This is a genomic window from Acidisoma sp. C75, assembly GCF_054665095.1.
The window spans coordinates 224,307-336,325 of sequence record NZ_BAAFHD010000004.1 but is presented as its reverse complement, the minus strand read 5'-3'; the positions used below and the strand labels follow the sequence as shown (position 1 = coordinate 336,325).

The window sequence follows — 112,019 nt, the reverse complement described above, 5'->3', positions numbered from 1 at the left end:
CCATCTCATCCGAAAGCTGGTGCGGCTTGAAGATCCGCAGATCGTCGAGCCAGGATTTCCAGGGGGCGAGCGCGGGATCGCTCAGCTTGGCCGCCAGGCCCGCCTCGTCCAGCCGGTTCAGCTCTAAGGTGAAGAAGAGGAGATCGGTCGAAATCTCCGTCACCCGCTCGCTCATGGACTGGTAGAAGCGGCCGATCGCGGCATTGCTGCCATCGCCGCTGAAGAGCAGCTGCGCATAGGACATGATCCGGCCGAGCCGAGCCTCGATCGCCTCGTAGCGGGCGAGCGCGGTGGCGAGATCCGCCCCCGGCAGCGCCGCCAGCATGCCGGCATAGGCGGCGCGGAAGGCAGCCGCCTCCGCCCGCGCCTCATCCAGCGCGCGGGCAAGCTCGGGGCTCTCCATGCCGGGATAGAGATCGGCCAGATCCCAGCGGGGCAAAGCCTCGGGCGTGGCGGACGGGTTCGGCGCCATGGAACCTTCCGCCGCGGCCGGAGTTGGGCATCGTCGCATCGTCACGTTCTCCAGTCTCTCGGCAATCTGCCTTCGCGTAATCTAAGGCATGCGGCGGCGGCCTCCTAGCAGCCACCGGATCGGGGGAAGCGGCGCATGGCTGCCCCCTCTCCCGCGCGCCTGCACCGGGCACCGGTCAATCCGCCGCAAGCCGCGACTCCACCTCGCCCTCATGCCGGCGGGATTGCGCGCGCACCAGCCGCGCCATCGTCCGCAGGTCCGAATCCTGAAGGCGCAGCGCCGCTTCGACCCAGATTTCGACCACGTCGATCAGCTCTTCCCGGGTGATCGGGTTGATGCGGTGGCGGGTTTCCATCACCGCGCGGTGGGTGTTGTAGCGGCGGTCGAGCCGCCCGATATAGGCACGCACCGCCGCCTCGCCTTCCCCGTCCTCGGCGACGTGATCGACGATGCCCATCTCGTGCATCTCGTCCGCCGAGAACATCCGCCCGCTGAGGATGAGCTTTTCCGCCCGCGCCGCATCGAGCCGGCGGGAGAGGAAGGAATAGGCGCCCATGCCGGGGAAGAGGTTGAAGAGCACCTCAGGCAGGCCGAAGGTGGCGCTCCGTTCGGCCACGATATGGTGGCAGGATAGCGCCGCCTCGAATCCGCCACCGAGGGCGGCGCCTTGCACGAGCCCGACCGTGATCACCCTTTGGTCATACCCGGTGATGTTCTGAAAGACCGCGTCGATGCAGGCATGGCCATAGGCCCGTAGCGCCTCGCGATCGGCCGCCCGGATCTTCTCACGGAAGAGATCGAGATCGCCGCCGAGATTGAAGCTGCCCGGCACGCGGGAGCCGAAGACGAAGTAGCGGAACGGATCCGCGTCTGCCGTCGCCTGGTAGATATGGCGCTGCATATCGTTGAGGTCGTTAAGGAGTTGCGGTGTAAAGCTGGGGCGGCCCGCTGGGCGCATATAGCAGAACAGCGTCTTGAGGGGGGCTTCGAGGATGATATCGAGGGTCGCGTAGCGGTGATGCGTGAGCGCGGTGAGCGCGGCGGCGCTGACCATGCTCGACATCTCCACCGGAGCGGAGACGAGACCGAGATTGGGGGGCACGTAGGTCATGCGGAGAGCTCCTGAAATTGCGCCTTGGGCGCCTGCTGCTTGCCAGGCCGATCCTGGTGCCGTCAGCCCTCCTATTGTCCCTGTTTTTCGTCCGGATGCCGCATTTTTCGGGGTACATCTGCGTGTCACCCACGCCATCCACCGTCGCCTGCCCCGATGGAGAATAATCTTCTGCGGCCAGCCGAAGCGGAGTATATTCCGAGGCTCTCGTGTCGGGAGTAGGCGTCTATCTCTGTCTGGATGGACCAACTAGCCGCCAAATGGAGCGGGCATGGCTTTTGTTGTCATCGTGGACGATCGGGCGACCAATCGCAGCATCTTCTCCCGGCTTGCATCGTTTCTGGACGAGCAGGTCGAGGTGGAGGCCTTCGCCGCGCCTGATCCCGCGCTCCGCACCATCGGCCTCAAAATGCCGGATCTCATCATCTCGGACTATAAGATGCCGCAGATGACGGGGGCTGCCTTCACCCAGCATATCCGCGCGCTGCCTAACGGGATGGACGTGCCGATCATCGTCATCACCGCCTATGACGACCGCGCCTTCCGGCTCGAAGCGTTGGAAGCGGGGGCGACGGATTTCGTTCAGACCCCGATCGACCATCAGGAATTCATCACCCGCGCCCGCAATCTGCTCAAGTCCGGTTCCCGCCAGAAGCAGATCCGCGCCCGCGCCACGGCGCTCGCCAAAGAGCTGGAGGGGGTGGAGCAGGAACGGCGCGAGCTTCTGCGCGACAATCGGGAGCGTCTGGCCCAGGTGATCGACACCGTGCCGGCGATGATCAGCGCCCATGACCGGCGGGGAGACTGCATCTTCGCCAATGCCTATCACGTCTCGGTGCTGGGCGCCGATCCGGTGGGCTCGGCCAGACCCGACGACGAGCAGGCCAGCCGCTCCCGCCAACTCGATGCCCGCATTCTGGCGAGCGGCCTCCCGCTCCCGGCTTTCGAGGAAGAGGTCGCCGATCAGACCGGGGCGCGGCGCGTCTTCCTCACCACCAAAACGCCGATCAAGGCGGCGAGCGGCCTCGTCGAAGGGGTCTTGACCACCTCGCTCGACATTACCGAGCGCAAGCGCGCCGAGGAACATCTGCATCATGTGGCCAACCACGACCCGCTGACCGGCCTGCCCAACCGCCATGCGCTCTACAGCCGCCTTGACGATGTGATCGACGCCGCATCGAGCGAGGGGCTGGAATTCGCCCTGCATTTCCTCGATCTCGACCGTTTCAAGAGCATCAGCCACGCCTATGGCCACCATAACGGCGATCTTTTGCTGGCGGCGGTGGCGCAGCGCATGTCCTCCCTGCTCGGCCCGGAGGATTTCATCGGCCGCCTTGGCGGCGATGAATTCGCGATCATCCAGACCGGAATCGGCAGCGGCCCGACGGCCGCGACGCGCGCGCGTACTTTCGCTGAAACAATTCGGGCCTCGCTCACCGAGCCGTTTCTGATCGATGGGCTCAGCATGCATACGAGTTGCAGCCTGGGGACGGCGCTTTTTCCCCGACATGGGGAAACCTCGGACAGTCTGCAACAGAGCGCCGATCTCGCGATGTACCAGGCGAAATCGCGCGGCCGGAACATGGTCTGCCTCTATGAGCCGGGGCTGCAGGCTTCCGTGCGCGAGGCCGCCCAGATCGAGAGCGATCTGCGCGCCGCCCTGATCCGCCACGAACTCGTGCTGCACTACCAGCCGCAGCAGGATACCCGCAGCGGCGCGATCGTCGGCGTCGAGGCACTGCTCCGCTGGGCGAGGCCCGGCCACGGCACGGTCTATCCGGACCGTTTCCTGCCGATCGCGGAAGAGGCGGGGCTGATGACCGCGATCAACCTCTGGGTGCTGGATACCGCCTGCCGGCAGGCAGCGCAGTGGCAGAGCGAGGGCATGGCGACGCGGGTGAGCATCAACCTCTCCGCCTCGCTCTTCCGCCATCATGACGTGGCAAGCCTCGTGGTTGCCGCGATCGACCGCTCCGGCGTCTCGCCGCACCTCATCGATCTCGAGCTGACAGAGACCATCATGCTCGAAGACCATGAAGCCGCGCACAGGCAGATCGCCGCCCTGCAAGCGCGGGGAGTGACCTTTTCGATCGACGATTTCGGCACCGGCTACGCGTCTTTTACCTATATCGAGCGATTGCCCGTCAATCGGGTAAAAGTCGATCAAGGATTCATCCGCAATATTTCGAGCCGGCCGGAAGGCCTCGCCGTCATCCGCGCGATCATCGCGCTTGGCCAGGGGCTCGGCATGCGGGTGATCGCGGAAGGTGTCGAGACGGAGGAGCAGCTGCGCACCCTCAAGCGGGAAGGTTGCGACGAAGTGCAAGGCTATCTGTTCAGCCGGCCGCTGGAGCCGGCGGCCTTTGCCCGCTACCGGAACGCCCGCAGCCACGGCTCGCCCGCCATGGCCGAGCCCTCCGCGCAGCATTGAGCCGGGGCGCGACAGCATGAACCGCTTCGCCACGGGCCTGCGCTTTATCCGAGCGCGGCTGAAACTCGGGCGCGCGAACGAGCATCAGATCATCCTCAATCGCCTCGTCATGGGTTTCGGCGCGCTCTTCTATCTCAGCTATGAATGGTCCCGCGGCGCGCTCGTCCGGCCTGAACTCATGATGCCGGCAAGCGCGACCTACGCGGTGCTCGGCCTCGTCTTCTTCTTCGATCTGATCATCCGCGGCCGGCCATCCCGCTTTCGGCTGATGCTGCAGATCATCGCCGACACCACCGCCCTCTCCTTCGGCATGCATTACGGCGGGCAGATCGCCGCCCCGCTCTATCCCATCTATCTCTGGGCGGTGCTCGGCTACGGCTTTCGCTTCGGCATCCCCTATCTGCGCGCCGCCATGGGCTGCGCTGCCCTCGGCTTCGGCATCTGTTTCGCGACCACCCCATACTGGCGGAACGATCCCTATCTCTCCAGCGGGCTGCTGATCGGGCTGATCGCTATTCCTCTCTATGCCGGCTCGCTCATCCGCAGCCTCTCCGCCGCCAAGCAGCAGGCCGAGCAGGCGAGCCAGGCCAAGAGCCTCTTCCTCGCGAGCGTCAGCCACGAGTTGCGCACGCCGCTCAACGCCGTCATCGGGATGAGCGATCTCCTGGCCGGCAGCCGGCTCGACCGCGAGCAGCAGGAGATGGTCCGCACCACCGGCAGCGCCGCCCGCTCCCTCTTGGATCTCATCGACGGCATCCTCGATTTCTCGCGTATCGAGGCGGGGCGCATGCCGCGCCAGCAGGTGCCCTTCTCGCTCGCCGAGCTTCTGGTGGAGATCGAGAAACTCGTCGCCGTCCCCGCCGCCGCCAAGGGCATCGTGCTTTCGACCTTCCTGGCCCCCGGGGTGCCGGCGCGCCTGGTGGGAGACCCCCGCCACCTCACCGATATCCTGCGCAACCTCGTGAGCAACGCGGTCAAGTTCACCATGCAGGGTTCAGTGGTGATCTCGGTTAAGCCGCTGCCGCCGCGGGACGGCGAGAGGCTGCGCCTCGCCTTCGAGGTGACAGATACCGGAATCGGCATCGCGCCCGCCGCGCAAGCCCGGATCTTCGACAGCTTCACCCAGGCCGATGAGACGATCATCGACCGTTTCGGCGGAACCGGGCTCGGCCTTGCGATCGCCCGTCGGCTGAGCGAGGCCCTGGGCGGCTCGATCGCCGTCCGCAGCCAGTTGGGCGCGGGCAGCACCTTCCAGCTGGAACTGCCGTTCCTGCCGGCCGAGCCGCCGGCGCCGCCGCTCCCCGCGCTCAACCTTGCCCTGATCACCACCGACCCGGCCGGTTGCCAGGCCTTCATCCGCCGCTTGGAAGACCGCGGCATGACGGTCTTTGCCCGGATCCTCCGCCATCCAGTGGCACCGGAGGCGGTCCATGCCGCGATCGGCGAGGCCCGCGGGCTCGACGGGCTCTTCATCGACCATTTCGGCCTGGCGAGCCTGAGGGAAGATCTGACGACACTGCCGGCCGCGGGCCAGGCGGAGCGGCCGAGCATCCTCCTGCTCGATGGCGGCGCGGAGCCTGCCCTGCCCGACCGCGCCTTCGAGCGATTGATCCTTTCCCGGCTGCCACGCCAGGAGCCGAGCGAGGCCACGCTTGACCACCTGCTCCGCTTCCTGGCGGCGCGCCGCCGGCCCGGGGCGCTTGCGCCCATGGCGCTCGGGCAGATGGGCCCACCTCAGCATATCCTCATCGCCGACGACAACCACATCAACCAGGCCGTGCTCGGCAAGATTCTGGAGCGCGGCGGCCACACCTACACCGTGGTCGATAATGGCGAGGAGGCGCTCGACGCACTGGAGGAGCAGGACTTCTCCCTCGTTCTGATGGATGTGAACATGCCCGTGCTGAACGGGCTCGACGCGACCAAGCTTTACCGCTTCAGCGCCGTCGGCAAGCCGCATCTGCCGATCCTGGCGCTGACCGCCGATGCCTCGCCCGAGACCGCCACCCGCTGCGCCGAGGCCGGCATGGATCTCTGCCTCGTCAAACCGATCGAAGCGGCCCGGCTGCTGAAGATCATCGCCCGTTTCGCGGACCGTCCGGCGGGCGCTGCCTTGCCGCGCGGCCTCGCTCTCGGGGAAAGCCTGCCCGAAGCCGCCGCAGGCGAGGTGGCAGAGGCGCCGGCCCATACCCTCAGCCCACGCAAGCTTGAAGAGCTTGTCCGGCTCGGCGGGCCGGATTTCGCCCGCGATCTGGCGCATGAATTCCTTGCCGATGCCGAGAGCCTGCTCCTCAGCATGAAGGCCGCCTATCGCGCGGGGGACTTCGCCCTTTTCCAGGCCGAGGCGCATGCCCTGTCCAGCGCCGCGGCCAATATCGGGGCGGAGCGCATCACACGGCTCTGCCGCGCCTGCCGCAAGCTCTCAGCCGCCGAACCGCAGGCGATCGATGCCATGCTGCTCGATCTCGGGGAGGAGACGGCGCGGGTAGCCGATGCCGTCCGCATCGAATATGCGCGATAGAGCGCCTGCTTCCCTGCCCCCGTCGGGCTGGCGCCCAAGCCGGATCAATCCTGCCAGCTTTCGGCGACATCCCGTTTTATAGAAGCGGGCATCAACGCGCGGGCGGGCGGATGGTTCCGGCGGCCTCCGGCAGGCCTCAGAAGCCCCAGGCGACCTGGCGGGAATTGCCCTGGCGGAGATTGCGGAAGCGCGCCATGGCGAAGAGCGGGAAGAACTGCCGGTAGCCGTGGTAGCGCAGGTAGAAGACCTTGGGGAAGCCGACCGCATTATAGGGCAGCTCCTGCCACTCGCCCTTTTCGTCCTGCACCGACATCAGCCAGGCGATGCCGCGCGCTACGGCCGGGTGGTCCGTCTCCCCCGCCGCCATCAGCCCGAGCAGCGCCCAGGCGGTTTGCGACGGCAGGCTCTGATCATATTCGCCCGGCGGCGCGCCCTCGAAACTCGCGCAATCCTCACCCCAGCCGCCTTCCGGGCGCTGCTTGGCGAGCAGCCAGGCAACGGCACGGGCGATCATCGGATCATCCTTCGGCACCCCGGCCGCGTTCAGCGCGCAGAGCACGGACCATGTGCCGTAGATGTAATTCGTCCCCCAGCGGCCGAACCAGCAGCCCTCTTCCTCCTGGTCGCCGCGCAGATAGGCGAGCGCGCGCTCGATCACCGGGCGGTCCTCGGCATGGCCGAGCTGGGCGAGGAAGGAGACGCAGCGCGCCGTCACATCCGCGGTCGGCGGGTCGAGCAGCGCGCCGTGATCGGCGAAGGGGATATGATTGAGGAAATCATGGGTATTGTCCGCATCGAAGGCGCCCCAGCCGCCGTTGCGGCTCTGCATACCGATGACCCAGCGGCGCGCCTTCTCGATCGCCTCCGCATGGGCGGGGTCACCCGCGCGATGCAGCAGCATGCCGACGACGGCGGTATCGTCCACATCCGGATAATAGTCGTTATTGTATTGAAAGGCCCAGCCGCCCGGCGGCGTATCGGGCTTGATCTCCGCCCAGTCACCCCGCACCTCGGTGATCTGGCGGCCGAGCAGCCATTCCGCCGCCGCTTCCACCTGCGCCGAGCCATGGCCCTGCGCCTCGGCCATGGCGTGGGCGGCAAGGCCGGTATCCCAGATCGGCGAGAGGCAGGGCTGGCAATAGGCCTCGTCCTCTTTGACGGTGACGAGCTTGCGCACCGATTCCCAGGCGATCGCGGCATCGGGATGATCGGGCGGGTAACCCAGAACATCGAACATCATCACCGAATTGGCCATGGCGGGGTAGATCGCGCCGAGGCCATCCTCTCCGTTGAGGCGCTGGCGCACCCAGGCGACGGCGGCATCGATATGCTTCTGCCGCCGCACCCGCGAGATATGCGGATCGACCTTCTGCAGAACGGCATCGACGGTCTTGAAGAAGTGCCCCCAATGGCTGCGATAGGGGCCGCGGATCCAATCCTCGATCCGCTCCGGATTGGCCGCGAAAAGCTCCGGCACATGCACATCCCGCGGGTTGCGCGCGCGGGGCTTCAAGGCCATCAGCACGAGCAGCGGCACGATGACGGTGCGGGACCAGTAGCTCACCTTCAGCAGATGGAAAGGGAACCAGCGCGGCAGGCCCATGATCTCGATCGGCATGACGGGCACCGCCCGCCACGGCACTTCCCCGAAGAGCGCGAGCTGGATGCGGGTGAAGACATTCGCCCGCTCCGCCCCGCCCGCCGCGATGATCGCCCGGCGCGCCCGCGCCATGTGCGGCGCGGCCGGATCATCCCCGATCGCCTTCAGTGCGAAATAGGCTTTGACGCTGGCCGAGAGGTTGAAGACGCCACCGTGGTAGAGCGGCCAGCCGCCATGCTCGCCCTGGATGCGGCGCAGATAGACGCCGATCTTCTCCTCCAGAGCGGGATCGATCCGGTCGAGGTAATGTTCGAGCAGCACGTATTCGGCCGGAATGGTGGCATCCGCCTCCAGCTCGAACACCCAATGGCCGTCCGCGTTCTGCCGTTGCGCGAGGGCGCCCTCGGCACGAGCGATCGCGGTTGCAAGATCATCGGTGGCGGTCGAAAGGTCCAGATCAACGTCGTGCGGCATAGCTGGCTTATACATGCCTTAGAAGATGGTGCGCGGCAGATTCGCCCGAACGGATGCTGCCCTCGATGGTCGCGGGCAGGCCGGTCGCCGTCCAGTCGCCTGCGAGCACGAGATTTGCAAGACCCGCGCCATCCACGGCTGGCCTGCGTTTCTGTTGCAGCGCGGTAGCGGCGAAGGTCGCCCGCTTTTCGCGCAACAGGCGCCAGGGTGGCAAGCCCGGCGCGAGATCCGCATAGGCCGCCCGCACATCCTCCCAGGCGCGGGCCGCCATCTCTTCCGCCGGCATCTCCGCCCAGCGATTGGCCGCGCTGATGGTGACGGAGAGAATGCCGGGGCGGATGAACACCCATTCCGCCAAGCCGCCGACGATGCCGGTGAAGGGCGCCGGCGCCGCGCTCACCGAGGGCGGCACGCTCTCCACCCGGTAGTGGATATTGGCGATCGCCTCGAACTCGTCAGGCACCGTGAGTTCCGGTAGCAACTGCCCGGCGACCGGCGCCGGCACCGCCAGCACCACCGCCTCCCCCTCTTCCAGGGCCAGCGGCCCGTCCGGGAAGTGCAGCACGCGAACGTGATCACCCTGCCGCTCGATCGCCTGGCAGCGGCGGCCGAATTCCACCCGCGCGCCACGCAGGCCGAGCCAGGCGAGGGCGGGATCGACGAAGCTTTCGGAAAGTCCTTCGCGCGGCACCAGCGGGCGGCAGGCAGCCCCCCCGGCGGCCAGGGTCTCGGCGACCACCGCCTGCATCAGCGGCGCGTAGGCCTCCTCGGGCAAGGTATTGAGGCCCGCGATGGCGAGCGGCTCCAGCAGCCGCCGGTAGAGCGGACCCGCGCCCCCGATCGCCTCCGCCACCGTGCCGCCCGCGCCGCGCAGCCGCAGGAGCGCGAGGTAATCGGCCGCCCGCGTGCCGGGCACACGCCGGCGGCGATCGAAGATCCAGAAGGGAATCCGCCCGCGGTCGAGCCGCAGCACCCAGGCCGTGCCATCCGCCCGGTCGATGAAGGGAAAGACCGGCCGTTCAGGCCCGGCCATGCTCGCGGCCGCCCCGGTGCGGGCGAGATAGCGCGCGGCGGCACGGTTGCCCGACAGCAGCAGATGATTGCCGTTGTCGATCCGGCAGCCGAGTTCGCGGTCGAAATAGGAGCGACAGCGCCCGCCGGCCTGCGGCCCCGCCTCATGCACCACCACCCGCATGCCATGCTCGGCGAGCACCATGGCGGCCGAGAGACCAGAAAGCCCGGCGCCGATGACATGGATGCGAGAGAGGCGACGCCTCACGCGGTCAACATCCTGAGCCCGAACCAGGCCTTCTGCCATTTTGCGAGGCTCACGCGCTCGGTCGGCCGGGCGAAGCCCGTGCGCTCCATGCGGGCGAGCAGCGCGCGGTAGGGGGCGGCCATCATCCGCGCGGGCTTCATCGCGGCCGGGCTGCAGAGGCGCATCGCTTCCTCGGCGCCACGATAATGATCCCGCGCGAGGCTCGCGAGGCGGGTGCAGACGGCGGAAAGCCGCGGCGATGTGAGCGCGGCTTGCGGATGCAGCGGCACGCCCTCCTCCATCAGCCATTCGCGCGGCAGATAGAGCCGCGCGCGCGCCGCATCCTCCCCCAGATCGCGCAGGATATTGGTCAGTTGCAGCGCGCGCCCGAGGCAGTAGGCAACGCGATCCGCCGCGGGCGAGGCATCGCCGAAGGCGCGCACTGACAACCGCCCGACCGCACTCGCCACCCGATCGCAATAGAGATCGAGGATGGCGAGCGGCGGGGCGACGATCTCAGCCTCGGCATCCATCTGCATGCCGTCGATGATAGCGAGGAAATCCTCGGCGCGCAGATCGAAGCGGCGGCTCGCGATCAGCATCATGCGGGTGAGCGCGCCGTCACTGCGGCCGCCGATCAGCGCATGCACGCGCTCGCGCCAATCGTCCAGCATCTCACGCTTGGTGACGAGCGCGCCGGGCTCGTCCGCAATGTCGTCCACCACCCGGCAGAAGGCATAGATCGTGTAGACCGCCGCGCGCCGATCCGGCGGCAGCATGCGCATTCCCCAGTAGAAGGAAGAGCCGGAGCGGCGGACCAGCGCCTCGATCTCGGCGAGATCGGCAGGCCGCGCGCCGAGGGGCGGATGGGGCAGTTTCGCAAGGCTGGTCATAGAAGATATCCAAGAGCGCCGAAAAGGGCGAAGGCGGCATCGAGCTTCGAGAGCTTGACCCGGCCGGCCACCGGATCTTGCGCGCCGAGCCGGCGGGTGAGCCGGCGGGAGAGGCTGAGGATGACGCCGGTTTCAAGCCGCAGCCGCCGGTCCCGGCAGGCGCGGGGGAGCGGCGCGGCGATGGCGTTGAGCCGCGCGCAGTGATCGAGCAGAGCCGAGAAGGTCGCTCGCAGACCAGGGGTTTCCGCCCGCCCCGCCAGATCCTCGGCCCGCGCGCCATGCGCGGCGAGCAGATCCTCGGGCAGATAGCAGCGGTCGAGCGCGGCCAGATCCTTCTGCCCATCCTGCAGATGGTTCAGCACCTGAAGCGTGGCGCAGAGCGCATCCGAGGGCGGGAAGGTCGCCGCCGCATCCTCGCCATGCAAAGCGAGCACATAGCGGCCGACCGGCATGGCGGAGTAGCGGCAGTAGTCGTAGAGCTCGTCCCAACTCGCATACCGCTTCTTCGTGGCATCCTGCCGGAAGGCGATCAGCAGATCGGTCGCATGGCGCGGGTCGATCCCGGTCTCGGCGAGGCTCGCCCGCAAGGCCGCGGCACTCGGCGCGCCACCGCGCTCGCGGCCGAGCAGCACCGCCTCCATATGGTCGAGGCGGCCGATCTTCTCCCCCGGCGCGAGCGCCGGGCTATCGCCGATATCATCCGCATTGCGGGCGAAGGCGTAATAGGCATGGACATGCCGACGGAGATCGGGGCGGATGAGGACGCCGACGGGGAAATTCTCGTCCCCCCGGTCCTTGCCTGACCAGATTTCCACATTGGCCTGCGCATCCGCTGCCAGATCAGCGCTCAAGAGCCGCCCTTCCCATAGACCCGCGCCTTCCACGTCACGCTCCGCCCCCGCAGGTGATTGACCGCGGAGCCGACGGTCGCTGCCATGTAGAACAAGGCGACGAGGGGTAGGAAGAGGGCGCGGAGCGGTGTCTGCCCGTAGCGGACGAGGCTCGGCATATAGCTGCCGATCATCAGGCCATAGGCGAGCAGCCCGAAAACCCGTGCCGTGCCGTGGGCGAAAAGGGCGGCGGCCGGCGGCAGCAGCCAGACGAGAAGCATGCCGAGGATGGTGCCGGCGAGGTTGAGGGGCGAGAAGCCGAGCTGGACATAGGCGGTGCGGGCGATCATCGCCCAGATGTCGGCCGCCTGAGGATAGAGCCGGATGGAGCGTGCGCGGCTGGTATGGCCGAGCCAGATGCGCCCGCCGCTCTGCTTGATGGCGCGGCCGAGTGTCACGTCGTCGATCAGCGCTCCGCGCAGGGCAGCGACTCCCCCGGCGCGGGCGAGCGCGCTCCGCCGCAGCAGCACCGTGCCGCCGGCGGCACCGGCCATGCGATGCCCGGGCCGGGCCACCAGATCGAAGGGGTAGAGCAGCTGGAAGAAATAGACAAAGGCCGGCACCAGCCAGCGCTCGGCCCGGCTTTCGCAATGCAGCAGCACCATTTCGGAGACGAGATCGAGCTTGTCCTCCTCGGCCTTGGTGAGCAGGCGCGCGAGGTGATCGGGCTCATGCACGATATCGGCGTCGGTCAGCAGGATATATTCCGCCGTGCTCGCCGCGACCCCCTGGCTCACCGCCCAGAGCTTGCCGCTCCAGCCTTCGGGCTTCTCCGCCCCCGTGACGATGGTGAGCGGCTGCGGCGCGCCCTCCGCGGCGCGGGCGGCGATGGCGGCCGTGCCGTCCGTGCTCTGGTCATCGACGAGAAAGACGCGGAGGGCGCCGCCCGGCACCTCCTGACGGGTGAGCGAGCCGATGGCGGCCGCGATGGTCTCCGCCTCATCCCGCGCCGGCACGATGATATCAGCGCCGGGCAGCACCATGCCCGCCGGCAAGGGCGGCAGCACCGGGCCTTCCTGCCAGAAGCGGCCGTGAAAGAAGATCAGCCATAGCCAGATCAGGAGGGCGAGAAGCGTCAGCGCGGTCAGCATCGTCATGCCTTGAGATAGCCGTGCCGATCAAACCAGTGGATGGCATCGCGCACCGCCTCGATCGCCGGGCGGGCCCGGTAGCCGAGGGCAGCCTCCGCCTTGGCCGAGGAGAAATACATCATCTTGCGCGCCATCTTGAGGTGATCGCGGGTCAGCCGCGGCTCCTTGCCCGTGACCCGCGCCACCTGCTCGGCGACAGCGGCCACGGGGACGAGCGGCGCGATCGGCAGCCGCACCCGCCGCGCGGGCCGGCCCGTCACCTCGTCCACCAGGCCGAGCACGGCGCTCATCGGCAAATTCTCGCCGCCGAGGATATAGCGCTCGCCGATCTCCCCCCGGTCGAGCGCCAGCAGGTGGCCGGCGGCGCAATCATCGACATGCACGACCGAGAGCCCGGTATCGACGAAGGCCGGCATCCGGCCGACCGCGGCATCGCGGATCATCACCCCGGTCGGCGTCGGCTTCACATCGGCGGGCCCGACGGGCGCCGCGGGATTGACGATGACGACCGGGATGCCCTCGTCGGACAGCTTGAGGGCGGTCTGCTCGGCCAGGAATTTCGATTTCTTGTAGGTGCCGACAACCTTGTCATAGGTGATCGGCGTATTCTCGCTGGCTGGCGGCGAGCCTTTGGGATTGAGGCCGAGTGCCGCGACGCTGCTGGTATAGACGATCCGCTCCACCCCCGCAGCATGGGCGAGTCGGAGGAGCGTTTCGGTCGCATGCACATTGGTCGCGATCATCGCTTCCGGATTGGGCACCCAGATGCGGTAATCCGCCGCGACGTGAAAGACGTAGCGGCAACCGCGCACCGCCAGGGCCAGGCTTTCGGGGTCGTTCAGATCGCCGATCGCGTATTCGGCGTCGAGATCATGGAGATGCTTGCGCTCGCTGCCCTGCCGCACCAGCAGCCGCAAGGGATAGCCGCGCGCCGCCACGGCCCGCGCCACGGCATGGCCGATGAAGCCGGTCGCCCCGGTCACCAAGGTAAGATTGTCTCGGCTCAAGGGCTCGCTCCTCTCTGCGCTAAGACGCGAAGGCGGTTTGGCGAAGACGCCAGGGGCCGGTATAGAGGATGGATTGCCATAGGGGCGCAAGCGCTCATCCGGGACATCTTCGATTTGACGGACTTTCCTCTCGCCCGGCGCGGCGGCCGAATCGGCGCTGGCCCGGGCTCCTGCCCCCGGTATCGGCCGCTGCCATGAAGCGCCTCTCGCTCCTGTTCATGCTGGCCGGCATCCTGCTCGCGATCGGCCTCGTCTTCGCTTTCGGCGCCCGGCATGTGCTGGAAGCGATGCTCTCGGTCGGCTGGGCCGGGTTCGCCGCCTTCGTCGTCGCCCAGCTCGGGCTCGACTTCATCCTCGCCCTGGCCTGGCGGCTGATCGTGCCCGACGCCCAACCTGGCCTGCTGCCGCGGCTCTATTGGGGCCGCATGGTGCGCGAGGCAGGGGGGCGGTTTCTACCCTTCCTGCCGGTGGGCGGGTTCGTGATCGGGGCACGCGCCGTCTCGCTCGTCGGCGTGCCGATGGCGGTCTGCGCCGCCTCCACGCTCGTGGATGTCGCGGCAGAATTCGCGGCCGAGGTGGTCTTCGCAGCACTCGGCCTCGTCATCCTCCTCACCGCGCGGCCGCAATCGGAGCTTATCCTGCCGCTCGGTGCCGGCATCGCCGTCGCTGGCCTGGCGGCCGCGATCTTCATCGCCCTGCCCGGCCACGGCACGCGGCTCATCCGCCGCCTCGCGCAGCGGATCGGCGCGGCGGAAGGCCGCGCCCTCGGCTCGCTCGACGATATGAGCCTGCAGTTCGATGCCATCTATGCCCGCAAGGGCGCCATCATCGGCGCGGTGATGCTGCATTTCATCGCCTGGCTCGGCTCGGGCCTGCTCTCCTGGCTCGCCTATCGCCTGCTCGGCGCGCCGATCACCATTCTCCAGGCACTTGCCATCGAAGCGCTGCTGCGTGCGGCTTTGACGATGACCTTCTTCATCCCCGGCAATGCCGGGGTGCAGGAGGCGGCCTTCGCCGCCCTCGGCGCGCTCTTCGGCTTTCCCGCGCAGATCTCGGTCGCGGTGTCGCTCCTGACGCGGGCGCGGGATCTGGTGATCGGCCTGCCGGCCCTGCTGCTCTGGCAATGGCTTGAACTACGCGGCCTGCGCAGCGGACGGCCGCGACTGGCGCAGTCGCAGACGGAGCCTTAGCCCAGCCGCCGCGTCAGTTGAGGCGCCCGCGCAGCGTGCGGGCGGCGCCGCGCGCCCGCGCAGCCTCTTCGCCCGGAGCAGCGAGCGCCACCACCCGCTCCATCGCCGCGATCGCCGCGGCGATCTGGCCGAGCTTCTGGTGCAGCGAGGCGGCGTGCTGCCAGAGCATGATATCCTCGGGCGCGATGCGCAGCATATCCTCGACGCAGACCAGCGCATCCTCAAGGCTGCCCGCCGCCTCGCGGCGCACCGCGATATTGCGCTGCAGGCGGATCAGCACCTCCCGCTTGCCCATAGGGCGGCTCAGACTGCCCTCCGCCAGGAGGCGGCGGGCAGTGGAAAGCCGCGCGGTCATCCCCTCCAGATCATCCGGCTCGATCAGCCGGCCGCCGGAAAAGACATCGAGCAGCACAGGCCCCGCCTCCCCCTCGAGTCCGAGCAGGAAATGGCCGGGGAAATTGATGCCGTAGCAGCCCCAGCCGGCCACTTCCGCGCAATGCAGCCAGATGATGCCGAGGCCTACCGGCATGCCGCGCCGCCGCTCCGCCACATGAATGAGGTTGACGTTCCGAAGATCGTCATAGGTGTCGTAATCGCCGCAATAGTCGTGCCGGCAGCCGATCAGGCCGGCCAGCGCCTCTGCCCGGTCCCGCGCATCATCCCCGACCCAGGCGGGGAATTCCGCCGCCTCCTGCGCAAGCGCCGAGAGATGGCGCCGCACGCGCTTCCAATCGGCACCCGGCGCATCGAGCCGCGCGAAAAGCAGCGCGGTTTCGGCGAGCGCGATCTCCTCGTCGGCAAGCTTGCCGACGGCATCGAGCGCCGCCCTGATCCGCGCGCCCCCTTGCCCGTCCTCGGCCCGCTCCGGGCTCATCCTCGGCTCCGGCACCTGCCAGCCTCTCCTTCGTCCTCGGCCTTTCTTCCGTCTCCACCCCGCGGGCAGAGACGCAGCGGCCTCATATCGGCAGTGGGCCTGCCTTGATGCGCTCCATTGCGAAGCGGCTCGTCACGTTGCGGAGCGGCACCGCCGCGATCAGCCGCCGGTAGAAGGTATCGTACGCCGTGATATCCGGCACCACGACGTGCAGAAGATAATCCACATCGCCGCCCATCCGCCAGGCATCGACGATTTCCGGCATCTCCTCGATGATCTTGGCGAAGCGGTCGAGCCATTCGGCCGAGTGGTCCGCCGTTTCGACCGAGACGAAGACCGAGACCGGCAAGCCGAGCGCCCGCTGATCCAGCACCGCGACGCGGGCGCGGATGACCCCCTCCTTCTCGAGTCTGCGGATGCGCTTCCAGCACGGGGTGGGGGTGAGATGCACCTCCGCCGCGATTTCGGCGAGGGAGAGCGAGGCATCGCGGGCGATCAGCCTGAGGATCGCCCGATCGGTATCATCCATCGCCACAAGGTCGGACATCGTCGGCTCACCCAGGTTGGAACAGGCTCGGTTCAGCCCATTTCAACAGGAAATTCCACGAATTGCCCAGACTCAGAAAAAGCAATCTCCCGATAAAGCCAGGGAAGTGGCAGTCACCGCAGCGTCGCGGCCTCGCCCGGGGCGCGCAAAGTCAGCGCCAGCGCGTGCAGCCCGCTCGCGAATTCGCCGGCCAAAGCGTCGTTCACCGCGCGGGCACGGGCGAGGCGGTTCATGGCGGCAAAACATTCCGCCACCATCATGACTTTGAAATGCGTCTCGCCTTCCTTGCCCGCGCCGCCCTCATGCCCGCGATGACCGGCGTGGCGGGCGCTATCGTCCACCACCTCCAGCGCGGCGGGAGCGAAGGCTTGGCTCAAGGTTTCGGCGATGCGGGTCTTGCGGCTCATAAGAGCAATTCTCGCAGCAAAGACGCCCGCCGTTCAACCTTCAGCGGGGCCCGTCTGCTCTGCATCGCCGGGATTGCCAAGGGCCGGTCTGCTTGACCATATAGCCGCCATGAACACACGACGCGTCCCCCGAGCGAGGGCTTACGCGCCCGACCCGGATGCGCCGGGCCGGCTCTGCGATCAGCCGGGATGCGAGGAACTGGGCTGCTACCGCGCGCCGAAATCCCGCACCGCGCTCAACGATTACTACTGGTTCTGCCTCGGCCATGTCCGCGCCTACAACGCGAACTGGGATTATTATAAGAATATGACACCCGGGCAGATCGAACAGGAGCTGCGGGCCGATATCTCCTGGCAGCGGCCGAGCTGGCGCTTCGGCACCCATGGCACGGGCAGCCCGCTGCACGAAGACCTTCTGCGCGATCCGATGCTGAACATGGACCGGCGCCCAGGCGCGCAGGCGCATCGGAGCCAGGCGGAGGCGCCACCGGAACTTCGCCAGCCTCTCGATGTGCTGGGCCTGACCTGGCCGGTCACGATGGATACGGTGAAGGCGCGCTACAAGGCGCTGGCCAAGGCGCATCACCCGGATATCAATGGTGGCCGCGCCGCGGCGGAGGAGCGGATCAAGGCGATCAACGTCGCCTATACCGTGCTCAAGACCCACTGGCCTGCGGAAGAGCCCGAGGCGGCACGCGGCTGAGGGGCACGCGCCCCGGCGCCGCCCATCCCGCCGCCCCTGAGGCTCAGGTCTGCCCCCAGGCGGGGATGCCTTGCGGCAATGCGCCACTCGGCTAATCTCTGCCGGATGGATTTGGTCTCGGTTGAAATGGACAGCGCGGCTTCGGTGATGGATCAAGCGACACATATCGGCTCACTCGGCACTCCAGATATCCAGCTCTCGGTGCGAGAGACCTTCGGCATCCAGTCCGATCTCACGGTGCCGGCCTTCAGCCAGCGCACCGAGCATGTGCCCGAGATCGACCCGACCTACCGCTTCGACCATGACACGACGCTCGCCATTATCGCGGGCTTCGCCTTCAACCGCCGCGTCATGGTGCAGGGCTATCACGGCACCGGCAAATCGACCCATATCGAGCAGGTCGCCGCGCGGCTGAACTGGCCCTGCCTGCGGATCAACCTCGACAGCCACATCAGCCGCATCGATCTCATCGGCAAGGATGCGATCGTGCTGAAGGACGGGCAGCAGATCACGGAATTCCGCGAAGGCATCCTGCCCTGGGCGCTCCAGCATGCGGTGGCGCTCGTTTTCGATGAGTATGATGCCGGCCGGCCGGACGTGATGTTCGTCATCCAGCGCGTGCTGGAGGTGGAAGGCCGGCTGACCCTGCTCGATCAGAACCGGGTGATCCATCCCCACCCCGCCTTCCGCCTCTTCGCGACGGCCAATACCGTCGGCCTCGGCGATACCACGGGCCTCTATCACGGCACTCAGCAGATCAATCAGGGCCAGATGGACCGCTGGAACATCGTCGCCACCCTCAACTACCTGCCGCATGGGCAGGAGACGGCGATCGTCATGGCCAAGCTCGGCATCGATCCCACCAATGCCGCAGCGCGCCGGCGCGTGGAAAGCATGGTCGCCCTCGCCGACCTCACCCGCGCGGGCTTCATCGCCGGCGATATCTCGACCGTGATGTCCCCCCGCACGGTCATCACCTGGGCGGAGAACGAACGCATCTTCAAGGATCTCGGCTTCGCCTTCCGCCTCACCTTCCTCAACAAGTGCGACGAGGCGGAGCGGCAGACGGTCGCCGAATACTACCAGCGCTGCTTCAACGAGGAAATCGCGACCGGGCTTCGCCGCGCGAGCTGAGGCGGAGAGGGGCAGGCTGTGAGCGGCACCAAAGACGGCAACGAGAAGGCGGAGGCCTTCAAGCGGGCGACCGCCGGGGCGCTGCGGGCGATCGCCGGGGAGCCGGAGGCCGAAGTTGCCTTCCAGGCGGGCCCGGCGAGCCTCGCCGGCAAGCGGGCGCGCATCCCCGCGCCCACCCGCGCCCTGCCTGGGGCCGAGATGGCGCGGCTCCGGGGGGCGGCGGATGCGCTGGCCCTTCGCCTCCGCTATCACGATAGCGCCGTGCATGCCGCCCGCTCCCCCGCCAGCCGGGAGGCGCGCGACGTCTATGACGCGCTGGAGCAGGCGCGGGTGGAAACGGTCGGCAGCCGGCATATGGCGGGTGTCGCCGCTAATCTGCGCCAGCGGCTGGTGGAACAGGGCGAGGCCGAGGGGTGGGATCGCTTCACCCGCAAGGACCAGCTGCCCATGGCGGCCGCCCTCTCGCTGCTCGCGCGGGAGAGGCTTTCGGGCGAAGCCTCCCCGGCCCTGGCCGAACGCGCGCTTGGCGAATGGCGCGCGACCCTAGGGCCCGAGGCCGATGCCGCGCTCGCCGAGATGGCCGCCGCGGCCGAGGATCAGCAGGCCTATACCCGTGCCGCGCGCCGCCTGCTCAAGGCCTACGATCTAGCCGAGGCCGAGGCCGAGCCGCAGCCCGATGAGGAACCGGAGGGCGGGGACGAGGCGGCGGAGCAGAACCCGAGCCAGGATGCCGCCTCCGAGAGCGAAGGCCAATCCATGGGCGAGATGGATTCGAGCCCGACCCCCGACACCGAGGAGATGGAGAGCCAGGCCTCGGCCGAGGCCGAGAGCCAGGAAGAGGATGAGGAGGGCGCCGAAGCCGAGGGCGAGGAGCGGCCTGGCGGCCAGCAGAACCGGCGCGAGCGCGCGAGCGAAGAGACGCTCTACCACGCCTTCACCCGCGCCTTCGATGAGGAGATCGCGGCTGACGAGCTGTGCGACCCCGAGGAGCTGGCCCGCCTCCGCCAGCAGCTCGACCAGCAATTGCAGCACCTCCAGGGCGTCGTCTCCAAGCTTGCCAACCGCTTGCAGCGCAAGCTCCTGGCGCAGCAGACCCGCGCCTGGGATTTCGACCTCGAAGAAGGGCTGCTCGATGTCAGCCGCCTCGCCCGGGTGGTGACGACGCCGACCGCCTCGCTCTCCTACAAGCGGGAGCGCGATACCGATTTCCGCGATACCGTGGTGACGCTGCTGATCGACAATTCCGGCAGCATGCGCGGCCGGCCGATTACGGTGGCCGCCATGTGCGGCGATATCCTCGCCCGCACGCTGGAACGCTGCGCGGTAAAGGTGGAGGTGCTCGGCTTCACCACCCGCGCCTGGAAGGGCGGGCAGAGCCGGGAGAAATGGGTGCAGGACGGCAAGCCCCGCAACCCGGGGCGGCTGAACGACCTGCGCCACATCATCTACAAGGCGGCCGATGCGCCCTGGCGCCGGGCTCGGCGCAATCTCGGCCTCATGCTGCGCGAGGGCCTACTGAAGGAGAATATCGACGGCGAGGCCCTGCTCTGGGCCTATCGCCGTATCGCCAGCCGGCCCGAGCATCGCCGCATTCTGATGGTGATCAGCGATGGCGCCCCGGTCGATGATTCGACCCTCTCGGTCAATCCCGGCAACTACCTTGAGCGGCATCTCCGCCAGGTCATCCAGGAGATCGAAAGCCGCGGGCTGGTCGAACTCGTGGCGATCGGCATCGGTCATGACGTGACGCGCTATTACCGTCGCGCGGTCACGATCGTCGATGCGGAGGAACTGGGCGGAACGATGATGCGCGAACTCGCCGCCCTGTTCGACGATACGGCGGGCGATGCCTGGGGGCAGGCAATGGCCGAGCGGGCACCGCTGGTCGTCTGAGCGAAATCGCGCGGCCCCGCCGCGGGCCGCGCCGTCGCCTTGAAAGAGAGGCGGCCTCTTCAGCCGGCCTTCTTCTCCATCACCGTCTTGACCTCTTCGAGGGCTGCGAGGAACCGGCCATGGATGAGATCCAGCGCCTCGCTGCTCGATTTCCGCAGCAGATCCTCGACCTCCCGCAGATCGGAGACGCTGTGCTCATAAGCGGTCTTGAGGAGTTCGGCTTGCCGCGCCGCCCGCTCCTTGGGTTCCGCGGTCGTCGCCAACATCGTCGTCGCCTGGGTGAGGTCGGCCATCTGGCGCCGCATCACCTCCATCTGGCGCTGGGTGATCGCCTGCGCGCCTTCGAAGATGAGCTTGTTGGCGGCGGTCAGCGCCGCGAGGTTGCGCTTATGGGTTTCCATCAACGCGGTCAGCTCCGGCGCCATGGGCAACGGCATGGAGGCCAGGAACTGGCTGAAATCGATCGGGAATTTCGGCAGGTCGGACATCGCTTACCCTCCTCATTGGCCGCACAGAGCGCGCGACGGCGCCCAGTCTAGGCCGCGCCGCGCATCTGGCCAAGGAGGCGGCGAGAGATCAACCAAACCGTCATCCAGCCGAAGCTCCAGGCTGCCGAACGGCGGGGCATTCAGATGGAGGGATCGTCCGTCATCGGCGGCGCCGGCATGGCGCTTTCGCCTCCTGCCTCGCCCTCCATCTCGCCCACCGCCAGGCGGAAGCTGCGGGCAAGCTCGCCCGCGCGGTCCAGCGCCCGGTCTGCGGCGGTCATGGTGGCGGTGAGGTCCGCGCTTTCATCCTGGCGCCAGGCGCGCACCGCCCAAAGCCATACGGCGAGCAGGCCCTTGATGCGCAGCGGGCCGCGCAGGCCGCTTGCCGAGACGCCGGCGCCTTCCAGCATCCAGCTCATGCTGCGGGCGGAAAGCCGCGCCAGGAAGAGGCCGAGCATCGGGTCCATCGCCGCCGCATCGAGTACCGCGAGCACGCCGGCGCGATGTGCCTGCAGCACATCGAAGCGGCGCATGATCATGTCGAACAGCCGATCCTTGAGCGGCCCTTCGGTGGTCGCGCCATCGAGCGCCGCCTGGTCGGCGAGGCTGCCGAAGCGCATCAGCACGAAAAGCTTGGAGGGGAAGCGGCGGCGCGTGCGGGCGAGATCGAGCCCGGCTGCGCGCGCGGCCTCCACCAGGCTCGTGTTCCGCCAGCCGCGCAGCCCGGCCTCGCCGAACACGGCAGCGACCACCGCCGCATCGAAATCATCGTCGCTCATGCCCGTATTCGCGCTCATGCCCGTGCCCAATCCCATCTTCAGCCGCCAATCGAGGGCGGGCGGCGGCAGCCGGACAAACCCGGCCGTCGCGCCGCCCGCTGCCGCTCAGGCCTCACCCATGCATTCGAGCATCGCCGCGCGCAACGCCTCATCAGGCGTCTTGCCGCCGGTGAGCACGAACTGGAAGGCGGGGAAGAAGCGCTCGCACTCGGTGATCGCGATATCGACCATATCCTCCATGCTTTCGAGCGAGGCCCCCGGCGCCCCGCGCAGCAGCACCGCGTGGCGGAATACCGGCATGCCGTCATCGGCGTCCATGCCGAAATGACCGATCCAGAGATAGGTATTGGCCAAGGCGAGGAGCTGGTAGAAATCGGCTCTCCGGCTCTCCGGCACCTTCATGTCGAAGGTGCAGGTGAAGTGCATCGCGGAAATCTCCCGCGACCAGTTGAAATAAAGCCCGTAATCAGACCATTGGCCCGGCGCCTCGGCCGCCATCTCGGCCTCGTTGCGACGCTCGAAAGCCCAGTCATTGGAGGACACGATCTGCTCAATCACGTCGAGCGGATTGGCGACATGCGCTGAGGCGGCAATGCTGGTGGCTGACATGGAAGTGGTCTCCTCATGGCTGGGAGGAAGGCCGGATCGGCGGCGTCCGTTACCGCTGCCGGATGATGGGCACCCCGATGGCGCCCAGTTCCGGCGTCGCGAATCGCCGCCCCCGACCGAAGTTAGGGGCAGGCTTGCACTAACCGCAAGTAAAGCCTCTGCTCGCAAGCGGCTGCGTGGGCAGGTGCCACGAAACTCTCATGGAGGGAGCAATCGGCCTGAGCACGGCCAGAGCCTGACGCGCGCCGCGCGCGGTTCAGGCGACCGGCGGCGTGGCGCCGCCCGCGCCAAGCGCCGGGTCCTGCGGGGTGCCGGGCTGTGGATCACGCGGCGCCACGGGCATCGGGTCTTGCGGCAGGGCTGTCAGCGGCTCGCCCGCCGGGGTTTCCGGCGCGGCGCGCTGGGCGAGCGCCGCTTCGAGGGCGGCCACCCGCTCCTTCAGCGCCGTGATCTCGCGATCCGCCGCTTCCTGCGCAAGCCGGGCATTGGCTGCCAGGTCCTGCACGGCGGCGAGCTGCTCGCCCCGCGCGATATCGAGCTTTTGAATGACGGCTTCCACGCGCGCGGCGAAGACGGCCTCCGCCTCATCCTTGAGGCCGGTAAAAGCGGAAATGGCGCCCTGCGCGACCCCGGCCAGATCGTCCATGAAGCGGCTGCGCTCTCTCATCGCCTAGTCTCCTGCCTTCCACCGCGCGGGTGGGTTGCGTATAAGCCGCCGCCATGCACCCCAAGCTCATGCCCCGGCGCCTTGCTGCGGCTGATGACATCTCTATCAGACTTATGCGCCGGAGGGCAGTACACATGGGTTCACCCTTGTCTCAAGCCAAGGGAGGCGGCCTCGCCCGCCCGATCGCCAGGGCACGGGGGCCGCACGCGTGAAGCCCTTGGTCTTTCCCGACTTCAACCCCATCATCGTCAAGCTCGGCCCCTTCGCGATCCACTGGTACGCGCTCGCCTATATCGCCGGGCTGGTCATCGGCTGGCAGCTCGTGCGGCGCCTGGTCGGCTGGGCACCGAAGGTGGCGACGCCGCTGCTGGTGGATGATTTCCTCACCTGGGCGACGCTCGGCGTCGTGCTCGGCGGGCGGCTCGGCTATGTGCTGTTCTACCAGCCGGTGATGTTCCTGCACCACCCGCAGCAGATCATCGCCGTCTGGGATGGCGGGATGAGCTTCCATGGCGGCATGCTCGGCGTCGCCATCGCCATCATCTGGTTCTGCCGCCGCCATGCGATCAATCCGCTCGCCTTCGGCGATCGCGTGGCCATGGTGGCGCCGATCGGCCTCGGCTTCGGGCGTATCGCCAATTTCATCAATGGCGAGCTGTGGGGCAGGCCAGCACCAGCCTGGTGGCCCTGGCGCATGATCTATCCGCGGGTTGACATGACCCCGCGCTTCCCGAGCGAGCTCTATGAAGCCTTCCTGGAAGGGCTTTGCCTCTTCGTCTTCATGATGCTGATGGGCCGCTCCCTCAACCGGCGGATGCATCCCGGCCTGCTCACCGGCTGGTTCCTCATCGGCTACGGCATCGCCCGCAGCACGGGCGAATGCTTCCGCGAGCCCGACGCTTTCCTCGGCTTCCTGCTCGACGGCCTGACGATGGGCCAGCTGCTCTGCATCCCGATGATCCTCATCGGCATCGGCCTCGTGCTCTATGCCCGGTCCCGCCCGGTGCTCGTGGTGCCGGGGGCTTGAGCGACGCGGCGGACGCCGAGCGGCTCGACCAGTTCATGGGCCGGGCCAATGCCGCCTATTACGGGCGCCAGGATCCCTTCGCCGATTTCACGACCGCGCCCGAGATCAGCCAGATCTTCGGCGAGATCATCGGTGCCTGGATGGCGGTCGGCTGGGAGGCGCTCGGCAGCCCCACACCCGTCCTGCTGGCCGAGGCCGGGCCCGGCCGCGGCACGCTGATGGCCGATGCCCGCCGCCTCACCGCCCGCGTCGCGCCCGCCTTCCACGCCGCTTGCCGCCTGCATCTGATCGAAACATCGCCGCGCCTCCGGGCCGAACAGGCAGCACGCCTCCCCGATGCGACCTGGCACGAGGATCTGGCCTCCCTGCCCGAGGGGCCGCTTCTGCTCATCGCCAATGAATTTCTCGACGCCCTGCCGATCCGCCAATTCCGCTACGATGCCGGGCAATGGGCCGAGCGCCATGTGCGGGATGGCCGCTTCCTCGAAATCCCCTGCCCGCCGCCGCCCGGCCTCGATCCGGCCGAGGCTGCCGCCGGCGGCCTGCTAGAGTGGAATGCGCCGGGGGAAGCCTTCGTCGAGGCACTCGCGCGCCGCATTGCGGGGCCAGCCGGCGGCCTCGCCCTCCTCATCGACTACGGGCTTGAGAGCAATCCGCGCGATAGCCTGCAGGCGATCCGCGCCCGGCATTTCGCCGATCCGCTGCAAGCGGCGGGCGAGGCTGACCTTACCGCCCTGGTCGATTTCGGCGCCATGGCGCGGGCGGCGCGGCGGGGCGGGGCAGAGACGCTCGGCCCCGTCGGCCAGGGCGCCTTCCTGACCGCCCTCGGCCTCATGGCGCGGGCCGAGCGCCTCGGACAAGGCCGCCCGCCGGAGGCTGCGGCCGCCATCCTCGCCGGCGCCCGCCGGCTGGCCGAACCGATGGCGATGGGCCGCCTGTTCAAAGTGCTGGCGATTACGCCGCCGGGCTTTCCGCCCCTGCCAGGATTTGCTCCATGAACCTGCCGCGCCTCACCCACCCTGCCCTCGCCGGCTTCGGCCATGGCTTCTTTACCCGCTTCGGCGGCGTTTCGGCCGGACCTTATGCCAGCCTCAATGCCAGCCTCTCGGGCGGTGACGCGCGAGAGGCCGTGCTGGAAAACCGCGCCCGCATGGCCAGGGCGCTGGGCGCGGAGCCCGCAGCACTCCTCGGCCTCACCCAGATCCATAGCGCCGCGGTCGTCACCGTCTCGGCCCCTTGGCCGGCAGGCGAAGGCCCGCGTGCCGATGCGATGGTGACGCGCGTGCCCGGCCTCGCCCTCGGCGTCATCACCGCCGATTGCGCGCCGGTGCTCTTCGCCGATCCGCACAACCGCGTCATCGGCGCGGCGCATGCCGGCTGGCGCGGGGCGCTCGCCGGTGTGCTGGAGGCGACGGCCGAAGCGATGGAGGCGCTCGGCGCCGAGCGTGGGCGGATCGTCGCCATCATCGGCCCTTGCATCCGTGCGCCCTCCTACGAGGTGGCGGCCGATCTGCGCGACGCCGTGCTCGCGGAGAACCCGGCCGATGCCCGCTTCTTCACCCCCGGCCGGCCCGAACGCTGGCAGTTCGATCTCGCCGGCTATTGCGCCGCGCGCCTCGCCGCCGCCGGCATCGGCACGGTCGGCATCACCGAGGGTGATACCGCCGCCGAGCCGGACCGCTTCTTCAGCCACCGCCGCCGCACCCTGGCCGGCGGTGGCCCCATCGGCCATCAGCTTTCGGGGATCCGATGCGACGCCTGAACCACCTGCCTCACCTCTCCCTCCGCCTCCGCCTCGGGCTGCTCGCCCTGCCGCTGGCACTTGCCTCCTGCGGCGATTTCCCGCGCCCCATGCAGGGCCATCCAGGCGCCATGGGCGCGATGCTAGCGCATCCGCCGCCGCCGCGGCTCGTCGTGCCGGTGCCGAGCGAGGCGCTGCTGGGCGATGCCTCCGCCAAGGCTTTCGCCAATGACATGGCGGCGGCACTCGTCGGCCAGACGATACCGGCCTTCGCCCAGAAGCCCGAGCGGGGGGATTGGCAGCTCAAGGTCGCGGCGAGCCTTTCGGGCGGCAACGTCACCCCGAGCTATACGATCGTCGATCCTCGTGGGCATGTGCAGGGCAAGGAAACCGGCGCCCCGGTGCCGAGCCAGGCCTGGGCCGATGGCGACCCCGCGACCCTCTCCGCCGCCGCCGCTGCCGCCGCACCGCAACTCGCCGCGCTGCTCTCCAACATCGATGCGGTGCTGAAGGAGAGCAATCCGAACAGCCTCTACAACCGTCCGCCGCGCCTCGATTTCAGCGCCGTCACCGGTGCCCCGGGCGATGGCGACACCTCGCTCGCGCTCAATATGCGCCGCGATCTTCCGGGCCAGGGCATCGTGCTCGTGACGAACAAGGCGGATGCCGATTACCTCATGCGGGCGCAGGTGAAAAAGACGGTGGTGAACCCGCAGACCGACCGGATCGAGATCGACTGGATCATCGCCACCGCCGATGGCAAGGAGGTCGGCCGCGTCTCGCAGCTGCACGATCTGCCACATGGCTCGCTCGACAGCTATTGGGGCGATGTCGCCGCGGTCGCCGCCCAGCAGGCGGCACTCGGCGTCAAGGAAGTGATCAGCAACAATATCGGCAAGCCGAAATCGATCGGCGCGAAACAAGCCCCAGGCGCACCGCCACCCAAGCCGCCGACGTCATGAAATGGTTGCTTGACATGCGCGTGGCCGCCCTTCCGCGGGCGGCTTGCGCGTGGACAGGGGGCGGCGCGGTTGCTAGAAGCCGCGGCAGAGAGCCCTCCCGCCGCTGCTGACGGAACCTGCCGAATGAAAATCGTTGCCTGCAACAGCAACCGCCCGCTGGCGGAAGCGGTCGCTGCCGCCCTCAACCTGCCTCTCACCAAGGCTTCCGTGCGGCGCTTCGCGGATATGGAGATCTTCGTCGAGATCCATGAGAACGTGCGGGGCGAGGATGTGTTCATCGTCCAGTCCACCGCCTATCCGGCGAATGACCACCTCATGGAATTGCTCATCACCCTCGATGCGCTGCGGCGCGCCTCGGCCAAGCGTATCACCGCCGTCATCCCCTATTTTGGCTATGCCCGGCAGGATCGCAAATCGGGCTCGCGCACGCCGATCAGCGCCAAGCTCGTCGCCAATCTCATCACCGAGGCCGGCGCCCACCGGGTGTTGACGATGGATCTGCACGCCGGGCAGATCCAGGGCTTTTTCGACATTCCGGTCGATAACCTCTATGCCGCGCCGCTCTTCGCCCGCGACGTTCAGGAGCGCTACGCCGGGCGGGATCTGATGATCGTCTCCCCCGATGTCGGCGGCGTGGTCCGCGCCCGCGCGCTGGCCAAGCGGCTGGACGTCGATCTCGCCATCATCGACAAGCGGCGGGAACGCGCCGGTGTCTCCGAGGTGATGAACGTGATCGGCGATGTCGAAGGGCGGGATTGCATCCTCGTCGATGATATCGTCGATTCCGGCGGCACGCTCTGCAATGCCGCCGCGGCGCTCATCCAGAAGGGCGCCCGCTCCGCCAGCGTCTATACCACCCATGGCGTGCTTTCGGGCGGGGCGGTGGCGCGCATCGCCTCCTCGCCCATCGAAATGATGACGATCACCGACAGCATCCTGGCGACCGAAGCGGTGCGGCTGGCGAGCAATGTGCGGCAGGTGACGATCGCGCCGCTGCTGGCCGAGGCCATCCGCCGCATCTCGGACGAAAGCTCCGTCAGCTCGCTCTTCGATTGAGGCCATCGGCATGACGCACCTCACCCGCATCCCCTTCTGGTTCCTCCGCCATGGCGAGACGGATTGGAACCTGCAGAACCTCTCCCAGGGCGATATCGACATTCCGCTCAACGCCACCGGCCGCGCCCAGGCGGCGCATGCCGCGGAGCTGATGCGCGGGCATGAGATCCGCAGCATCGTCTCCTCCAACCTCTCCCGCGCGATGGATACGGCCGCTGCCGTCTCCGCCGCGACCGGGATCGCCTTCACGACCGATCCAGCCCTCCGCGAGGTGAAGTTCGGCGAGCAGGAAGGCAAGCCGATGGGCGATTGGTACGATGACTGGATCGCCGGCACCTATACGCCGGAAGGGGCGGAGACCTTCGCCGGGCTCCGCGCGCGGGTGATAGCGGCGATCAACCAGGCGCTGGAACGCCCCGGCCCGGTGCTGATCGTCGCGCATGGCGCCTTCTTCCGCGCCGTCCGCTCGGCGATGGGCCTCGTGCCCAATGTCCGCACGCCGAATGCGGTGCCGATCTTCTGCGTGCCCCCCGCCGGCGGCGAAGGCGCGTGGGATCTGCGCCCGGTGGAGTCCGCCGCCGCCGCCTGATCCGCCTCAGGCGGCTTCCTGCCCGCTCTCGACGCCTTGGGCGAGCGGCATGCGCTTGTCGGGCTTGCGCAGCTGATAGAGCCCGACATCGATCGCCCCCGCGCGGAACCCGGCCTCGCAATAGGCGAGGTAATAGTCCCAGCGGCGGAGGAACGGCTCCTCCATCCCGGCGGCGCGAAGTTCCGGTAGCGCCGCCTGGAAGCGCCGGCGCCATTCGGCGAGCGTCTCGGCATAGCTGAGGCCGAAGCATTCCAGCTTCTCAAGGCTGAGGCCGGCAGCGGCGATCCGCTCGCGCATGACGCTGATGCTGGGCAACATGCCGCCCGGAAAGACATAAAGCTGGATGAAATCCGGCGTGTGGCGATAGGCCTCGAACTTCTCTTCGGCGATGGTGATCACCTGTAGAACGGCGAGGCCGCCGGGCCGCAGGCAGGCGGCGAGCTTGGCGAAATAGGCCGGCCAGAACTCTTCCCCCACGGCTTCGAGCATCTCGATCGAGACGATGCGGTCGAAGAGATCGGTCGTGTCGCGATAGTCCTGCAGCCTGAGATCGGCCCGCCCGGCGCCGATCGCAGCCGCGAGGCGGCCGCGCGCATAGGAAAGCTGGGCTGGTGAGAGCGTCAGCCCCGTGACACGCGCCGCGCGGCCGAGGATGCGCTCGGCAAGCCCGCCCCAGCCGCAGCCGATTTCGAGCACCTCTTCCGGCCCCGTGAGGTCCAGAAGATCGAGCACGCGGTCCTGCTTGGCGGCCTGCGCCGCTTCGAGGCTCTGCCCCGGCGCGGTATAGAGGGCGGAGGAATAGGTCATCCCCTCATCCAGCCAGCGGGCGTAGAAGTCGTTCCCGAGATCGTAATGGGCGATGATGTTGCGGCGGGCGCCAGGCTTGGAATTGGCGCACCGGCCGTGGCGCATCCGGTTGAGCAGGCGGGCAGGCAGCGACCCATCCAGCAGATCCCCCAGCGCGGATTGGTTGCGCGCCGCAAGCTCGATCAGCCGCGGCAGGTCGGGCGTCGTCCAATCCCCCGCCATATAGGATTCGGCGAAGCCGATATCCCCGCGGCGCAGCAGCGCAACCAGCGGCCGCCAGCGATGCAGAAGCAGCGTCGCCTCCGGCCCCGGGGCCGCGCCCTCGCCCACCAGTTCGCCGCCTTCCGGCAGGCGGATGACGAGGCGGCCGAGGGCGAGCCGGCGCAGAAGGCGGGCGAGCACGAAGCGGCCGATCCAGGCAGCGGGGGCGAAAGGCACGGTGAGGGAAGCGATCGTACTCGACATGATCACCTTTGCACGAAGGTCACGGGATTGGGGGGTGGCGCCGGCTTGGCGAAGAAGCCGACGCGCTTGCGCCAGAGGAACAGCGCCTCCCAATGGATGCCGGCCAGCACCTTGAGGCCGAGCGCCGGGGCGCCGAGCACGGCCCGCAAGAGCGCCGCATCGGTCAGCGGGCGTCGCCGCCCGCTGAGGCTTGCGGTGATCATCCGCCCGGCCGCGCCGCGGCCCTCGATCACCACCGAAAGACGCTCGCCCGGCGGCAGCACGCGAAACGCATACTGCATGGCCATCGGCATGAAGGGAGAGACGTGAAAGACCTTCTCCGCGCTCTGCCGAATAACCGGCCCAGGCGCGGCGGGCACCGGGATGAGGTAGCTGTGCCGTTCGCCGAAGGTATTGTTCACCTGGTAGAGGATGGCGGCGAGCGCCCCATCCGCCCCATGGCAGAAGAACAGGCTGAGCGGGTTGAAGGCATGGCCGAAGACGCGCGGCATGGCGAGAAGCAGCACCGGCCCCGGCGCCGCGATACCCGCCGCCGCGCATTGCCCGCGCACCCAGGCCATGAGCCCGCCCGGCTCCCCCGCGCCATGATCGCGCTCGTAGAAGCTCACGATATTGAAGCGGTCTTTCGAGAAGAAGCGGAGGCGCGCGGCGAGGTGCGGCACCTCGTCGAGATCGAGCAGCAGCGAGAAGATCCGGTAGCGCAGATGATGCCGCGCCGGCAGGTAGCGCCGATGCATCACGACACCCGGGTAAAGCGCCGAGCGCGAGGGGTGGGTGGGCGTCATCCGCCACCCGCCATGGCGGCGGCGGCGCCGCGCGCGCGATCGGCGGGAAGCCAGATGCGCCCCGATTCCTCGGGGACGGACCAGGGCCGGCGGAGCCCGCCCAGCGCCTCGGCCACCGCCAACCCGGCCTGCAACCCATCCTCGTGAAAGCCGGCGCCGAACCAGGCGCCGCAGAACCAGGCGCGCCGCCGCCCCTGCAAGGCCCAGAGCCGCTTTTGCGCGGCCGCGCTCTGCTGGTCGAAGAGCGGGTGGTTGTAGGTTTCGCGGCGGATCACGGTGCCCGGCGCGGGCGCGCGCGGCGGATTGATGGTGACGAAATAAGGCGCGTCAGTGGAAAGCTTCTGGAGCTTGTTCATCCAGTAGGTCAGGAAGGGCGCGGTAGGCCCCTGTGGCGCCTGCCCGTCCTCGCTCTCAGCAGATTGCTCAACGAAGTTCCAGGCCGACCATGCGCGGCGCCGGCGCGGCATGAGGCTCGCATCCTGATGCAGCACGGCCAGGTTCTCGGTGGTGCCGAAGGCGCCGAGGAGGGCGCGCTCCTCGGCATCGGCGTCTTCGAGCAGGGCGAGCGCCTGATGCGCGTGGGCTGCGATCACCACCTCATCATGCCGCAGGCTCGCCCCCGTATCGTCCCGCAGCAGCACGCCGGCGGCACTCCGCCGGATCGCGCGGATGGGGCGGGCGGTAAAGACCGGGCCTGAAAGCCCCGCCCGAAGCCGGGCGACATAGTGGCGCGAACCGCCAGCAACGGTGCGCCAGACAGGCCTGCCGGTGACTTGCAGGAGCGCGTGGTTCTGGCAGAAGCGCAGGAAGGCCGCCGCCGGATAGCGCCCAATCTCGGTGCAAGGGGTGGACCAGATGGCCGAGGCCATCGGCAGCAGGTGATCCTCCCGGAAGGCGCGGCCGTAGCCACGCAGATCGAGATAGGCGGCGAGGCTCAGCCCCTGCTGCTCGGCCAGCGCGATATCGCCCGGCGCTTCGGCATAGAAGCGCCGCAGATCGCGCAGCATCGACCAGAAGCGCCGCTTGAGCAGATTGCCAGGCTGGGCGAGCAGCCCCGCGAGATCGCCGCCGGCATATTCGAACCCGCCATCATCCTTCGAGACGGAGAAGGACATGTCGCTCGCATCCGTCTCCACCCCGAGATGGCGGAACAGGGCGGTGAGGTTCGGGTAGGTCTTTTCGTTATAGACGATGAAGCCGGTATCGATGCCGATGCCGCCGACCTGCACCGTGTTGCTATGGCCGCCGATCCGCCCTTCGGCCTCGTACAACGTCACGCGGTGACGGCGGCTGAGCAACCAGGCGGCGGAGAGGCCTGCAATCCCCGAGCCGATCACCGCAATATCGAGGCCGGGCGGAATGCCGTCCATCAACCCATCCTGTTCATCATCTGAGCCTCTCCGCTACGCCTCGGGCGCGCGAGTGGATGCAAACGGCAGATGCGCAGCTTCGCACCTCCCCAAGGGATTGCCTGCCCTTATTCTCACTTGCTGCACCGCCGAGACGAGGATCCATGACCGAGCGCTGCGACCAACCCACGCGGGCCGCCTGGCGCCGCCGACCGTTCACGCTCTCCGCGCTCGGCCTCGCCGGGCTGGTGACGAGCGCCTGCTCGCCGCTCGGCATGCTGAACGGCCTCGCGCCACGGCGGCTGGCGGCGCGAAGCATCCCCTATGGCCCAGCGCCCCGGCAAAGCCTCGATATCTACCTGCCGGCGGCACGGCCGGGCGCGGGCAGCAGCAGCAGCAGCAGCAGCAGCAGCAGCAGCATCGGCCCCGCACGCCCGCGCGTCGTCATCTTTCTCTACGGCGGCGGCTGGGATAGCGGTGATAAGGAGATGTATCGCTTCGTCGGCGGGGCGCTGGCGGCGCAGGGCTTCATCACCGTCATCCCCGACTATCGCCTCTATCCGGCTGTGCGCTACCCGACCTTTCTTGAAGATTGCGCGGCGGCTTTCGCCTGGGTCTCAGCGCATATCGGCGCATGGGGCGGCGGTGAGGAAATCTTCCTCATGGGCCATTCGGCCGGCGCCTATAACGCGGCGATGCTGGCCCTCGATCCCCGCTATCTCGCCGCCGCCGGCAGCCGGCTCGCGCCGCGCGGCACCATCGGCTTGGCCGGGCCCTATGATTTCCTGCCGCTGCAAAGTGCCGAGCTGAAGGCCATCTTCGGCTTCCCAACCGCGCCGGCAACCCAGCCGATCAACCATGTCACCGGTCGGAACGCGCCGATGCTGCTCATCGCCGGTTCCTCCGATGCCACCGTGCTGCCGCGCAACACCACGCGGCTGGCCGCGCGCATCCGCGCCGCCGGCGGGCCGGTGACCGAGAAGATCTACCCCAAGATCGACCACAAAGAGTTGATCGGCGCGATCGGCCAGCCTTTCCGGTTTCTCTGCCCGACCTTGGCCGACTGCACCCATTTCCTGCGCGAGACAGCGTGAGCCACGCGCGCCGCGCGCCCGCGCATCCGCCCGCATGATCGGAACGTAAAAGCCCCATGCTCTCCCTCCTCCTTTTCACCGCGCTCGGCTGCAGCCTGCTCATGCTTGTCGCCTGGCGGGTGCAGCAGGGCACCGGCAACAGCACCTGGGTCGATGTCGCCTGGACTTTCGGCACCGGGGCGGCGGGGCTTGTGCTCACGCTCTGGCCGCTGCCGCACCACCCGGCGGCGGGGGCGCGAAGCTGGATCGTCTCCCTCGCCGCGATCATCTGGTCGCTCCGGCTCGGGCTGCACCTGCTGCGCCGCGCGCTCCGCGGGCGCGACGATCCGCGCTATGCAGCACTCCGCCAAGCCTGGGGGGAGAGCTACCGCTTGAAGATGCCGGCCTTCCTGCAACTCCAGGCGGCGAGCGTCCTCATCCTCGGCGGCTTCATCATGGCGGCCGGGCGCAACCCCGCGCCGCATCTCGGGCTGCTCGACTGGCTCGCCATCCTCATCGCCGTCGCCTCGATCCTCGGCGAGGGCATCGCCGACGAGCAGGTGCGCCGCTTCGCCGCTGACCCCGCCAATCGCGGCCGGATCTGCGAGGATGGCCTCTGGGGCTGGTCCCGCCACCCGAACTACTTCTGCGAATGGCTCATATGGGTCGCCTACGCGCTCTTCGCGACGAGCGGCCTCGGCTCCGGCTGGAGCCTGCTCGCCTGGGCCGGGCCGATCGTCATGTATCTCGTGCTGGTTCATGGCTCGGGCATTCCGCCGACCGAGCAGCACATGCTGACGAGCCGCGGCGCGGCGTTTCGGGACTATCAGCGCCGCGTCTCGAAATTCTTCCCGCTCCCGCCGAGAAAGGCCGCGCCATGACCGATCTGGCGACCATCGCCGCCACCGCCGCCGAGCGCCTGCCGCTGCCGGACGCCCTCTCCCGCCTCGGCATCGCGATGATGGTGGGGCGCACGCGGCAGAAGCTGAGCGGCGCGGATGCCGCGGCCGAGCAGGACTTCGCCGAAGCCATGGCGGCTTTCCCCATCGCTCAGCACGCCGACGCCGCCAACCGCCAGCATTACGAGGTGCCGGCGGATTTCTTCGGCCTCGTGCTCGGCCCGCGGCGCAAATACTCCTGCTGCCTCTATGAGACGGGCGAGGAAAGCCTGGCGCAGGCGGAAGCACTGGCGCTGGCCGAGACCGCCGCCCATGCCGGGCTCACCGATGGGCAGGAGATCCTGGAACTCGGCTGCGGTTGGGGCTCGCTCACCCTCTTCATGGCCGAGCGTTTTCCCCAGGCGCGCATCACCGCCGTTTCCAACGCCGCCGGCCAGCGGGCCTATATCGAGGCCGAGGCGAGCCGCCGCGGGCTTCGCAACATCCGCGTGCTGACCGCGGACATGAACGTGTTCGAGGCTCCGGCGGGGGCCTTCGATCGCATCGTCTCTGTCGAGATGTTCGAGCATATGGCGAACTGGCGGCCACTCCTCTCCCGCATGCGGGGCTGGCTGCGGCCGCATGGCGGCGCGCTTATCCATATCTTCACCCACCGCCTCGCCCCCTATCGCTTTGATGCCGAGGACCCGGCGGACTGGATCGCGCAGCATTTCTTCACCGGCGGCATCATGCCGAGCCGGGGGCTTATGCGCTGCTTCCCGGACCTCTTCACGGTCGAGGCGGAATGGCAATGGAGCGGCACGCATTACCGCCGCACGGCGGACCATTGGCTCGCCAATTTCGACGCCAACCGCGCCGGTATCCGCCGCGTGCTGAGCCCCGTCTATGGGCGGGAAACCCGTATCTGGGAAAGGCGCTGGCGCCTCTTCTTCCTGGCGACCGCCGGTCTCTTCGGCCACGCCGCGGGCGAGGAATGGGGCGTCACCCACTACCGGTTGCGCCCGGCCTGATCACCTGTGCGTCAATTCGTTATGCCCGTGCTTGTCTCAGGCATGACGCGGTTGTGACACTTCAAGCGGGCGCGGACAGACTTTAGCCGCCCTGCCCTCGCCCGCGCATAGGCCGCGGGTTCGTTTCGCCTTCAGAAATGCGCCGTCGTGATCAGCCAGAAGAGCAGCAGCAGGACGAGGCTGAGCATCGCCGCGACGAAGGCAGCGCCTGGTCGGAAGCCGGCCCCGTTGCGCGGGGAGAGCGTTTTTACCGGCTCGGCCATCAGCCCCTCCTTCAGCTTTCATTCACCGCGGCGACGCGCGGAAAACGCGCCCGCGCTTCGAGATCGTCGAGCTTCATATGGTTGCGCATATAGAGCTGGCTCGCATCCCGCACAGGCTGGAAATCCCAAGACGTCTGTTGACCTTTTTGCAAGGCTTGCCAGATCAGCCGGCGGCGCTTCTGGCTCGCCAGCACGTCCCGTTCAAGCTCTGCGAGATCCCACCGCGCGGCGAGTTCGGCGCGGAAGGCGGCAAGGCGCGCATCCCCGGGCGCCCGCGCGGCGATATTGTCCAGCTCATCCGGATCGGCCGCGAGATCGTACAGCCGGTCCGGATCGCCGGGGCAATGGATGAACTTCAAACTGCCGCGCCGGATCATCACCATGGGAGCGACCACTCCTTCGGCGCAATATTCGCCAATCACCCCGCCTTCATTGTCTGCGCCGAGCGCATAGGGGATCAGACTCCGCCCATCATGCGCGGTCGCGTAATCAGGTTCCGTGCCATCACCGGCGATCGCGGCGAGCGTCGGCAGGATATCGACGAGGGAGACCGGTGCCGCCACCCGATGCGGCGCGTAGCGGCCGGGCGCATGCATGATGAGCGGGATGCGCGCCGCACCTTCGTAGAAACTCATCTTGTACCAGAGCCCGCGCTCGCCAAGCATTTCACCGTGATCGGCGACGACCATGACGATGGTCTCATCGGCGAAGCCGCTCTCCTCCACCGCGCGCAACAGCCCGCCGACATGGGAGTCGAAATAGGAGATGGCGGCGTAATAGGCGTGCCGCGCATCGCGCATTTGGGCCTCGGTAATCACCTGCGCATCCTGGGCGCAGACATGGCGAAGCCGCGCGGCATGCGGATCCTCGGCGGAGATCTCAGCGCCGACGCGCGGCATGTCGATCTCCTCATCGCGATAGATCGACCAATAGGGGTCCGGCATGGTGAAGGGATCATGCGGATGCGTCATCGAGACGACCATGCAGAAGGGCCGGCGGTCGCTATCGCGCGCCATGTCGTAGATCTTCTGGCGGGCGAGGAAGCCCACCTCCTCGTCGAAATCCATCTGGTTGGTGCGCACGCAGCGCCCGGCGAGCGTCACGCTATCCATATTGTGATACCAGCTCGGCCGCTCGTCGAAATGGCGCCAATCGGGCGTCCAGCCGAAATCAGCGGGGTAGATGTCGGTCGTCAGGCGTTCCTCGAAACCGTGCAGCTGGTCCGGTCCGCAGAAATGCATCTTGCCGGCGAGGATGGTGCGATAGCCGGCATCGCGCAGGTAATGCGCGAAGGTCGGTGATTGGGAGGGGAATTCCACCGCATTGTCGTAGGCGCCGGTGGCGGAGGGCAGACGGCCCGACATGAAGACCGCGCGCGAGGGCGCGCAAAGCGGGCTGTTGCAATAGGCCGCATCGAAGACCACCCCTTCCCGCGCCAAACGGTCGAGGTGGGGTGTCTTGGCAACCCGATTGCCGTAGGCCGGAAGGGCAGAAGCCGTCAGCTGATCCGCCATAAGGATAAGGATATTGGGCCGCTGCGCCATCAACGCGATTCCTCGATGCCTCGTCAGCCGCATTACTGCCGCTTCGTGGCAAAAGCGTGAAGCGCGTCGCTTCTTATTTTGCTATCAAGCCTGCTTATGGCAGGCCATCGCACCCTTCCCCCCCTCGCCGCGCTCATCGCCTTCGAGGCCGCCGCCGCCCAAGCGAGCTTCTCGGCGGCCGCCCGTGCGCTCGGCCTCAGCCAGGCGGCGGTGAGCCAGCATGTGCAGAGCCTCGAGGCGCTGATCGGCCAGCCGCTCTTTCGCCGCCTGCACCGGGGTGTCGAACTGACCGAGGCGGGAGAACGTCTGCGCGGCGCGACCGGCCGGGGGCTCGACCTCATCGGCGAGGCGATCGCCGAATTGCGGCAGGAGGCGACGCGCGGGGTGCTGACCATCGCGACCGATTTCGGCTTCGCGAGCTTCTGGCTGATGCCGCGCCTCGGCGCGCTCGCCGCCGCCCTGCCGGAGATCGAGGTGCGCATCGTCACCTCGCAGAACCGGCGCCTGGCGGCGGCGCCCGATGCGGATGCCACCATCGCCTTCGGCCCGATCGAGGCGGGGGCCGAGCGGCTCTTCACGGAGCGGGTACTGCCGGTCTGCAGCCCGAGCTTCGCGGGCCTGCACCGGCGGCCGGGCGGCGGCTGGGATTGGGCGGCGCTGCCGCTCCTCGAACTGGAGACCAGCGAGCCCGGCCGCTGGCTCGGCTGGCGGGATTGGTTCGCCGATGCCCGGCTGCCGCGCCGCTCGGCGCGCGCCCCGATGCTGCGCTTCAATACCTATCCGCTGGTCGTGGAAGCCGCGATTCTCGGCCAGGGCGCGGCCCTCGGCTGGCGCCCGCTGATCGACCGGGCGATCGCCGCGGGCCTCCTGCAGCCGATGGCGGCGGCGGCGCTGACGACGGCGCATGGTTATACGCTCGCCATCCCCCCGCGGCGCGCGGCCAGGCCCGCGGTGCAGGCATTCCGCCGCTGGCTTCTGGCGGAAGTCGGGACGGAGATGGCGAGCAGCAGCAGCAGCAGCGGCGCGGCAGCCGCCGCCGCCCCGATCCCCGCCGCTCAGGCCTGAGGCAGCGCGGCGACCAGGGCGGAAGCCTTGGCGAAAGCGACCTCCGCCGTGTCGCCCGGCTTATAGATCGAGGAGCCAATGCCGAAGCCGGCCGCGCCCGCCGCAGTCCAGGCCGGAATATTCTCGGGCGTAATCCCACCCACCGGCACGACGAGCGTGCCCGGCGGCAGGATGGCGCGCATGCCGCGGAGCGCGGCGGGGTTGGAGGCTTCGGCCGGGAAGAGCTTGATACAGTCCGCCCCGGCGCGGAGCAGGCTGAAAGCCTCGGCCGGGGTGAAGAAGCCAGGTGCCGCCATCATGCCGAGCGCCTTCGCCTCGCGCACCAGCTCCGCATCCGCATGCGGCGTGACCAGGAGCTTACCGCCCACCCCGGCGACCGCGCGCACCTGCTCCGGGGTCATCACCGTGCCCGCGCCGATCAGCAGACGATCGCCGAAGCTTTCGGCGAGAAGCCGGATGCTGGTCAGCGGATCGGGCGAGTTGAGCGGCACTTCGATGATCGCGATGCCTGCCTTCTCCAGCGCATCGGCGATCGCCACCACCTCATCGGGCCGCACACCCCGCAGAATGGCGATCAGCGGGCAGCGGGCGAACCAGTCTGTCATCGTCAGCATGCTCATCTCCGATCCGGTGTCACGCGCTTGCCCAAGAAACCGCGGCCGCGATGCGATGCAGGCCGATGGGCGCGGCTTCGGCCGCCAGCGTGCGCGAAACGCGGCCGCAGAAGGCGATCGCCTGGCCGTAGAGATCGCAGAGCTTGGTGTCTCCGATCAGCACCACCGCCTCGGCCTCCGGCTCGGCGGCGAGCGCTGCCCGCACCTCATGCCCGAGGAGGAGACCTGAGAGATAGGAGGCGGCGGCACTTTCCGAAAGCCGCCCGAAGAGGCCGAGGCTGCGCACGCCGAAGAGGTGGCGCAGCAGCCCGCCGGCATCGCCGCTGCGGGCGAGGCCCGCTTGCAGGGCCACCGGGTCCGCCGGAGCATCGGCCTTCATCATCCGGCCGAGGATGGTATGGCCGCTGAAGGCGGCGAAGGCCTCACCCGTCATATAGGTCGAAAAGCCGGTGATGCGGCCGCCTTGCACCCGCACCCATTTGGAGTGGCTGCCCGGCATGCAGGCGAGGCCGCGCTCCCCGAAGGAATCGAGCGCGCCGATGATCTGCGTCTCCTCCCCGCGCATCACCTCAGGGACGCCATTCTCCTCGCCCGTCACCCCCGGCACGATGCGCACCTCGGCGCCATCGAAGGGCACCGGGATGGTGGCGGCGGCGAGATCGGCCGCTCCTGCCGGGCATGGCTTGTACGGTGCCTCCACCCAGCCCTGGCGGCTGCCGACCATGCCGGCCAGCAACACCCGCCGTTCGCCTTGATTGATCCACGGCTGGATCGTGCGGCGGAGCATATCGGCGAAGCGCCCTTGCTCGACGAACATGATGCCGGCCTGGGCGCTGGCCCGATCGAGCACCCGGCCCTCGGCATCCATCCGGTAGGCCCGGAAGCTGCTCGTTCCCCAATCCACGCCGATCATGCGGTCCCCCTCGCTATCCGCCGGTATGCTGCTCCGGGAACGGAAAGTCGAGGATGGAAACATGCGCCGCGACCACCCGCCAAGCGCCGCCGAGCTTCACCCAGCTTTGCATCTGGCGGCCGGTCTTGCCGGTTGACCGGCGGCGGAAGAGCGTGCTGGCGGTGCCGAAAGCATCGCCAAAGGTGGTGATGACGGTGCCGGCGAGATCGCGCTCCAGGTCGGCGGTACCGCGCCCCTGGCGGAAGGCCGCGATCTCCTCCGCGCCATAGAGGTTCTCGCCCCCGCCATAGCGGATGGTATGCGGGCTCTGCCAGAAGAGCGCCGTCAGCGTCTCGACATCGTTGCTGACGAGCGCGCGCTCGTAGGCGGCGAAGGCCGCGGTCAGTTCGGCGAGCGGGCCGGGCTTGTTGATCTCCATGCCGCCTCCCCTCATTCGGCGAAAGCGGGGGCGACGGGCGCGGCGGCGAGCCCCTCCGCCTCCAGTGCGGCCGCCACGCGGAACAGCGTCTCCTCCGCCCAAGGCGCGGCGATGAGCTGCACGCCGATCGGCAAAGCCCCTTCCGCCCGCTGCACCGGCACGGTGAGCACCGGCAGGCCGATGCAGGTGATGGGCTGGGTGAAGAGCCCGAAGGACGGGCGGAGCGGCATCGTCTCGCCATCCACCGTCAGCATCTCCTGGCCGAGCGGCTGGGCCGGCACCGCCGTTGCCGGGGCCACCAGCACATCATAGCGGCGAAAGAGCTCAGCCATCGCATCGCGCCACAGCGCCCGCACCTTCTGCGCATGCAGATACCATTCCGCCGGCACCAGCGCGCCAGCGAGCAGGCGATCCCGCGAGAGGGGTTCCATCTCCGCGCGGCGGCCGCGCAGATGGGCGTGGTGCTGGGCAGCACCCTCCACCGCGGTGATGATATAGGCGGCCGAGCGCCCGGCCGCGGTGATCTCCGGCGCGGCGACCGCTTCGGCGCCGAGCAGCGCCGAGACGGCGCTGACCGCCGCCCGCGCCGCCGCGCCCAACGGGCGATCGAAATAGCCCGCCAGCCTGCCGCAGCGCAGCCCGGCCAGCCCGGCGCCCAAGGCGCCCGAAACCGGCTCCGCCGGCCGTTCCACCTGGCCGGCATCGGCACCATCGAAACCCTGGAGCAGATCGTAGGCGAGCGCGAGATCCCCGACCGTGCGGGCGAAGGGCCCGATATGGTCGAGGCTCGGCACGAAGGCGATCGACCCGGCGCGGGAGAGCCGCCCATAGGTCGGCTTGAGGCCGAAGATGCCGCAGAGGCTGGCCGGCACCCGGATGGAGCCATTGGTATCGGTGCCGAGGCTGATCGGCACCAGGCCGGCGGCGACGGCCGCGCCCGAGCCGCCGGAGGAGCCGCCGGCGCTGCGGGAGAGATCGTGCGGGTTGCGGCAGGGGCCGTAATGGCTGTTCTCGGTGGTGAAGCCATAGGCGTATTCATCCATGGCCAGCGCGCCGAGGCAGACGCCGCCCGCCGCCCGCCACTGCCGGACGGCGAAGCAATCGGCGCTCGCCGGCGGGTTCGCAGCCTCGATCCGGGAACCGGCGAGCGTCGTCACCCCTGCGATATCGAAGAGGTTCTTGGCCGCGAAGGGGACGCCGGCGAGCGGGCCGAGCGGCGCGCCCGCCGCCCGCGCGGCATCGACCGCGGCGGCCTCGCGCCGCGCCCGCCCTGCGGTGATGGCGGTGAAGGCGTTGACGGCGCCGTTATGGGCCTCGGCGCGGGCAAGCGCCGCCTCGGTCAGTTCGGTCGCGGAAACCGCACCCGCGCGGATGGCGGCGGCGAGCGTGGTGGCGGTATCGAGGGGTGAGACCATGCGCCAGCCTCACGCCCGGAATTGCGGCGCGGCTTCGCATTCCGCCGGCACCGGCCAGGCGAGGGCGGGCGCGGCGAAGCGGCAGACGAGGGCGAAAGCTGCAGTCACGCGCTCAAGCTCCGCCGCGCTGAGATCGAGCCCGTGCAAGGCGGCTGCCACGCGCACATAGGCGGCCCGATCCGATCCGTCTTCCATCTTCCGCATCCCTTTGCAGCCCTCTGGGTGGCGGATGCTTTGCAAAAGCCGGGCCGCGGGCCACCGCTTACAGCGGGAAGAGGCGCGTCTCGCCGAAATCCAAGGTGACGAACGCTTCCGCCGGCAGGCCGGCCGCCTCCCGCGCTGCGGCAAGCGCGTGCAAAGGCGCGTCGATCGCTTCATCCGTAAGCTGGAAGGTGCCGAAATGCATGCCGATCGATCGGGCGGCGCCGAGCGCCTGATGCGCGGCCACCGCCTCGCGCGGGTTGACATGCACGGTCGCCATGAAATGCCGCGGCTCATAGGCGCCGATCGGCAGGAAGGCGAGATCGGGCGGCCCGAAGCGTTCGCCGATCTGCTGCCAATGCGTGCCGTGGCCCGAATCGCCCGCGTAGTAGATCCGCTTGCCCCGCCACTCCAGCATGAAGCCGCCCCAGAGGTCGCGCCCGCGATCACGCAGGCTGCGGGCGGAGAAATGCCGCGACGGGGTGATGCCGATCCGCAAGCCCGACAGTTCCGGGAGCGCGACCTCCTCCCACCAATCACCTTCCGCGATGCGCGCGAAGCCCATGCCCTCCAGATGGCGGGCATTGCCCAGTGGCACCGCGACCTGCGGCCGATCGCGCGCCGCGATCATGGCGAGGCTCGGCCGGTCCATATGGTCGTAGTGATTGTGCGACAGCAGGACGAGATCGATCTTGGGCAGATCCGCGAAAGGGCGGCCCGGCGGGCGGACGCGCCGAGGGCCCGCCCAGGAAACGGGCGAGCAGCGCTCACTGAACACCGGGTCGGCCAGGATGGTGAGGCCGGGCAGGCGCAGCATGAAGCTGCTATGGCCGATGAAGGTGACGGCGATCATTCCCTCCGGCGGCGGGGCCATCGGGTCTCCCACCGGGTCAGGGCCGGGTGGCGGCACCGGCCAGCGCCGCCCGCGACTTTCAAGCCGCCAGCGGATCAGCCCGAGCAGGCGGGAGCGGGAGCGCCGCTCGGCGGGCGGCGGTGGAACAGGTGGCAGATGGGCCTCGGGCGCGGTAGCCGGCGGGTTGAAGAAATGCTCGCCATCATGGTGATCGGAGAGCGGGTAACGGCGAGGTTCGGGCAAGCGGCGGCCTTTGCTGATGCGGCGGTCGGGAGCAGAATGTAAGACTGGGCGGCCATTCGCCTAGGGCCGAAGCGGCCGATCCGCCCTCGGCGCGACGATTTCAACATTCATTAATCCGTCCTCGGTAACCTGTGTCCTCCTGGACGAGTGCCCATGGCCTTATTTCGCCGGCTGGATGACGATTTGCTGACCGCGCGCTATCGCGCGCTGATGCCGCAAGGGCCGGTCATCGTTATCGCCATTCTTGGTGGTATGACCGCGCAAATCGCGGCCTTCGCAGGGAGCGTGCCGGCGGTCTGGTCTGTCCTGCCACCGGCGACCATCCTGGCAGGCGGCTTCTACATCCTGTTCTACTGGTTGCGGCACCGCAGCCGGCTACCGGAGATCGGCATCATCCGGCGGGATATGCGGAAGCTGTCCGGCCTGCTGATCGGCGCCGCGGTCATCGCGGTCCTCGGTGATTTCAAGATCATGGAAGCGACGACGACGACGGGCCGCTACTTCCTGATCATGAAGCTGACCTTCTACGGTCTCTTCGCCCAGAGTGTCGTCTTCAGCATCGGCCGCATTTCCTTTCTCTATACTGTCATTATCTGCGCGGCGACCGTGTTCGATGCGCTCTATTTCCACGTCGATTACGCTCTGCCGATCGTCTTCATGATCACGGTCTTCGCGACCGGCGTTCTCACCGCCATGCATCGGCATCTGAGCGGCTTCGACAGTCTTGTCTTCGCCCGCGCCGAAACGACGAAGCTGAGCGAGGAAAATGCCCGTCTCGCCCGGCTGGACATGCTGACCAATTTGCCCAACCGGCGGCATTTTTTCGGCAGCATCGGCCATCGCGTGACGGAGGCGACGGAACGGGGCGAGAAGCTCGCGGTGGGCATTCTCGATCTCGATGGTTTCAAGCCGGTCAATGATTCATACGGCCATTTCATCGGGGACAGGGTGTTGGTGGAAGTTGCGCGCCGCCTGCTCACAGCCTTGCCGCAGTCGGTCGCCTTCTATCGCCTGGGGGGTGACGAATTCGCCTTTCACCTGCTGACCGGTGGCGACGCGGACGAGTTGCGGTGCGTGGGCCAGACCATCATTCGCATGATCGAGCAGCCGTTGGTGCTGACCGATCTTGTCATCCGGGTCAGCGGATCAATCGGCATCGCGGTATTTCCCGACATGGCCCAAGATACGGAAACACTCTTCGAATATGCCGATCTCGCCCTCTATCATGCCAAGCGCACCGGGCGCGCGCGGACTGAGATCTTTTCTCCCACCCATAAGGCGGAACTGCGCGCGCAAAGCCTGATCGAGCAGGCTTTGCGCGTGGCCGATATCGAGGCCGAATTCTTCCCCGTGTTCCAGCCGATCGTGCATGCCGATGATGAGCGGACTTTCGCCTTCGAACTGCTGACGCGCTGGCAGAGCCCGCTCCTCGGCCTCGTCTCCCCTGGCGATTTCGTGCCGGTGGCCGAGCGGGCGGGCCTCATCTCGCAAATCACGCTCATCATGCTGCGACGCGGCATCGACGTGATGCGCGCCTGGCCCGAGACGCTCTCCCTCTCCTTCAATCTGTCCGCCTACGATATCATGAGCAGTGAGACCGTGGCGCGTATCATCCGCACGGTCGAAGATAGCAAATACGCGGCACATCGTTTTACTTTCGAAATAACAGAAACGGCGCTGCTGCAGGATTTTGCGACCGCCCGGGGCAATCTCGAAACGCTGCGCGCGGCGGGGCTCGGCATCGCGCTCGACGATTTCGGCACCGGTTATTCAAGCCTCAGCCATGTACAGAGCCTCCCGCTCGACAAGCTCAAGATCGATCGCCGGTTCGTCGCGGATATCGAGCAGAACCCGACGAGCAAGATGATCGTCCGCTCACTGGTGGGGCTCTGTAAGGGCATCGGCATCTCTTGCGTTGCCGAGGGCGCCGAGACGACAAGCCAAGTGCAGTTGCTCCGCGACCTCGGTTGCGATGCCATTCAGGGCTATGTCTTTGCTCGGCCGATGCGGGCGGAGGCGATCGCGGGCTACCTTACGCGGGAGTTGGCGGCGCCCAGCCTCTCGGCATGAGCGGCTCGGTTCAACTCGTCTCGCGCTCGATGATCGAGAAGGGCACCACGATCCGCTCGGGCGGCAGCCGCTCCCCCCGCCGCGCCGCCTCGATCGAGCGCAGCAGCAGCCGGCCGGCTGCCTCGCCGATCCCTTCCGGATCGACCGAGATGGTGGTGAGGCGTGGATGGCAGCAGCGGGCAAGCTCGAAATCCCCGAAACCCGCGATCGCCACCCGCCCGGGCACCGGCCAGCCCTGGCGGTGGCATTCCATGAGCGCACCGAAGGCCGAGAGATCGGAGACGCAGGCCACGGCATCAAGGCCCGGCCATTCGGCCAGCAGCCGGCGAATCGCCTCGCCCCCCTGCTCGACCGTGATCGGCGGTTCGCCGAGGGCGACGACCCGCCCCTGCGGCAGGCCAAGCCGCTCCACCGCCTGCTGGTAGCCGCGCAGGCGATCTCGCCCCCGGGTATCGCGCGGGCCCGCGCCGACGATGAAGCCGATTTCCCGATAGCCGCGGGCATGCAGCCGACCGACCATGGCGGCCATCGCCTCCGCATTGGAAAACCCGACCACATGGTCGATCGGCTGGGCCGGCAGGTCCCAGGTTTCGACCACCGGCACGCCGGCGCCGGCGAGAAGGCGGCGGACGCGCGGGGAGTGGCTACCGCCGGTCGCGATGATCCCTTCCGGCCGGCGGCGCAGCATGGCCTGCACCAGCCGCTCCTCCTTACCTTCGGCATAATCGGTCGCGCCCAGCAGAAGCTGCAGCCCGCTCTCCTCCAACGCGCGTTCGATGCCGCGCGCGGTGTCGGAAAAGTTCGAGTTGTTGAGCGATGGGATGAGGGCGGCGACGAAGCCGGAGCGCTTGGAGGAGAGCGTGCCCGCCGTCTGATCCAGCACATAGCCGAGTTCTTCGACCGCGGTGAGGATGCGCTGGCGCGTCTTGGCAGAGACCGCGCCATCGGCCTTCAGCGCGCGGCTCACCGTCATCGCCGAGACGCCCGCGCGCTCGGCAACGTCGGTCATCTTCGGTGCGGCTTTGGCGCGGATGCGGCCCGGCTCCTCCGCCTCCACGCCTACCGCCGGCCGATCACCATCCGGTGGGATGGGCATTGACGAAGATCGCGTAGAGCGAGGTCGTCGCGGTGATGTAGAGGCGGTTGCGCTTCGGCCCGCCGAAGGTAAGGTTCGCCACCGTCTCACCCACCGGGATGCGGCCGAGGAGCGTGCCGTCTGCCGCGTAGCAGGCAACCGCCTCATCCGCCGAGGTCCAGAGATTGCCACCGCGATCGACGCGGAAACCGTCATAGAGCCCGCGGTCGAGGGTTGCGAAGACACGCTCGCGCGTGGCGCGCGTGCCATCGGCGGAGAGGCGATAGGCGATGATCTCGGCCGGGCGATCGGGCTCATGCGTCTGCCCGGTATCGGCCACGTAGAGGATATCCTCCTCGGGCGAGAAAGCCAGGCCGTTGGGCTTCAGCATATCGGTGATCACCGCCGTGATCGCGCCCGTTGCCGGATCAAGCCGATAGACGTTTGAGGCGCCGATCTCGGACTCCGCGGCATTGCCCTCGTAGTGGCTGTCGATACCATAGGTCGGGTCGGTGAACCAGACCGTGCCATCCCGCTTGACGACGACGTCGTTGGGGGAGTTGAGGCGCTTACCCTCGAACCGGTCGGCCAGGGTCCTCCACCGCCCATCATAATCGAGGCGGGAAACCCGGCGGCCGCCATGCTCGCAGGCGATCACCCGCCCCTCATTGTCGATCGTATGGCCGTTATGGTTGCCGCAGGGGCTTTCGAAGATACTGACGGACCCATCTGTCTCGTCATAGCGCATCAGCCGGTCGTTCGGGATATCGGACCAGAGCAGGCTTTTCGCCGCCGGAACATAGACCGGCCCTTCCGCCCAGCGCATGCCGGTATGGAGCCGCTCCAGCCGCGCGGAGCCCTGGATCAGCCGGCGGAAACGGGGGTCGAGAATTTCATAGGTCATCGGACAATTCATCCCAACTCTGTCGCAGGCCCTCGCGGCCTCTTGCCTGGGCGGCGATCATAGGCAGCGGCGCCGCGCCGTCCAGAGGCAGGAGAAGGCGAGCGCCCTGCCCGCCGCCCCCGCCGCCTGAAGCGCCGCCGCCCTGGCCGCGGCGCTTTGCGCGGTTAGCTCACGCCCCAGAGCGTCTTGTAGTGGCCACGGTAATCATTGTCGGGGTCGAACATGTTCCGCGGGCCGCCATCGAAGGCGATATTGTCCTTGGTCACGACATGGAAAGGCGCGATATAGCCGGACCATGGCGCGTGGGCGAAAGCGCGGTTGAGTTCGTCAACCAATTGCCAGCCTTGCAGGTAGAGTGGCTCGGCGACCGTCACCGCCTGATATTGCCCGGCGCGGATACGCTCATAGGCGGATTTGGAGCCATCCCCGGCCGCGATGTTCCTGGGCGCGCCGTCGCCCGCGATCCCGGCGCTGGCGAGCGAGGGGCCCATGAAGTCATAGTAGATATCGTTGATCGCGAGACTATGCGTCCACTTCTTGCCAAACTTCTCGAGCAGCGATGTGGTGAGCTGCGGCATGCGGTTGGCGGTGTCGGCGATCGGCGTATTCTCGTAGGAGAGCACGGTGCCGCCGAGATCCTGGATCACCTTCTGCATCCGCTGCGCCTTGGCGACCGCGATCTGATACTGGCTATCGGTGAAGATCACCACGCTCGGCTTGCCCTTGGCATCCACATAGGCCCAGAGGGCGGCAGCCTTGGCGACCAGCATAGGATCGGTCGAGACATTGGCATGTACCGAGGTGCCGGGGATCGGGCCGAGTGCGGCGCCCGCATGCCAGGCGACGAGCGGGATGCCCGCCTTGTTCGCCGCCTGCAGGCTCGGCTTCTGCTCGATCGGATCGAAGCCGAGGATGACGATGCCATCGGGCTTGAGCGCCAGTGCCTGAGAGAAAGCCGAGGTACGGCCGGAAACAGTGCCGGCACCGTCGATCACCCGCGCGTTCCATCCCATCGCATGGCGTGCCTCCTGGAACCCCTGCACAACGCCGATGATGCCCCCGTTCTTCATGTCTCCCGCGAGCAACACGATGCTTTTGCCCTTGGCTGCCTTGGGGCCGGTACTCGGGCCGTCCCAGGCCGTCACATGGCTCGCATATTTGGCGAGGAAGGCCTGCGCATCGGACATCGGATCGGCCTTGGCCTCCGGCAGGCCGAGGCCGGCGGCGGCGGCCAGCGCGCCGGTGCCGGCAAGGAGGGAGCGTTTCGTTATCATCCGGTCGTTTCCTTGTTGTTATGAGGAAGGGGGTTGGGTCAGCCACCCGCCTTGGGCCGCAGGCGCATGGCGCCGCGCCGCCGCTGGGCATAGCCCGCGATGCCGATGGCGATGAGCAGCGTGAGGCCGTTGAACAGCGGCTCGACCCAGAAGGAGCCGCCGAACTGCTGGATACCGGCAATGCCGACGGCGAGAATGGCGATGCCGATCATCGTGCCCCAGACGTTGACGCGCCCGGGCTTGATGGTGGTGGAGCCGAGAAAGGCGCCGACCAGCGCCGGCAGTAGATATTCGAGCCCGACACTGGCCTGGCCGATGCGCAGCTTGGAGGCGAGAAGCACGCCGGCGAGCCCCGTGAGCAGCCCCGAGGCGACGAAGGCCGCGATGGTATAGCGCCGCACGGGAATGCCGTTGAGCGCCGCCGCCTTCGGATTGGCCCCGATCGCATAGAGGTAGCGGCCGACCGGCAGATATTCGAGAACGAACCACAGCACCAACGCCATGACGATCACGTAGTAGCCGGTGATCGGCAGATGGAAGAGGAAGAGCCCGTTGAGCGCGAGGAAGCCCGGCGGCAGCACGCCCACGACCTGCTGCCCGCCGGTATAGGCGAGTGCCAGGGCGTAGAGCACGGTGCCGGTGCCCAAGGTCGCGATGAAACTGTCGATTTGGGCCACCTCGACGAGCAGGCCGTTGACGAAGCCGATCAGCCCCGAGATCACCAGCACGGCAAGGACGGCGATCGGCCAGGGCACGGCATTGTTCACCTGCAGGCTGATCGCGAGGATATGCCAGAGCACGATGCCGTAGCCGACGGTGAGATCGATCTTGCCCGAGACCATCGGGATCATCGCCGCCAAAGCGAGGATGGCGATGATCGCCTTATCCGAAATGATCGAGCGCAGGTTGAGCATGGTCGGGAAAGTATCGGGCAGCAGAAGGGAGAATAAGAGGATGAGCAGCAGCGTCAGGATCGGCAAGCCATAGACAGGCAGCAGGCGCGTGATCCTTTCGCGCGGGCTTGCTGCTACGAGTTCGTTGCGCGTCGGCTCGAGCGCATCCGAACGGACGGAGTTGATGGCCATTCGTCCCTCCTCAGGCCGCTTCCGACGCGGAGGCCGCCGTGATCACGGCTTCCGTCGTCAAGGCGGCGTCTTTTAGTTCGCTGATGATGCGCCCCCGGTTAAAAACCAGTGCACGGTTGCAGATATGGGCGATTTCCTCGAAATCCGTGGAAATCACGAGCACGGCGAGCCCGGCCTCGAGCGCGCGGGCCATCAGCCGGTAGATCTCCGCCTTGGCGCCGACATCGACGCCAGCCGTTGGGTCTTCGGCGATGAGCAGTCTCCGCCCCGTCGCCAGCCAGCGGCCGACGACGACCTTCTGCTGGTTGCCGCCCGAAAGCCCCTCGATGGCGAGATCGGGATTGTTCGGGCTGAGGCCGACCGAGGCGCCGAGCGCGCGGGCGGCCTCAGCCTCGATCCGCGGCGAGAGCGGCGTGAAGAGGCCGCGCCCGCCGGCGCCCGGGTTGAGGAATGCATTCTCCCGGATGCTGAGGCTCGGCGCGATCGATTCCTCCGCCCGGTCGCGCGCCATCAGGCCGATGCCGGAGGAGAGGGCTGCGCGCGCGGAGCTGAGATCGGGCGTGCGGCCTTCGAGCGTGATGCGGCCGCCATGCGGCAGGGTGCCGAAGAGCGCGCGCCCCACCTCCTCCTGCCCCGCCCCGCGCAGGCCGACGAGGCCGAGCAGTTCGCCCTCATGCAGATCGAAATCGACCGGCCCGGCATTGGGGGTGAGGAGGCCGCGCACCGACAGCCGCACCGCGCCCGCCGCGCGCGGCGGTGCTTTCTCGAAGAGTTCGAGATTGGTACGCCCGACGATCCAGGAGACCAGTTCCTCCGGCGAGGTTTCGCCCACCGGCTTCTCCCCCGTCAGCCGGCCGTCGCGCAGCACCACCACATGGTCGGCGATGCGAAAGATCTCATCGAGCCGGTGGGAGACGTAGATCATCCCCACCCCCTCGGCCCGCAGGCGGCGGATGGCGGTGAAGAGCCGCTCCACCTCATTGGCGGGCAGGCTCGCGGTCGGCTCGTCGAGCACCAGGAAATCGCAGGGCGAGACGAGCGCGCGGGCAATCGCGACGAGGGATTTCTCGGTCCGGCTGAGGCTCGCGACCCGCACCGTCGGATCGATATCGCAGCCGATGAGGCGGAGCGCGGCCGCCGCCCGCCGCTCCGCCGCCTGCCAGTCGATCGCCCGGAGCAAGCCCGGCCGGCGGGCGAAGCCCTCGCCGAGGCTCATATTCTCGGCAACCGTCATCCATTCGATGAGGCCGAGGTCCTGGTGGATGAAGGCGACGCGATGGCCCGATGCCCCGCCCTCGGCCTTGCCCGCGCTGCGCGCGCGGTGGCGATAGGGCTCACCGTCGATCGAGACGCGCCCTTCATCCGCGCGCACGATGCCGCCGAGGATCTTGATGAGCGTCGATTTGCCGGCGCCGTTCTCGCCCAGCAGGGCGACGACCTGGCCGCGCGGCACCGCGAAGCTCACCCCCTTGAGGGCACGCGTGCCCCCAAAGGTCTTGACGATCCCATCGAAGCGAAGCCCTCCCTCCGCCATATCCGCCTCTCTCCCGGGCTTCGGCCCGTGTTGATCTCAGGCTTGTCTTTCATAGGGCGCGGGCCCGCCTGCGCGCGGCCCTCCGCCCCTCGGTCACAGGCTCGCGGTAATTCCCCCATCGACATAGAGGATGTGGCCGTTGACGAAGCTCGATGCGTCTGAGGCGAGGAAGATCGCCGCACCCGCCAATTCCTCGACCGAGCCCCAGCGGCCGGCCGGGGTTCGGCCTTCGAGCCAGGCGCTGAACTCCGGATTATCGACGAGCGCCTGGTTCAGTTCGGTCTTGAAATAGCCGGGGCCGAGGCCGTTCACCTGCAGGCCGAACTTGCCCCAGTCGATCGCCATGCCTTTGGTAAGCATCTTCACCGCGCCCTTGGTCGCCGCATAGGGGGCGATGCCGGGGCGGCCGAGTTCGCTTTGCACCGAGCAGATATTGATGATCTTGCCGCGCCCGCGCGGGATCATATGGCGCGCCACCGCCTGGCCGACGAAGAAGACGCTATCGATATTGACGGTGGTGATCCGCTCCCAGGCATCGAGCGGGAAATCCTGCAACGGCGTGCGGTGCTGCATGCCGGCATTGTTGAAGAGGATGTCGATCGGCCCGATCTCGCGCTCGATCTCGGCGACCCCCTCGGCCACTGCCTGCGGGCGGGTGACATCGAAGGCCTTGGCGTGAACCTGCCGGCCGGGCCTCGCGAGCGCCGCCCGCGCCTTTTCCAGCGCCGCCGCATCCCGCCCGTTGAGCACGATCGTGGCACCCGCCTCGGCCAGCGCAGCGGCGATCGCATGGCCGATGCCTTTGCTGGAGCCGGTGATGAGCGCGATCCGCCCGGAGAGATCGAAAAGCCGCACCGCATTCCCCCAAAGATCTGGCTGCCCCATCGGATGCAGGGCTTAGCGCATGATGTTAGCGATAACGGTTAGCCTGTCAAGAAATCTCAGCGAGCGGAGCGATGAGAAGCGGGCGGAGCCGCTTCTCTGGACCAGGGCCCATCAATGCTTCATCAGCACCGGCAGATCGGCCTCGCGCAGGATTTGGCGCGTGGCGCCGCCCAGCAGCAACTCCCGCCAGCGCGCATGGGTGAAGGCCCCCATGACGAGGAGATCGGCTCCAGCGGCGTGCGCTTCCTGCAGCAACGCCGCGCCGATCGGCCGCGTGCCGGGCGCGAATCGTCGCATGCTGATCGGCACGCCGGCGGCACGGAGCGGCGCCAGGAGCGCGCCGGGCGGCTCCCCGCCAGGCGGCTCCGCCGTCCCGGCTCCCTCCTCCCCGGTCAGCACAACCACTTGCTCGGCCTTGCAGAGAAGCGGCATGGCAGCAGTAACGGCGCGTTCCGCCGCCGCGCTCGGCTTCCAGGCGATCGCAATGACGCGGCCGACCGGCCCGGCCGCACCTTTTGGCACGAAGAGGCTGGGCAGCCGCGATTCGAACAAAGCAACCGCCATCGCCTGCCGGGCATCGCGCTCGGCGCCCGGCGCATGGCCGACGACGATCGTCGCGCCGCCCTCGGTGGCCTCCGCCACCAGCGGCTCCGTCTCGCCGAGCCGCTCGGCCCATTCACCGCTGCCGCCCGCGCCGATCCACCGATCATAGACCGCGCGGATCGCCGCGATGCGCGCCGTCTCCGCCGCGGCACGGGCCACGAGGTCGGCATCGCTCGCCACCTCCTCTGTCGGCATAATGCCTTCGGTCGAGGGATGGCGAATGACAAGCGCCCGCAGCCGGGAGAGGCCGAGCCGCCCCGCCACCTGCCCGGCGACATCGAGCACGGACGCCGCCGTTTCCGGGCGATCCAGAAGAGCGAGCAGAAGCTCGGGCATGGGCATCCTCGTCCAAAGCGGGCTGGAGCGGAGCCCTGGGCGCTGACCCGCCCGGCGATCCGCTCGCGCTTGTTGTTCTCTCGCCTGAGGATGACACGGATCGGCCGAGGGCGCGACGGCGCGCTTTACTTGCCCGCGCCGCGCCCGGCGATATAGGGCCAGATCAGCGCGAGATCGGCGGCGCCGAGCCGCCCGGCGGCGGTGTTCGCCTGATGCCAGTAGGGGTATTGCAAGGGCGGCCGGCTGACCGCTTCGAGCCGCGCGACCTCCTCCGCCTCCAGGGAAAGCCCGACCGCGCGGAGATTCGCGGCAAGCTGCTCCTCCGTCCGCGCGCCGATGACGAGCGAGGTGATGCCCGGCCGCGTCAGGCTCCAGGCGAGGGCCACTTCGGCGGCGGAGACGCCGCGCGCGGCGGCGATCTCCACCAGCACCTCGATGATGTCGTAGAGCTTCGCCTCGTCATAGACCGGCGGCTCGCCCCATTCCTGCAAATGCCGCGTGCCCTGCGGCTGCGGCTGGCCGCGGCGGTACTTGCCCGAGAGCAGACCGCCGGCAAGCGGGCTCCAGACCAGGATGCCGAGCCCCTGATCGATGCTGATCGGCACCAGCTCGTTTTCCGCCTCCCGCGCCTGCAGCGAGTAATAGATCTGCTGGCTGATGAGCGGCACCCGCCCCTCCCGCCGCGCGATCTCCATCGCCTTCATGAGGTGCCAGCCGGAGAAGTTGGAGGCGCCGACGTAGCGCACCTTGCCGCTGCGCACGAGGCTGTCGAGCGCTTCCATCGTCTCTTCGAGCGGCGTGATGCCATCCCATTCATGCAGCTGATAGAGGTCGATATGATCGGTGCGCAGCCGCCGGAGGCTCGCTTCGCATTCGGCGATGAGGTGGTGGCGGGAAAGCCCCTCGTCGTTCGGCCCGCCGCCCATCGGAAAGCGCGCCTTGGTGGCGACCAGCAGGCGGTGCCGCCGGCCTTCCAGCGCCTCACCGAGGATCTCTTCCGAACGCCCGGTCGAATAGACATTCGCCGTATCGATGATGTTCACCCCGGCATCGAGGCAGAGATCGAGTTGCCGGCGCGCGCCGGCGAGATCAGTCGCGCCGGTTTTCGCGAAGGCGCCGCTGCCGCCGATCGTCATGGTGCCGAAGGTCAGCACCGAAATCTTGAGGCCGGACCGGCCTAGCACGCGATACTGCACTGCACCCTCCCTGGTGTCTGTCTTTCTCTCTGTCACTTCGTCACGGCGTCTTGCAGCCCTGCGGCCGCGCCCTGCGCGGGGCGAGGCTAGGCGGTTTTCGGTAGCGCTACCAGGGCCGCCCTGCCCTTCGGGCCGCGCCCATCAGCGGTGCAGCAAGACACCGAGCAAGGTAGCGACAACTTCCTATAATCTCCAACAATGGACCGTGAGCCGCTCTCAATCCCGCGAGACCAGCCCCTGCGCGTCGTCGGCGACGTGCATGGCGATCTCGCTGCCTTCTCCTACGCCGCCGAGACGGATCGTTTCCTCATCCAGCTCGGCGATCTCGTCGATTACGGCCCCGATAGCGCAGGCGTGCTGCGGGTGATGTTCCGGCTGATCGACGAAGGCCGCGGCCTCTTCCTGCTCGGCAACCACGATCTGAAGCTCGCGCGCTTCCTGCTCGGCCAGAAGGTGCGCAGCAATGCGGAGCTTGCCGCCACCGCCCGGCAGATGGATGCGGCGCTGCGCCTGCGCTTCATCGCCGAGGTCAGCCGCGCGCCGCTTTGGCTGCGCAGCGGCCGGCGGCTCTTCGTCCATGCCGGTTTCCATACCGATATGCTGGCCGGCCCCTCCCAGCCGATGGAGATCGGCCGCGCGCTCGGCATCCATGCCCGCGCGCTGTTCGGCGAACCGACCGGCCAGATCCGCGAGGACGGCTTCCCCGAGCGCACCCTCCGCTGGGTCTCGCGCATCCCGCCGGGGCTCACGGTCTATGTCGGGCATGATCCGCGGAGCACCGATGGTCGCCCGCTCACCCAATGGGCGCGTGGCGGCGGGCGGGCGATCTTCCTCGATACCGGCGCCGGCAAGGGCGGGCATCTCTCCTGGATCGATCTCCAGACGGAGGAGAGCGAGGCGACCGCCTCAGTTTGACCGGCGGCCAGAGAGGCGCTTGCGGGCCTTGAAGGCCGCCACCATGCGCGCCGTCTCCTCCGCGCTCGGCATCTGCCCGGCAGGCTTGGCGGGCGGCTTCGGATAGGCGCGGCTCCGCCCCGCGCCGGCAGGCCCGGCGCCCTTGGGTTCGGGTTTCGCCCGGCCGCTCCGTGCCGGCGCCCGCGGCGGATCGCCGCCTAGGAGGTTGGGCGGAATTTCACCGATGAAGCGCGAGGGCTTGCTCCGCCACTGGCGCCGCCGCTCCACCCAGGAGAGGTGCAGGCTGAGCCGGGCCCGCGTGAGCCCGACATAGAAGAGCCGTCGCTCCTCGGCGAGCGAGCCCTCCGCCTCGGCGCGGCGATTGGGAAACAGCCCCTCTTCGAGCCCGGCCATGAAGACATGATCGAATTCCAGGCCCTTGGCGCGATGCAGCGTCATCACCGGCACGCTATCGGGGCCCTCTGGCTCGGTATCGAGCGCGCCGAATTCGGCCGCTTCGGCGAAATCGGCGGGGCCGCCCAGGCGGTCCGCGCGGGCGAGCAGCGTCGCCCAGGCGCGGCGCAGCGGCGCGGCCTCCTCGAGCGCGCGGGCGAGCCCGCTTTCTTCGGCGGCGATCCGCAGCCCGGCGCTCGCCCGCATCCCGGGAGCCGCAAGCTTGCCCGCGATGCGCCGGGCGAGGCCGAGCACGGTTTCGAACCCGGCGCGCTCCTCCGCGCTCAGCGGCGCGGTGGGGAGGGCCTCGGCCAGCGGCAGCCCGGCATCGGACGCGAAGGCCCGCAGGCGGGCGAAAGCCTGGCCCGAGATCGCCCGCTTGGGCAAGGCGGAAGCGCGGCGGAAGGCATCGTCCGCGGCCGCATCCCAGGCTTCCGCCCCATCCTGCCGCCGACGCCGGCTGAGGGCGAGGCGCAGCCAGGCGATCACGCCCTGGATCTCGCGCGGCATCTCCACCTCACGCTCGCTCACCAGCTGGGCGGGGATCTTGGCCTCGCGCAGGGCTTCGAGGATCGGCTCGGCGACGAAGCCCGCCCGCACCAGCACCGCGCATTCCCGTAAAGCGAGATCGGGCGTGGCGCGGCGCAGCCGGGCGATCCAGGAGAGGACGGCGCGGCCCTCATCCTCCGCGCTCTCGACCCCGCGGAGCGCGATCACCGCGCCGGCGGAATGCGTGGGGTCGGCAACCGCCAGGGTTTTGCGCAGCGCCTCCGGATCCTGCGCCGCGATGGCATTGGCCGCGGCCAGAATGGTGCGGGTGGAGCGGTAGTTCGTCTCCAGCCGGATCGGGTTGCCGGCGGCGGGGAAATCCTTGGCGAAGCGGCGGATATGGGTCACTTCGGCGCCCCGCCAGCCATAGATCGCCTGGGCGTCGTCGCCCACCGCGAAGACCCGTGGCTGGCGCCCGGCCAAGAGCCGCAGCAGCCGGTGCTGGGCGGCATTGGTGTCCTGGTATTCGTCCACCAGAATCTCGCTCCAGCGGCCCGACCAGCGGGCGGCCAGCGCCGGGTCGGCCGCCATCGCCTCGGCCGGCAGAATCAGCAGGTCGTCGAAATCGACCGCACGCTGGCGGCGCAACTCGGCCGTATACTCCGCGCGAAGGCCGATCGCCTGGCGCAGCAGCTCCGCCTCGAAGCGCGCGAAGGCAGGACTGCGCGGCGGGGCCGCCCCCGGCTGCACCGCGTAGTTGCGCAAGAGCGAGACCGCTTCGAAAACCTGGGCGAGTTCCTTCGGATCGCGGATGCCGGCAATCTGCCCCATCAGCGCGCGGGCGCGGGCGGCATCGAGAATGGCGAAGCCGCGCGGCAGGTTGGGCAGCGCGCCGGCATCCTCCATCAGCAGCCGCGCCATGCAGGCGTGGAAGGTGCCCACCCAGTGCGGCGCCTGGCCGCCGAGGCGGCTCCCGATCCGCGCCCGCATCTCCGCCGCCGCGCGATTGGTGAAGGTGATGCAGAGCAGCCGCTCTGGCCGCTCGCCGCGGGTCAGCACGAGGTCGATCACGCGGCGAGAGAGCGTCTCCGTCTTGCCGGAGCCGGCGCCGGCGAGCACGAGTTGCGGGGCGGGCGCCAGCACCGCCGCGCGCTGCGCCGGGTTCAAGCCCTCGAGATGATCGGACATGCGGCCGGCGTAGCATGGGAAGCGCCTGATTCGTCAGGGGCAGCGCGCCGCCATCTGCGCGGCCCAGGGCGGCGGCGGCCGGGCAGGAAGCCCGAGCAGCGGCGCCAGGCCTTGGGCGACGCGGATCGAATGCAGCGCCTGGCATTCGCTGACGAGATGGTCCTGGCTGTCGAAAAAATCCTGCCGCGGATAGCGCCCATCCCCGGCGAGGACGAGAAAATCGCCGCCATAGAGGCGCTGGAGCAGCGGCGGCAGACGCGCCCCGGGCGGCGCATCGGCGAATTCCGTCGGCCAGCCGCCGATCACCCGCACGCCATGCGCCGAGGCCCAGGCGCGGAAGGCCTCGACCTCCCGCGTGCCGTAGCCTTGGGCGATAGCCACGGCGGCAGGGTCCGCCCGATGCAGGCTGGCGAGGAAGGCGCGATTGCCGGCGGCGGCCGCGAGATCATGGCCGATGGCATCGCCCCACCGATCGGTCTCGGCGAAGGCCGGGTGCGCGAGCGCGGGGCTGAGGCCGGCGGCCGCCATCTCCATCAGGCTCGCGATCGCGTCTGCTGCCGTGCCGGAGAAGAAGGCCGCCGCCATGCGCCGCGCGCCGAGGGCGGGCAGCAGCCCGCGCTCATGCCGCCACAGGATGGCATTGTCCGGCCCTGCCTCGGCCGCCGCCCGGCCGATCGCATATTGGCCGAGTTCGAGCGGCATATAGACCACGTCGCCCGCATGCAGCAGCGGCTTCCAGAGAGCAAACTGGTAATCGAGCCCGAGGCCCACCGCGATGCCGCCATTGACGCAAGCGCGCCCGAGCATCGGACCGATGACGGCGCAGGAATGCGAGAAGAGGGCGTTGGAACCGGCGAAGATAAGCAGCTTCGGGCTCGGCATGGCGGCCGCCGCAGCCCGCTTCTCGCTGAAGGCGCGGCGGAGCGGCCCGAGGTCGAGCGGCCGGCCGAGCACGAGGGCGAAGGCCGCCGCATGCAGCAGGAGTGCCGCCAGCAGGATGAGGCCGAGCCGCGCCAGGCGCCGCATCCCTCAGAACCGGAAATAGAGGAAAGGTTGTGCGGCGCCGCCGAAGAGCAGTGCCTGCGCCACGAAGCCGCCCGAGGCGAGAATGCCCGCCGCCCGCAGGCGCGGCGAGGCTTCATGCACATGCGGCAGAGCGAGCACGATGAGCCAGCCGAGCGCCAGGAAGGCCACGGCTTCCGGCAGGCTCAGCGTGCGCGCATCCCCGAGCGCCGCGAGCACCGGCACCGGCCGCGCGATGAGACCGAGCGGCGGCCAGAGGGCGATGAGCCGGCTCGGCAAGGCCAGGCCATTGATGTCGGCGAGGCCGCGCAGCATGGCCCCCGCCGCCGCCATATCCGGCGCCCGGAACGGCACCCAGGCGAGCAGCACGGCGAGCAGCGTCAGCCCCTGCGCCACCGGGCGCGGCAGGCGCGCCCAGCGGGGTGCGCGCCGATCCCAGATCTCATGCAGGATGAGATAGAGGCCATGCAGCCCGCCCCAGAGCAGGAAGCGCCAGGCAGCCCCATGCCAGAGCCCGCCGAGCAGCATGGTGAGCATGAGGTTAAGCCGCCGCCGGCTCTCCCCATGCCGGTTGCCGCCGAGCGGGATATAGAGGAAATCACGCAGGAAGCGACTGAGTGTGATGTTCCACCGCCGCCAGAAATCCCGTATGGTCAACGCCTTATAGGGGCTATTGAAGTTCAGCGGGAAGCGGATGCCAAAAAGCCGGGCAAGCCCGATCGCGATATCGGAATAGCCCGCGAAGTCGAAATAGATCTGCAAGCCGAAGGCGAGAAGCGCCACCCAGGCTTCGAGCAGGGTGAGCGGCACGCCGGCGCCAGCCGCCGCGAAGCCGCGATTGGCGAGCGGCGCGAAACCATCCGCCAGCACCAGCTTCTTGGCGAGGCCAAGGAGGATGAGGGTGAGACCCTCGGCGAGGTCATCCGCCAGGATGCCGCGGCGATGCGCGGCCGCGGCGAACTGGGGCATGATCTCGGCCGGGCGCACCAGCGGCCCGGCCAGCAGATGCCCAAAGAAGGCGATGCAGTTGGCGTAGGCCAGAAAGGAACCGCGCGGAGCGGCAGTTTTACATTCGGAAAGGTACATAATCTGCTGGAATGTAAAGAAACTGATGCCGAGCGGCAGGGTGAGCCCGGGATCGGGCAGGCGGAGGCTCGCCGCGATCAGACCGCCATATTTGAAGAGGCCGAGCACGGCGAGATTGCCGATAATGGCCGCCGCATACCAGCCGCGCCGGCGCACCCGCGCGGCCAGCCGATCATTGGCGAGGATGGAGAGGATCAGCAGCGGCAGGTCGGCAAGGTTTCCCGCGGCATAGAAGCCGAGGCTCATCACCAGCAGAAAGGCGAGGGCGAGCTGCGCGCTGCACCGCGCCAGGAGATGAAAGCCGAGCCAGGCCGCCGGCAGGAAGGCAAAGAGGAAGAGGGGGGTAGCGAAGAGCATGGGCCGGCAGCATGCACGCAAGCCATTCGTTACGTAAACGAATTATTACTGCCGCATTCGTTTTGTCATCCTTCGCGCCGGTGCTATAGCGCCTCGGCATCGCGCCGCGCCGGTCGGTGATGCCTTCCCAGACGGAGCCGACGTGACCGAAGACCCGAGCCCCAACCCCGCCCTGCTGCCGGCCGGCCTGCGCGATCTGCTGCCGCCGGAGGCCGAGATCGAGGCGCAGTCCATCGAGGCGATGATGGCGGTCTTCGCGAGCCACGGCTATCAGCGCGTCCGCCCGCCGCTGGTGGAATTCGAGCAGAGCCTGCTCGCCGGCTCCGGCGCGGCCGTGGCCGAGCAGACCTTCCGCCTGATGGACCCGGACAGCCAGCGCATGCTGGGGCTGCGGGCCGATACCACGCCGCAGGTCGCCCGCATCGCGGCGACCCGGCTGGCCGCCGCCCCCCGCCCGCTCCGCCTCTCCTACGCCGAGACCTGCCTGCGCGTGCGCGGCCACCAGTTGGCGCCGGAACGGCAGATCACCCAGGCGGGGATCGAGATCATCGGTTCCGACGCGCCGGAGGCGGATGCCGAAATCATCCTCGCCGGCGCCGAAGCGCTGGCCGCCCTCGGCCTCACCACCGTGAGCTTCGACCTTTCGATGCCGAGCATGGCGACGATCCTGCTGGATGGCGCGGGCCTGCAGGCCGAGCATCGCGCGGCACTCGCCCATGCGCTGGATAGGAAGGACGCCGCCGCCGTCTCCCGCCTCGGCGGGCGCATCGCCGCGGTGCTGACGCGCCTGCTGCTCGCTGCCGGCGAAGCGGGGCCAGCGCTTGCCGCGCTCGCCGATGTCGCGCTGCCCGCCGCGGCGCGCGCGCTCGCCGATCGGCTGGCCGCCGTCGTCGCCGCCATCGGCGCTCGGGCGCCGGAGCTTCGCCTCACCATCGATCCGCTCGAATTCCGCGGCTTCCGCTACCATACCGGGCCTTGCGTCACCGTCTATGCGCTTGGCCACCAGCAGGAGTTGGGGCGCGGCGGGCGCTATGTGAGCGGGGAGATGGAGCCGGCGACCGGCCTCACGCTCTTTCCCGATGCGATCCTCGGCGCCGCGCACCCTCCCCAGCTAAGGCCGCGGCTTTACCTGCCGCCCGGCGCCGACCCCGCCGCGGGCGCGCGCGCGCGCGCGGCGGGCTATGCGACGATCGCCGCCCTCGGCGAAGCTACCGTCGGCAGCACGGCGGAAGGCGAAGCCCGTCGCCTCGGCTGCAGCCATATCCTGCGGAACGGCGCTGCCGTGCCGCTCACCTAAGACGCCTGTGCGGAGTAAGCGTTCATGACCAATGTCGCGATCATCGGTGCCCAATGGGGCGATGAGGGCAAGGGCAAGGTCGTCGATTGGCTGGCGAGCCGCGCCGATATCGTCGTCCGCTTCCAGGGCGGGCACAATGCCGGCCATACGCTCGTCGTCGGCGATCAGACGTACAAGCTCTCGCTCCTCCCGAGCGGGCTCGTGCGCGGCAAGCTCGGCATCATCGGCAACGGCGTCGTCGTCGATCCCGAGGCGCTGCTCACCGAAATCGCCCGTCTGCAATCCCAGGGGCTGACGATCACGCCCGAGACGCTGCGCATCGCCGAGAACGTACCGCTGATCCTGCCGCTGCACGGCGCGCTGGATCGCGCGCGCGAGGCGGCGCGCGGCGAGCACAAGATCGGCACCACCGGGCGCGGGATCGGCCCGGCCTATGAGGACAAGGTGGCGCGCCGCGCCATCCGCCTCTGCGATCTTGCCGAGCCCGAGACGCTTTCCCACAAGCTCGACGAGTTGCTGCTGCACCACAACACGCTGCTCACCGGCCTCGGCGCCGAGCCTTTCGAGAAGCAGGCGCTGCTCGACAGGCTACTGGAACTCGCGCCCAAGCTGCTGCCCTATGCCGAGCCGGTTTGGGATCTGCTGGATGAGGCGCGCCGCGCCGGCCGGCGCATCCTGTTCGAAGGCGCGCAGGCCGTCATGCTCGATGTCGATCACGGCACCTATCCCTTCGTGACCTCCAGCAATACGGTCGCGGCGACGGCAGCCTCGGGCGCCGGCGTCGGCCCCTGGGCGGTCGGCACCGTGCTCGGCATCGCCAAGGCCTATACCACGCGCGTCGGCTCCGGCCCTTTCCCGACCGAGCTTTTCGACGAGACCGGCAAGACCTTGGGCGAGCGGGGGCATGAATTCGGCACCGTCACCGGCCGGCCGCGCCGCTGCGGCTGGTTCGATGCCGCCCTCGTCCGCCAGGCGGTGAAGGTCGGCGGCATCCAGGGCCTTGCGCTGACCAAGCTCGACGTGCTGGACGGTTTTGCCGAACTCAAGATCGGCATCGGCTACGAGATCGCAGGGCGGAGCTATCGCTACCTGCCGGCGGCGATGGCGGCGCAAGCGGCCGCGGCACCGATCTACGAGACGCTGGAGGGCTGGTCGGATTCGACGCGCGGCGCCCGCTCCTACGCCGATCTGCCGGCCCAGGCGATCAAATATATCCGGCGGATCGAAGAGCTGGTGGAATGCCCGGTGACACTCCTCTCCACGAGCCCGGAGCGGGACGACACCATCCTGATGAAAGACCCCTTCGAGGGGTGACCACTCTATCGGCGGGGCCTTGCCTGGTAGGCAGGTAGGCCCTGTTACCGCTGCGCGCTTTCGCGATCAGGGCGGCGGGCTCCATCGCGGCCGCACCGCGGATTATGAGCGGGGCGCAATGCGCGCTCCACCGATCAACAGGAAAAGGGCGGATAGCTCGCGCCATCCGCCCCCTTCGATCACAAGGCTCTTACCCTGCCCGAAGGCAGGGGCCACGCAAGCTCAGCCCTGGCGGGCCTTCATGCGCGGGTTCTTCTTGTTGATGACATAGACGCGGCCACGGCGGCGCACAACGCGGCAGTTCTTGTCGCGCGTCTTGGCGGAACGGAGGGAGTTACGCACCTTCATTGGTCAGGCCCGATCTTGGCAAGCCGGAAACCGCCAGGCGGCCCGGGCTGGAGTTGCTATAAAATGAGCAAGACCGGTCACCCGGCCCTGTCGTGCTGGGGCTGAATAAGGAGGCCGCGCGCCGCTGTCAATCAATCGGCGCCGATTCTCTCGCGCCCCTCCTCTGCGAAGCCCTTGCCCTCTGCCCTAGGCCCCAGCCTGCGGCCAAGGCGCGCGCGCCCCACCCTCCCCCGCGCTTCCCGCGCCGCCTCGCGGCCAGCCGGGCCGCCCACGGCTTACAGAGCGTGATCGGCCCGCGCGGCGCCGCTTCTTGCCGCAGAGCGGCAAACATGCCACTCCACCGCCCGAACCTTCACTCCCTGGGGATCAAGGCGGGATCGAGATGCGACTGTTGGTAACAGGTGGCTGCGGCTTCATCGGATCGGCGGTCGTGCGCCATATCATCCGGGCGACGGAGCATTCCGTCGTCAATGTCGATGTCATGACCTATGCGGCCTCCGAGGATGCGCTGGAGGAGGCCCGCACATCCAACCGGCACGAGCTGATCCGTGCCGATATCGCCGATGCGGCTGCCATGCGGGAGATCTTCGCCACCCATCAGCCCGATGCGGTGATGCACCTCGCGGCGGAAAGCCATGTCGATCGCTCGATCGACGGGCCGGGTGATTTCATGCGCACCAATATCATGGGCACCTTCTCGCTGCTCGAAGCGGCGCGCGGCTATTACGGCACGCTCTCCGGCGCGCGGAAGGATGCCTTCCGCTTCCATCACATCTCGACCGACGAGGTGTTCGGCGCGCTGGAAGAAAACGACCCGCCCTTCTGCGAAACCACGCCCTACGATCCGCGCAGCCCCTATTCCTCGTCCAAGGCGGCATCGGACCATCTGGTGCGCGCCTGGTACCACACCTACGGCCTGCCCGCCCTCGTCTCCAACACCACCAATAATTACGGCATCTGGCATTTCCCCGAGAAGCTGATCCCGCTCGTCATCCTCAACGCCCTCGAAGGCAAGCCGCTGCCGGTCTATGGCGACGGTTCCAACAAGCGGGACTGGCTCTTCGTCGAAGATCATGCCGAGGCGCTGGTCAAGGTGGTGGAGCAGGGCCGCCCGGGCGAGACCTATTGCATCGGCGCCCGCCAGCCGCGCAGCAACCTCGAGGTCGTGCATGCGATCTGCGCCGAACTCGACCGCCGCCTGCCGGACCCCGCAGGCCCGCGCTCCCGGCTCATCACCTTCGTGACCGACCGGCCCGGGCATGATTTCCGCTATGAGATCGACCCTTCGCGGGCCGAGGCCGCGCTCGGCTGGAAGGCCGCGCATGATTTCGAGCGCGGGCTTGCCCGCACGGTGGACTGGTATCTGAATCATCGAGACTGGTGGGAGAAGATCCGCGCCGGCAAATACCAGGGCCAGCGCCTCGGCACCGCCGCCTGATCCGCCAGCCCACCCGCCGCATTCCCGCTTTTTCCTGATCCGACCGACGCGACCCCCGAGAGAGAACGAGACCCCATGAAAGGTATTCTGCTGGCCGGCGGCTCCGGCACCCGGCTGCATCCGATGACCTTGGCCGCCTCCAAGCAGCTTCTGCCGGTCTATGACAAGCCGATGGTCTATTATCCGCTGACGACGCTGATGCTGGCGGATATCCGGGACATCATGCTGATCTCGACGCCCTCCGACCTGCCGCAGTTCAAGCGCCTGCTGGGCGATGGCTCGCGCTTCGGGGTGAAGTTCACCTATGCCGAGCAGCCGAGCCCGGACGGCATCGCGCAAGCCTTCCTGATCGCCCGCGAATGGCTGGCGGGCGAGGCCTGCGCGCTCGCGCTTGGCGATAATCTCGTCCATGGCGAGCATCTCTCGGTCCTGCTGCGCGCGGCTTCGGCCCGGCCGGAAGGGGCGACCGTCTTCGCCTATCAGGTGCGCGATCCCGAGCGGTACGGCGTGGTCTCCTTCGACGAGGCCGGCCATGCCCTCGAAATCGTCGAAAAGCCGGCGGTGCCGAAATCCAACTGGGCGGTCACGGGGCTCTATTTCTACGACAAGCGGGTGACGAAGTTCGCCGAGGCGATCAAGCCCTCGCCGCGCGGCGAACTTGAGATCACCGATCTCAACAAGCTCTACCTCGAAGAGGGTTCGCTGCATGTGGAGCGGCTGGGGCGGGGGGCGGCCTGGCTCGATGCCGGCACGCCGGACAGCCTCATGCAGGCGGCGACCTTCGTGCAGACCATCCAGTCCCGCCAGGGAATGCTGGTCGGCAGCCCCGAGGAAGTCGCCTTCCGGCGCGGCTTCATCACCGCCGATGAGCTGCGCGAACAGGCCAAAAAGCTCGGCAAGACCGATCTCGGCCGTGTGCTTGCCGAACTCGCCGACGGCCATCACTGAGCCCGCATAGAGGGAGACGCCGCGATGAAGGTCGAAACGCTCGCCATCCCCGAGGTCAAGCTCATCACCCCGCCGCGCTTCGGCGACAGCCGCGGGTTCTTTTCCGAGACCTATAACGAGCGCAAGCTGCGCGAGGCGGCGGGCATCACGGATGCCTTCGTGCAGGATAACCACAGCCTTTCGGTGGAACGCGGGGTCATTCGCGGCCTGCACTGCCAGCTCGCCCCCTCGATCCAGGGCAAGCTCGTGCGCTGCGTGCGCGGCGCGATCTGGGATGTGGCGGTTGATGCCCGTGTCGGCTCGCCGACCTTCGGCAAATGGGTCGCGGCCGAGCTTTCGGCGGAGAATTGGCAGCAGCTCTGGGTGCCGGGCGGCTTCGTGCATGCCTTCTGCACCCTCGAAGCCAATACCGAGGTCATGTACAAGGTGACGGCGGAATACGACAAGGCAGCCGAGGCCGGGGTGATCTGGAACGATCCGGATATCGGGCTGCCCTGGCCGATCGCGCCGGAAGAGGCGATCCTCTCGGATAAGGACAAGCTGCTGCCGCGCCTGCGCGATGCCGGCACGCTCTTCACCTACCAGGGCCCGGGCGCATGACGATCGGACCCATCCTCGTCACCGGCGGGTCCGGCCAGGTCGCCCAGGCGCTTGCCCGCCTCGCGCCCCAGCGGGATATGGAGGTCGTGGTCTTCGGGCGGCCGGCTCTCGATTTCGACAAGCCCGAAAGCCTGGAAGCCGCCTTCGCGGCCAGGGATTGGGCCTATGTCATCAATGCCGCCGCCTATACCGCGGTGGATGCTGCGGAAGCCGACGAGCCGGCCGCACGGCGCGCCAATTGCGAGGGCCCGGCCCTCCTCGCCCGACTCTGCGCCGGCCGGGGCATCCCCTTCATCCATATCTCGACCGATTATGTCTTCGCGGGCGACAAGGGCGTGCCCTACGTCGAAACCGATCCCACCAACCCGACCGGCGCCTATGGCCGTACCAAGCGGGATGGCGAAGAGGCGGTGCTGGCCGCGGGCGGCCGCGCCATCATCCTCCGCACCGCCTGGGTCTATGCCGATACCGGCAAGAACTTCGTTAAGACCATGCTGGCGGCGGGGGCGAAGCTGCCGAAGCTTCGCGTCGTCGCCGACCAGAAGGGCAGCCCGACCGCGGCGGAGGATTTGGCGGCTGCCATCCTCACCATCATCGGGCTTATCGCGCGCGATGGCTGGAAGCCCGCCTATGGCGGCATCTTCCATGCAACCGGCGCGGGCGAGACCACCTGGCATGGGCTGGCGACCGCGACTTTCGACGAAGCGCGCCGCCATGGCGGCCCCTCGCCCGAGGTCGAGCCCATCGCGACTACGGATTGGCCGACGCCGGCGAAGCGCCCGGCCGATTCGCGCCTCGATACGACGAAGTTGCGCGAGACCTTCGGGGTTGAACTGCCGGCCTGGCACGAGAGCCTGGCGCGGACGGTTGACCGTCTGCTCGCTCCCAAGGGCTGAAGCGGCATGGCGGCCTCCGCCGGGCCGGCGGCCGGCTGCGCCATCCTGCTCTCGACCTATAATGGCGCGCGCTTCCTGCCCGCCCTGCTCGAAAGCCTGCTCGCGCAGACGCATCCTGAATGGGTGCTGCTCTGGCGGGATGACGGCTCACGCGATGACACGGTGCCGCTGCTCACCGCCTGGGGCGCGGCCCACCCCGGCCGCCTCCGCCCGCTCGGCGCGCCTGCCGGCAATCTCGGCGTCGTCGGCAGTTTCATGGCCCTGCTGCGCGCCGCGGAGAGCGAAGGCTTCGCCTATGCCGCCTTCGCGGATCAGGATGATGTCTGGCTGCCGGAAAAGCTCGGCTGGGCCTGGGCGGCGCTGCACGCCGCGGCGGCGGAACGGCCCGCCCTCTACTGCGCCCGCCAGAGGTTGGTGGACGAAGGGCTGAACCCGATCGGGCTTTCGGCCTCGCTCGCCGGGCCCGCGGGGTTTCCCGCCTGCCTCACGCAGAATATCGCCACCGGCAATACCGTGGCCCTCAACCAGGCCGCCCTCCGCCTCGTGGCGCAAAGCCGGCCGCCGCGCGAAAGCTGGCATGACTGGTGGTGCTATCTCATGGTCGCCGCTGCCGGCGGGGCGATCCTGAGGGATGAGCGGCCGGTCATCCTGTACCGCCAGCACGGCGGGAATGTCGTCGGCGCCCCGGGCTCGGCGCTCCGCCGCGCGGTCGCCGCGCTGCGGCGAGGCCCAAAAGAATTTATGTCAATCTTCAGGAAGAATGTCGCGGCCCTGGCAGAAAGCGGCGCGGCCTTCCCGCCCGAGCACCGCCGCGTGCTTCTCGCGATCCAGCAGGCCCTCGGCAAGCCCTGGTTTCTTCGCTTTTCTGCCCTGCGCATTCCCGGTTTCGTCCGCAACTCAACGCTCCATACGGCGCTTTTCCGCCTGTGGTTTCTGATCGGATGATGACAGTTCTGCAATCCGGGCAGCGCTGCTCCGCATGAATTGCGAGGGGCCGCGCGGCCGCGCCCTGCTTGCCGCACCGCAGCACTTGCGTTAGGCACGGATCGTCTCGCGGCCGAGACCCTTGTTCCGAGGGTTCGGCCGTTTCCGCGCGCTTCCCGTGCTTTCCCGAGGAAGGACAATCATGGCCCGGAACAGCATCCGCGATCCCGGCGCAAGCCGGCTTGCCGGACGAGGCGAGCCCCGCATCGCGGCGCGCGGCCTGCCCGGCGTTCTGCCGGGGGCTGGGCTTTATCTGTCCCCTAAGACATGGATGCTAAGCTTCTCCCCCTTGTGGGCCGGGCCTGCGCAGAGAGAGACCGCTGCTTCCTCGCCTCGCCTGCGGGCCGACGATGCGGCAGCACAACCACTGGTGGAGATCCGGGCGCGGCAGGCTATCGGGGCGGGCCTGCGCCCATCCCCCCTGGCGCGGCGCGACCTGATCGAAACATCCAAGCAACTGATGGGCTGAACCTCATGAACATCCATGAATACCAGGCCAAAGAGCTTCTCAAGGCGGCCGGCGTCGCGGTGCTCGAAGGCCATGTGGCCTGGACGCCGGATGAGGCGGCGGCGGCTGCCGAGAAGCTTCCTGGCCCGATCTATGTCGTCAAGTCGCAGATCCATGCCGGTGGCCGCGGCGCCGGCCGCTTCGCCGACGATCCGAACGGCAAGGGCGGCGTGCGGCTCGCCAAATCCGCCGAGGAAGTGCGGGCGGCGGCGGCGGCCATGCTCGGCCATACGCTGGTGACGAAGCAGACCGGCCCCGCCGGCAAGACCGTGCATCGCGTCTATGTCGAAGCCGGGTGCGATATCGAGCGCGAGCTCTACCTCTCCCTGCTCGTCGATCGCGCGACCTCGCGCATCGTGATCATGGCCTCAACCGAGGGCGGCATGGAGATCGAGGAGGTTGCCGAGCACAGCCCTGAGAAGATCCTGCGCACCGCGATCGACCCGGCGACGGGGGTTTCGCCCTTCCATGCCCGTGGCCTCGCCTTCGGCCTCGGCCTCACCGGCAAGCAGGTCGGTGCCTTCACCAAATTCGTGCTCGCGATGTACAAGGCCTTCGTCGAGCTTGATTGCGCGATCGTCGAGATCAACCCGCTCGTCGTCACCAAGGGCGGCGATGTCGTGGCGCTCGATGCCAAGGTGAGCTTCGACGACAACGCCCTCTTCCGCCATCCCGAGCTCGAAGAGCTGCGCGACGAGGCCGAGGAAGACCCGAAGGAGCTGGAAGCGAACAAGCACAGCCTCTCCTACGTGGCGCTCGACGGCACGATCGGCTGCATGGTGAACGGCGCGGGCCTCGCCATGGCGACCATGGACATCATCAAGCTCTATGGCGGGGAGCCGGCGAACTTCCTCGATGTCGGCGGTGGTGCCACCAAGGAGCGCGTGACGGCGGCCTTCAAGATCATCCTCTCCGATCCGAATGTCGAAGGCATCCTGGTCAATATCTTCGGCGGGATCATGCGCTGCGACGTGATCGCCGAAGGCGTGATCGCGGCGGCGCGGGAGGTTTCGCTGACGGTTCCGCTCGTCGTGCGGCTCGAAGGCACCAACGTCGCCCTCGGCAAGGACATCATGGCCAAGTCCGGCCTGCCCATCATCGCCGCCGACAATCTTGCGGATGCCGCCGAAAAGGTGGTCCGCGCCGTTAAGGAAGCCGCATAACATGGCCATCCTCGTCGATAGCAATACGCGCGTCATCACCCAGGGCTTTACCGGCGCCCAGGGGACATTCCATTCCGAACAGGCGATCGCCTACGGCACCAAGGTCGTCGGTGGCGTGACGCCGGGCAAGGGCGGCAGTGTCCACATCGATCTGCCGGTGTTCGACACGGTGCGCGAAGCGCGCGAGAAGACCGGCGCGACCGCGAGCGCCATCTACGTGCCGCCGCCGTTTGCGGCCGATTCAATCCTCGAAGCGATCGACGCCGAGATGCCGCTCATCGTCTGCATCACCGAGGGCATTCCGGTGCTGGACATGATCAAGGTCCGCCGCGCGCTCGAAGGCTCGAAGTCGATCCTCGTCGGGCCGAACTGCCCGGGCGTCATCACCCCGGATGCCTGCAAGATCGGCATCATGCCCGGCCATATTCACCGCCGCGGCAAGATCGGCATCGTCAGCCGCTCCGGCACGCTGACCTATGAGGCGGTAGCGCAGACGACGGCTGCGGGCCTCGGCCAGAGCACCTGTGTGGGCATCGGCGGCGATCCGGTGAAGGGGCTCGACTTCCAGGACGTGATCGAGATGTTCCTGGCCGATGACGAGACCGAGGCGCTCATCATGATCGGTGAGATCGGCGGCCAGAGCGAGATCGTCGCGGCCGATTTCATCAAGCAGAGCGGCACCAAGAAGCCGGTGGTCGGCTTCATCGCGGGGGCGACCGCTCCGCCGGGCCGCCGCATGGGCCATGCCGGCGCCGTGATCTCGGGCGGGCGCGATACCGCTGCCGCCAAGACGGAAGCGATGCGCGCGGCCGGCATCCATGTCGCGGATAGCCCGGCCTCGCTCGGCAGCACCATGGTCAAGGCACTGCGCGGCTAAGGCGAGGCGCAGTCATTCGGGGCGGCGGCTCGGCGGCGGAGCCGCCCGCTCCGGAAAATATGGGCTCGTGCTGAACAAATGCCCCGGTCTGCGAAATAAGGTCGGATCAGGGCATTTCCATGCACAAGAGGCAACCCAGGAGCCTGCCTGTTTTGTCTTTCTTTCAAGGTCCAAAGACTATGTTTGAAGGGCGCCGCGGCCTATAGCACTCGCCATGGTTCGGCGGCCCCGCCCGATCGCGGCGGGCTGTATTCAACGGAGCCCCTATGCCAGGCGTCGATCTTCTCGCTACCGCGTTTAACGGTGCCAACGCGGCCTTCATCGCTGATCTCTATGCCCGCTGGGTCAGAGACCCAGCCTCCGTCGATCCCAGCTTCGGAACGCTCTTCGCGGCCTTGAACGATGAGGCCCGCTCGGTTCTGACCGATGCCTCCGGCGCCTCCTGGGCGCCGCGGCAATGGGCGATCGAGGCCGATGCCCCACCTCCGCCGCCGGCCGCTGGCCGCCGCGGCAAGGACGAGGCGAAGCCGGCCGCCGCCGCTTCGCAAACCGCGGCACCCGGCGCTCCGGTCGCGCGCTCGGTCGCCGCGGCGCATGCGCATGAGGATACGATCAACTCCATCCGCGCGCTGATGCTGATCCGCGCCTATCGCGTACGCGGGCATCTCGATGCCCAGCTCGATCCACTGGCCCAGCAGTTGCGCCCGCATCACCCGGAGCTTGACCCCAAGACCTACGGCTTCACCGAGGCCGACTACGACAAGCCGATCTATATCGACAATATGCTCGGCCGGGAGACCGCGACGCTGCGGGAGATCGTGGCGCTTCTGGAAGAGACCTATTGCGGCACGCTCGGCATCGAGTTCATGCACATCCAGGATGCTCGCCAGAAGGATTGGCTGCAGCGCCGCATCGAGGGCGCGCCCTGGCGGCGGCAGCTGGATAAATCGGTCAAGACCCAGCTGCTCAAGGAACTGACCGAGGCGGAAGCCTTCGAGGTGTTCTGCCAGAAGCGCTATGTCGGCACCAAGCGCTTCGGCCTGGAAGGCGGCGAATCGACCATTCCGGCGCTCCACACCATCATCCGCACCGCGGCCCGCGCCGGGGTGAACGAAATCGCCATCGGCATGGCGCATCGCGGGCGGCTCAATACCCTCGTCAATGTCGTCAAGAAGCCGTTCACGGCGGTCTTCAGCGAATTCTCGGGCGGCAGCCCGAAGCCCGATGATGTGCAAGGGTCGGGCGATGTGAAATACCATCTCGGCACCTCGACCGATCTCGAGATCGAGGGGCGCCGCGTCCACCTTTCGCTGCAACCCAACCCCTCGCATCTCGAAGTCGTCGATCCTGTCGTGGTCGGCAAGGTGCGCGCGCGGCAAGATGAGGCGGGCGACACGCGCGGCCGCCACTCGGTGATGGGCATCCTCCTGCACGGGGATGCCGCCTTCGCGGGCCAGGGCATCGTCTATGAGACGCTGGCGATGAGCCAGCTCATTGGCTACCGCACCGGCGGCACGGTGCATGTCATCACCAACAACCAGATCGGCTTCACCACCGTTCCGGCGCATGCCTATTCGGGCCTCTACTGCACCGATGTCGCCAAATCCGTGCAATCCCCGATCCTGCATGTGAATGGCGACGATCCGGAGGCGGTCTTCTACGCCGCCCAACTGTTGACGGAGTTCCGGCAGGAATTCGGCTGCGACACGGTGCTCGACATCGTCTGCTACCGCCGTCACGGCCACAATGAATCAGACGAGCCGGCCTTCACCCAGCCGATCATGTATCGTGCCATCGGCGCGTTGAAGACCACCCGCACGCTCTATGCCGAGAAGCTGGTGGCCGAAGGGGTGATGACGGCGGCGGAAGCCCAGGCGATGTGGGATGATTTCACCGCCAAGCTCGAGGAATTCTACGAGGCCGGCAAGTCCTACAAGCCGAACAAGGCGGATTGGCTGGAAGGCAAGTGGTCCGGCCTCAACCGCTGCGAGGATGACGAGACCAAGTCCGAAGAGCGGACCGGCGTCTCGCGCGCGGTGCTGGCGCAGATCGGCGCCGCCATCAGCCAGGTGCCGGATGGCTTCAACGTCAATCCGAAGATTGCCCGCCAGCTCGAAGCCAAGAAGACAGCGATCGAGACCGGCGAAGGGATCGACTGGGCGACCGGCGAGGCGCTTGCCTTCGGCTCCCTGCTGCTCGATGGGCATCGCGTGCGGCTTTCCGGCGAGGATTGCCAGCGCGGCACCTTCAGCCAGCGCCACGCGGTGCTGATCGACCAGGTGAACCAGAACGAATACACGCCGCTCAACAATATCCGCGCCGATCAGGCGAAGATCGAAATCTACAACTCCCTGCTCTCGGAAGTCGGCGTGCTCGGCTTCGAATACGGCTATTCGGTCGCGGACCCGCGGACGCTGGTGCTCTGGGAAGCGCAGTTCGGCGATTTCGCGAATGGCGCCCAGGCGGTGATCGACCAGTTCATCTCGTCCGGCGAGACCAAGTGGTTGCGCATGTCCGGCCTGACGCTGCTGCTGCCGCATGGTCAGGAAGGCCAGGGGCCGGAGCATTCCTCGGCCCGGCTGGAACGCTATCTGCAGCTTTGCGCCGAAAACAATATGCAGGTCTGCAACATCACCACGCCGGGCAACTACTTCCACGCGCTGCGCCGGCAGTTGAAGCGGAACTATCGCAAGCCGCTCGTCATCATGACGCCGAAGAGCCTGCTGCGGCACAAGCTCGCCGTCTCTCCGCTGTCCGAAATGGCGGAGGATACCACCTTCCGCAAGGTGATCCCCGAGATCGACGCGATCGCGCCGGGCGAGGAGGTGCGCCGCGTCGTCATCTGCTCGGGCAAGGTCTATTACGATCTCCTCGCCGCCCGGCGCGAGCAGGGGATCGCCGATGTGGCGATCGTGCGGCTGGAGCAGATCTATCCCTTCCCCGCCATGGCGCTCCGCACCGTGCTGCAGAGCTACCCCAAGGCCGAGGTGGTCTGGGCCCAGGAAGAGCCCGAGAACATGGGCGCCTGGACCTTCGTGGACCGCCGGCTGGAGCGCGTGATGGTGGCGGTGGACAATCCCGCCCGGCGGCCGCGTTATGTCGGCCGTGCCGAGGCGGCGAGCCCCGCGACGGGCTCGGCCAAGGTTCATGCCCAGGAACAGGCGGCGCTCGTCGCCGCCGCCCTTCAATAAGACGACCGACCCTTATCAGTCCGATCAGGAGCGACGATGCCCACCGAGATCAAGGTTCCCACGCTTGGCGAGAGCGTGACCACCGCCACCATCGCGCGATGGCTGAAGCAGGAGGGCGACACGGTCGCCGCTGACGAGCCGCTGGTCGAGCTTGAGACCGATAAGGTGACGGTGGAGGTGAACGCCCCCACGGCCGGCACGCTCAGCGCCATCCTCCAGAAGGATGGCAGCGAGGTCGAGGTCGGCGCTGTGCTCGGCGAAATCGGTGGTGAAGCCGGCGCGGCCAAGCCGCAGGCCAAGGTCTCGGCGCCCGAGGCGCCGGCCAGCAAGCCTTCCGCCGCTGGCCCGAGCGCGGAGATCACCGTGCCGACCCTGGGCGAAAGCGTGACGACGGCGACCGTCGCGCGCTGGCTGAAGCAGCCGGGCGAGAGCGTGGCGGCCGACGAGCCGCTGGTCGAGCTTGAGACGGACAAGGTCTCCGTCGAAGTCAACGCGCCGGTGGCCGGCACGCTTGCCTCGATCGCCGCCAATGCCGGGGCGGAAGTGGCGGTCGGCGCCCTTCTCGGCCTCATCGCCGGCGGTGAGGCGGGGGCGACCGCGCCGCAGCCGGCGCATAGTGCCGAAGCCGGCATCCACCCGCCGCCGCCGGCTTCCGGCCCGGTGCCGCGCCCAGCCGCCGCGGCGGCTGGCGAGCCCCTGCCCGCCGCTGCCAAGCGCATGGCGGAAGCCGGAGTTTCGGCCGCCGACATCGGCACCGGCACCGCCAAGGACGGCCGCATTTCCAAGGGCGACGTGCTGGATTTCCTCGCCCGGCCCCAGGCCCCGGCCGCGAAGGCACCCGCCGCCCCTGCCCCCAAGGCAGCCCGGCAGGACGAGCCGCGGGACGAGCGGGTGAAGATGACCCGGCTGCGCCGCACCATCGCCAACCGGCTGAAGGAAGCGCAGAACACCGCGGCGATGCTCACCACCTTCAACGAGGTGGATATGTCGGCCGCCATGCAGCTTCGCTCCCAGTACAAGGAGGCGTTCGAGAAGAAGCATAATGGCGTGCGGCTCGGCTTCATGTCCTTCTTCGTGCGCGCCTGCGTCGCCGGGCTGAAGGAATTCCCCGCCGTCAATGCCGAGATCGACGGCGAGGACATTGTCTATAAGAACTACGTGCATATGGGCATTGCGGTCGGCGGCCCGAACGGGCTCGTCGTGCCGGTGCTGCGCGATGCCGACCAGATGGGCTTCGCCGAGATCGAAGGGGCGATCGCCAATTTCGGCAAGCGCGCGCGGGATGGCCAGCTCAAGCTCGAAGAGCTGACGGGCGGCACCTTCAGCATCACCAATGGCGGGGTCTATGGCTCGCTGATGTCCACCCCGATCATCAACCCGCCGCAATCGGCGATCCTCGGCATGCACAAGATCCAGGAACGCCCGGTGGCGATCGGCGGCAAGGTCGAAATCCGCCCGATGATGTATCTGGCGCTGACCTATGATCACCGCATCATCGACGGCAAGGAGGCGGTCTCCTTCCTCGTGCGGGTTAAGGAGGCGATCGAGGATCCGCGCCGCCTGCTGCTCGGCCTCTGATCACAGGCTCGGCGGGGTGGCGGCAACGTCACCCCGTTTCTCTTTGCGCGGCTTCCCGCGCCCTGCCTGACCGAAGACGTGCCGCACTGCCCTCTCCCGGCCGGCACTCTGGAGAACGAATATGAGCGAAGCTTTTGACCTGATCGTCATCGGTTCCGGCCCGGGCGGCTATGTCTGCGCCATCCGCGCGGCGCAGCTCGGCCTGAAAGTCGCCTGCGTCGAGAAGCGGGAGACGCTGGGCGGCACCTGCCTCAATATCGGCTGCATCCCCTCCAAGGCGCTGCTGCAGTCTTCCGAGAACTTCCACCAGGCGGCGCATGGCTTCAAGGAGCATGGCATCGAGATCGGCGAGATCCGCCTCGATCTCGAGCGGATGATGGCGCGCAAGCAGGAAGTCGTCGCGGCCAATACCAAGGGCGTCGAATTCCTCTTCCGCAAGAACAAGATCACCTGGCTCCGCGGCGCCGGCAAGATCCTCGGCGCCGGGCGCGTCGCGGTCGGCGGCGAGGAATACGCCACCAAGGCGATCGTCATCGCCACGGGCAGCGAAAGCACGCCGCTCCCCGGTGTCACCGTCGATGAGCAGCGGATCGTGACCTCGACCGGCGCGCTCGAACTCTCGGAAGTGCCGAAGCACCTCGTCGTCATCGGCGCGGGCGTCATCGGGCTCGAACTCGGCAGCGTCTGGCGGCGCCTCGGCGCGGAGGTGACGGTCATCGAATTCCTCGACCGCATCGTGCCCACGCTCGATGCCGATGTGGCGCGGGATTTCCAGCGCATCCTGGAGAAGCAGGGCCTCGCCTTCCGCCTCGGTGCGAAGGTGACGAAGGCGGAAGCAGGGGAGGCCGGCGTCACCCTTACGGTAGAGCCTGCCCAGGGCGGCGAGGCTGAGACCCTCTCGGCCGATATCGTGCTGCTCGCCATCGGCCGGCGCGTCTTCACCGATGGCCTCGGCCTCGAGGAAGCGGGAGTGGCGCGGGATAGCCGCGGCCGCGTGGTGACCGATGCGCATTACGCGACCAACGTGCCCGGCATCTATGCCATCGGCGATGTGCGGGAAGGCCCGATGCTGGCCCACAAGGCCGAGGATGAGGGCATGGCGGTGGCCGAAATTCTTGCTGGCCAGGCAGGCCATGTGAATTACGGCGCCATTCCCTCCGTCATCTACACCTGGCCCGAAGTGGCGACGGTCGGCCAGACTGAAATGGAGCTGAAGGCCGCCGGCATCGACTACCGCATCGGCAAATTCCCCTTCTCCGCCAATGGCCGCGCGCGCGCCATCGGCACCACGGATGGCTATGCCAAGCTGCTCTCGGAGAAGACGACGGACCGGCTGCTCGGCGCTCAGATCATCGGCCCGGCGGCCGGGGATCTTATCGCGGAACTGGTGACGGCGATCGAGTTCGGCGCTTCCGCCGAGGATGTCGCCCGCACCTGCCATGCGCACCCGACGCTTAGCGAAGTCGTGCGCGAAGCCGCCCTCGCCCTCGAGGACGGCGCCATCCATATGTGAGTGCCTGCCGGGCGGCGCGGCGCGCCTGCCCGGATCGGTCTCTCACGCTCAGGCTCCTCTCCGCTCAGGCAGAGAGGGCCGCGGCCGGGCGCAGGCGCCGGCGCTTCGGCTGGGCAAAAATCACCGCCTCGGCGGAAGCTATGGGCAGCGCGCTGCCCGGCTGCAGATCATTGTCGAGCTTCATGAGTTCAGCGAAGGCCCGCCGCCCTGCTTCGCGGGCGGAATAGTCGGCCCCGACCTTGAGCGCCGCCTGGATCACTGCGGCCAACTCCCGCTTACGGCAAGCGGGCGGTGGTTCCACCGCCTCGGTGGTGAGTTCGATTCCACTCACCGCCGCTTTGTCCCTCGAAATGCGCATGGGAATTTGCTCCTCTCACATCCGATGTAACACCAAGATACAAGTGGTTAGGCTGCGCGCCATTCTAAGATCAAATTGCTGCCTCATTCATGCCCATCTCAAGAATGTGAGAGGAGAGGCTATGCGCAAGCCAAGCGGGCATCCCGCACTCCGCGCCCTGCTCCTCGCCCTGCCTCTGGCGGGCTGCCTTTCCTCCACCAAGCCGCCGGATACCGCTCAGCTGCCCGCCGGGGCCTTCCATACCAATGGCGACCAGGATGTGGCGGCGCTCGACGCCGCGGCCCTGGGCTTCGCCCATGCGATCCGCGGCAATCCGGCGAAGGCGGCCTATAGCGTGGCGGCGCTCGACTATCTCGGCGGCGAGCTCAACAGCAATCCGCGCTGGATCGCAATGGACCCGACCACCCGCCTGCAGCTCCTCGATGCGCGGAGCGCGATGCGCGGCCGGCTCGGCATCAGCGAGAGCGCGTCGTCGCAAGCGGTGGTCGATACGCTGCTTGCGCTGAGCAGCGCCTATCAGGCCGATGACCAAGCACGCGTGCAGAGCCTGCTGCGCAGCCCGATCTTCACCGCCGATCCCGCCACCGTCGCCGCTCGCCTCGATGATATCCCCTATAGCGCGGGGCTGAATGGCGCGACCGCGCGGGCCGACAATTTCCTGCAGAACGAGAATTTCGAGGGCTGAGGCTGCCCGACCCGCTTCCGAGGTCGCCCGGCCGTGCGCGGGGCGCGCCCATCACAGCGCCGGCACAACCCTTCATTGTGAGGCGCCCCCCGGCTGAAACGGCGGCCGCCCAGTCCCACTGCTCTTGCCGAGGCTGAGGGCCCGCCCGATCGGCGGGCGGCGCTGAGCCTCGGAGAAGGAGAGCCCGCCCATGATCCGTTTCATCCGCGCCTTGGCGCCAGGCCTCGCCTGCATCGCGGGCTTCGCGCTCGCCCCCGCGCTGGCCCAAACTCCCGCTGCCGCACAGGCCGGCGCAAGCCCGCAGACCGCAGCCGCGATGAGCCAGAGGGCCGAGAGCCAGAAGACGCTCGGCCAACGCGACAAGGATTTTCTGACCTATGCGGCGGAAGATAACCAGGCGGAGATCAACCTCTGCCTGCTTGCCGAAAAGCAGGCGATGGCGCCGGCGGTGAAAGCCTTCTCCCGGCTGATGGTCGATGACCATGTGCAGGTCGAAAGCCAGCTCGCGGCCCTCGCCAATGCGCTGGGGCAGACGACGCCGAACGGGATGGGGAAGGAGGGCGAGCAGACTTATAACGCCTTCGAGCAGCGGCCGCGTTCCGCCTTCGATACCGCCTTCCTCGAAGATCAGGTCAAGGATCATGGACGGGATATCGCGACCTTCCGCAAGGAAGCGGCTGAGACCCACAATGCAGAGATCCGGCGTTTCGCCGCGGTGACGATGCCGATTCTGCAACAGCATCTCGATCTGGCGAAAGCGATCCTCGCCAGCCAAGGGTCCGCCGGTCAGAGCAGGACGGAGTAAGGCGGGCCTTGAGGCACGCGCCGCGCCTCTCGCCGCGAGGGCGCTCGGGACAGGCTCGGCTTCAGCCCGTCGCGGCATCCTGGGGCAGGCGGATCCAGGCAGGCAGTGTGGGCGAGAGCCGCGCTTCCCCGGCCCGCAGCGGCGCCGACCCGGCGAGAGCTTCGAGGCGCAGCAGGGCGAGGCCGAGATTGCCGCGGCCGGAGCGCATGCTGCCGACCTCTCGGCCCTCGGCGCTAAGGATCGGGGTGCCGGGGCCAGGCAAAGGCCCTTCCACTTGCACGGGGACCAGCCGGCGCTTGAGCAAGCCGCGATAGCGGGTGCGCGCCGTCAACTCCTGCCCCATATAGCAGCCCTTGCTCCAGGAAATGCCGCCCAACTCGTCGAACCCGGCCTCGAGCAGCACCGTCTTCTCGGCTTCGAGATCACGCGAACCTTCCGGCAGGCCGAGGCTGAGGCGATGGGCATCCCAATCGTCCGCCGCCGCATTCGCCGCGATCGCCGGCGCCGCCAGGATGCGAAACCCTGCCTCCGCCAGGCGCGGATCGGGCGCGATCAGACCGGGCGTCGGAACCGGCGGCGGCGCCCCACCCCAGGCGACCTGCACCGCCGCGTCATGGTTTTCGAGCGTCACCCGCGCCCGCAGCCGGTAGCGGGAGAGGCGGCGGCCGATATCCTCGCGCAATGCCGCCTCGACATCGAGGAGCAGGCGATCGCCATCCGAGAAGATGAAGAATTCCGCCAGCCATTTGCCCTGCGGGGTCAGGAGTGCGGACCACAGCGCGCGGCCGGGGGCGGCGAGCGCCACATCCTGGCTGACCAGCCCTTGCAGGAAGGAGACGCGATCCTCCCCTTCCACCGCCAGCACGGCGCGATGAGTGAGTGTCGCGATCGACGTCATTGCTTGCGCTCCCAGCCCCGCGGGCCTTGCTGCCAATAGCTCAGCTGGTGGCCGCCCGCTTTTGCCGCAAGCCAGCGGCTGCGGGCGGCAGCCACCGCCGCCTCGTCATTGCCATCGAAGAGATCGAAGATCCGCTCGTAAGCCGCCAGCCGCGCGCTCTCCTGGCCGTCGATCAGGAAAAGGAAGGTCGCGCCATTCGGCGCCTCATCGGCTTCCGTCAGCCAGATCGGCTGGTGCGCCGCCTCGCCCGTGCCGGCATGGCCATGCGGCAGCCAATCCGGCGTCTGGCATTGCCAGAGCGCGGTATCGAGGACGGCGAGCCGCTCGGCGCTGCCACAGCGGATGACGGCGCGCTTGCCGGCCGCGAGCGTGCGGCCGAGCAGCGCAGGCAGCGCCGCCTCCGCCGTCATGCGCGTCAGGTGATAGAAGCCGATCTCGGCCATGGCCTCTTTCAGGGATGATCCGGGTCTTCGTAGCGGTTGGCGATCAGCCGGTCGAGCAGCCGCACGCCGAAGGCGGTCGGCCCCGCGACGTAGCGGCCCTCCGCCTCCTCCCGCAGATCGACGGCGCCGATATCGATATGCGCCCATGGCGTCTCACCGACGAAAGCGCGCAGAAAGGCGGCGGCGAGGGTCGCATCCGGGGTCAAGGGCCCCGTCAGGCAATGGCGGATATCAGCGATGTCGGAGGTGAGAGCTTCGCGATCCCGCGTCGTCACCGGCATGCGCCAGAGCGGCTCGCCCACCGCATGGCCGGCGGCGGCGAGCTGGGCGGCGAGCGTCGCGTCATTATCGTAGAGCCCCGCCATCTCGCGGCCGAGCGCCAGGCCCACGGCATAGGTCAGCGTCGCCAGATCGATCACGGCGCGGGGCTGGAACCGCGCGATCGTATAGGAGAGCGCATCCGCGAGCGCGAGGCGGCCCTCGGCATCGGTGTCGATGATCTCGACGGTCGGCCCCGCATGGCTCGCGATGACATCGCCCGGGCGATAGGATTCCGCGCCGATCATGTTCTCGGCGAGCGCTAGCACGGCGACCGCGGGGGCGGGGGAACGGCGGCGGGCGAGCGCCAGGAGGGCCCCGGCGCAGACCGCGGCACCCGCCATATCGCCCCGCATGTCCCACATCTGATCCGCGGGCTTGATGCAGAGCCCGCCGGTATCGAAGGTGATGCCCTTGCCGACGAAGGCGACCGGCGGCAGATCGAGCTTGCCGGCCCAGCGCAGCACCACAAGATGCGGCGGGTTGGCGGAAGCCTGGCCGACGGCGGCGAGCAGCCGCAGCCCGCGGGCGGCGAGCGTCTTGCCAGAGAGGATTTCGACGGTGATGCCCGCCTCGGTCAAAGCCTCGAGCCTCTCGGCAAAGACCTTGGGGGTGAGGCTGTTGGCCGGCTCGGCGATCAAGCCGCGGGCGAGGCAGATCGCCTCATGCACCGCCAGAAGCGCCTTCCAATGCTGGCCCTGGCGCTCCGGCTCTTCCACCAGCAGGGCGAGGCGGGTGATTTCGCTCACCTCCGGCCCCGGCAGGCGGTGGCCTTGCCGCTGCTGGGCGGGTTGCCAGGCACGGAGGGCAGCGCCGAGCATGAGGCGGGTGGCGAGGCTGCGCGGCAGGCCGCGCCCATCCAGAACCACTTCCGCCTCGCGACGCAGCGTGGCAGCGGCCTCGGCCCCCGCATCCTCGGCGGCGGCCCCTGCCCCGCCGCCCTCCTCGGCCGGGCCGAGGCCGAGCAGCAGGAGGAGCCGCAATTCCCCCTGGCCAAAGAGCGTCAGCGTCTCACCCCGCCGGCCGGTGAAGCCTGCCGCCATTGCCGCCGCGCGATAGGCGGCCGGCACCGCATCCTGCCAGAGCGGCAGCACGCGCGCGGTGCGGGGGCTTGCCTCCGCCTGGCCGATGAGGGCGAGGCCGGGCTGGCCGGCGGAGATCATCGCCCTGCCACCGGCATGCCCCGCCGCCGCTCAGCTTTCATAATGATCGCGCACCAGCCGATCGAGCAGCCGCACGCCATAGGCCGTGGCACCTTTGGGCGTGCAGGCGGCATCCTTGGAAGACCAGGCGGTGCCGGCGATATCGAGATGCGCCCAGGGCTTGCCATTGACGAAGCGCTGGATGAACTGGGCGGCGATGATGGCGCTGCCGTAGCGGCCGCCGATATTCTTCATATCCGCGATATCGGATTTGAGCGCGCGGTCATAGGCTTCGGCGAGCGGCATGCGCCACAGCTTCTCCCCGGTCGCGAGGCCGGCGGCCAGCAGCTTCTGGGCAAGCTCGTCATCATTGCTGAAAAGCCCGGCATGCTCCTGGCCGAGGGAGACGATGATGGCGCCCGTCAGCGTCGCGAGGTTCACCATGAAGGCCGGGTCGTATTTCTCCTGCGCGTACCAGAGCACGTCGGCGAGAACCAGCCGGCCTTCGGCATCGGTGTTCAGCACCTCGATCGTCTGGCCGGAATAGCTCGTCACCACATCGCCCGGGCGCTGCGCGGTGCCCGAAGGCATGTTCTCGACGAGGCCGACGAGGCCGATCGCATCGACCTTCGCCTTGCGCCCGGCGAGCGCGGCCATGAGGCCGACCACCGTGCCGGCGCCCGCCATGTCCCACTTCATATCCTCCATGCCGGCAGCAGGCTTGATGGAGATGCCGCCGGTATCGAAGGTGACGCCCTTGCCGACGAAGACGAGCGGCTTGCGGCTTCGCCGCGCACCGGTGCCATGCCAGTGCATGACGACGAGCCGCGGCTCCTGCGCGCTGCCTTGGGCCACGCCAAGCATGGCGCCGAAGCCGAGCTTACCCAACTCCTTCGGCCCCATGACCTCGATTTTCAGCCCGAGTTCGCTGAGCTTCTTGCACCGCTCCGCCATCTCCGCCGGGGTCAGCACATTGGGCGGCTCGCTGACGAGATCGCGCGTGAGGAAGATGCCCTCGGCGGTCGCCTTCAGCGGCGCGAAGGCGGCCCGCGCGCGGGTGAGGTCGGCCGTCTGCACCGCGAGGCTGGCGAGCTTCGGCTTGTCCTCCGGCTTCTCCTTGGTGCGGTAGCGGTCGAAGCGGTAGGCGCGCAGGCTGGCCCCGAAGGCGAGATGCGCCGCATCCTGCGCGCCGAGGCCATCGGCGATCACCACGGCCTGCGGCTCACCGGCAAGGGCCGCCGCGATGGCGCCACCCGCCTCCTCGAAGCCGAGCGGCTTGAGATCGGCGCGCTTGCCGAGCCCGAGGAGGAGCACGCGGCCAAGGCCGGCAAGCGGCGCGAAGAGGGTGACGCTCTGCCCCTTCTGCCCCTTGAACTGGGCGGCGGCGATGGCGCGGGCGATGGCGCCTCCGGCCGCCTCGTCCATCCCGGCGGCCACCCCCGTGAACTGCTCCTCTTCCCCGATCAGGAGCGCGACCGCGCCTCCCTTGGGCGCGGCGGGCTTGGCGAAGGTGATATCGAGCATGAAAGACGATCCTCAGGGAAAGCTGCACGGATGGAAAGCGCGGGAGGCGCTGCCCCCGGCCCGGGCGAAGGAGACACGACGACACTAACAAATGCGGCGCACTTTGCCACACCCGCCCCGCAGGTCTATCACCCGGCGGCAGGGCCGCTCCCTCCGGGGCGCGGCCTCCGCCCCATCCGCGTCTGCGCCGAGGAGAGAATGCACACCAAGGAACTCGCCCCCGACCGGGCCGGTATCGCCGAGGCTGCCGCCCTGCTGCGGGCAGGCGCGCTCGTCGGTTTCCCGACCGAGACGGTCTATGGCCTCGGCGCGGACGCAACCTCGGGCGAGGCGGTCGCCGCCATCTATGCCGCCAAGGAGCGCCCGCGCTTCAATCCGCTCATCGCGCATTACGCCGATGCTGAAAGCGCCTTCGCCGATGTCCTGCCCGATGCCCGGGCCGAGCGAGCGGCCGCCGCCTTCTGGCCCGGGCCGCTCACCCTCGTCCTGCCGCGCCGCGCGGGCTGCCGCGTCTCCGCGCTGGCCGGGGCAGGGCTCGAGACCCAGGCGGTGCGGGTGCCGGCCCATCCGCTCGCGCACGCACTGCTGGCCGAAGCCGGGCGGCCGATCGCCGCGCCCTCGGCCAACCGCTCCGGCCGTGTCAGCCCGACGACGGCCGCCCATGTCCTCGATGGCCTCGCCGGCCGCATCGCCGCGGTTCTCGACGGCGGGCCGTGCGCGGTCGGTCTCGAATCGACGGTGATAGACCTCACGGGCACCCGGCCGGCGCTGCTTCGTGCGGGTGGCCTGGCGCGGGAAGTTCTGCTCGCCACCCTCCCCGATCTCTGGGTGCCGGATGCGGTGGAAACCGAGGCGCCGCGCGCCCCTGGGCAATTACTCGCGCATTACGCGCCACGCCTGCCGCTCCGCCTCGATGCCGGGCTCGTGCGGGGGGACGAGGCGCTGCTCGCCTTCGGGCACCCCTTGCCGGGTGCCGCGCTGACCTTCAACCTCAGCGAATCCAGCGATCTGGAGGAGGCGGCGGCGCGGCTCTTCGCGGGGCTGCGGGCGCTGGATGCGGCGGGGCGCGAGCGATCGCTCGCCGGCATCGCCGCCATGCCGGTGCCGGCACGCGGGCTCGGCGAGGCGATCAACGACCGGCTGCGCCGCGCCGCCCATGCGGGACAATCCCCTGATGCCGCAGACCATTGCTCGTAAACACCTTGCTCCGCATTATGGGGTGATGAGGAAGAGGAACGCGGCAGATGAATGACGGCGAGACCATCGCGACACCCGCCGCGCCCGGCTTCAACGCCGAGGCCTATGAGGCGATTCTGCGCAGCGGCCTGTTCGACGTGACATGGTACTGCGGCGCCTACCATGCCGATCCTCAGGACGCGCTCCGCCAATGGTGCACCACCGGCTGGATCGAGGGGCGCAAGCCCAATCTCTATTTCGATACCAAGTGGTATCTCGCCTATTATGCGGACGTGGCAGCCGAGCGGACCAATCCGCTCGTCCACTACATGAACCATGGCGAGCGGGAGGGGCGCCGCCCTTCGGTGCTGTTCGACCCCACTTGGTATCGCGAGACCTATCATCTGCCGGAAGGTGAGCTTTGCCTCGCGCATTACCTCAGGGAGCGGCTGACCGGGCGGGTCAATCCCAATGCGGATTTCGACGCGACCTTCTATTATGCGGCCTATCCCGATGTCGCGAATGCCGGCGTCGATGCCTTCGAGCATTACCTCTCGGTCGGCTTCCGGGAGGATCGCAACCCCTCGCCCGATTTCGACAACGCCTTCTATCGTGCCCGCTACCTCCGCCAGCAGCCGGATATCAACCCGCTGCTCGATTACCAGATGCGGCGCGGCGAAGTGGGGATCTACCCGAAGCGCCCGCTGCACGAGACGACGATTCCCGGTGAGGTCGCCCGCTTCTGCCGCCCCGGCCCGCAATTCGAGCCCTTCGAGCCGCTGCCGCCCGCCGCCAACCTGCGCGCCTGGGTGCTGGCCTACTACCTGCCGCAATTCCATCCCATTCCTGAAAACGACGCCTGGTGGGGCCAAGGCTTCACGGAATGGACCAACCTCGCGCGCGGCGTGCCGCGCTTCGCCGGGCATTACCAGCCGCGCACCCCGCGCGACCTCGGCCATTACACGCTCGACAATCCCGAGCCGATCCGCCGCCAGATCGCGCTGGCCAAGGCCGCCGGCATCCACGGCTTCGTCTTCTACTTCTACTGGTTCAACGGGCGCCGGCTGCTGGAAAAGCCGCTTGAGATCCTGCTTGCGGACCCGACGCTCGACATGCCCTTCTGCCTCATGTGGACCAATGAGAATTGGACCCGCCGGTGGGACGGCTTCGATGACGAGGTGCTGATCAGTCAGGATTATCGCACCAGCGAGGACGAGGATCTGGTGCTGACCTTCGCGCGCCATTTCGCCGATCCTCGCTATATCCGCCTGCACGGGCGCCCGGTGCTGATGATCTATCGCCCCGGCCTTATCCCCGATGCACGAATGACGATCGGCCGGTGGCGGCGGCTGTTTCGCGCCACCTGCAACGAGGATCCGATCTTCGTGATGGCACAAGGCTTCGATACCAACGATCCGCGCGAATTCGGCATGGAAGGCGCGATCGAGTTTCCGCCCCACAAGCTCACCTCCACCCTGCCCAAGATCAATGGCAGCCTGGAATGGCTGGACATGGAGGCGAAACCCCATGTGCTGAGCTACCAGGATACGGTGGCGATCTCGCTCGCCGAGCCGCGGCCGCCCTATCCGCTGATCCGCACCGCGGTCCCTTCCTGGGATAACGATGCGCGGCGCGAGGGCCGCGGCCTCGTCCTGCACGGCAGCACGCCGGCCGCCTTCGGCGAATGGGTCTCGGCCCTGGCCACCCAGGCGGCGGAGCAGCCCTTCTTCGGCCAGCCGATCATCTGCATCAATGCCTGGAACGAATGGGCGGAAGGCGCCTATCTCGAGCCCGATCTGCATTTCGGTGCCGCCTATCTCAATGCGCTGGCGCGCGCCGTCTCGGTCGATACGCAAAGTGCCGGGCGCGGCAAGCTCCTGCTCGTGGGCCACGATGCCCATCGTCATGGCGCGCAGACCCTGTTGCTCGCGATCGCCCGGCGGCTGCGGGAGACCCACGGCGTGGGCGTTGAGTTCCTGCTGCTCGAAGGCGGGCCGATGGTGCCCGATTATGCCGAGGAAGCGCCGACGACGGTGCTGCCCCGCCTCTCCGACCTGCCGGGGGAGGCACGCAAGCTGGCCGCCCGCGGCTTCCGCCATGCGATCGTCAATACCGTCGCCGCCGGCGCCGCGCCGCCCGTGCTCGCGAGCGCCGGCTTCACGACGACGCTGCTGGTGCATGAACTGCCGAGCCTCATTCGGGAAAAGAACCTCATCCAGCTCGCGCGGCGGGGCATCCAGGCGGCCGATCGCGTGGTCTTCCCCGCAAGCTCGGTGCAGGATGGCGTCCTCACCCTCCTGGATGCGCAAAGCGAAGCCTTCCTCGCCAAAGCGGTCATCCAGCCGCAGGGCATCTACCAGCCGCAAAACTTCGACGCCGAGAAGCGCGCCGTGCTCCGCCGGTCGCTCGGGATCGGCCCGGATGCACCGGTCTTCCTCGGCCTCGGCTATGCCGATATGCGCAAGGGCTTCGATCTCTTCCTGCAACTGGCCGAACAGTTTGCCTCCCTCGAGGCCGAGGCCCACCTTCTCTGGGCCGGCAATGTGGACCGGGAGATGGCGAGCTACATGGCACCGGAGATCGAGGCCGCAAAAGCCAGCGGGCGGCTGCATCTGCTGGGCTTCCGCCGGGATCTCGACGCCTTGCTGTCGGCCGCCGACGCGCTGCTGCTGACCTCCCGCGAAGACCCCTTCCCGTCGACGGTGCTGGAAGCCATGAGCGCCGGCCTGCCGACGGTCGCCTTCGCCGGATCGGGCGGCATTCCGGATCTGCTGATTGAACGCGAGGCCGGCAGCGTGGTGGCCCGCGGTGACCTCGCCGCCATGGCCCGCGAGGCCCTCGCCTTCGCGCAGAGCCCGCCCGAGGAGACCCGAAGCCGCCAGCAGCGCCTTGCCGCGATGGCGGCGAAGGATTTCCGCTTCGATGCCTATGCCCGCCGCCTGGTGGACCTGACCGCGCCCGACCTGCTGACAGTTTCCGTCGCCGTGCCCAACTACAATTACGAGCGACACCTGGCGACACGGCTCGGCACCATCTTCGCGCAATGGAACCCGCTGCGCGAGATCCTCCTGCTCGACGACGCCTCGACCGATAAAAGCCTGGTGACCGCTGAGAACACTGCGGTGGAAGCCGGGCGGCGCCTGCGCATCATCCGCAATGATGAGAATTCCGGCTCCGTCTTTCGCCAATGGCGCCGCGCGGCGGAAGCGGCGAGCGGGGAATTCCTCTGGATCGCCGAGGCGGATGACGAGAGCGATCCGCGCTTCCTCAGCCGGCTGCTCGCCCGCATGATCGCCGATCCGGACTGCGTCATGGCCTTCGCCGACAGCGTCGCGATCGACGAGGATGGCGAAATCCTCAGCGACAGCTACAAGGCCTATTACAGCCGCTCCGCCCCCGGCCTGCTTGCGGCCGATGCCGGCTTCTCAGGCCGCGATTTCCTCGCCCGCTGCCTCAGTGAGCGCAATCTCATCCTCAACGTCAGTTCCGTGCTCTGGCGGCGCAGCGCCCTGCTCGATGCCTTCGAGCGGCTGGGCGATCGGCTCGACGATTTCCGCGTGGCCGGGGATTGGTATCTCTATGCCGCGGTGCTGAGCCAACCGGCGGCGCGCATCGCCTATGTCGCCGAACCGCTCAACCGGCATCGCCGCCACGGCGGCAGCGTCACCCACTCGCTCGGCGCCCGCCGCCATGTGGATGAGATCGCCGAAGTGCAGGCTTTCATCGCGAGCATCCTGAACGCCGACCAGAGCATCAAGCGCCGCCAGGCGGATTACCTCAAGGAGGTCACGAAACAATTCAACCTCGGCTGAACCGGACGGCGCGGCGGGCACGCATTTTTCCGGTTATTGCCGCTTGTCACTGGACAAATACCCGCAAGCGCGTGAAACTCCCGCCCGACCGGCTGCCGCCGGCACTGGCCGATAACAACGTCCATCAAAACAAGAGACATAAGCGGCCACCTTCCGATGATGAGGGACAGGCTGCTCGGAAGGAGGGATCGAAGCATGACATATCCGGCGACGAGACGCGCCCTGCTGCAAACGGCTGGCCTCGGCCTGGCAGGGCTGCCATTTCTGGTTGCGCAACCCGGCCTCGCCGCGGCGGCCACCGGCAAGCAGTACAAGATCGCGCTCTCCAACTCCTATATCGGCAACAAGTGGCGGCTGGAGATGGAAAACGTCTTCAAGGCGGCGCTGCTGATGGAGCCGTTCAAATCGGAAGTCATCGGTTCGGTCTATAACTCCGGCAATGATGTCTCCAAGCAGTCGCAGCAGATCTCGAACCTCATCGCCGAGCGGGTGGATGCGATCGTGATCGACGCCGCCTCGCCGACCGCGCTCAACGGCATCATCCGCCAGGCGACCTCGCGCGGCATCCTCGTCGTCGCCTTCGACAATGCGGTGACCGCACCTTCCGCCATCACCGTCAATGTCAGCCAGTACGATCTCGGTAAGGGCTGGGCGGAATGGATCGTCAAGCAGGTCGGGGGAAAGGGCAATGTCATCATGGTGACGGGCGTTGCCGGCACCCAGGTCGATCTCGATCGCAACAAGGGCGCCGATGAGGTCTGGGCAAAGAATCCGGGCATCAAGGTCGTCAACCGCTTCACCGGCATGTGGGATTCCTCGACCGCCGAGCGCAATACCGCGGCCGTTCTCCCCTCGCTCCCGAAGATCGACGCGATCTGGTGCCAGGGTGGCACGGATGGCGTGCTCAAGGCCTTTATCGCCGCCAACCGCCCCCTGCCGCCGACCGCGGGCGAGGCTGAGAACGGCTTCCGCAAGATGATGCTGGGCATCGGTGGGCACAAGGTCGTCGGCTATTCCTCCGGCAGCCCGCCCTATCTCTCGCTGATGGCGCTCGAACTTGCGCGGCGCATCCTCAACGGCACCTATCCGAAGAAGAGCATCGACGTGCCGAACGTCTTTCTCTCGAACGCCGATCTCAAGCTCGGGGTGAATGTCTTCGCCGATCAGCCGGACAGCTTCTTCGACGATTTCACCGCCGGCGGCCCAACCTCGCCGGTCGATATCTGTGCCGCGGCGGCGATCAGCGGTGCGGCCTGCACCAACCAGAAGCTCTATATCAACCTTCCGAAAGCCTGAACGCGTGGCCGCTACCGCTGTCGAAGCGGTCGAGGTCAGCAAAGCCTATGGCGGCGTCGCGGCGCTTACCAAAGCGTCCTTCGCCGCCCTCGCCGGCGAGGTGCATTGCCTCGTCGGCGAGAACGGTGCTGGCAAATCGACCCTCATCAAGATCCTCGGCGGCCGCGTGCGGCCCGATTCCGGGGAAGTTCGCATCGGCGGCCGCGCGGTCTCGCTCTCGGGGCCGGCGGATGCCCATCGCCTCGGCGCCTGGACGGTGTTCCAGGAACTCACGCTGCTTCCCTGGATGACGGTCGCCGAGAATCTGCTTCTGGCGCGCGAGCCGCGGGGCTTCGGCGGCTTCATCAGCCGCGGCCAGACGCTGAGGGACGCGGATGCGCTGCTCGCCCGCTATGGCGTGATGCATATCGATCCGCGCGCCCTCGTCGAGGATATTTCGCTGGCCGAACGGCAGACTGTCGAAATCGTCCGCGCGATCAGCCATGACCCGCAGATCCTCTTCCTCGACGAGCCGACCTCCTCGCTGGTGGAACGCGAGGTCGAATGGCTGTTCGGCCAGATCCGGGCTTTGCGCGCCCAGGGCACCGCCATCATCTTCACCTCCCATCGCTGGGGCGAGATCCGCAGCATCGCCGACCGCATCACCATCTGCCGCGGGGGCTCTGATGTCGGCACCTTCACCGAAATCCATGAGGATGAGGCGGTGCGGCTGATGACGGGCCGGCGCGTCGAGGCGCTCTACCCGCCGCGCCCGGCCCTGCCCGCGTCAGCACCGGTGGCGCTGAGCGCCGAGCGGCTGGCCGGCGCCAATGTCAAAACGGTTTCCTTCGATCTTCATGCCGGCGAAATTCTCGGCCTCGGCGGCCTTGCCGGCCACGGACATCGGGAAGTGTTCCGCCTGCTCTTCGGCGATGCGCACGCAACGGCCGGTGTGATCGCCGTGGATCGGAAGCCGCAGCGCTTCACCTCCCCCCGCGCCGCCATCGCCGCCGGCATCGCGCTGGTGCCGGAAGACCGCAAGACCGAAGGGCTGCTGCTGCGGATGAGCGTGCGGGATAACGCAACGCTCGCGATCCTGCGCCGGTTGAGCCGGTTCGGCGTGCTCAAGCGCCAGGAGGAACGGGAAGCCGCGCAAAGCGTCGTCTCGTCCTTGCGCGTGCGCACCGCCGGGATCGGCCTTCCGGTCGGCGCTCTTTCGGGCGGCAACCAGCAGAAGGTGCTGCTCGGCCGCTGGCTGCTCACCAAGGGCCAGATCCTGCTGCTGTACGACGTGACGCGCGGCGTTGATGTGGCAACCAAGCACGAAATTTACGAACTCGTGGCGAAGCTCGCGGCCGAGGGCAACGCGATCCTGTTCTATTCCAGCGATGCCGAGGAACTCGCCCATCTCTGCCACCGTGTGCTGGTGATGCGGGAAGGCGTGGTCGCGGCGGAACTGCACGCGCCAGACATGACCGCCGAGGATATCGTCTCGGCCGCCGTGCGCGACCATCTGGCCGCCTGAGGAGCGACCCACCCGATGCCTCCCTCCGCCTCTCCCCCACAGACGATCCTCGCGCCGAGCGGCCCGCGCCGTTCCCGGCTTTCGCACGTCGTCGGCCAGAATGTCGGCCTCGTGCTGGTCATCACCCTGCTCGCCGCCTGCGTCATCGCCTACTGCCTCCTCTATGTGATCACGCAGCACCGCTTCCCCGGCAACTTCGAACTCACCTCCACCCTCAACAACACCATGCCGCTCGCTTTCGCGGCGATCGCGCAATCCCTCGTCGTGCTCACGCGCGGGATCGATCTTTCGGTGGGCGGCGTGATCGACCTCACCAATGCCATGGCGGCGCTGACGCTCAATGGCGGTCCGGTGCCGACCGCGCTGTGGACGGCGGCGATCCTGCTCACCGGCCTGGCTTGCGGCGCGCTGAACGGCGTGCTCGTCGCTCTCGGCCGGCTGCAGCCGATCCTGGTGACGCTGGCAACCCTCTCGATCTACCAGGGCATCGCCATCAAGGTACTGCCGCAGCCGGGCGGCACGGTGCCGGCGGGCTTCACCAATGTGCTGACCAACCCGAACTGGCCGATCGCGCTGCTCTATGTGCCGCTCATCGGCTTGCTTTGGGCGGGCTTCCGCCGCACGCGCCTCGGCGTCTCGGTCTTCGCCATCGGCAACGACACCATGGCGGCGAGCAGCCACGGCATTTCCGTCAAACGCACCATCATCCTCGCCTATAGTCTGGGCGGCCTCGCCTCGGCGCTGGCCGGCCTGTTCCTCGCCGCTAATGCCACGGCGGGAGACGCGACGACCGGCAATACCTATACGCTCACCTCGATCGTTGCCGCCGTGCTCGGCGGTGTCAGCCTCTTCGGCGGGCGCGGCAGCGGGCTCGGCGCGGTCTTCGGCGCCTTCGTCACCGTCATGGTGGTGAACATCCTGTTCTTCGCCCATATCGATCCGCTTTATCAGACCTTCTACGAGGGGCTGTTCCTGCTCGCGGCGGTGGTGGCGGCCAATGTCATCGGCACCATGGTGAGGCGGCGGCGATGAGGGGTCAGGCCATGAAAACCCTGCTGACCCAGGAGCGGCGCCGCATTCTCTACGCCTTCCTCGCCGGCATCATCCTGTTCGCCATCGGCCAGATCGTCCGCCCGGGGTTTGCGAGCCTCGACGGGATCCGCGCCATCCTCGTCGTCGCCTCCTTTGTCGGCCTGGTCGCGGCCGGGCAGACCTTCGTCATCCTCATCGGCGGGATCGACCTGTCGGTCCCCTGGGTGCTCAATGCCTCGGCGATCGTGATGGTGACGAGTTCGCTCGGCCAGAACGACCGGGCGATTCCCGCGCTCGCGCTCACCCTCGGCCTCGGCGCGCTGATCGGCGCGCTGAACGGCGCCGGCATCGCGCTGCTCGGCATCCCCGCCGTGGTCATGACGCTCGCGATGAACGGCATCATGCAGGGGCTGACGCTCGGGCTGTCCGGCGGCCTCACCTGCACCAGCTGCGGCTCCTACGCGCCGCCCGTGGTGCAGGCGGCGGTGCATCACAGCTTCCTCGGCATCCCGATCGTGCTCTGGATCTGGCTCGTCGTCATCCTCGTCGTCTCCTTCGTGCTGGTGATGACGCGCTTCGGCCGCTCCACCTACACGGTCGGCAACAATGCGCGGGCGAGCCATCTCGCCGGCATCAACGTCTCGGGCGTCACCATCGCGCTCTATGGCTTAAGCGGCTTCTTCTCGGCGCTTGCCGGCATCATGCTGGTGGGTTTCGGGGGGCAGGCCGCCCTCGGCATGGGCGAGCCCTATCTCTTCCAATCGATCGCCGCGGTGGTCATCGGCGGCGTCTATATCCTGGGCGGGCGCGGGCACTATCTCGGCTCGGTCGCGGGCGCGATCAGCCTCACCGTGCTGGTCTCGGTGCTGCTCGCCTTCAACATGCCGGATTACGGGCGCAGCATCGTCTATGGCGTCGTCATCCTCGCGCTCCTGCTGCTCTACGGGCGCGAGGAAGAGAGCGGCTGAACGAAAAAGGGCGCCCGCGGGCGCCCTCTCCTTGGCCGCCAGCCTCTCGGCCCGGCCTCAGTTGGTCGGCTGCACGTTGATCTGGCCGCGGATCTCCCCGCCCGGGAAAGCGGCGGTATGCAGGTTCACGTAATAGAGCCCGCCCAGCAGCTGCGAGACCTGGTCGAGCGTCAGCTTGGCCGAACCCTGGATCGGGCTCGTCAGCGGCGGGGTGAAGGGCACCACCACCGGCGCCGAGGCGAGCGGCGCCTGGTCCATGGTGGGCGTCGCCGGGCCATGGATATGCGCGGCGACGACCGGGCCCGAAAGGCCGCTATAGGTGACCCGCCAGGTCAGCAGCTGGGTCGTCGGATCGTATTGCGCGACCATATGGCCGAGGCCGGTGGGCGGCGCGCCAGGAACCGGCACGAGCTTGGCGGTCAAGGTCACCGGGTCGGCGTGGGCGGCGGTGACGGTCAGAGCCCCGGTGAGCGCGAGGCCGAGCCCGGCGGCGACCGCGAGCAGGCGGCGGCGACCGGTGGAGAGACGAGACGGCGTCATGAAACCTTCCTTCCCAAAAAAGCACAAACCAGAGGGCAGAGCGGGCGAGAGGCTGAAAGCGGGCCGAAGCTAGAGCAGATCCTCCGCCGATGAAATCGCCTAAGGCTGGTAAATAGGCGCGGCAAAACAACCAGCTAGGGGCCGGGACGGAAAATCCCTCGCCGAGGGCACTGGCGAGCGCAGAGGCCGGCAGGCCTTTGCGCGTCCTGCCCCATCCCGCGCGCCCCGAAGCCTTCTACGCGCCGCGCCGCTCGGCGGAGGCGTTACGCCGCCTTGCGATCTTCCCGCGCGAAAATATCCTGAAGCGCGGCGATCAGCGCGTCCATCATCGCCTCGGTATGGCGGGGGCCAGGAGTGAGGCGCAACCGCTCCGCCCCGCGCGGCACGGTCGGGTAATTGATCGGCGTCGCATAATGGCCATAGCGCTCCAGCAGCAGGCGGCTGACGCTCCTCACCCGCTCGGCGCCCGGCACCATGAGCGGCACGATGTGGCTTTCGGAGGGAAGGCGCGGCAGCCCGGCCGCGTCCAGCTTGCGCTTGAGCAGATCCGATTGCCGGAAGAGCGCGGCGCGGAGCGCATGATCCTCGCGGATGCGGCGGAGGCTCGCCAAGGCGCCACCCACCACGGCAGGCGGCAGCGATGTCGTGAAGATGAAGCCAGGCGCGGTCGAGCGGATGAAATCGACGACGAGCGCATCCCCCGCGATATAGCCGCCATGGGCGCCGAAAGCCTTGGCGAGCGTGCCCTCGATCACCGTCAGCCGATGGGCGAGGCCGTCGCGCTCGGAGACGCCGCCGCCATGCGGCCCGTACATGCCGACGGCATGCACCTCGTCCAGATAGGTCAGCGCGCCGAACCGCTCCGCCAAATCGCAGATGGCGCCGATCGGCGCGATATCGGCATCCATCGAATAGACCGATTCGAAGGCGATCAGCTTCGGCGCCTCCGCCGGCGCGGCGGCGAGCAACTCTTCCAGATGGGCGAGATCATTATGGCGGAAGACGTGGCAGGTGGCCGGGCTGTTCTTGATGCCGGCGATCATCGAGGCGTGGTTCTTCTCATCCGAAAAGCAGATGAAGCCGGGCAGGCTGCGCAGGATGGCGGTGAGCGAAGCCTGGTTGGAGACGAAGCCTGAGGTGAAGAGCAGCGCCGCCTCGCGGCCATGCAGCTGCGCGAGTTCCGCCTCCAGAGCATCATGCAGGGGCGAGGTGCCGCTGATATTGCGGGTGCCGCCGGCGCCGACGCCCAGCGTTCCCAAAGCCTCCCGCGCCGCCGCCGCGACCGCGGGATCGACGCCGAGGCCGAGATAATCATTGGCGGACCAGACGGTGATATCCCGCGTGGCCCCGCCTTCGGTGAGGGTATAGATCGGATAGCGCGCGGCATCGCGGCGGAGCGGCGTGAACTGCCGATACCGCCCCTGGGCCTTGATCTCGGCCAGCTGCGACCGGCAGTGGTTCAGAAAAGCGTTCATTCCCGGTTCTCCCACCCAGCAGTTACGCCCCAGGTGCCGATCTGGACATCTTCCGTTCGCGTATGCCTGCCGCCCGGCCCGCGATAGCATGAAAAGCTGACCATGCGCTGACATGGATCAACTTTCCCGGAGCGCGCGGCGTGTCGCGCCCTTGCGCCCCCGCCGAAGGAGAGGCAGCATGAACTCTGGCCCTCGCGGCACAAGGATCGAGGACGCCGGCTTGCCGCCGGCGGTCTCCAGACCCGGCCCTTCAGACTTGGAGTTCAATGATGTCCGGTGAGACAAAAGCGGTTTCCCTGCGGCGGGTCCAGGCCCGCACCATGCCCCTGCCCCTCAAGCTCGTCGCGACGCTACTCGGCGCCCTCATCATCGCCGCTGCCGCCCATGTCGCGGTGCCCTTCTGGCCGGTGCCGATGACGATGCAGAGCGGCACCGTGCTGCTGCTCGGCGCGATCTACGGCAGCGGCCTCGCGGAAGCGACGCTCTTCACCTACCTCTTCGCCGGCGCCATCGGCCTGCCGGTCTTCGCGGGGGGCGCGGGCCTCGCCTATCTCGCCGGCCCGACGGGAGGATATCTGCTCGGCTTCTTCATTGCCGCCGCGCTCATGGGGTTCTGCGCCAGCCGCGGGCTGATGCGCGGATGGGTGGGCACCATCCTCGCTTTCCTTGCCGGCGTGGTGGTGATCTACGGCTTCGGCCTCGCCTGGCTCGCCACCCTCGTGGGGTGGCCGAAGGCGGTCGCTGGCGGGCTGGTGCCCTTCCTGCCGGCGGAAGCCACGAAGATCGCCCTCGCTGTGCTGCTCTACCGCGCCGGCGCGGTCATTCGCGGGCGTTGAGCGCCCAGGAGCGCGCTCGGGCCGCCCGGTTTCGGGGAGAGCGCGCGCTCTCGTAGGGTGGCTGCCGGGCGTGGAGCGGTTGCGCGAGATCTGAGGCCTGCCTTTCGGGGCAGGCCTTTTTTATGCGTGGCGAGCGGCAGCCTTGCCGGTGCGGGATAGTGACGCCGCGAGCCTCCCGCAGGGCAACGCGCTTGGAGAAACAACCGAAGGGAAGCTGTTGCCGGGAAACGGTTCCCGGGAGACTGGGGCGATCGATGGGGCTCGAACCCACGACATCCAAGACCACAACCTGGCGCTCTACCAACTGAGCTACGACCGCCACCCGTTCACGATGCCCGGAAGCATCGTGAAGGGCCGTTTAGACCGATCACTCAGCCGCCGTCAACGGCAGGCTTGCACGCGCCTGCCCCGCAGCGGCGTAGCGTGTCAGCCGGGTGATTGCCTCGTCCAGCAGTACCGTCTGCTTGCAGAAAGCGAAGCGGACATGATGGCGCGGCTTCTCCCCGGCATAGAAGGCAGAGAGCGGAATGGCGACCACCCCCGCCTGTTCGGCGAGGCGGCGGCAGAAGGCGGCATCGTCGCCATCTGCATCGAGGGCGGAATAGTCGGCGAGGACGAAGTAGCTGCCCGAGGAGGCGAGCGTGCGGAAACCTGCCCCCTGCAGCCCGGCCACCAGATGGTCTCGCTTGGCCTGCAGATCGGCCGCGAGCCCGGCGAAATAGGCGTCCTCCTTGGCAAGGCCAACCGCCACGGCACGCTGCAGATTGGGCGGCGTCGTGAAGGTGAGATTCTGGTGCGCCTTCGCGACCACGCCCATGAGCGCCGCTGGCCCCGAAATATAGCCGACCTTCCAGCCGGTGAGGCTGAAGGTCTTGCCGGCGGAGCCGATGCGCAGGCAGCGCTCCCGCATGCCCGGCAGGGTCATCAGCGGAATATGGCGGAGCCCGTCGAACACCAGATGCTCGTACACCTCGTCGCACACCGCATAGGCATCGTGCTTCCGCAGAAGCTCGGCGATCAGGGCGAGTTCGGCGGCGGTGAAGACCTTGCCCACCGGGTTCATCGGGCTGTTGAGCAGAATGGCCTTGGTCTTGGGGCCGAAGGCGGCTTCCAGGGCGGCGCGCGGCAGCTCCCACGCCGGGGGCGCAAGCCGCACGAGCTTCGGCACCGCACCCAGCATGCGCACCACCGGCAGGTAGGTGTCGTAGAGGGGTTCGATGAGCACCACCTCGTCCCCCGGATCGAGCAGCGCCATCAGCGAGGCGGTGATTGCCTCAGTCGCCCCCGATGTCACCACCACCTCGCGCTCAGGATCGAGCGTGAGACCGTAGAAGCGCTGATTGGCGGCAGCGACGGCAGCGCGCAGTTCGGGCAGGCCGGTGAGCGGCGGATACTGGTTGCGGCCATCCTGGAGGGCTGCCGCCGCGGCCGCGATGACATCGGCCGGCCCATCGGTATCCGGGAAGCCCTGGCCGAGATTGATCGCCTGGTGCTTCTGCGCGAGCGCGGACATCACGGTGAAGATCGTCGTCCCCGTCTGGGCCAGCAGGCTATTGACTTGTTTCACGCAAACCACTCCCCGAAAGCGCGCAGGTGCCGAGTTTGGCCGATGGCCACGCGGCGGACAATGCCGCCACGGCCGAGACCTCGGCAAGGCAGCCAAGCCACGTCTGCCTCAGAATGAGGCAATGGCTGCCCGCCTCCTCGCCAGCAGGGGCGGCATAGCCTCTCGCCGCCGTGAAATTCTTCGCCCCCTTCCCTTGCGGCCGATTGCAGCGGGCGGGCGGGCGTGCGAGTTTGCGCCGGCATGGGAGGTGGTCCCGCTGCGCCCTGGCCGATGATTTGCATGCCGAGGCATGGAGACCGGAGCGGTCGCAGCCGACCCGCGACGAGGATGCGATGAAGAAGATAGAAGCCGTGATCAAACCCTTCAAACTGGATGAGGTGAAGGAGGCGCTGCACGAGGTCGGCCTCCAGGGCATCACCGTCGTCGAGGCGAAGGGATTCGGCCGACAGAAGGGCCATACGGAGCTCTATCGCGGCGCTGAATACGTGGTCGATTTCCTGCCGAAGGTGAAGATCGAAGTGGTGTGCGAGGATAGCGTCGCCGAGCGCGCGGTCGAGGCGATCATGAACGCCGCCCGCACCGGCCGCATCGGCGACGGCAAGATCTTCATCTCGACGGTGGACGAGGTCATTCGCATTCGGACGGGGGAACGCGGCGCCGACGCCGTCTGACGCCCCCAAGGACGTGCCGAAGGCGGCCACCCCCGGCGGGCGGCCGTTTCCAGGTCCGCTCCTCTCAAGGGCGCGGATCAAGATGCTTCAACATGAACGAGGATTTGAGGATGGCGAGTGATTCCCTGACGGGTGTTCAGAAGGTCATGGAAATGATCAAGGAGCACTCGGTCGAATATGTGGACCTGCGCTTCACGGATATGCGCGGCAAGTGGCAGCACACCGCCCAGCACGTCTCGACCATCAACGAGGATTCCTTCGTCGATGGTATCATGTTCGACGGTTCCTCCATTGCCGGCTGGAAGGCGATCAACGAGTCCGACATGATCCTGATGCCGGACCCGGATACGGCGGTGATGGACCCTTTCACGGCCAAGCCGCAGCTCATCCTGTTCTGCGACATCGTGGAGCCCTCCACCGGCCAGGGCTATAGCCGCGATCCCCGCTCCACCGCCAAGCGCGTCGAGGAATATGTCAAGGCGTCGGGCATCGGCGATACCATCGTGGTGGGCGCGGAAGCCGAATTCTTCATCTTCGACAGCGTCAAGTTCGGCACCGGCGGCAATTTTGGCACCTACCACCTCGAAAGCATCGAGGGCCCCGGCTCCTCCATGAAAGACTATCCCGAGGGCAATATGGGCCATCGCCCGGGCGTGAAGGGCGGCTATTTCCCGGTGGCGCCGGTCGATAGCGAGGTCGACCTCCGCGCCGAGATGCTCTCCACCATGGGCGAGATGGGCCTCATCATCGAGAAGCATCACCACGAGGTGGCGCAGAGCCAGCACGAACTCGGCACGCGCTTTCAGACGCTGACGAAGATGGCCGACGACATGCAGATCTATAAGTACTGCGTGCACAACGTCGCGCACAGCTACGGCAAGACGGCGACCTTCATGCCGAAGCCGATCTATGGCGATAACGGCTCGGGCATGCACACCCACCAGTCGATCTGGAAGGATGGCAAGCCGCTCTTCGCCGGCAACGGTTATGCCGATCTCTCGGAGATGTGCCTCTACTTCATCGGCGGCATCATCAAGCATGCCAAGGCCATCAACGCCTTCACCAATCCTTCGACCAACAGCTACAAGCGCCTGATCCCGGGCTTCGAGGCGCCTGTGCTGCTCGCCTATTCGGCGCGCAACCGCTCCGCCTCCTGCCGCATCCCCTACACGACGAGCCCCAAGGCGAAGCGTGTGGAAGTGCGCTTCCCCGACCCGACGGCCAATCCCTACCTCGCCTATGCGGCGATCGCGATGGCCGGCATCGACGGGATCAAGAACAAGATCCATCCCGGTGATGCGATGGACAAGGATCTCTACGATCTGCCGCCCGAGGAGCTGAAGGAAATCCCGACCGTCTGCGGCAGCCTGCGCGAAGCGCTCGGCGCGCTCGAAGCCGATCACGACTTCCTGCTTCAGGGCGATGTCTTCACCAAGGACATGATCGAGGCCTATATCGAGCTGAAGTGGAAGGAAGTGTACCGCTTCGAACACACGCCGCACCCGGTCGAGTTCGAGATGTACTACTCCGCCTGATCGGCAGCCGAAGATCCGCCAACGGCAAACGGGGAGCCTCGCGGCTCCCCGTTTTTTTGTGCGTTTGTGTGCCCGGCCGCCCTCCCCCGAGCGGGCGCGTCAATCCTTCTTGGGGCTGGCCTTGGCCGGCGGTGCCGCCGGCGGCTTGAAGGGGGATTGGCTGGGTGCCAGCGTCTTCTTGCTGGCCTTGGGCTTCTTCGGCTCGCGCCCGCCCTTGTCTCGACCTTTGGCCATGTCGCTCTCTCTCCTCGGCTTTGTCTCGCTTCTGCCCGCCGGCATCAGCCGCGCGCCCAGGCCCGAAGGTGAGGGAGGCGCGGCCAAGGCTCGGGCGCCAGCCATCCTCGCTGGAAGGCTCAGCCTGTCACATCGGCGGGCGCGACGCCATCCGAACCGCGCCGCCTCAATGCAGCCGCGGCTTCTTAAGCAGCTTGCGACGATCCACGGTCGCGATCAGCACCGGGATGCGCCGCTCGTCCCGCTGCACCAGCAAGGGTACGCGGGTGCCGGCCTGGCCCTGGGCGAGGACCGAGCGCCAGAGGCCGGCCAGGCTCGTCACCGGCTCGCCGGCGACCGCGAGCACCTCGTCCCCCTGGCGGAGGCCGGCGATATCGGCCGGCCCCCCTTCGGCCACGCCGCCGATCACCACGCGCTCTTCATCCTCCATCGCATAGATGCCGAGCCAGGGCCGGGCCGGGCGATTGGCCTCCCCCTGGCGCTTCAGATCCTCGAGGATCGGGCGCAGCAGGTCGATCGGCACCACCATGTTCATATCCAGCCGATGGCCGCGCTGGTCATCCTGTTGCAGGCTGAGCGAGCCGATGCCGAGCAGTTGCGCCCGCCGGTTGATCAGCGCCCCGCCACCCCAGAACGGATGCGCCGGCGCGATGAACAGGGCATCCTCGATGAGATATTCCCAGTAGCCGGCGAATTCCTGCCGCCCGACGATTCGCGTTTCGATCGCCATGCGCCGGCCGCCAGCCGAGACGAAGATCGCCGCTTCGCCGAGTTCCGCCTCGGCGCTGGCGCCGAGGTCGATGGGCGGCGCGCGCAGCCGGCCGAGCGGCTGGACGAGGCCGAAACCGCTTTCCGCATCGAAGGCGAGCGCGTGGCCCGGTAAGGTCTGGCCGTTGCCGCTGGTGATCCAGATCTCCTCGGCTTCGGTGATGAGATAGCCGATGGTGAGGATCAGCCCATCCGCGCTGATGACGACGCCGGAACCTTCCCGCTCGGTACCGAGGGCGGCGGCGGTGAAGGCATCCGCCGGTGCCTTGGCACGCAGGCCGACGACGGAAGCGAAGGCGGCTTCGAGGTCGAAGGCGTAATGCGCCGGATCAGGCTGCATCTCGGAGGGGATCGGCTGGTCTTTCGGCATGGCGCACCTCGCTTCCCGGCATCCCCACGGGCCCACCGGCACGCCTATGATATTGAAATCCGCCGGGTCGGCAAATCTTGGCGGATGCCGCAAGAATGCCCTGCCGCGGCCCGGCACCGACGGCGAGGAATTGCGCGCCCCGCGGAAAAACGGCTAAAGGGAGCCGGAAGGCCGGGTTAGCACAGCGGTAGTGCAGCGGTTTTGTAAACCGAAGGTCGGGGGTTCGATCCCCTCACCCGGCACCGGACCGTGCCCGCGGCCGAGCGGTGCCCAGAGCGTGCCGGTCCTCAGGCGTGTGCCGCGTCCATTGCCTGCCGTATCAGCCTGCCACCTCCCCTTTTCCCTTCTCTGCATGATCATCGAACTCGTTTTTGCGCGCTGTGCCGCGCTTTGCGACCCGCCGGTGCTCGAAATATCTGATTTTTACGTTATACCGAACAAAAGTCGCAATAAAGGTTGAAATTGACCGAAGGATGCACTATTGTGCGTCGCAGCATCATTCTTACAGGAGACCTCGCATGCGCACCCTTCGCAAACTTGTCCTTCAGCCGATCCTCGACCTGCTGGCCCTCAAGCACCACCACCGGTAACGCGCCGGCGCTTCGCGGGCGGTTGATTGCCCGCCGGCAGAGGCGCCCCCCTAGACAGCGCCCTCTGACCACACGAGACTGTGTGCAGAGAGCACAATGAGCACAAATGCTGCGCGCGACCGGCCCGCGCCCCCCCGAGCGCCCGGTACCATCGCCTTGCGGCTCGTTCTGCGCGCAGCCTTCGGCTTTCTCAGGGCCCTCGGGCCGCAGCGCGCCTCGAACCTCGCCGGCGGCGTAGCCGCGGCGATCGGCCCGCGGCTCGGCGCTTCCCGCGTGGCCGACCGCAATCTCCGCCAAGCCTTCCCCACGCTCTCCGCCGCCGAACGCAAGCGCATCATTGCCGCCGTCTGGTGCAACCTCGGCCGCAACGTCGGCGAATTGCCGCATCTCGCCGCTCTCCACCACAACGCGGCAGGCCCTGGCTGGGAGATTCTCGGCCGCGAACATCTGCCAGAGGGCCCAGCCATTTTCTTCTCCGCCCATTGCGGCAATTGGGAGATGATCCTGCCCATCGCCGCCCAGCTTGGCCGCCGCATCTCCGGCGCCTATCGCCGGGCCTCCAACCGCGCGGTGGAAGAGGTCGTGCAATCGCTGCGCGCCGCGGCGCATGGGCCGGATGTCAGCATGTTCCCGAAAGGCGCGGCCGGGGCACGCGCAGCCATGGGCCATCTCGCCAGCGGTGGCTCGCTCGGCCTCCTGGTCGATCAGAAGATGAATGACGGCATCCCCGTGCCCTTCTTCGGCCGCGATGCGATGACGGCACCGGCCGCGGCGCAGCTCGCGCTCCGCTTCAACCTGCCGCTGGTGCCGATCCATATCGTGCGGCTGGGGCCGGCGCGGCTGCGCATGGTCTGCGAAGCGCCGCTCGACATTCCGCGCAGCGGAGACCGCGCCGCCGATACCCAGGCCCTTACCGCCGCGATGACGGCCCGGGTGGAAGCCTGGGTTCGGGCAGATCCCGCCTCCTGGCTCTGGCTGCATCGGCGCTGGCCCAAGGGATAGCGGCTGAAGCCGGCGTTTGAAGCTGCCCGCCACGCATGGCATAAGGTAAGAGCGGCCCTGCTTCCCGGACGCTTGCCGAAAGGACGCGCGATGAACCGCCTTCTTTACGCCTTCGCCCTGGCTCTCACCCTGGTTCCGGCCCTCGCCCATGCGGGCGCTACGGGCTGCACGGACGCGCAGAAAAAGGCGATGAACCATAACGCGGCGGACCCGACCCGACCCGGGGTGATCGGCGGCTGCGGCACCAATCCCGTCAAAGTCGATGATTTCAACCGGCAACAGAAGCAATTGCAGAACAAGAAGATCATCCAGGGGCCGCCGAAGCTGAATAACGGCCAGAGCTTCTAGTCTCAGATGCGGAGCCCGGCACACCAGCGCATATGACCCCGTGCGCAGCTTTGATCACTGTGCCGGTCTTCGCCGGTATCAAATGAAAATCCCGGTCCAGAAGTTCGTTAGCGAAAGCTGCAGGCATTATACGAACTTTTGAATCAGTCGGACACGAGCGCGCTCTCTTGATTCTCGTGCGGCTTCCGGTTCCAAAGTTGCTCTCCAGGCTTGCCGGGAGCGTCTGGGAAGTTCGCAACCGCCACCCTCGTTGATCTGAACCAGCGAGGCGCTCCGTCCGCACAAAACGCGACGGAAAATGCAAAAGCAGCTTGCGCGCGTTACCTGCTGACGGCAAGCGGCTCCGCGCGGCATGCATCGCAATCATGCGCGCGCCCGGAAAAACCGGCACAAATCCTTCAGATAACCATCACTTCGCGCAAGAACGTAAGTTCGTTTTGTTTTCAAAACATTATCTCAATGAATCGCTAACGAAGGTGATACTATACGCTGTTGAAGTGCAATGGAGGTTTCACTGGTGTTCAGGCTCAGCTGGCTCGGCGGAAGAAATTCCAAGGCCATCCTCGAGGCATTGTCCTCGTCCATCGGGATTATCGAGTTCAGCCCCGATGGCAAGGTTCTCCATGCCAACGAGAATTTCTGCCGGATACTCGGCTATAGCCTGGCGGAGATAAAGGGGCAGCATCACAGCATCTTTCTCGATCCGCACGCAGCGAGCCACCCCGACTACAAGGAATTCTGGCGCAAGCTCGGACGCGGGGAATTTGATGCCGGTGAATACAAGCGCATCGGCAAAGGCGGCCGCGAAGTATGGCTTCAGGCCTCCTACAATCCCGTCAAGAACTTGAACGGCACCGTCATCAAGGTCGTCAAGCAAGCCACCGATATCACGGCACAAAAGCTGCGCAATGCCGAGACCCGCGGCACGCTCGACGCGATTTCGCGCGCACAGGCCGTCATCGAATTCACCCCAGACGGAGACATCATCACCGCCAACGAGAATTTTCTCCAGGCGATGGGTTATCGCCTGGAGGAACTCCAGGGCAGAAAGCATAGCCTGTTCGTTGATCCGGCAGCCGTGAACTCTCCGGACTACGCCGCTTTCTGGCAGCGACTTGCATCGGGCGAATACGTTGCGGCCGAGTTCAAGCGGATCGGGAAGGGCGGCAAGGAAGTTTGGCTGCAGGCTTCCTATAATCCGATCTTCGATCTCAACAACAAGGTCACGAAGGTCATCAAGTTCGCGACGGATATCACCGAGCGCGTCCGCGCGGTGCACGGCGTGGCCCATGGCTTGAAGGAACTTGCCGCGAATAACCTCCGCTATCGTCTCACGGAGGCCTTCACCCCGGAGTTCGAGCCGGTCCGGCTTGATTTCAACACTTCGCTCGAAAAGCTCGAAGCGACGATCACCTCGATTTCCGAGACGGCGCAGGGCGTTCGCAGCGGGGCGCGGGAGATCACCGAGGCATCGGACGATCTCGCGCGGAGAACCGAGCAGCAGGCGGCCAACCTCGAGGAGACCGCAGCCGCGCTGGACGAGATCACCGCAACCGTCAGGCGAACCGCGGAAAGTGCCACCCAGGCGCGCCAACTCGTCAGCAGCACGAAATCGGACGCGGAGCGCTCCGGCCAGGTGGTGACGGATACGGTCAGCGCCATGTCCGGCATCGAAAACTCCTCGAAGCAAATCGGCAGCATCATCGGCGTGATCGACGAGATCGCCTTTCAGACCAACCTTCTCGCGCTGAATGCCGGGGTCGAGGCGGCGCGGGCAGGCGATGCCGGGCGCGGCTTCGCCGTGGTGGCGACGGAAGTTCGCGCCCTGGCGCAACGCTCCGCCGATGCCGCCAAGGAGATCAAGACGCTGATCTCCGCCTCGGGTCAGCAGGTTGATACGGGTGTCAAGCTGGTCGGCGAAACCGGCAGGGCGCTCTCCAACATCCTCGGGCATGTGACGCGGCTGAACGACCTGATCGTCGATATCGCCGCCTCGGCGGAAGAGCAGTCCACCGGGCTCGGGCAAGTCAATACCGCGGTCAACCAGATGGATCAGGTGACGCAACAGAACGCCGCCATGGTCGAGCAATCGACGGCGGCGAGCCACAGCCTGTCGCGCGAGGCGGAAACCCTGTCGCATCTCGTGGCCCGCTTCCGCATCGAGGGAGATGACGCGGGGGCGAGGGATCGAGAGGCCGCGCCCAGCGCCGCGCACCGCGCCCCCGCGGCGGTCAGCCGGCAGCCCGCCTCCATGACAGCCCGCCGCGGGGAAAGACTGCTGCCTGCATCGCCGCCGTCTAAGGCACCTTTGGGTAAGGTGGCGCCGGCCAAGGCGCGGCCGGCTGAGGCACGACCTGCCGAGCCGCTACAGGCTGCCAATGGCCCGTCCAGAGCCACGCTTTCCCCCGCGCCGCGCCGGGGTCCGGCCCTGGCGGAAGCCGAGGATGATGGCTGGGCGGAGTTCTGAAGCCTCGGGCGGCATCGCGTCGGGCACGACGAGAGCGGAACCTCGTCGCTCACGCGCCGTCGTATCCGCTCTCGCTATGTGTTGCGTGAGCATCTGCGCCTGGTCAGATGCGTGAATCCAGCCAGGATCCGCTCGAAATGCCGTTTCAGTACGACAGAACGCATGTGGCTCAGCGGATCGGCCGCGTGCACGCCGGAAGCGTCAGGCGCGGCGCTCGGGATAGGTAATGGCGAGCACTTCGATCCGCTCCGGCCCGCGCGGGGTGCGCACTGTCACCTCATCGCCCTGACGAGCCCGCAGCAGAGCGAGGGCGATGGGCGAGGCGATGCTGATCTTCCCCTCCGCCATATCCGCCTCGTCCACGCCGACGATGGTGACCCGCCGTTCCTCGTCCCGCTCGGTCGCGTAGGTCACGGTTGCGCCAAAAAACACGCGGTCCCGCTGGGTCTGGGCGGTTGGATCCACCACCTCGGCATGGGCGATACGGCGCATGAGGAAGCGCAGCCGGCGGTCGATCTCCCGCAAGCGCCGCTTGCCCTCCTTGTAATCCGCATTCTCGCTGCGATCGCCATTGCCGGCGGCCCAGGAGACGATCTCGACGACCCTGTGCCGCTCCTCGCGCCGCGCGGCGAGTTCCGCCTCCAGCCGGGCAAAGCCCTGCGGCGTCATGTAGAACTTGCCCCCCGGCAAGGGGGGCGGGCCGTCGTCTTCGTCATCCTCATCACGCGTCATGGCGAGGCTTCTAGAGCAGATCCCGCCGCGATGGGATAGGCGGCGCAGACAGCGCCCGCCCCGCATGAGGCTTATCAGCCGACACGGCTTTATCTGGCGCCTTCTCTTCCCTAGGGTCGCGCCGATGTTTTGTGCAACCGGCCGGAGACGCCCCGATGAGTGACAGCCCCGCCTATGTGCCGCCCCAGGTCTGGACCCCGCCTGCCGAACCGGCCGGGCGATTCGCCTCGATCAACCGCCCCGTGGCCGGGGCCACGCATGAGAAGGAGTTGCCGACCGGCCAGCATCCGCTGCAGCTCTATTCGCTCGCCACGCCGAACGGCGTGAAGGTCACGGTGATGCTGGAGGAGCTGCTCGCTCTCGGCCATGCAGGTGCGGAGTATGATGCCTGGCTCATTCGCATCGGCGATGGCGATCAGTTCGGCAGCGGGTTCGTCGCGGTCAATCCCAACTCCAAAATCCCGGCGCTGCTCGACAGAAGCGGCGCGGCGCCGGTGCGTGTCTTCGAATCGGGCTCGATCCTGGTCTATCTGGCGGAGAAGTTCGGCGCCTTCCTGCCCGCTTCCGGCCCTGCCCGCACCGAGGTGTTGAACTGGCTCTTCTGGCAGATGGGCTCCGCCCCCTTCCTCGGTGGCGGCTTCGGGCATTTCTACACCTATGCCCCGGAGAAGCTTGAATACCCGATCAACCGCTTCGCGATGGAGGCGAAGCGCCAGATGGATGTGCTGAACCGGCTGCTGGCGGAGCGCACCTTCATCGCCGGGGAAGACTACAGCATCGCCGATATGGCGATCTGGCCGTGGTATGGCCAGCTCGCGCTCGGCGCGCTCTACAACGCCGGGGAATTTCTTTCGGTCCATGAATACAAGCATGTGGTGCGCTGGGCGGAGATGATCGCGGCGCGGCCGGCGGTGCGCCGTGGCCGCCGGGTCAATCGCATCATGGGGCCGGAGGAAGAGCAGTTGGCGGAGCGCCATTCGGCAGCCGACTTCGATCAGAGCGCAGCCCAGGCAAGCGTGCAGGCCTGACGGGAAAGGGCGCGGCCGGACGAGATCAGTCCGGCCGGACCGGGCGCTCCCGAAGCTCGGTTGCCTTACGCGCCGGCGCTCAGGCGCTCGGGGCCAGCGACGGCCCCCTGCTTGCGAGCAGGCTTGCCAGCTTGGCGCGCAAGGTCGCCGGCGAGCAGGGCTTGCCGCAGACCGCCGCACCGGGATAGCGCTGCTCCAGCGTGCGCTGGTCCGCATGGCCGGAGTGGAAGATGATCGGTACCCCCGCCTCCCGCAGCCGATCTGCCACCGGATAGACCTCGCCATCCCGCAGCCGAACGTCAAGAATGGCGCAGACCGGCCGTGGCAGGCCGGCGCTCAGCGCCGCCAGGGTTTCCTGCAAGGTGCCATAGGGCCCTTCCACCGCGAGGCCGCTTTCCTCCACGGTGATCTGAACGTCGAGGGCGACGAACAACTCATCCTCGACCAACAAGACCCGTTCAGGCATGCCGCGCTCAGGCATCGATCAGAACCCTCCGCGGCAGGATCAGCTCAAGCGCGAAGTAGCCTGGCCGCGCCTCGCGGTTCACCCGCGCGCCAAGCTGGCGGGAGGAGGTCTCCACCAGCAGAGTGCCGAACCCAGTGCCGGGCTTCGGAGCTGCGATGCGGCTGCTTTCCTCACGCCAGTCAAACACCAGACCGTCTCCTTTGACCCGCCAGGAAAGTGCCAGACTGCCACCTGGCCCAGCGCCCAGCGCGCCATATTTGACCGAATTGGTTGCCCATTCATGAAGCATCAGCGCGAGCGGCGAGAGGCAGCCGCGATCAATCAACACGTCCGGGCCAGCCACGCTTATCTGGGCATGGTCACGATAGGGGGCAAGGGTCGTGTCGATAAGATCCGCAAGGCCGATGGTGCGATCCTCGCCGATCGGGGAAGCCAGCGAATGCGCCTGGCCGAGCGCCACCACCCGCTCCCGCAGGTCGAGCGCGAAGGTGCCAACATCCTGGTGCGACCGGGCCGCCGCCGTCACCATGCCGCCGATGATGGCGAAGAGGTTCTTCACCCGATGGTTCATCTCGCGCAGCATCAACTCGCGCGTATCGGATAGCGCGTATTCCGCCGTCACGTCGATCGAGACGCCGAGGATGCGGGGGGCGCCGGCCTGGCCGGTGAGGCGCCCGAAACTCTTGATCCAGCGCACCGAACCCGGCTGGGTGCGAAGGCGGAAGCTCGCCGCGAAATCCCCCTCCCCGCGCACGGTACGCTCAAGGAGGGAGGTGACGCTATCCCGATCCTCGGGCTCGATCCGGCGCAACAAGGCAGCCAGCGGAAGCGCCTCCTGCTCGGGCAGATCGAAGAGCCGGCTCTCGGCCGGGTCGAGCCGCACCTCGTCCTTCTGCGGGCTGTATTCCCAGATGCCGATGCCGCCCGCGGTGATCGCGAGATCGAGCCGCTGACGCTCGGCGGCGAGCGCGCGTTCGAGCGTGAGCGCCTCGGTGATATCGGTGAGCACGAGGGTCGCCGCCTGGGTCAGCCCACTCTGGCTACGATAGGGGAGGATGCGGAGAGCATAGCTGCTGCGCCCATCGCGGCCCACCACCCGGCGCTGGATGGCGGGGCCGCCGAGCGCCACGGTGCGCGCATCCTCAAGATAGTCGGTCTCGCCAAGCCGGCTCGATACATCGCCGAGGGGCCGCCCCTTGTCCGAAGGCTGGAGGGGAAAGATCGCGGTCGCCGCCTCGGTAAAGCTCCGCACGCGCAGATCGGGATCGACCACGATCACGGCGAGTTCGGTCGATTGCAGGAAGTTGCGCAGATCAGAATTGGCGACCGTGAGCTGATCGACCTTGCTTTTCAGCTCGTCATTAACGGTCGCCAGCTCCTCGTTGGTCGATTGCAACTCCTCGTTCATCGACATCATTTCTTCATTGGAACTTTTCAGCTCCTCATTCGCGGTCTCCAGCTCCTCCACGGCGCTGCGCAGCCGATGGCGGGTGAGGCGCAGCTCCTCCTCCAACCCCTCGACGACATCGCCGCCGAGATCGAGCTCGGCGATGTCCGGATCGTCCGCCCGGGCGAAGGGGCCGGTATCGCGAATGACGAAGAGGAAGGTGCCGTCTCCCAGCGGATCGCAGACGATCTCGACCGGCTGTTGGCCGAATTCGCTGCTCACCGTCACGTCCCGCGCGCGGACGGGCTTGCGCTCCTCGCGCACGCGGCGCAGCAGGGGCCCGAGCACATCGCGCAATCCGGGCCGCGCCAGCATCGTAATGCTCGATCCGCCGGTGCGGGTAACGGGGAAATTGAAGTAGCGGCTGAGGCGGCCGTGGGCGGCGAGGATGCCGCCATCCTGATCGACGACGAGGCTGGGCGGGGCATAGCGTTCGAGCAGCCGGCGGGTCGCCGCGCTTTCATCCTCAAAGCTGCTTTCGGTCTCGCGCGTCACCCGGCTGCGCCATGGCGGGGCCGAGCCGCGCTGGCCGGGCAGGTCAATCGGGTAGCTCGGCGCGCCGGGCGAGCGCAGGAAAAGCCGCGCGTGCTGGTCGATCGGCGGGAACAGGTGCTCGAAGCGGCCAACGCTTTCCGAGGGGCCGAGAAAGAGCACGCCGCCGGGCTTGAGCGCGTAATGCAAAAGCGGCAGGACCGATTGCTGCAGCCGCTCGCCGAAATAGATCAGCAGGTTACGGCAAGAGAGAAGATCGATCCGGGAAAACGGCGGATCCTTGACCAGGCTGTGGTTGGAGAAGCGGATGAGATCGCGCACCGGCCCGGCAATCGAAAACCGGTCCCCATGCGGCATGGCATAGCGCTCGCGGAGCGGCGCCGGAATATCGGCGAGCGCACTGGCCGGATAGGTGCCTTCGCGGGCGATCTGCAGCATCTGCTCGTCGATATCGGTCGCGAAGATCTGCACGCCGGGGCGTGTGCCGAGACTGCGCGCCACCTCGGCGAAGAGCATGGCGATGCTATAGGCCTCCTCGCCGCTGGAGCAGCCCGGCACCCAGACCCGCAGATCCTCCTCATCGCGCGGCTCGCGCCGCAGCATCGGCTCGATCGCCCGGGCGCGGAGCATCTCGAACAATTCGGCATCCCGGAAGAACCGGGTGACATTGATGAGGAGATCGCGAAAGAGCGCGCCCCGCTCCGCCGCATCACCGCGCAGGCGTTGCAGATATTGCCCCGCCGCGGTGATGCCGAGCACGTGCATCCGCCGCTCTACCCGGCGGATGAGGGTGGAGCGTTTGTAGCCGGCGAAATCATGCCCGATGGTGCCGCGCAGCACCCGGCAGAGATCATCGACATGATCGGCGATGCCTGCCGCCGGGCTGCCCTTGCCCTCGCCGTCCTTGCGGGCGAAGAAATTGCGCAGGCATTCCAAAATATCGCCCGACGGGCAGATGAAATCGACCAGGCCGGTGCCGACGGCGGAGAGCGGCATGCCGTCGTAACGCGCCGTCTCCGGCTGCTGGACGATGCAGACGCCACCGTTTTCCTTCACCGCGCGCAGCCCCGTGGTGCCATCCGCCCCGGTGCCGGAGAGGATGACGCAGGCGGCCAGCGCCTGTTGATCGGACGCGAGCGAGAGGAAGAAATCGTCGATCGGGCGGCGCAGCCCGCGCGGCTGGGCGAAATCCGTCAGCTCCAGCACGCCCTGGCGGATGGCGAGTCCACGCCCCGGCGGGATGATATAGACCCGATCCGCCGCCAGCCGCTCACCCCCCTCGCATTGATGGACGGCGAGAACCGTGTGCCGATCCAGCAATTGCGCCAGCATGCTTTCATGATTGGGATCGAGATGCTGGACGACGACGAAGGCCATGCCGGTCGGCAGGCGCGCCGCCCCCAGCATGTCGCGCAGCGCTTCGAGACCGCCGGCAGACGCGCCGATGCCGACCACCGGCAGGCGATCCGCCGCCACCATCGCGGGCGCGACGTCGTTCATGCCGCGTCGCCTGCGCCCGCCTCTGCCAGCGTCAATTTCGCCTGGGCAATCGCGGCGGCCGTGTTGCCGATGGTGATCAGTGAGCTTTCGATGATCATGCCATGCTCGGCGAGCGCCGGGCTGAGGCGGGAAAAGGTATCGCCCAGCGCCGAATCGTAGGCCGCGAGCATCTTCGGCTGCGAACGGCTGATGTCGAACTGGGAGGCGAGGATATAGGGCGTCGCGCCGTTCTGCCGCCGCAGCTTGGTCATGGTGAGGAGATTGACAAAGGGCTGCCCGTCCTTGCGGAAATTGAGGATCATCACCCGCACCTGCGCCGGCTCGGCAGCACTCAGGAAGGCGCGCAGCTTGGCCCGCGCCTCCGCGTTATCGGCATCTTTCTGGAGAAAGCGGCAGTTTCGCCCGATGATCTCGGACAAGGCATAGCCAGTCAGCCGCTCGAAAGCACTGTTGACGAAGGCGAGCGCGTGCTGGCCCCCGGCCAAAGCAAGCGAGAGCGCCACGGGAGAACGCTCAAAATAGCCGTTGAGCTGCGGGGGTATCGTTTCAATCGTCACGCGCGTTTTTCCACCAAAGCGAAGCTAGCCGGGCGCCTGGGGGGGTTCAACCCCGGTCCCGAACTTGTGTTCAGGGCCGATCCGGCAGATTGTCGGGCTGGAAAAGCCGAGGGAGGCGCGGGATATGGCGGAGATCGGCGCGGCGCTCGCCCATACGCCCTGGTGGGTTTACGTGCTTCTGGTGGTCCTCGTCCGGCGTGGGCTCGCTGCCCGCCAGCCGGCGGTGCATGGCTTCGGCCGGCTACTCATCGTGCCGTTGCTGTTCACGCTCTGGGGCATCTGGGAAATGATCACCGTGCTGCATCCCGGCCTTTTGCTGGTGGTGCTCTGGTTCCTCGGCCTCGCGCTCGGCGCCGCCATCGGGCAGGCGCTGCTGCGCGGCCTGCGGGTGCGGGCGGACCATGCGCGCTGGCTGATCGGCCGGCCGGGTGACATGACCCTCCTGCCCATCGTGCTCCTCAGCTTCGCGGTGAAATACGCCTTCGCCTATGCGCTCGGGGCCGATCCGGGGCTGGCGGCGAGCACGGGTTTCGCGGCCCTCGACATTGCGGCTTCGGGCGCGATCAGCGGCGTTTTCATCGGCAAGCTCGCGGTCTATTGGCGGGCCTTCCGCGCTGCCCCCTCGGAGCCGCTGGTGCCCATGCAGGGCAACGGCTCACCCCCGCTCAGGACATGATGAGCCCGCCATCGACATTGATCGTCTGACCGGTGATATAGGCGGCATCGGGGCCCGCGAGGAAGGCGACGAGCCCGGCGACATCCCCGCCCTTGCCAGCGCGACCCATCGGGATGTTGCGCACCCATTCCGCCATCAACGCGCCGGGCGCGTAATTGCCGAGCAGCTTGCCCCAGGCGCTGTCATTATAGGCCCACATCTCGGTCTCAATGATGCCGGGGCAGAAAGCGTTGACGGTGATCCCCTCCTTCGCCACTTCCTTGGCAAGGCTCTGGGTGAGCCCGACGACGCCGAATTTGCTCGCAGCGTAATGGGGCGTGAAGATGAAGCCCTGCCGCGCCTGGCCGGAGGCGGTATTGATGAGGCGCCCACCGCGCCCGCCCTTCCGCATCCGCCGGATCGCCGCCTGGCAGCAGAGAAAGACGCCCTTGGTGTTGACATCCATCACCCGGTCCCACTCCGCTTCCGTCATCTCCTCGATGCGCGCGATGGTGATGACCCCGGCATTCTGCACCGAGATATCGACGCCGCCGAAGCGCTCCTCGGCGAGATCGTAGATGCGGGCGACATCCTCCACCTGCGTCACATCCGCGACGATGCCGGCGACCCTCCCATCCTCGCCGCCGAGTGCCGCCGCCGTTTCATGAACCAAGAGCTCGTTCGCGGCGAGCACGACCGCCGCCCCCTCGCGCAGGAAACGCTCGGCGATGGCAGCGCCGATGCCGCGGCTGCCACCGGTGATGACGGCGACCTTGCCTTCCAGAAACCCCATGACGCACGCTCCCCTTTTTCAGGCCGCCGCAGCGTCGAGCCAGGCAGCCGTATATTGATCGGTGATGAGAACATCGATGAGATGGCCGCGCATCGCGCCGAGGATCGCCGCGCGCTTACGCGTGCCGCCCGCCACCGCCACCACGCGCTTTGCCGCGCGCAGGCCGGCAAGGCCGATGCCGATCACCCGTTCCTGGAAAGCCGAGGGTACCGGCGCGCCATGCGCATCGAAGAAGTTGAGGCAGATATCCCCGACAGCGCCGAGGCGTGCAAGCTCGGCCAATTCGTCGGGTGTAAAGACATTGCCGCTATCGGCCAGCAGCTTCGAGGGTTCAACCCCGCCGATGCCGACCAGAGCGGTGGTGATTTCGGAGAAGGAGCGCATCGTCTCCTGCACGAAGGGATCGCTGAGCAAGGCTTCCTGCGCCGTCTTGGAGTGCGTGACACCTTGCGTCGCCAAGGGCTGCGGCTGCGCACCGACGAGTTGGGCGAGCCGGCGGGTGAGATTGGTCGCGTGCTTCTGCACGCTCGGATCGCCCATGCCGCCG

Annotated in this window: 101 protein-coding genes and 2 tRNA genes (2 of these 103 cut by a window edge); 48 read left to right on the top strand and 55 right to left on the bottom strand. The window is 67.9% G+C overall.

The features are described 5' to 3' along the window. Window positions 1–472, bottom strand: the 5' portion of a protein-coding gene (locus tag ACYQ7X_RS07745; RefSeq protein WP_459696359.1) for a M3 family oligoendopeptidase. 1,343 nt of this gene lie to the left of the window's left edge; 472 of the gene's 1,815 nt are visible here — the first part of the coding sequence; its start codon is at window positions 470–472; its stop codon lies beyond the left edge, outside the window. Window positions 473–647: 175 nt separating this feature from the next. Next, window positions 648–1,583 (bottom strand): crotonase/enoyl-CoA hydratase family protein, encoded by a 936-nt coding sequence (locus ACYQ7X_RS07740; protein ID WP_459696358.1) that lies wholly within the window; start codon window positions 1,581–1,583, stop codon window positions 648–650. Window positions 1,584–1,854: 271 nt separating this feature from the next. Here ACYQ7X_RS07740 and ACYQ7X_RS07735 point away from each other — a divergent pair, with 271 nt between their 5' ends. Beyond that, window positions 1,855–4,014, top strand: coding sequence for a GGDEF/EAL domain-containing response regulator (locus ACYQ7X_RS07735; RefSeq protein WP_459696357.1), 2,160 nt, complete (start codon window positions 1,855–1,857; stop codon window positions 4,012–4,014). Between the two features lie 16 nt (window positions 4,015–4,030). Continuing rightward, window positions 4,031–6,535, top strand: a complete 2,505-nt coding sequence (locus ACYQ7X_RS07730) for a hybrid sensor histidine kinase/response regulator (RefSeq protein WP_459696356.1) — start codon at window positions 4,031–4,033, stop codon at window positions 6,533–6,535. 136 nt (window positions 6,536–6,671) lie between these two features. On the opposite strand, the gene shc is transcribed toward ACYQ7X_RS07730, so the two are convergent. Genes shc through hpnA form a run of 6 tightly spaced genes read right to left on the bottom strand, consistent with a single transcriptional unit; the run spans window position 6,672 to window position 13,748 of the window. Beyond that, the gene (shc, locus tag ACYQ7X_RS07725; protein WP_459696355.1) at window positions 6,672–8,609 is read right to left on the bottom strand and encodes a squalene--hopene cyclase; all 1,938 of its coding nucleotides are present in this window, start codon (window positions 8,607–8,609) and stop codon (window positions 6,672–6,674) included. Between the two features lie 7 nt (window positions 8,610–8,616). Then, window positions 8,617–9,888: a hydroxysqualene dehydroxylase HpnE gene (hpnE, locus tag ACYQ7X_RS07720; protein WP_459696354.1), complete on the bottom strand. Its 1,272-nt coding sequence runs from the start codon at window positions 9,886–9,888 to the stop codon at window positions 8,617–8,619. Then, the gene (gene hpnD, locus ACYQ7X_RS07715; RefSeq protein ID WP_459696353.1) at window positions 9,885–10,760 is read right to left on the bottom strand and encodes a presqualene diphosphate synthase HpnD; all 876 of its coding nucleotides are present in this window, start codon (window positions 10,758–10,760) and stop codon (window positions 9,885–9,887) included. Before hpnD ends, hpnE begins: the two co-directional genes overlap by 4 nt. Continuing rightward, window positions 10,757–11,611, bottom strand: a complete 855-nt coding sequence (hpnC, locus tag ACYQ7X_RS07710; protein WP_459696352.1) for a squalene synthase HpnC — start codon at window positions 11,609–11,611, stop codon at window positions 10,757–10,759. The genes hpnD and hpnC overlap by 4 nt, the downstream gene beginning before the upstream one ends. After that, window positions 11,608–12,747 carry a glycosyltransferase gene (locus ACYQ7X_RS07705; RefSeq protein ID WP_459696351.1) on the bottom strand — a complete coding sequence of 380 codons (1,140 nt, stop codon included), beginning with the start codon at window positions 12,745–12,747 and terminating at the stop codon, window positions 11,608–11,610. The genes hpnC and ACYQ7X_RS07705 overlap by 4 nt, the downstream gene beginning before the upstream one ends. Then, window positions 12,744–13,748, bottom strand: coding sequence for a hopanoid-associated sugar epimerase (gene hpnA, locus ACYQ7X_RS07700; protein ID WP_459696350.1), 1,005 nt, complete (start codon window positions 13,746–13,748; stop codon window positions 12,744–12,746). Before hpnA ends, ACYQ7X_RS07705 begins: the two co-directional genes overlap by 4 nt. 194 nt (window positions 13,749–13,942) lie before the next feature. On the opposite strand from hpnA, the gene ACYQ7X_RS07695 reads away from it, so the two are divergent. Beyond that, entirely contained in the window at window positions 13,943–14,938 is a 996-nt protein-coding gene (locus ACYQ7X_RS07695) for a lysylphosphatidylglycerol synthase domain-containing protein (RefSeq protein WP_459696349.1), read from the top strand. A 13-nt stretch (window positions 14,939–14,951) separates the two neighbouring features. On the opposite strand, the gene ACYQ7X_RS07690 is transcribed toward ACYQ7X_RS07695, so the two are convergent. From ACYQ7X_RS07690 to ACYQ7X_RS07680, 3 genes are all read right to left on the bottom strand, one after another. Further along, window positions 14,952–15,827, bottom strand: coding sequence for a SirB1 family protein (locus ACYQ7X_RS07690; protein WP_459696348.1), 876 nt, complete (start codon window positions 15,825–15,827; stop codon window positions 14,952–14,954). 67 nt (window positions 15,828–15,894) lie between these two features. Then, the gene (locus ACYQ7X_RS07685; RefSeq protein ID WP_459696347.1) at window positions 15,895–16,359 is read right to left on the bottom strand and encodes an Lrp/AsnC family transcriptional regulator; all 465 of its coding nucleotides are present in this window, start codon (window positions 16,357–16,359) and stop codon (window positions 15,895–15,897) included. A gap of 113 nt (window positions 16,360–16,472) precedes the next feature. Continuing rightward, window positions 16,473–16,766: a BolA family protein gene (locus ACYQ7X_RS07680; protein ID WP_459696346.1), complete on the bottom strand. Its 294-nt coding sequence runs from the start codon at window positions 16,764–16,766 to the stop codon at window positions 16,473–16,475. Between the two features lie 109 nt (window positions 16,767–16,875). On the opposite strand from ACYQ7X_RS07680, the gene ACYQ7X_RS07675 reads away from it, so the two are divergent. The 3 genes from ACYQ7X_RS07675 (at window position 16,876) to cobT (ending at window position 20,496) form a co-directional block, all read left to right on the top strand. Next, complete coding sequence (locus ACYQ7X_RS07675) at window positions 16,876–17,469, top strand: J domain-containing protein (protein ID WP_459696345.1); 594 nt, start codon at window positions 16,876–16,878, stop codon at window positions 17,467–17,469. Window positions 17,470–17,616: 147 nt separating this feature from the next. Continuing rightward, window positions 17,617–18,603 carry a cobaltochelatase subunit CobS gene (cobS, locus tag ACYQ7X_RS07670; protein WP_459696344.1) on the top strand — a complete coding sequence of 329 codons (987 nt, stop codon included), beginning with the start codon at window positions 17,617–17,619 and terminating at the stop codon, window positions 18,601–18,603. Window positions 18,604–18,621: 18 nt separating this feature from the next. Further along, window positions 18,622–20,496 (top strand): cobaltochelatase subunit CobT, encoded by a 1,875-nt coding sequence (cobT, locus tag ACYQ7X_RS07665; protein WP_459696343.1) that lies wholly within the window; start codon window positions 18,622–18,624, stop codon window positions 20,494–20,496. 59 nt (window positions 20,497–20,555) lie between these two features. On the opposite strand, the gene ACYQ7X_RS07660 is transcribed toward cobT, so the two are convergent. The 4 genes from ACYQ7X_RS07660 to ACYQ7X_RS07645 form a co-directional block, all read right to left on the bottom strand. Continuing rightward, window positions 20,556–20,984, bottom strand: a complete 429-nt coding sequence (locus tag ACYQ7X_RS07660; RefSeq protein WP_459696342.1) for a phasin family protein — start codon at window positions 20,982–20,984, stop codon at window positions 20,556–20,558. Between the two features lie 140 nt (window positions 20,985–21,124). Next, a complete protein-coding gene (locus ACYQ7X_RS07655) occupies window positions 21,125–21,781 on the bottom strand; it encodes a TetR family transcriptional regulator (RefSeq protein ID WP_459696341.1) in 657 nt (218 codons plus the stop codon). 87 nt (window positions 21,782–21,868) lie between these two features. After that, on the bottom strand, window positions 21,869–22,372 hold the full coding sequence (locus ACYQ7X_RS07650; protein ID WP_459696340.1) for a type III secretion system chaperone family protein: 504 nt from the start codon (window positions 22,370–22,372) through the stop codon (window positions 21,869–21,871). A gap of 256 nt (window positions 22,373–22,628) precedes the next feature. Continuing rightward, on the bottom strand, window positions 22,629–23,039 hold the full coding sequence (locus ACYQ7X_RS07645) for an accessory factor UbiK family protein (protein WP_459696339.1): 411 nt from the start codon (window positions 23,037–23,039) through the stop codon (window positions 22,629–22,631). A gap of 208 nt (window positions 23,040–23,247) precedes the next feature. Here ACYQ7X_RS07645 and lgt point away from each other — a divergent pair, with 208 nt between their 5' ends. From lgt to ACYQ7X_RS07615, 6 genes are all read left to right on the top strand, one after another. After that, entirely contained in the window at window positions 23,248–24,066 is an 819-nt protein-coding gene (lgt, locus tag ACYQ7X_RS07640) for a prolipoprotein diacylglyceryl transferase (protein ID WP_459696338.1), read from the top strand. A gap of 35 nt (window positions 24,067–24,101) precedes the next feature. Continuing rightward, window positions 24,102–25,064 (top strand): class I SAM-dependent methyltransferase, encoded by a 963-nt coding sequence (locus ACYQ7X_RS07635; RefSeq protein ID WP_459696408.1) that lies wholly within the window; start codon window positions 24,102–24,104, stop codon window positions 25,062–25,064. Further along, on the top strand, window positions 25,061–25,828 hold the full coding sequence (gene pgeF, locus ACYQ7X_RS07630; protein WP_459696337.1) for a peptidoglycan editing factor PgeF: 768 nt from the start codon (window positions 25,061–25,063) through the stop codon (window positions 25,826–25,828). Before ACYQ7X_RS07635 ends, pgeF begins: the two co-directional genes overlap by 4 nt. After that, the gene (locus ACYQ7X_RS07625) at window positions 25,816–26,769 is read left to right on the top strand and encodes a hypothetical protein (protein ID WP_459696336.1); all 954 of its coding nucleotides are present in this window, start codon (window positions 25,816–25,818) and stop codon (window positions 26,767–26,769) included. Before pgeF ends, ACYQ7X_RS07625 begins: the two co-directional genes overlap by 13 nt. A gap of 123 nt (window positions 26,770–26,892) precedes the next feature. Continuing rightward, on the top strand, window positions 26,893–27,825 hold the full coding sequence (locus ACYQ7X_RS07620) for a ribose-phosphate pyrophosphokinase (protein WP_459696334.1): 933 nt from the start codon (window positions 26,893–26,895) through the stop codon (window positions 27,823–27,825). A gap of 10 nt (window positions 27,826–27,835) precedes the next feature. After that, window positions 27,836–28,414 carry a histidine phosphatase family protein gene (locus ACYQ7X_RS07615; RefSeq protein ID WP_459696333.1) on the top strand — a complete coding sequence of 193 codons (579 nt, stop codon included), beginning with the start codon at window positions 27,836–27,838 and terminating at the stop codon, window positions 28,412–28,414. Window positions 28,415–28,420: 6 nt separating this feature from the next. On the opposite strand, the gene ACYQ7X_RS07610 is transcribed toward ACYQ7X_RS07615, so the two are convergent. From ACYQ7X_RS07610 to ACYQ7X_RS07600, 3 genes are read right to left on the bottom strand one after another with little or no spacing between them, the layout of a single operon-like run. Beyond that, entirely contained in the window at window positions 28,421–29,686 is a 1,266-nt protein-coding gene (locus tag ACYQ7X_RS07610; protein ID WP_459696332.1) for a class I SAM-dependent methyltransferase, read from the bottom strand. Window positions 29,687–29,688: 2 nt separating this feature from the next. Further along, complete coding sequence (locus tag ACYQ7X_RS07605) at window positions 29,689–30,471, bottom strand: DUF1365 domain-containing protein (RefSeq protein WP_459696331.1); 783 nt, start codon at window positions 30,469–30,471, stop codon at window positions 29,689–29,691. Then, the gene (locus ACYQ7X_RS07600; RefSeq protein WP_459696329.1) at window positions 30,468–31,841 is read right to left on the bottom strand and encodes an NAD(P)/FAD-dependent oxidoreductase; all 1,374 of its coding nucleotides are present in this window, start codon (window positions 31,839–31,841) and stop codon (window positions 30,468–30,470) included. The genes ACYQ7X_RS07605 and ACYQ7X_RS07600 overlap by 4 nt, the downstream gene beginning before the upstream one ends. 143 nt (window positions 31,842–31,984) lie before the next feature. Here ACYQ7X_RS07600 and ACYQ7X_RS07595 point away from each other — a divergent pair, with 143 nt between their 5' ends. From ACYQ7X_RS07595 to ACYQ7X_RS07585, 3 genes are read left to right on the top strand one after another with little or no spacing between them, the layout of a single operon-like run. After that, window positions 31,985–32,914 carry an alpha/beta hydrolase gene (locus tag ACYQ7X_RS07595; protein ID WP_459696328.1) on the top strand — a complete coding sequence of 310 codons (930 nt, stop codon included), beginning with the start codon at window positions 31,985–31,987 and terminating at the stop codon, window positions 32,912–32,914. 56 nt (window positions 32,915–32,970) lie between these two features. Then, window positions 32,971–33,774, top strand: a complete 804-nt coding sequence (locus ACYQ7X_RS07590; protein WP_459696327.1) for a DUF1295 domain-containing protein — start codon at window positions 32,971–32,973, stop codon at window positions 33,772–33,774. Continuing rightward, the gene (locus tag ACYQ7X_RS07585) at window positions 33,771–34,802 is read left to right on the top strand and encodes an SAM-dependent methyltransferase (protein WP_459696326.1); all 1,032 of its coding nucleotides are present in this window, start codon (window positions 33,771–33,773) and stop codon (window positions 34,800–34,802) included. Before ACYQ7X_RS07590 ends, ACYQ7X_RS07585 begins: the two co-directional genes overlap by 4 nt. Before the next feature lie 131 nt (window positions 34,803–34,933). Here the strand turns inward: ACYQ7X_RS07585 and ACYQ7X_RS07580 are convergent, their stop codons facing one another. Together ACYQ7X_RS07580 and betC are read right to left on the bottom strand one after the other, a co-directional pair. Further along, window positions 34,934–35,065 (bottom strand): hypothetical protein, encoded by a 132-nt coding sequence (locus ACYQ7X_RS07580; RefSeq protein WP_459696324.1) that lies wholly within the window; start codon window positions 35,063–35,065, stop codon window positions 34,934–34,936. A gap of 11 nt (window positions 35,066–35,076) precedes the next feature. Then, window positions 35,077–36,609 (bottom strand): choline-sulfatase, encoded by a 1,533-nt coding sequence (gene betC / locus ACYQ7X_RS07575; RefSeq protein WP_459696323.1) that lies wholly within the window; start codon window positions 36,607–36,609, stop codon window positions 35,077–35,079. 96 nt (window positions 36,610–36,705) lie between these two features. On the opposite strand from betC, the gene ACYQ7X_RS07570 reads away from it, so the two are divergent. Continuing rightward, window positions 36,706–37,674 carry a LysR substrate-binding domain-containing protein gene (locus ACYQ7X_RS07570; protein ID WP_459696322.1) on the top strand — a complete coding sequence of 323 codons (969 nt, stop codon included), beginning with the start codon at window positions 36,706–36,708 and terminating at the stop codon, window positions 37,672–37,674. On the opposite strand, the gene ACYQ7X_RS07565 is transcribed toward ACYQ7X_RS07570, so the two are convergent. The 6 genes from ACYQ7X_RS07565 to ACYQ7X_RS07540 form a co-directional block, all read right to left on the bottom strand. Further along, complete coding sequence (locus tag ACYQ7X_RS07565) at window positions 37,665–38,288, bottom strand: 2-dehydro-3-deoxy-6-phosphogalactonate aldolase (protein ID WP_459696321.1); 624 nt, start codon at window positions 38,286–38,288, stop codon at window positions 37,665–37,667. The genes ACYQ7X_RS07570 and ACYQ7X_RS07565 overlap by 10 nt on opposite strands. Before the next feature lie 19 nt (window positions 38,289–38,307). Further along, window positions 38,308–39,201: a 2-dehydro-3-deoxygalactonokinase gene (locus tag ACYQ7X_RS07560; RefSeq protein WP_459696320.1), complete on the bottom strand. Its 894-nt coding sequence runs from the start codon at window positions 39,199–39,201 to the stop codon at window positions 38,308–38,310. 13 nt (window positions 39,202–39,214) lie between these two features. Beyond that, window positions 39,215–39,619 (bottom strand): oxalurate catabolism protein HpxZ, encoded by a 405-nt coding sequence (gene hpxZ, locus ACYQ7X_RS07555; protein WP_459696319.1) that lies wholly within the window; start codon window positions 39,617–39,619, stop codon window positions 39,215–39,217. A gap of 11 nt (window positions 39,620–39,630) precedes the next feature. Next, window positions 39,631–41,034 (bottom strand): AtzE family amidohydrolase, encoded by a 1,404-nt coding sequence (locus ACYQ7X_RS07550; protein ID WP_459696318.1) that lies wholly within the window; start codon window positions 41,032–41,034, stop codon window positions 39,631–39,633. Between the two features lie 9 nt (window positions 41,035–41,043). Continuing rightward, window positions 41,044–41,229 carry an AtzG-like protein gene (locus tag ACYQ7X_RS07545; RefSeq protein ID WP_459696317.1) on the bottom strand — a complete coding sequence of 62 codons (186 nt, stop codon included), beginning with the start codon at window positions 41,227–41,229 and terminating at the stop codon, window positions 41,044–41,046. A 67-nt stretch (window positions 41,230–41,296) separates the two neighbouring features. Then, complete coding sequence (locus ACYQ7X_RS07540) at window positions 41,297–42,331, bottom strand: MBL fold metallo-hydrolase (protein WP_459696316.1); 1,035 nt, start codon at window positions 42,329–42,331, stop codon at window positions 41,297–41,299. Between the two features lie 153 nt (window positions 42,332–42,484). On the opposite strand from ACYQ7X_RS07540, the gene ACYQ7X_RS07535 reads away from it, so the two are divergent. Further along, entirely contained in the window at window positions 42,485–44,401 is a 1,917-nt protein-coding gene (locus tag ACYQ7X_RS07535; RefSeq protein ID WP_459696315.1) for a putative bifunctional diguanylate cyclase/phosphodiesterase, read from the top strand. A gap of 10 nt (window positions 44,402–44,411) precedes the next feature. Here ACYQ7X_RS07535 and ACYQ7X_RS07530 read toward each other — a convergent pair whose 3' ends face one another. The 8 genes from ACYQ7X_RS07530 to ACYQ7X_RS07495 form a co-directional block, all read right to left on the bottom strand. Continuing rightward, complete coding sequence (locus tag ACYQ7X_RS07530) at window positions 44,412–45,497, bottom strand: LacI family DNA-binding transcriptional regulator (RefSeq protein ID WP_459696314.1); 1,086 nt, start codon at window positions 45,495–45,497, stop codon at window positions 44,412–44,414. Further along, window positions 45,475–46,380 carry an SMP-30/gluconolactonase/LRE family protein gene (locus ACYQ7X_RS07525; RefSeq protein ID WP_459696313.1) on the bottom strand — a complete coding sequence of 302 codons (906 nt, stop codon included), beginning with the start codon at window positions 46,378–46,380 and terminating at the stop codon, window positions 45,475–45,477. The genes ACYQ7X_RS07530 and ACYQ7X_RS07525 overlap by 23 nt, the downstream gene beginning before the upstream one ends. 164 nt (window positions 46,381–46,544) lie before the next feature. Continuing rightward, entirely contained in the window at window positions 46,545–47,654 is a 1,110-nt protein-coding gene (locus tag ACYQ7X_RS07520; protein WP_459696312.1) for an ABC transporter substrate-binding protein, read from the bottom strand. Between the two features lie 38 nt (window positions 47,655–47,692). Then, window positions 47,693–48,739 (bottom strand): ABC transporter permease, encoded by a 1,047-nt coding sequence (locus tag ACYQ7X_RS07515; RefSeq protein ID WP_459696311.1) that lies wholly within the window; start codon window positions 48,737–48,739, stop codon window positions 47,693–47,695. Between the two features lie 10 nt (window positions 48,740–48,749). Further along, window positions 48,750–50,273 carry a sugar ABC transporter ATP-binding protein gene (locus tag ACYQ7X_RS07510; RefSeq protein WP_459696310.1) on the bottom strand — a complete coding sequence of 508 codons (1,524 nt, stop codon included), beginning with the start codon at window positions 50,271–50,273 and terminating at the stop codon, window positions 48,750–48,752. Between the two features lie 93 nt (window positions 50,274–50,366). After that, window positions 50,367–51,158, bottom strand: a complete 792-nt coding sequence (locus ACYQ7X_RS07505) for an SDR family oxidoreductase (protein WP_459696309.1) — start codon at window positions 51,156–51,158, stop codon at window positions 50,367–50,369. Window positions 51,159–51,269: 111 nt separating this feature from the next. Further along, window positions 51,270–52,097: a universal stress protein gene (locus ACYQ7X_RS07500; protein WP_459696308.1), complete on the bottom strand. Its 828-nt coding sequence runs from the start codon at window positions 52,095–52,097 to the stop codon at window positions 51,270–51,272. Window positions 52,098–52,222: 125 nt separating this feature from the next. Beyond that, window positions 52,223–53,293: an aldo/keto reductase gene (locus ACYQ7X_RS07495; RefSeq protein ID WP_459696307.1), complete on the bottom strand. Its 1,071-nt coding sequence runs from the start codon at window positions 53,291–53,293 to the stop codon at window positions 52,223–52,225. Window positions 53,294–53,491: 198 nt separating this feature from the next. Between ACYQ7X_RS07495 and ACYQ7X_RS07490 the strand changes: the two genes are divergently transcribed. Continuing rightward, window positions 53,492–54,208: a metallophosphoesterase gene (locus ACYQ7X_RS07490; RefSeq protein ID WP_459696306.1), complete on the top strand. Its 717-nt coding sequence runs from the start codon at window positions 53,492–53,494 to the stop codon at window positions 54,206–54,208. On the opposite strand, the gene ACYQ7X_RS07485 is transcribed toward ACYQ7X_RS07490, so the two are convergent. From ACYQ7X_RS07485 to ACYQ7X_RS07475, 3 genes are read right to left on the bottom strand one after another with little or no spacing between them, the layout of a single operon-like run. Next, complete coding sequence (locus ACYQ7X_RS07485) at window positions 54,200–56,317, bottom strand: ATP-dependent helicase (protein ID WP_459696305.1); 2,118 nt, start codon at window positions 56,315–56,317, stop codon at window positions 54,200–54,202. The two genes, ACYQ7X_RS07490 and ACYQ7X_RS07485, sit on opposite strands and share 9 nt — an antisense overlap. 33 nt (window positions 56,318–56,350) lie before the next feature. Further along, window positions 56,351–57,343: a hypothetical protein gene (locus tag ACYQ7X_RS07480; RefSeq protein ID WP_459696304.1), complete on the bottom strand. Its 993-nt coding sequence runs from the start codon at window positions 57,341–57,343 to the stop codon at window positions 56,351–56,353. Between the two features lie 3 nt (window positions 57,344–57,346). Continuing rightward, window positions 57,347–58,783 (bottom strand): MBOAT family O-acyltransferase, encoded by a 1,437-nt coding sequence (locus ACYQ7X_RS07475; RefSeq protein WP_459696303.1) that lies wholly within the window; start codon window positions 58,781–58,783, stop codon window positions 57,347–57,349. 142 nt (window positions 58,784–58,925) lie between these two features. Between ACYQ7X_RS07475 and ACYQ7X_RS07470 the strand changes: the two genes are divergently transcribed. After that, window positions 58,926–60,080 carry an ATP phosphoribosyltransferase regulatory subunit gene (locus tag ACYQ7X_RS07470; protein WP_459696302.1) on the top strand — a complete coding sequence of 385 codons (1,155 nt, stop codon included), beginning with the start codon at window positions 58,926–58,928 and terminating at the stop codon, window positions 60,078–60,080. A gap of 24 nt (window positions 60,081–60,104) precedes the next feature. Further along, window positions 60,105–61,394, top strand: coding sequence for an adenylosuccinate synthase (locus ACYQ7X_RS07465; protein WP_459696301.1), 1,290 nt, complete (start codon window positions 60,105–60,107; stop codon window positions 61,392–61,394). A gap of 222 nt (window positions 61,395–61,616) precedes the next feature. On the opposite strand, the gene ykgO is transcribed toward ACYQ7X_RS07465, so the two are convergent. Next, the gene (gene ykgO, locus ACYQ7X_RS07460; RefSeq protein ID WP_227306753.1) at window positions 61,617–61,742 is read right to left on the bottom strand and encodes a type B 50S ribosomal protein L36; all 126 of its coding nucleotides are present in this window, start codon (window positions 61,740–61,742) and stop codon (window positions 61,617–61,619) included. Between the two features lie 382 nt (window positions 61,743–62,124). On the opposite strand from ykgO, the gene rfbB reads away from it, so the two are divergent. The 11 genes from rfbB to lpdA all read left to right on the top strand — a co-directional run bounded on the left by rfbB (window position 62,125) and on the right by lpdA (window position 75,438). Continuing rightward, window positions 62,125–63,180: a dTDP-glucose 4,6-dehydratase gene (gene rfbB, locus ACYQ7X_RS07455; protein WP_459696299.1), complete on the top strand. Its 1,056-nt coding sequence runs from the start codon at window positions 62,125–62,127 to the stop codon at window positions 63,178–63,180. Between the two features lie 75 nt (window positions 63,181–63,255). After that, the gene (rfbA, locus tag ACYQ7X_RS07450; protein WP_459696298.1) at window positions 63,256–64,128 is read left to right on the top strand and encodes a glucose-1-phosphate thymidylyltransferase RfbA; all 873 of its coding nucleotides are present in this window, start codon (window positions 63,256–63,258) and stop codon (window positions 64,126–64,128) included. Window positions 64,129–64,152: 24 nt separating this feature from the next. Then, window positions 64,153–64,728: a dTDP-4-dehydrorhamnose 3,5-epimerase gene (rfbC, locus tag ACYQ7X_RS07445; protein WP_459696296.1), complete on the top strand. Its 576-nt coding sequence runs from the start codon at window positions 64,153–64,155 to the stop codon at window positions 64,726–64,728. Next, window positions 64,725–65,624, top strand: a complete 900-nt coding sequence (gene rfbD / locus ACYQ7X_RS07440; protein WP_459696294.1) for a dTDP-4-dehydrorhamnose reductase — start codon at window positions 64,725–64,727, stop codon at window positions 65,622–65,624. The genes rfbC and rfbD overlap by 4 nt, the downstream gene beginning before the upstream one ends. A 6-nt stretch (window positions 65,625–65,630) precedes the next feature. Further along, window positions 65,631–66,569, top strand: a complete 939-nt coding sequence (locus tag ACYQ7X_RS07435; protein WP_459696292.1) for a glycosyltransferase family 2 protein — start codon at window positions 65,631–65,633, stop codon at window positions 66,567–66,569. Between the two features lie 181 nt (window positions 66,570–66,750). After that, complete coding sequence (locus ACYQ7X_RS07430; RefSeq protein WP_459696290.1) at window positions 66,751–67,077, top strand: hypothetical protein; 327 nt, start codon at window positions 66,751–66,753, stop codon at window positions 67,075–67,077. Between the two features lie 5 nt (window positions 67,078–67,082). Further along, entirely contained in the window at window positions 67,083–68,279 is a 1,197-nt protein-coding gene (gene sucC, locus ACYQ7X_RS07425; protein WP_459696288.1) for an ADP-forming succinate--CoA ligase subunit beta, read from the top strand. A 1-nt stretch (window position 68,280) separates the two neighbouring features. Continuing rightward, the gene (gene sucD / locus ACYQ7X_RS07420; RefSeq protein WP_459696287.1) at window positions 68,281–69,156 is read left to right on the top strand and encodes a succinate--CoA ligase subunit alpha; all 876 of its coding nucleotides are present in this window, start codon (window positions 68,281–68,283) and stop codon (window positions 69,154–69,156) included. Window positions 69,157–69,422: 266 nt separating this feature from the next. Then, window positions 69,423–72,347 (top strand): 2-oxoglutarate dehydrogenase E1 component, encoded by a 2,925-nt coding sequence (locus ACYQ7X_RS07415; RefSeq protein ID WP_459696285.1) that lies wholly within the window; start codon window positions 69,423–69,425, stop codon window positions 72,345–72,347. Window positions 72,348–72,383: 36 nt separating this feature from the next. Beyond that, window positions 72,384–73,925, top strand: a complete 1,542-nt coding sequence (gene odhB, locus ACYQ7X_RS07410; RefSeq protein ID WP_459696283.1) for a 2-oxoglutarate dehydrogenase complex dihydrolipoyllysine-residue succinyltransferase — start codon at window positions 72,384–72,386, stop codon at window positions 73,923–73,925. Between the two features lie 121 nt (window positions 73,926–74,046). Then, window positions 74,047–75,438, top strand: coding sequence for a dihydrolipoyl dehydrogenase (gene lpdA / locus ACYQ7X_RS07405; RefSeq protein WP_459696282.1), 1,392 nt, complete (start codon window positions 74,047–74,049; stop codon window positions 75,436–75,438). A gap of 64 nt (window positions 75,439–75,502) precedes the next feature. Here the strand turns inward: lpdA and ACYQ7X_RS07400 are convergent, their stop codons facing one another. Continuing rightward, the gene (locus ACYQ7X_RS07400) at window positions 75,503–75,796 is read right to left on the bottom strand and encodes a hypothetical protein (protein ID WP_459696281.1); all 294 of its coding nucleotides are present in this window, start codon (window positions 75,794–75,796) and stop codon (window positions 75,503–75,505) included. 121 nt (window positions 75,797–75,917) lie between these two features. On the opposite strand from ACYQ7X_RS07400, the gene ACYQ7X_RS07395 reads away from it, so the two are divergent. Together ACYQ7X_RS07395 and ACYQ7X_RS07390 are read left to right on the top strand one after the other, a co-directional pair. After that, complete coding sequence (locus ACYQ7X_RS07395; RefSeq protein ID WP_459696280.1) at window positions 75,918–76,481, top strand: hypothetical protein; 564 nt, start codon at window positions 75,918–75,920, stop codon at window positions 76,479–76,481. Window positions 76,482–76,671: 190 nt separating this feature from the next. After that, complete coding sequence (locus ACYQ7X_RS07390; protein ID WP_459696278.1) at window positions 76,672–77,286, top strand: DUF4142 domain-containing protein; 615 nt, start codon at window positions 76,672–76,674, stop codon at window positions 77,284–77,286. A gap of 61 nt (window positions 77,287–77,347) precedes the next feature. On the opposite strand, the gene ygfZ is transcribed toward ACYQ7X_RS07390, so the two are convergent. The 4 genes from ygfZ to ACYQ7X_RS07370 are packed head-to-tail and all read right to left on the bottom strand — an operon-like array spanning window position 77,348 to window position 81,611. After that, the gene (ygfZ, locus tag ACYQ7X_RS07385) at window positions 77,348–78,184 is read right to left on the bottom strand and encodes a CAF17-like 4Fe-4S cluster assembly/insertion protein YgfZ (protein WP_459696277.1); all 837 of its coding nucleotides are present in this window, start codon (window positions 78,182–78,184) and stop codon (window positions 77,348–77,350) included. Continuing rightward, on the bottom strand, window positions 78,181–78,627 hold the full coding sequence (locus ACYQ7X_RS07380) for a DNA polymerase III subunit chi (RefSeq protein ID WP_459696276.1): 447 nt from the start codon (window positions 78,625–78,627) through the stop codon (window positions 78,181–78,183). Before ACYQ7X_RS07380 ends, ygfZ begins: the two co-directional genes overlap by 4 nt. Before the next feature lie 8 nt (window positions 78,628–78,635). After that, complete coding sequence (locus ACYQ7X_RS07375) at window positions 78,636–80,108, bottom strand: leucyl aminopeptidase family protein (RefSeq protein ID WP_459696275.1); 1,473 nt, start codon at window positions 80,106–80,108, stop codon at window positions 78,636–78,638. 30 nt (window positions 80,109–80,138) lie between these two features. Beyond that, window positions 80,139–81,611 carry a leucyl aminopeptidase gene (locus tag ACYQ7X_RS07370; protein WP_459696274.1) on the bottom strand — a complete coding sequence of 491 codons (1,473 nt, stop codon included), beginning with the start codon at window positions 81,609–81,611 and terminating at the stop codon, window positions 80,139–80,141. A gap of 198 nt (window positions 81,612–81,809) precedes the next feature. Here ACYQ7X_RS07370 and ACYQ7X_RS07365 point away from each other — a divergent pair, with 198 nt between their 5' ends. From ACYQ7X_RS07365 to ACYQ7X_RS07340, 6 genes are all read left to right on the top strand, one after another. Continuing rightward, window positions 81,810–82,808 carry an L-threonylcarbamoyladenylate synthase gene (locus tag ACYQ7X_RS07365; RefSeq protein WP_459696273.1) on the top strand — a complete coding sequence of 333 codons (999 nt, stop codon included), beginning with the start codon at window positions 81,810–81,812 and terminating at the stop codon, window positions 82,806–82,808. A gap of 47 nt (window positions 82,809–82,855) precedes the next feature. Further along, entirely contained in the window at window positions 82,856–86,599 is a 3,744-nt protein-coding gene (locus ACYQ7X_RS07360; RefSeq protein ID WP_459696272.1) for a glycoside hydrolase family 99-like domain-containing protein, read from the top strand. Between the two features lie 195 nt (window positions 86,600–86,794). Beyond that, complete coding sequence (locus ACYQ7X_RS07355) at window positions 86,795–87,895, top strand: sugar ABC transporter substrate-binding protein (protein WP_459696271.1); 1,101 nt, start codon at window positions 86,795–86,797, stop codon at window positions 87,893–87,895. Between the two features lie 4 nt (window positions 87,896–87,899). After that, window positions 87,900–89,399, top strand: coding sequence for a sugar ABC transporter ATP-binding protein (locus tag ACYQ7X_RS07350; protein WP_459696270.1), 1,500 nt, complete (start codon window positions 87,900–87,902; stop codon window positions 89,397–89,399). A gap of 15 nt (window positions 89,400–89,414) precedes the next feature. Continuing rightward, window positions 89,415–90,431, top strand: a complete 1,017-nt coding sequence (locus ACYQ7X_RS07345) for an ABC transporter permease (protein WP_459696269.1) — start codon at window positions 89,415–89,417, stop codon at window positions 90,429–90,431. Window positions 90,432–90,442: 11 nt separating this feature from the next. Further along, window positions 90,443–91,399 (top strand): ABC transporter permease, encoded by a 957-nt coding sequence (locus ACYQ7X_RS07340; RefSeq protein WP_459696268.1) that lies wholly within the window; start codon window positions 90,443–90,445, stop codon window positions 91,397–91,399. A gap of 57 nt (window positions 91,400–91,456) precedes the next feature. Here the strand turns inward: ACYQ7X_RS07340 and ACYQ7X_RS07335 are convergent, their stop codons facing one another. After that, window positions 91,457–91,939 carry a CHRD domain-containing protein gene (locus ACYQ7X_RS07335; protein WP_459696267.1) on the bottom strand — a complete coding sequence of 161 codons (483 nt, stop codon included), beginning with the start codon at window positions 91,937–91,939 and terminating at the stop codon, window positions 91,457–91,459. 263 nt (window positions 91,940–92,202) lie between these two features. Then, window positions 92,203–93,414, bottom strand: coding sequence for a 5-aminolevulinate synthase (gene hemA / locus ACYQ7X_RS07330; protein WP_459696266.1), 1,212 nt, complete (start codon window positions 93,412–93,414; stop codon window positions 92,203–92,205). A 320-nt stretch (window positions 93,415–93,734) separates the two neighbouring features. On the opposite strand from hemA, the gene ACYQ7X_RS07325 reads away from it, so the two are divergent. Further along, a complete protein-coding gene (locus tag ACYQ7X_RS07325; protein WP_459696265.1) occupies window positions 93,735–94,250 on the top strand; it encodes a biotin transporter BioY in 516 nt (171 codons plus the stop codon). 243 nt (window positions 94,251–94,493) lie between these two features. Here ACYQ7X_RS07325 and ACYQ7X_RS07320 read toward each other — a convergent pair. After that, window positions 94,494–94,569: transfer RNA gene (locus ACYQ7X_RS07320), tRNA-His, on the bottom strand. A gap of 48 nt (window positions 94,570–94,617) precedes the next feature. Further along, window positions 94,618–95,817, bottom strand: coding sequence for an aminotransferase (locus ACYQ7X_RS07315; RefSeq protein WP_459696264.1), 1,200 nt, complete (start codon window positions 95,815–95,817; stop codon window positions 94,618–94,620). 332 nt (window positions 95,818–96,149) lie between these two features. On the opposite strand from ACYQ7X_RS07315, the gene ACYQ7X_RS07310 reads away from it, so the two are divergent. Further along, window positions 96,150–96,488 carry a P-II family nitrogen regulator gene (locus ACYQ7X_RS07310; protein ID WP_459696263.1) on the top strand — a complete coding sequence of 113 codons (339 nt, stop codon included), beginning with the start codon at window positions 96,150–96,152 and terminating at the stop codon, window positions 96,486–96,488. 110 nt (window positions 96,489–96,598) lie between these two features. Beyond that, on the top strand, window positions 96,599–98,023 hold the full coding sequence (gene glnA / locus ACYQ7X_RS07305; RefSeq protein ID WP_459696262.1) for a type I glutamate--ammonia ligase: 1,425 nt from the start codon (window positions 96,599–96,601) through the stop codon (window positions 98,021–98,023). Window positions 98,024–98,122: 99 nt separating this feature from the next. Here glnA and ACYQ7X_RS07300 read toward each other — a convergent pair whose 3' ends face one another. Next, a complete protein-coding gene (locus ACYQ7X_RS07300; protein ID WP_459696260.1) occupies window positions 98,123–98,257 on the bottom strand; it encodes a hypothetical protein in 135 nt (44 codons plus the stop codon). A 166-nt stretch (window positions 98,258–98,423) separates the two neighbouring features. Then, window positions 98,424–99,395, bottom strand: a complete 972-nt coding sequence (locus ACYQ7X_RS07295; RefSeq protein WP_459696259.1) for a S1C family serine protease — start codon at window positions 99,393–99,395, stop codon at window positions 98,424–98,426. A 170-nt stretch (window positions 99,396–99,565) separates the two neighbouring features. Here ACYQ7X_RS07295 and ACYQ7X_RS07290 point away from each other — a divergent pair. The 4 genes from ACYQ7X_RS07290 to ACYQ7X_RS07275 all read left to right on the top strand — a co-directional run bounded on the left by ACYQ7X_RS07290 (window position 99,566) and on the right by ACYQ7X_RS07275 (window position 103,802). Beyond that, a tRNA-Thr gene (locus tag ACYQ7X_RS07290) sits at window positions 99,566–99,637 on the top strand. A 444-nt stretch (window positions 99,638–100,081) separates the two neighbouring features. Continuing rightward, window positions 100,082–100,987, top strand: coding sequence for a lysophospholipid acyltransferase family protein (locus ACYQ7X_RS07285; protein ID WP_459696258.1), 906 nt, complete (start codon window positions 100,082–100,084; stop codon window positions 100,985–100,987). 90 nt (window positions 100,988–101,077) lie between these two features. Beyond that, window positions 101,078–101,335: a hypothetical protein gene (locus tag ACYQ7X_RS07280; RefSeq protein WP_459696257.1), complete on the top strand. Its 258-nt coding sequence runs from the start codon at window positions 101,078–101,080 to the stop codon at window positions 101,333–101,335. Between the two features lie 502 nt (window positions 101,336–101,837). Then, window positions 101,838–103,802 (top strand): methyl-accepting chemotaxis protein, encoded by a 1,965-nt coding sequence (locus ACYQ7X_RS07275; protein WP_459696256.1) that lies wholly within the window; start codon window positions 101,838–101,840, stop codon window positions 103,800–103,802. Between the two features lie 201 nt (window positions 103,803–104,003). Here the strand turns inward: ACYQ7X_RS07275 and greB are convergent, their stop codons facing one another. After that, window positions 104,004–104,534 carry a transcription elongation factor GreB gene (greB, locus tag ACYQ7X_RS07270; protein ID WP_459696255.1) on the bottom strand — a complete coding sequence of 177 codons (531 nt, stop codon included), beginning with the start codon at window positions 104,532–104,534 and terminating at the stop codon, window positions 104,004–104,006. A gap of 155 nt (window positions 104,535–104,689) precedes the next feature. Between greB and yghU the strand changes: the two genes are divergently transcribed. Then, window positions 104,690–105,562, top strand: coding sequence for a glutathione-dependent disulfide-bond oxidoreductase (yghU, locus tag ACYQ7X_RS07265; RefSeq protein ID WP_459696254.1), 873 nt, complete (start codon window positions 104,690–104,692; stop codon window positions 105,560–105,562). Between the two features lie 79 nt (window positions 105,563–105,641). Here yghU and ACYQ7X_RS07260 read toward each other — a convergent pair whose 3' ends face one another. Genes ACYQ7X_RS07260 through ACYQ7X_RS07250 form a run of 3 tightly spaced genes read right to left on the bottom strand, consistent with a single transcriptional unit; the run spans window position 105,642 to window position 110,024 of the window. After that, window positions 105,642–106,028 carry a response regulator gene (locus ACYQ7X_RS07260; RefSeq protein WP_459696252.1) on the bottom strand — a complete coding sequence of 129 codons (387 nt, stop codon included), beginning with the start codon at window positions 106,026–106,028 and terminating at the stop codon, window positions 105,642–105,644. Between the two features lie 7 nt (window positions 106,029–106,035). Continuing rightward, on the bottom strand, window positions 106,036–109,467 hold the full coding sequence (locus ACYQ7X_RS07255; protein ID WP_459696251.1) for a chemotaxis protein CheB: 3,432 nt from the start codon (window positions 109,465–109,467) through the stop codon (window positions 106,036–106,038). Beyond that, window positions 109,464–110,024 carry a PAS domain-containing protein gene (locus tag ACYQ7X_RS07250; protein ID WP_459696250.1) on the bottom strand — a complete coding sequence of 187 codons (561 nt, stop codon included), beginning with the start codon at window positions 110,022–110,024 and terminating at the stop codon, window positions 109,464–109,466. The genes ACYQ7X_RS07255 and ACYQ7X_RS07250 overlap by 4 nt, the downstream gene beginning before the upstream one ends. Before the next feature lie 124 nt (window positions 110,025–110,148). Here ACYQ7X_RS07250 and ACYQ7X_RS07245 point away from each other — a divergent pair, with 124 nt between their 5' ends. Next, window positions 110,149–110,700, top strand: coding sequence for a hypothetical protein (locus ACYQ7X_RS07245; RefSeq protein ID WP_459696249.1), 552 nt, complete (start codon window positions 110,149–110,151; stop codon window positions 110,698–110,700). On the opposite strand, the gene ACYQ7X_RS07240 is transcribed toward ACYQ7X_RS07245, so the two are convergent. Continuing rightward, window positions 110,690–111,472: an SDR family oxidoreductase gene (locus ACYQ7X_RS07240; RefSeq protein WP_459696248.1), complete on the bottom strand. Its 783-nt coding sequence runs from the start codon at window positions 111,470–111,472 to the stop codon at window positions 110,690–110,692. The two genes, ACYQ7X_RS07245 and ACYQ7X_RS07240, sit on opposite strands and share 11 nt — an antisense overlap. 18 nt (window positions 111,473–111,490) lie before the next feature. After that, on the bottom strand, window positions 111,491–112,019 hold the 3' portion of the coding sequence (locus ACYQ7X_RS07235) for a sugar-binding transcriptional regulator (protein ID WP_459696247.1). Its footprint extends 431 nt past the window's final position; the window shows 529 of its 960 coding nt (coding positions 432–960); the start codon falls outside the window, past its right edge; the stop codon is at window positions 111,491–111,493.

Bases quoted from the DNA above. Each gene is read 5' to 3' on its own strand.
- ACYQ7X_RS07400 (WP_459696281.1), bottom strand. From the start codon at position 75,796: ATGCGCATTTCGAGGGACAAAGCGGCGGTGAGTGGAATCGAACTCACC.
- rfbD (WP_459696294.1), top strand. From the start codon at position 64,725: ATGACGATCGGACCCATCCTCGTCACCGGCGGGTCCGGCCAGGTCGCC.
- ACYQ7X_RS07580 (WP_459696324.1), bottom strand. From the start codon at position 35,065: ATGGCCGAGCCGGTAAAAACGCTCTCCCCGCGCAACGGGGCCGGCTTC.
- rfbB (WP_459696299.1), top strand. From the start codon at position 62,125: ATGCGACTGTTGGTAACAGGTGGCTGCGGCTTCATCGGATCGGCGGTC.
- ACYQ7X_RS07730 (WP_459696356.1), top strand. From the start codon at position 4,031: ATGAACCGCTTCGCCACGGGCCTGCGCTTTATCCGAGCGCGGCTGAAA.
- ACYQ7X_RS07735 (WP_459696357.1), top strand. From the start codon at position 1,855: ATGGCTTTTGTTGTCATCGTGGACGATCGGGCGACCAATCGCAGCATC.
- cobS (WP_459696344.1), top strand. From the start codon at position 17,617: ATGGATCAAGCGACACATATCGGCTCACTCGGCACTCCAGATATCCAG.
- ACYQ7X_RS07245 (WP_459696249.1), top strand. From the start codon at position 110,149: ATGGCGGAGATCGGCGCGGCGCTCGCCCATACGCCCTGGTGGGTTTAC.
- ACYQ7X_RS07480 (WP_459696304.1), bottom strand. From the start codon at position 57,343: ATGCGGCGCCTGGCGCGGCTCGGCCTCATCCTGCTGGCGGCACTCCTG.
- glnA (WP_459696262.1), top strand. From the start codon at position 96,599: ATGGCGAGTGATTCCCTGACGGGTGTTCAGAAGGTCATGGAAATGATC.
- hpxZ (WP_459696319.1), bottom strand. From the start codon at position 39,619: ATGGAGATCAACAAGCCCGGCCCGCTCGCCGAACTGACCGCGGCCTTC.
- ACYQ7X_RS07545 (WP_459696317.1), bottom strand. From the start codon at position 41,229: ATGGAAGACGGATCGGATCGGGCCGCCTATGTGCGCGTGGCAGCCGCC.
- ACYQ7X_RS07625 (WP_459696336.1), top strand. From the start codon at position 25,816: ATGCGACGCCTGAACCACCTGCCTCACCTCTCCCTCCGCCTCCGCCTC.
- ACYQ7X_RS07685 (WP_459696347.1), bottom strand. From the start codon at position 16,359: ATGTCCGACCTTGTGGCGATGGATGATACCGATCGGGCGATCCTCAGG.
- ACYQ7X_RS07695 (WP_459696349.1), top strand. From the start codon at position 13,943: ATGAAGCGCCTCTCGCTCCTGTTCATGCTGGCCGGCATCCTGCTCGCG.
- ACYQ7X_RS07475 (WP_459696303.1), bottom strand. From the start codon at position 58,783: ATGCTCTTCGCTACCCCCCTCTTCCTCTTTGCCTTCCTGCCGGCGGCC.
- ACYQ7X_RS07500 (WP_459696308.1), bottom strand. From the start codon at position 52,097: ATGCCCGAGCTTCTGCTCGCTCTTCTGGATCGCCCGGAAACGGCGGCG.
- ACYQ7X_RS07650 (WP_459696340.1), bottom strand. From the start codon at position 22,372: ATGTCAGCCACCAGCATTGCCGCCTCAGCGCATGTCGCCAATCCGCTC.
- ACYQ7X_RS07345 (WP_459696269.1), top strand. From the start codon at position 89,415: ATGCCTCCCTCCGCCTCTCCCCCACAGACGATCCTCGCGCCGAGCGGC.
- ACYQ7X_RS07705 (WP_459696351.1), bottom strand. From the start codon at position 12,747: ATGACGATGCTGACCGCGCTGACGCTTCTCGCCCTCCTGATCTGGCTA.
- ACYQ7X_RS07515 (WP_459696311.1), bottom strand. From the start codon at position 48,739: ATGGCCATCAACTCCGTCCGTTCGGATGCGCTCGAGCCGACGCGCAAC.
- pgeF (WP_459696337.1), top strand. From the start codon at position 25,061: ATGAACCTGCCGCGCCTCACCCACCCTGCCCTCGCCGGCTTCGGCCAT.
- ACYQ7X_RS07310 (WP_459696263.1), top strand. From the start codon at position 96,150: ATGAAGAAGATAGAAGCCGTGATCAAACCCTTCAAACTGGATGAGGTG.
- ACYQ7X_RS07505 (WP_459696309.1), bottom strand. From the start codon at position 51,158: ATGGGGCAGCCAGATCTTTGGGGGAATGCGGTGCGGCTTTTCGATCTC.
- ACYQ7X_RS07375 (WP_459696275.1), bottom strand. From the start codon at position 80,108: ATGATCTCCGCCGGCCAGCCCGGCCTCGCCCTCATCGGCCAGGCGGAG.
- hemA (WP_459696266.1), bottom strand. From the start codon at position 93,414: ATGAACGCTTTTCTGAACCACTGCCGGTCGCAGCTGGCCGAGATCAAG.
- ACYQ7X_RS07620 (WP_459696334.1), top strand. From the start codon at position 26,893: ATGAAAATCGTTGCCTGCAACAGCAACCGCCCGCTGGCGGAAGCGGTC.
- ACYQ7X_RS07435 (WP_459696292.1), top strand. From the start codon at position 65,631: ATGGCGGCCTCCGCCGGGCCGGCGGCCGGCTGCGCCATCCTGCTCTCG.
- odhB (WP_459696283.1), top strand. From the start codon at position 72,384: ATGCCCACCGAGATCAAGGTTCCCACGCTTGGCGAGAGCGTGACCACC.
- ACYQ7X_RS07605 (WP_459696331.1), bottom strand. From the start codon at position 30,471: ATGACGCCCACCCACCCCTCGCGCTCGGCGCTTTACCCGGGTGTCGTG.
- ACYQ7X_RS07565 (WP_459696321.1), bottom strand. From the start codon at position 38,288: ATGCTGACGATGACAGACTGGTTCGCCCGCTGCCCGCTGATCGCCATT.
- ACYQ7X_RS07740 (WP_459696358.1), bottom strand. From the start codon at position 1,583: ATGACCTACGTGCCCCCCAATCTCGGTCTCGTCTCCGCTCCGGTGGAG.
- ACYQ7X_RS07360 (WP_459696272.1), top strand. From the start codon at position 82,856: ATGAATGACGGCGAGACCATCGCGACACCCGCCGCGCCCGGCTTCAAC.
- ACYQ7X_RS07485 (WP_459696305.1), bottom strand. From the start codon at position 56,317: ATGTCCGATCATCTCGAGGGCTTGAACCCGGCGCAGCGCGCGGCGGTG.
- sucC (WP_459696288.1), top strand. From the start codon at position 67,083: ATGAACATCCATGAATACCAGGCCAAAGAGCTTCTCAAGGCGGCCGGC.
- ACYQ7X_RS07595 (WP_459696328.1), top strand. From the start codon at position 31,985: ATGACCGAGCGCTGCGACCAACCCACGCGGGCCGCCTGGCGCCGCCGA.
- ACYQ7X_RS07525 (WP_459696313.1), bottom strand. From the start codon at position 46,380: ATGACCTATGAAATTCTCGACCCCCGTTTCCGCCGGCTGATCCAGGGC.
- ACYQ7X_RS07510 (WP_459696310.1), bottom strand. From the start codon at position 50,273: ATGGCGGAGGGAGGGCTTCGCTTCGATGGGATCGTCAAGACCTTTGGG.
- yghU (WP_459696254.1), top strand. From the start codon at position 104,690: ATGAGTGACAGCCCCGCCTATGTGCCGCCCCAGGTCTGGACCCCGCCT.
- ACYQ7X_RS07530 (WP_459696314.1), bottom strand. From the start codon at position 45,497: ATGCCCATCCCACCGGATGGTGATCGGCCGGCGGTAGGCGTGGAGGCG.
- ACYQ7X_RS07535 (WP_459696315.1), top strand. From the start codon at position 42,485: ATGGCCTTATTTCGCCGGCTGGATGACGATTTGCTGACCGCGCGCTAT.
- lpdA (WP_459696282.1), top strand. From the start codon at position 74,047: ATGAGCGAAGCTTTTGACCTGATCGTCATCGGTTCCGGCCCGGGCGGC.
- ACYQ7X_RS07655 (WP_459696341.1), bottom strand. From the start codon at position 21,781: ATGAGCGCGAATACGGGCATGAGCGACGATGATTTCGATGCGGCGGTG.
- ACYQ7X_RS07390 (WP_459696278.1), top strand. From the start codon at position 76,672: ATGATCCGTTTCATCCGCGCCTTGGCGCCAGGCCTCGCCTGCATCGCG.
- ACYQ7X_RS07415 (WP_459696285.1), top strand. From the start codon at position 69,423: ATGCCAGGCGTCGATCTTCTCGCTACCGCGTTTAACGGTGCCAACGCG.
- shc (WP_459696355.1), bottom strand. From the start codon at position 8,609: ATGCCGCACGACGTTGATCTGGACCTTTCGACCGCCACCGATGATCTT.
- ACYQ7X_RS07355 (WP_459696271.1), top strand. From the start codon at position 86,795: ATGACATATCCGGCGACGAGACGCGCCCTGCTGCAAACGGCTGGCCTC.
- ACYQ7X_RS07370 (WP_459696274.1), bottom strand. From the start codon at position 81,611: ATGCTCGATATCACCTTCGCCAAGCCCGCCGCGCCCAAGGGAGGCGCG.
- ACYQ7X_RS07590 (WP_459696327.1), top strand. From the start codon at position 32,971: ATGCTCTCCCTCCTCCTTTTCACCGCGCTCGGCTGCAGCCTGCTCATG.
- ACYQ7X_RS07465 (WP_459696301.1), top strand. From the start codon at position 60,105: ATGACCAATGTCGCGATCATCGGTGCCCAATGGGGCGATGAGGGCAAG.
- sucD (WP_459696287.1), top strand. From the start codon at position 68,281: ATGGCCATCCTCGTCGATAGCAATACGCGCGTCATCACCCAGGGCTTT.
- ACYQ7X_RS07340 (WP_459696268.1), top strand. From the start codon at position 90,443: ATGAAAACCCTGCTGACCCAGGAGCGGCGCCGCATTCTCTACGCCTTC.
- ACYQ7X_RS07635 (WP_459696408.1), top strand. From the start codon at position 24,102: ATGGGCCGGGCCAATGCCGCCTATTACGGGCGCCAGGATCCCTTCGCC.
- ACYQ7X_RS07560 (WP_459696320.1), bottom strand. From the start codon at position 39,201: ATGATCGGCGTGGATTGGGGAACGAGCAGCTTCCGGGCCTACCGGATG.
- ACYQ7X_RS07660 (WP_459696342.1), bottom strand. From the start codon at position 20,984: ATGTCCGACCTGCCGAAATTCCCGATCGATTTCAGCCAGTTCCTGGCC.
- ACYQ7X_RS07585 (WP_459696326.1), top strand. From the start codon at position 33,771: ATGACCGATCTGGCGACCATCGCCGCCACCGCCGCCGAGCGCCTGCCG.
- ACYQ7X_RS07300 (WP_459696260.1), bottom strand. From the start codon at position 98,257: ATGGCCAAAGGTCGAGACAAGGGCGGGCGCGAGCCGAAGAAGCCCAAG.
- rfbC (WP_459696296.1), top strand. From the start codon at position 64,153: ATGAAGGTCGAAACGCTCGCCATCCCCGAGGTCAAGCTCATCACCCCG.
- greB (WP_459696255.1), bottom strand. From the start codon at position 104,534: ATGACGCGTGATGAGGATGACGAAGACGACGGCCCGCCCCCCTTGCCG.
- ACYQ7X_RS07645 (WP_459696339.1), bottom strand. From the start codon at position 23,039: ATGAGAGAGCGCAGCCGCTTCATGGACGATCTGGCCGGGGTCGCGCAG.
- ygfZ (WP_459696277.1), bottom strand. From the start codon at position 78,184: ATGACGTCGATCGCGACACTCACTCATCGCGCCGTGCTGGCGGTGGAA.
- ACYQ7X_RS07520 (WP_459696312.1), bottom strand. From the start codon at position 47,654: ATGATAACGAAACGCTCCCTCCTTGCCGGCACCGGCGCGCTGGCCGCC.
- rfbA (WP_459696298.1), top strand. From the start codon at position 63,256: ATGAAAGGTATTCTGCTGGCCGGCGGCTCCGGCACCCGGCTGCATCCG.
- ACYQ7X_RS07255 (WP_459696251.1), bottom strand. From the start codon at position 109,467: ATGAACGACGTCGCGCCCGCGATGGTGGCGGCGGATCGCCTGCCGGTG.
- ACYQ7X_RS07325 (WP_459696265.1), top strand. From the start codon at position 93,735: ATGCCCCTGCCCCTCAAGCTCGTCGCGACGCTACTCGGCGCCCTCATC.
- ACYQ7X_RS07365 (WP_459696273.1), top strand. From the start codon at position 81,810: ATGCACACCAAGGAACTCGCCCCCGACCGGGCCGGTATCGCCGAGGCT.
- hpnD (WP_459696353.1), bottom strand. From the start codon at position 10,760: ATGACCAGCCTTGCGAAACTGCCCCATCCGCCCCTCGGCGCGCGGCCT.
- ACYQ7X_RS07615 (WP_459696333.1), top strand. From the start codon at position 27,836: ATGACGCACCTCACCCGCATCCCCTTCTGGTTCCTCCGCCATGGCGAG.
- ACYQ7X_RS07395 (WP_459696280.1), top strand. From the start codon at position 75,918: ATGCGCAAGCCAAGCGGGCATCCCGCACTCCGCGCCCTGCTCCTCGCC.
- ACYQ7X_RS07490 (WP_459696306.1), top strand. From the start codon at position 53,492: ATGGACCGTGAGCCGCTCTCAATCCCGCGAGACCAGCCCCTGCGCGTC.
- ACYQ7X_RS07280 (WP_459696257.1), top strand. From the start codon at position 101,078: ATGAACCGCCTTCTTTACGCCTTCGCCCTGGCTCTCACCCTGGTTCCG.
- ACYQ7X_RS07240 (WP_459696248.1), bottom strand. From the start codon at position 111,472: ATGGGGTTTCTGGAAGGCAAGGTCGCCGTCATCACCGGTGGCAGCCGC.
- ACYQ7X_RS07335 (WP_459696267.1), bottom strand. From the start codon at position 91,939: ATGACGCCGTCTCGTCTCTCCACCGGTCGCCGCCGCCTGCTCGCGGTC.
- ACYQ7X_RS07680 (WP_459696346.1), bottom strand. From the start codon at position 16,766: ATGAGCCGCAAGACCCGCATCGCCGAAACCTTGAGCCAAGCCTTCGCT.
- ACYQ7X_RS07430 (WP_459696290.1), top strand. From the start codon at position 66,751: ATGGCCCGGAACAGCATCCGCGATCCCGGCGCAAGCCGGCTTGCCGGA.
- ACYQ7X_RS07295 (WP_459696259.1), bottom strand. From the start codon at position 99,395: ATGCCGAAAGACCAGCCGATCCCCTCCGAGATGCAGCCTGATCCGGCG.
- ACYQ7X_RS07570 (WP_459696322.1), top strand. From the start codon at position 36,706: ATGGCAGGCCATCGCACCCTTCCCCCCCTCGCCGCGCTCATCGCCTTC.
- ykgO (WP_227306753.1), bottom strand. From the start codon at position 61,742: ATGAAGGTGCGTAACTCCCTCCGTTCCGCCAAGACGCGCGACAAGAAC.
- ACYQ7X_RS07600 (WP_459696329.1), bottom strand. From the start codon at position 31,841: ATGGACGGCATTCCGCCCGGCCTCGATATTGCGGTGATCGGCTCGGGG.
- ACYQ7X_RS07610 (WP_459696332.1), bottom strand. From the start codon at position 29,686: ATGTCGAGTACGATCGCTTCCCTCACCGTGCCTTTCGCCCCCGCTGCC.
- ACYQ7X_RS07285 (WP_459696258.1), top strand. From the start codon at position 100,082: ATGAGCACAAATGCTGCGCGCGACCGGCCCGCGCCCCCCCGAGCGCCC.
- ACYQ7X_RS07675 (WP_459696345.1), top strand. From the start codon at position 16,876: ATGAACACACGACGCGTCCCCCGAGCGAGGGCTTACGCGCCCGACCCG.
- ACYQ7X_RS07275 (WP_459696256.1), top strand. From the start codon at position 101,838: ATGGAGGTTTCACTGGTGTTCAGGCTCAGCTGGCTCGGCGGAAGAAAT.
- ACYQ7X_RS07380 (WP_459696276.1), bottom strand. From the start codon at position 78,627: ATGGCCGAGATCGGCTTCTATCACCTGACGCGCATGACGGCGGAGGCG.
- betC (WP_459696323.1), bottom strand. From the start codon at position 36,609: ATGGCGCAGCGGCCCAATATCCTTATCCTTATGGCGGATCAGCTGACG.
- ACYQ7X_RS07550 (WP_459696318.1), bottom strand. From the start codon at position 41,034: ATGGTCTCACCCCTCGATACCGCCACCACGCTCGCCGCCGCCATCCGC.
- ACYQ7X_RS07260 (WP_459696252.1), bottom strand. From the start codon at position 106,028: ATGCCTGAACGGGTCTTGTTGGTCGAGGATGAGTTGTTCGTCGCCCTC.